The sequence below is a fragment of the Pseudoduganella lutea genome (genome assembly GCF_004209755.1).
Taxonomy (GTDB): Bacteria; Pseudomonadota; Gammaproteobacteria; order Burkholderiales; family Burkholderiaceae_D; genus Rugamonas; species Rugamonas lutea.
Genome location: NZ_CP035913.1, coordinates 2,355,686 through 2,468,385 on the forward strand (window position 1 = coordinate 2,355,686; position 112,700 = coordinate 2,468,385).

Annotated in this window: 104 protein-coding genes (1 of these 104 cut by a window edge); 39 read left to right on the forward strand and 65 right to left on the reverse strand. The window is 65.5% G+C overall.

The features are described 5' to 3' along the window. On the forward strand, positions 1 to 703 hold the 3' portion of the coding sequence (locus EWM63_RS09905) for a hypothetical protein (protein WP_130186367.1). 227 nt of this gene lie to the left of the window's left edge; the window shows 703 of its 930 coding nt (coding positions 228–930); its start codon lies off the left edge, out of view; the stop codon is at positions 701 to 703. Positions 704 to 719: 16 nt separating this feature from the next. Here EWM63_RS09905 and EWM63_RS09910 read toward each other — a convergent pair whose 3' ends face one another. Further along, the gene (locus EWM63_RS09910; RefSeq protein WP_130186368.1) at positions 720 to 1,682 is read right to left on the reverse strand and encodes a TIGR01777 family oxidoreductase; all 963 of its coding nucleotides are present in this window, start codon (positions 1,680 to 1,682) and stop codon (positions 720 to 722) included. A 282-nt stretch (positions 1,683 to 1,964) separates the two neighbouring features. Here EWM63_RS09910 and EWM63_RS09915 point away from each other — a divergent pair, with 282 nt between their 5' ends. The 5 genes from EWM63_RS09915 to crtB are packed head-to-tail and all read left to right on the forward strand — an operon-like array spanning position 1,965 to position 7,960. Next, positions 1,965 to 2,981 carry a polyprenyl synthetase family protein gene (locus EWM63_RS09915; RefSeq protein ID WP_130186369.1) on the forward strand — a complete coding sequence of 339 codons (1,017 nt, stop codon included), beginning with the start codon at positions 1,965 to 1,967 and terminating at the stop codon, positions 2,979 to 2,981. A gap of 20 nt (positions 2,982 to 3,001) precedes the next feature. Further along, complete coding sequence (locus EWM63_RS09920) at positions 3,002 to 4,306, forward strand: glycosyltransferase (protein ID WP_130186370.1); 1,305 nt, start codon at positions 3,002 to 3,004, stop codon at positions 4,304 to 4,306. Continuing rightward, the gene (gene crtY / locus EWM63_RS09925; RefSeq protein ID WP_130186371.1) at positions 4,303 to 5,496 is read left to right on the forward strand and encodes a lycopene beta-cyclase CrtY; all 1,194 of its coding nucleotides are present in this window, start codon (positions 4,303 to 4,305) and stop codon (positions 5,494 to 5,496) included. Before EWM63_RS09920 ends, crtY begins: the two co-directional genes overlap by 4 nt. Beyond that, positions 5,493 to 6,983: a phytoene desaturase gene (locus EWM63_RS09930; protein WP_130186372.1), complete on the forward strand. Its 1,491-nt coding sequence runs from the start codon at positions 5,493 to 5,495 to the stop codon at positions 6,981 to 6,983. Before crtY ends, EWM63_RS09930 begins: the two co-directional genes overlap by 4 nt. Then, a complete protein-coding gene (crtB, locus tag EWM63_RS09935) occupies positions 6,980 to 7,960 on the forward strand; it encodes a 15-cis-phytoene synthase CrtB (RefSeq protein WP_130186373.1) in 981 nt (326 codons plus the stop codon). Before EWM63_RS09930 ends, crtB begins: the two co-directional genes overlap by 4 nt. Here crtB and EWM63_RS09940 read toward each other — a convergent pair. After that, positions 7,869 to 8,390 (reverse strand): sterol desaturase family protein, encoded by a 522-nt coding sequence (locus EWM63_RS09940; RefSeq protein WP_130186374.1) that lies wholly within the window; start codon positions 8,388 to 8,390, stop codon positions 7,869 to 7,871. The two genes, crtB and EWM63_RS09940, sit on opposite strands and share 92 nt — an antisense overlap. Positions 8,391 to 8,495: 105 nt before the next feature. On the opposite strand from EWM63_RS09940, the gene EWM63_RS09945 reads away from it, so the two are divergent. Further along, positions 8,496 to 8,924 (forward strand): DUF2141 domain-containing protein, encoded by a 429-nt coding sequence (locus EWM63_RS09945; RefSeq protein ID WP_130186375.1) that lies wholly within the window; start codon positions 8,496 to 8,498, stop codon positions 8,922 to 8,924. Between the two features lie 97 nt (positions 8,925 to 9,021). Here the strand turns inward: EWM63_RS09945 and EWM63_RS09950 are convergent, their stop codons facing one another. The 5 genes from EWM63_RS09950 to EWM63_RS09970 form a co-directional block, all read right to left on the reverse strand. After that, complete coding sequence (locus EWM63_RS09950) at positions 9,022 to 11,850, reverse strand: AAA family ATPase (protein WP_130186376.1); 2,829 nt, start codon at positions 11,848 to 11,850, stop codon at positions 9,022 to 9,024. 3 nt (positions 11,851 to 11,853) lie between these two features. Beyond that, entirely contained in the window at positions 11,854 to 12,648 is a 795-nt protein-coding gene (locus tag EWM63_RS09955; protein ID WP_229487839.1) for a hypothetical protein, read from the reverse strand. A 2-nt stretch (positions 12,649 to 12,650) separates the two neighbouring features. Continuing rightward, complete coding sequence (locus EWM63_RS09960) at positions 12,651 to 14,018, reverse strand: hypothetical protein (protein ID WP_130190300.1); 1,368 nt, start codon at positions 14,016 to 14,018, stop codon at positions 12,651 to 12,653. A gap of 271 nt (positions 14,019 to 14,289) precedes the next feature. Next, on the reverse strand, positions 14,290 to 15,078 hold the full coding sequence (locus tag EWM63_RS09965; RefSeq protein WP_229487841.1) for a DUF3108 domain-containing protein: 789 nt from the start codon (positions 15,076 to 15,078) through the stop codon (positions 14,290 to 14,292). Positions 15,079 to 15,090: 12 nt separating this feature from the next. Beyond that, on the reverse strand, positions 15,091 to 16,218 hold the full coding sequence (locus EWM63_RS09970; RefSeq protein WP_130186377.1) for a DUF3108 domain-containing protein: 1,128 nt from the start codon (positions 16,216 to 16,218) through the stop codon (positions 15,091 to 15,093). Positions 16,219 to 16,314: 96 nt separating this feature from the next. On the opposite strand from EWM63_RS09970, the gene EWM63_RS09975 reads away from it, so the two are divergent. Further along, positions 16,315 to 17,049, forward strand: a complete 735-nt coding sequence (locus EWM63_RS09975; protein ID WP_229487842.1) for a PhaM family polyhydroxyalkanoate granule multifunctional regulatory protein — start codon at positions 16,315 to 16,317, stop codon at positions 17,047 to 17,049. Positions 17,050 to 17,052: 3 nt separating this feature from the next. On the opposite strand, the gene EWM63_RS09980 is transcribed toward EWM63_RS09975, so the two are convergent. The 5 genes from EWM63_RS09980 to EWM63_RS10000 form a co-directional block, all read right to left on the reverse strand. Next, positions 17,053 to 18,792, reverse strand: coding sequence for a tetratricopeptide repeat-containing response regulator (locus EWM63_RS09980; protein WP_130186378.1), 1,740 nt, complete (start codon positions 18,790 to 18,792; stop codon positions 17,053 to 17,055). A gap of 10 nt (positions 18,793 to 18,802) precedes the next feature. Next, positions 18,803 to 19,534 (reverse strand): sensor histidine kinase, encoded by a 732-nt coding sequence (locus EWM63_RS09985; RefSeq protein ID WP_130190303.1) that lies wholly within the window; start codon positions 19,532 to 19,534, stop codon positions 18,803 to 18,805. A 72-nt stretch (positions 19,535 to 19,606) separates the two neighbouring features. Continuing rightward, positions 19,607 to 21,283, reverse strand: a complete 1,677-nt coding sequence (gene mnmC1 / locus EWM63_RS09990) for an FAD-dependent 5-carboxymethylaminomethyl-2-thiouridine(34) oxidoreductase MnmC1 (RefSeq protein ID WP_229487844.1) — start codon at positions 21,281 to 21,283, stop codon at positions 19,607 to 19,609. Then, positions 21,280 to 21,873: a DNA-3-methyladenine glycosylase I gene (locus tag EWM63_RS09995; protein ID WP_130186380.1), complete on the reverse strand. Its 594-nt coding sequence runs from the start codon at positions 21,871 to 21,873 to the stop codon at positions 21,280 to 21,282. The genes mnmC1 and EWM63_RS09995 overlap by 4 nt, the downstream gene beginning before the upstream one ends. 40 nt (positions 21,874 to 21,913) lie before the next feature. Then, the gene (locus EWM63_RS10000; RefSeq protein ID WP_130186381.1) at positions 21,914 to 23,434 is read right to left on the reverse strand and encodes a BCCT family transporter; all 1,521 of its coding nucleotides are present in this window, start codon (positions 23,432 to 23,434) and stop codon (positions 21,914 to 21,916) included. Positions 23,435 to 23,553: 119 nt separating this feature from the next. Here EWM63_RS10000 and EWM63_RS10005 point away from each other — a divergent pair, with 119 nt between their 5' ends. Further along, on the forward strand, positions 23,554 to 24,027 hold the full coding sequence (locus EWM63_RS10005) for an OsmC family protein (protein WP_130186382.1): 474 nt from the start codon (positions 23,554 to 23,556) through the stop codon (positions 24,025 to 24,027). A gap of 102 nt (positions 24,028 to 24,129) precedes the next feature. Here the strand turns inward: EWM63_RS10005 and EWM63_RS10010 are convergent, their stop codons facing one another. Continuing rightward, the gene (locus tag EWM63_RS10010; protein WP_130186383.1) at positions 24,130 to 24,825 is read right to left on the reverse strand and encodes a DUF4142 domain-containing protein; all 696 of its coding nucleotides are present in this window, start codon (positions 24,823 to 24,825) and stop codon (positions 24,130 to 24,132) included. 256 nt (positions 24,826 to 25,081) lie between these two features. After that, positions 25,082 to 25,633: a winged helix-turn-helix transcriptional regulator gene (locus tag EWM63_RS10015; protein WP_130186384.1), complete on the reverse strand. Its 552-nt coding sequence runs from the start codon at positions 25,631 to 25,633 to the stop codon at positions 25,082 to 25,084. A gap of 295 nt (positions 25,634 to 25,928) precedes the next feature. Between EWM63_RS10015 and EWM63_RS10020 the strand changes: the two genes are divergently transcribed. After that, positions 25,929 to 26,411 carry a response regulator gene (locus EWM63_RS10020; RefSeq protein WP_130186385.1) on the forward strand — a complete coding sequence of 161 codons (483 nt, stop codon included), beginning with the start codon at positions 25,929 to 25,931 and terminating at the stop codon, positions 26,409 to 26,411. 24 nt (positions 26,412 to 26,435) lie between these two features. Here the strand turns inward: EWM63_RS10020 and pnuC are convergent, their stop codons facing one another. Next, positions 26,436 to 26,996, reverse strand: a complete 561-nt coding sequence (gene pnuC / locus EWM63_RS10025) for a nicotinamide riboside transporter PnuC (RefSeq protein ID WP_130186386.1) — start codon at positions 26,994 to 26,996, stop codon at positions 26,436 to 26,438. A gap of 95 nt (positions 26,997 to 27,091) precedes the next feature. Further along, positions 27,092 to 28,582 carry a tetratricopeptide repeat protein gene (locus tag EWM63_RS10030; RefSeq protein WP_130186387.1) on the reverse strand — a complete coding sequence of 497 codons (1,491 nt, stop codon included), beginning with the start codon at positions 28,580 to 28,582 and terminating at the stop codon, positions 27,092 to 27,094. A 271-nt stretch (positions 28,583 to 28,853) separates the two neighbouring features. Between EWM63_RS10030 and EWM63_RS10035 the strand changes: the two genes are divergently transcribed. Continuing rightward, positions 28,854 to 29,447, forward strand: a complete 594-nt coding sequence (locus tag EWM63_RS10035) for an O-methyltransferase (RefSeq protein ID WP_130186388.1) — start codon at positions 28,854 to 28,856, stop codon at positions 29,445 to 29,447. Positions 29,448 to 29,453: 6 nt separating this feature from the next. On the opposite strand, the gene ligK is transcribed toward EWM63_RS10035, so the two are convergent. Genes ligK through EWM63_RS10050 form a run of 3 tightly spaced genes read right to left on the reverse strand, consistent with a single transcriptional unit; the run spans position 29,454 to position 32,360 of the window. Further along, a complete protein-coding gene (gene ligK / locus EWM63_RS10040) occupies positions 29,454 to 30,137 on the reverse strand; it encodes a 4-carboxy-4-hydroxy-2-oxoadipate aldolase/oxaloacetate decarboxylase (RefSeq protein WP_130190304.1) in 684 nt (227 codons plus the stop codon). A 26-nt stretch (positions 30,138 to 30,163) separates the two neighbouring features. After that, positions 30,164 to 31,189 (reverse strand): amidohydrolase family protein, encoded by a 1,026-nt coding sequence (locus EWM63_RS10045; RefSeq protein WP_130190305.1) that lies wholly within the window; start codon positions 31,187 to 31,189, stop codon positions 30,164 to 30,166. A gap of 37 nt (positions 31,190 to 31,226) precedes the next feature. Continuing rightward, positions 31,227 to 32,360 (reverse strand): 4-oxalomesaconate tautomerase, encoded by a 1,134-nt coding sequence (locus tag EWM63_RS10050; RefSeq protein ID WP_207221268.1) that lies wholly within the window; start codon positions 32,358 to 32,360, stop codon positions 31,227 to 31,229. 90 nt (positions 32,361 to 32,450) lie between these two features. On the opposite strand from EWM63_RS10050, the gene EWM63_RS10055 reads away from it, so the two are divergent. From EWM63_RS10055 to EWM63_RS10080, 5 genes are all read left to right on the forward strand, one after another. Next, entirely contained in the window at positions 32,451 to 33,686 is a 1,236-nt protein-coding gene (locus EWM63_RS10055) for a LysR family transcriptional regulator (RefSeq protein WP_130186389.1), read from the forward strand. A gap of 303 nt (positions 33,687 to 33,989) precedes the next feature. Beyond that, positions 33,990 to 35,321 (forward strand): MFS transporter, encoded by a 1,332-nt coding sequence (locus EWM63_RS10060; RefSeq protein ID WP_130186390.1) that lies wholly within the window; start codon positions 33,990 to 33,992, stop codon positions 35,319 to 35,321. Between the two features lie 66 nt (positions 35,322 to 35,387). Further along, positions 35,388 to 36,698 carry a gallate dioxygenase gene (locus tag EWM63_RS10065; protein ID WP_130186391.1) on the forward strand — a complete coding sequence of 437 codons (1,311 nt, stop codon included), beginning with the start codon at positions 35,388 to 35,390 and terminating at the stop codon, positions 36,696 to 36,698. 123 nt (positions 36,699 to 36,821) lie between these two features. Next, positions 36,822 to 37,934, forward strand: a complete 1,113-nt coding sequence (locus EWM63_RS10070; RefSeq protein WP_130186392.1) for a porin — start codon at positions 36,822 to 36,824, stop codon at positions 37,932 to 37,934. A 316-nt stretch (positions 37,935 to 38,250) separates the two neighbouring features. Further along, entirely contained in the window at positions 38,251 to 38,469 is a 219-nt protein-coding gene (locus EWM63_RS10080; protein WP_130186394.1) for a hypothetical protein, read from the forward strand. Between the two features lie 6 nt (positions 38,470 to 38,475). Here the strand turns inward: EWM63_RS10080 and EWM63_RS10085 are convergent, their stop codons facing one another. Then, positions 38,476 to 39,210: a siderophore-interacting protein gene (locus EWM63_RS10085; protein ID WP_130186395.1), complete on the reverse strand. Its 735-nt coding sequence runs from the start codon at positions 39,208 to 39,210 to the stop codon at positions 38,476 to 38,478. 208 nt (positions 39,211 to 39,418) lie between these two features. On the opposite strand from EWM63_RS10085, the gene EWM63_RS10090 reads away from it, so the two are divergent. From EWM63_RS10090 to EWM63_RS10100, 3 genes are read left to right on the forward strand one after another with little or no spacing between them, the layout of a single operon-like run. After that, a complete protein-coding gene (locus EWM63_RS10090; protein WP_307720849.1) occupies positions 39,419 to 39,748 on the forward strand; it encodes an iron transporter in 330 nt (109 codons plus the stop codon). After that, positions 39,745 to 41,355 carry a PepSY-associated TM helix domain-containing protein gene (locus EWM63_RS10095; RefSeq protein WP_130186396.1) on the forward strand — a complete coding sequence of 537 codons (1,611 nt, stop codon included), beginning with the start codon at positions 39,745 to 39,747 and terminating at the stop codon, positions 41,353 to 41,355. Before EWM63_RS10090 ends, EWM63_RS10095 begins: the two co-directional genes overlap by 4 nt. Then, positions 41,352 to 41,723 (forward strand): DUF3325 domain-containing protein, encoded by a 372-nt coding sequence (locus EWM63_RS10100; RefSeq protein ID WP_130186397.1) that lies wholly within the window; start codon positions 41,352 to 41,354, stop codon positions 41,721 to 41,723. Before EWM63_RS10095 ends, EWM63_RS10100 begins: the two co-directional genes overlap by 4 nt. Before the next feature lie 38 nt (positions 41,724 to 41,761). Here the strand turns inward: EWM63_RS10100 and EWM63_RS10105 are convergent, their stop codons facing one another. Continuing rightward, complete coding sequence (locus tag EWM63_RS10105) at positions 41,762 to 42,220, reverse strand: MarR family winged helix-turn-helix transcriptional regulator (protein WP_130186398.1); 459 nt, start codon at positions 42,218 to 42,220, stop codon at positions 41,762 to 41,764. Between the two features lie 158 nt (positions 42,221 to 42,378). Between EWM63_RS10105 and EWM63_RS10110 the strand changes: the two genes are divergently transcribed. The 3 genes from EWM63_RS10110 to EWM63_RS10120 all read left to right on the forward strand — a co-directional run bounded on the left by EWM63_RS10110 (position 42,379) and on the right by EWM63_RS10120 (position 45,776). Further along, positions 42,379 to 43,623 carry a DUF819 family protein gene (locus EWM63_RS10110; protein WP_130186399.1) on the forward strand — a complete coding sequence of 415 codons (1,245 nt, stop codon included), beginning with the start codon at positions 42,379 to 42,381 and terminating at the stop codon, positions 43,621 to 43,623. A gap of 286 nt (positions 43,624 to 43,909) precedes the next feature. Further along, positions 43,910 to 44,935 carry a type IV toxin-antitoxin system AbiEi family antitoxin gene (locus tag EWM63_RS10115; RefSeq protein WP_130186400.1) on the forward strand — a complete coding sequence of 342 codons (1,026 nt, stop codon included), beginning with the start codon at positions 43,910 to 43,912 and terminating at the stop codon, positions 44,933 to 44,935. Then, complete coding sequence (locus EWM63_RS10120) at positions 44,928 to 45,776, forward strand: nucleotidyl transferase AbiEii/AbiGii toxin family protein (RefSeq protein WP_130186401.1); 849 nt, start codon at positions 44,928 to 44,930, stop codon at positions 45,774 to 45,776. The genes EWM63_RS10115 and EWM63_RS10120 overlap by 8 nt, the downstream gene beginning before the upstream one ends. A gap of 69 nt (positions 45,777 to 45,845) precedes the next feature. Here EWM63_RS10120 and EWM63_RS10125 read toward each other — a convergent pair whose 3' ends face one another. Genes EWM63_RS10125 through EWM63_RS10160 form a run of 8 tightly spaced genes read right to left on the reverse strand, consistent with a single transcriptional unit; the run spans position 45,846 to position 52,999 of the window. Beyond that, positions 45,846 to 46,136, reverse strand: a complete 291-nt coding sequence (locus EWM63_RS10125; RefSeq protein WP_130186402.1) for a DUF971 domain-containing protein — start codon at positions 46,134 to 46,136, stop codon at positions 45,846 to 45,848. Then, on the reverse strand, positions 46,133 to 47,089 hold the full coding sequence (locus tag EWM63_RS10130; RefSeq protein ID WP_130186403.1) for a HEAT repeat domain-containing protein: 957 nt from the start codon (positions 47,087 to 47,089) through the stop codon (positions 46,133 to 46,135). Before EWM63_RS10130 ends, EWM63_RS10125 begins: the two co-directional genes overlap by 4 nt. A 12-nt stretch (positions 47,090 to 47,101) precedes the next feature. Further along, a complete protein-coding gene (locus tag EWM63_RS10135) occupies positions 47,102 to 48,007 on the reverse strand; it encodes an ABC transporter ATP-binding protein (protein ID WP_207221269.1) in 906 nt (301 codons plus the stop codon). After that, the gene (locus EWM63_RS10140) at positions 48,004 to 48,798 is read right to left on the reverse strand and encodes an ABC transporter permease (RefSeq protein WP_207221388.1); all 795 of its coding nucleotides are present in this window, start codon (positions 48,796 to 48,798) and stop codon (positions 48,004 to 48,006) included. The genes EWM63_RS10135 and EWM63_RS10140 overlap by 4 nt, the downstream gene beginning before the upstream one ends. An 11-nt stretch (positions 48,799 to 48,809) precedes the next feature. After that, complete coding sequence (locus EWM63_RS10145; RefSeq protein WP_130186405.1) at positions 48,810 to 50,207, reverse strand: ABC transporter substrate-binding protein; 1,398 nt, start codon at positions 50,205 to 50,207, stop codon at positions 48,810 to 48,812. A 30-nt stretch (positions 50,208 to 50,237) separates the two neighbouring features. Continuing rightward, positions 50,238 to 50,471, reverse strand: a complete 234-nt coding sequence (locus EWM63_RS10150) for a 4Fe-4S dicluster domain-containing protein (protein ID WP_130186406.1) — start codon at positions 50,469 to 50,471, stop codon at positions 50,238 to 50,240. A gap of 9 nt (positions 50,472 to 50,480) precedes the next feature. Then, complete coding sequence (locus EWM63_RS10155) at positions 50,481 to 52,205, reverse strand: fumarate reductase/succinate dehydrogenase flavoprotein subunit (RefSeq protein WP_130186407.1); 1,725 nt, start codon at positions 52,203 to 52,205, stop codon at positions 50,481 to 50,483. 14 nt (positions 52,206 to 52,219) lie between these two features. After that, entirely contained in the window at positions 52,220 to 52,999 is a 780-nt protein-coding gene (locus tag EWM63_RS10160; RefSeq protein ID WP_229487845.1) for a GntR family transcriptional regulator, read from the reverse strand. Positions 53,000 to 53,226: 227 nt separating this feature from the next. Between EWM63_RS10160 and EWM63_RS10165 the strand changes: the two genes are divergently transcribed. Next, positions 53,227 to 54,048, forward strand: a complete 822-nt coding sequence (locus tag EWM63_RS10165; protein ID WP_130186408.1) for a class I SAM-dependent methyltransferase — start codon at positions 53,227 to 53,229, stop codon at positions 54,046 to 54,048. Positions 54,049 to 54,052: 4 nt separating this feature from the next. Here EWM63_RS10165 and EWM63_RS10170 read toward each other — a convergent pair whose 3' ends face one another. The 3 genes from EWM63_RS10170 to oxc form a co-directional block, all read right to left on the reverse strand. Beyond that, positions 54,053 to 54,499, reverse strand: a complete 447-nt coding sequence (locus EWM63_RS10170; protein WP_130186409.1) for a PAS domain-containing protein — start codon at positions 54,497 to 54,499, stop codon at positions 54,053 to 54,055. Between the two features lie 79 nt (positions 54,500 to 54,578). Then, a complete protein-coding gene (frc, locus tag EWM63_RS10175; protein ID WP_130186410.1) occupies positions 54,579 to 55,829 on the reverse strand; it encodes a formyl-CoA transferase in 1,251 nt (416 codons plus the stop codon). 112 nt (positions 55,830 to 55,941) lie between these two features. Then, complete coding sequence (gene oxc / locus EWM63_RS10180) at positions 55,942 to 57,648, reverse strand: oxalyl-CoA decarboxylase (protein ID WP_130186411.1); 1,707 nt, start codon at positions 57,646 to 57,648, stop codon at positions 55,942 to 55,944. Between the two features lie 156 nt (positions 57,649 to 57,804). Here oxc and EWM63_RS10185 point away from each other — a divergent pair, with 156 nt between their 5' ends. Together EWM63_RS10185 and EWM63_RS31740 are read left to right on the forward strand one after the other, a co-directional pair. Then, a complete protein-coding gene (locus tag EWM63_RS10185; RefSeq protein WP_130186412.1) occupies positions 57,805 to 58,413 on the forward strand; it encodes a Crp/Fnr family transcriptional regulator in 609 nt (202 codons plus the stop codon). Positions 58,414 to 58,589: 176 nt separating this feature from the next. Next, positions 58,590 to 58,739 carry a hypothetical protein gene (locus EWM63_RS31740; protein WP_165390789.1) on the forward strand — a complete coding sequence of 50 codons (150 nt, stop codon included), beginning with the start codon at positions 58,590 to 58,592 and terminating at the stop codon, positions 58,737 to 58,739. Positions 58,740 to 58,827: 88 nt separating this feature from the next. Here EWM63_RS31740 and EWM63_RS10190 read toward each other — a convergent pair whose 3' ends face one another. From EWM63_RS10190 to EWM63_RS10205, 4 genes are all read right to left on the reverse strand, one after another. Then, the gene (locus EWM63_RS10190; protein WP_130190310.1) at positions 58,828 to 59,844 is read right to left on the reverse strand and encodes a 2-dehydropantoate 2-reductase; all 1,017 of its coding nucleotides are present in this window, start codon (positions 59,842 to 59,844) and stop codon (positions 58,828 to 58,830) included. Between the two features lie 16 nt (positions 59,845 to 59,860). Further along, a complete protein-coding gene (locus EWM63_RS10195) occupies positions 59,861 to 60,628 on the reverse strand; it encodes a fumarylacetoacetate hydrolase family protein (RefSeq protein ID WP_130186413.1) in 768 nt (255 codons plus the stop codon). Between the two features lie 96 nt (positions 60,629 to 60,724). Next, on the reverse strand, positions 60,725 to 62,077 hold the full coding sequence (gene oxlT / locus EWM63_RS10200) for an oxalate/formate MFS antiporter (RefSeq protein WP_130186414.1): 1,353 nt from the start codon (positions 62,075 to 62,077) through the stop codon (positions 60,725 to 60,727). Positions 62,078 to 62,457: 380 nt separating this feature from the next. After that, positions 62,458 to 62,766 (reverse strand): hypothetical protein, encoded by a 309-nt coding sequence (locus tag EWM63_RS10205; protein ID WP_130186415.1) that lies wholly within the window; start codon positions 62,764 to 62,766, stop codon positions 62,458 to 62,460. A 161-nt stretch (positions 62,767 to 62,927) separates the two neighbouring features. Here EWM63_RS10205 and EWM63_RS10210 point away from each other — a divergent pair, with 161 nt between their 5' ends. After that, on the forward strand, positions 62,928 to 63,857 hold the full coding sequence (locus EWM63_RS10210; protein ID WP_130186416.1) for a LysR substrate-binding domain-containing protein: 930 nt from the start codon (positions 62,928 to 62,930) through the stop codon (positions 63,855 to 63,857). Between the two features lie 5 nt (positions 63,858 to 63,862). Here the strand turns inward: EWM63_RS10210 and EWM63_RS10215 are convergent, their stop codons facing one another. The 3 genes from EWM63_RS10215 to EWM63_RS10225 form a co-directional block, all read right to left on the reverse strand. Beyond that, positions 63,863 to 64,804: a histone deacetylase family protein gene (locus EWM63_RS10215; protein ID WP_130186417.1), complete on the reverse strand. Its 942-nt coding sequence runs from the start codon at positions 64,802 to 64,804 to the stop codon at positions 63,863 to 63,865. 12 nt (positions 64,805 to 64,816) lie between these two features. Next, entirely contained in the window at positions 64,817 to 66,064 is a 1,248-nt protein-coding gene (gene frc, locus EWM63_RS10220) for a formyl-CoA transferase (RefSeq protein WP_130186418.1), read from the reverse strand. Between the two features lie 130 nt (positions 66,065 to 66,194). Further along, the gene (locus EWM63_RS10225) at positions 66,195 to 67,289 is read right to left on the reverse strand and encodes a substrate-binding domain-containing protein (protein WP_130186419.1); all 1,095 of its coding nucleotides are present in this window, start codon (positions 67,287 to 67,289) and stop codon (positions 66,195 to 66,197) included. A gap of 119 nt (positions 67,290 to 67,408) precedes the next feature. Here EWM63_RS10225 and EWM63_RS10230 point away from each other — a divergent pair, with 119 nt between their 5' ends. The 7 genes from EWM63_RS10230 to EWM63_RS10260 all read left to right on the forward strand — a co-directional run bounded on the left by EWM63_RS10230 (position 67,409) and on the right by EWM63_RS10260 (position 75,834). After that, positions 67,409 to 67,978 carry an NAD(P)H-dependent oxidoreductase subunit E gene (locus EWM63_RS10230; protein ID WP_130186420.1) on the forward strand — a complete coding sequence of 190 codons (570 nt, stop codon included), beginning with the start codon at positions 67,409 to 67,411 and terminating at the stop codon, positions 67,976 to 67,978. Beyond that, positions 67,975 to 69,528, forward strand: coding sequence for a formate dehydrogenase beta subunit (locus EWM63_RS10235; protein WP_130186421.1), 1,554 nt, complete (start codon positions 67,975 to 67,977; stop codon positions 69,526 to 69,528). The genes EWM63_RS10230 and EWM63_RS10235 overlap by 4 nt, the downstream gene beginning before the upstream one ends. Positions 69,529 to 69,538: 10 nt before the next feature. Then, positions 69,539 to 72,424, forward strand: a complete 2,886-nt coding sequence (gene fdhF, locus EWM63_RS10240) for a formate dehydrogenase subunit alpha (protein ID WP_130186422.1) — start codon at positions 69,539 to 69,541, stop codon at positions 72,422 to 72,424. Further along, positions 72,421 to 72,702, forward strand: coding sequence for a formate dehydrogenase subunit delta (locus EWM63_RS10245; protein ID WP_130186423.1), 282 nt, complete (start codon positions 72,421 to 72,423; stop codon positions 72,700 to 72,702). Before fdhF ends, EWM63_RS10245 begins: the two co-directional genes overlap by 4 nt. After that, the gene (locus EWM63_RS10250) at positions 72,699 to 73,355 is read left to right on the forward strand and encodes a DUF6928 family protein (RefSeq protein ID WP_130186424.1); all 657 of its coding nucleotides are present in this window, start codon (positions 72,699 to 72,701) and stop codon (positions 73,353 to 73,355) included. Before EWM63_RS10245 ends, EWM63_RS10250 begins: the two co-directional genes overlap by 4 nt. A 157-nt stretch (positions 73,356 to 73,512) precedes the next feature. Next, on the forward strand, positions 73,513 to 74,046 hold the full coding sequence (locus EWM63_RS10255) for a DsbA family protein (RefSeq protein WP_130186425.1): 534 nt from the start codon (positions 73,513 to 73,515) through the stop codon (positions 74,044 to 74,046). Positions 74,047 to 74,181: 135 nt separating this feature from the next. Further along, entirely contained in the window at positions 74,182 to 75,834 is a 1,653-nt protein-coding gene (locus EWM63_RS10260) for a DUF4394 domain-containing protein (RefSeq protein WP_130186426.1), read from the forward strand. 111 nt (positions 75,835 to 75,945) lie between these two features. Here EWM63_RS10260 and EWM63_RS10265 read toward each other — a convergent pair whose 3' ends face one another. Together EWM63_RS10265 and EWM63_RS10270 are read right to left on the reverse strand one after the other, a co-directional pair. Continuing rightward, entirely contained in the window at positions 75,946 to 76,656 is a 711-nt protein-coding gene (locus EWM63_RS10265) for an anti-sigma factor (RefSeq protein WP_130186427.1), read from the reverse strand. Further along, positions 76,653 to 77,210: a sigma-70 family RNA polymerase sigma factor gene (locus tag EWM63_RS10270; protein WP_130186428.1), complete on the reverse strand. Its 558-nt coding sequence runs from the start codon at positions 77,208 to 77,210 to the stop codon at positions 76,653 to 76,655. The genes EWM63_RS10265 and EWM63_RS10270 overlap by 4 nt, the downstream gene beginning before the upstream one ends. 271 nt (positions 77,211 to 77,481) lie before the next feature. On the opposite strand from EWM63_RS10270, the gene EWM63_RS10275 reads away from it, so the two are divergent. Beyond that, positions 77,482 to 78,216, forward strand: a complete 735-nt coding sequence (locus EWM63_RS10275; RefSeq protein WP_165390790.1) for a PEP-CTERM sorting domain-containing protein — start codon at positions 77,482 to 77,484, stop codon at positions 78,214 to 78,216. Between the two features lie 84 nt (positions 78,217 to 78,300). On the opposite strand, the gene EWM63_RS10280 is transcribed toward EWM63_RS10275, so the two are convergent. The 8 genes from EWM63_RS10280 to EWM63_RS10315 all read right to left on the reverse strand — a co-directional run bounded on the left by EWM63_RS10280 (position 78,301) and on the right by EWM63_RS10315 (position 87,934). After that, complete coding sequence (locus EWM63_RS10280; protein ID WP_130186430.1) at positions 78,301 to 79,080, reverse strand: enoyl-CoA hydratase; 780 nt, start codon at positions 79,078 to 79,080, stop codon at positions 78,301 to 78,303. Positions 79,081 to 79,176: 96 nt separating this feature from the next. Next, positions 79,177 to 80,373, reverse strand: coding sequence for an acetyl-CoA C-acyltransferase (locus EWM63_RS10285; protein WP_130186431.1), 1,197 nt, complete (start codon positions 80,371 to 80,373; stop codon positions 79,177 to 79,179). A gap of 26 nt (positions 80,374 to 80,399) precedes the next feature. Then, entirely contained in the window at positions 80,400 to 82,799 is a 2,400-nt protein-coding gene (locus EWM63_RS10290; protein ID WP_130186432.1) for a 3-hydroxyacyl-CoA dehydrogenase/enoyl-CoA hydratase family protein, read from the reverse strand. Between the two features lie 18 nt (positions 82,800 to 82,817). Continuing rightward, positions 82,818 to 84,608: an acyl-CoA dehydrogenase C-terminal domain-containing protein gene (locus EWM63_RS10295; RefSeq protein ID WP_130186433.1), complete on the reverse strand. Its 1,791-nt coding sequence runs from the start codon at positions 84,606 to 84,608 to the stop codon at positions 82,818 to 82,820. A 63-nt stretch (positions 84,609 to 84,671) separates the two neighbouring features. Beyond that, the gene (locus tag EWM63_RS10300; protein WP_130190311.1) at positions 84,672 to 85,259 is read right to left on the reverse strand and encodes a TetR/AcrR family transcriptional regulator; all 588 of its coding nucleotides are present in this window, start codon (positions 85,257 to 85,259) and stop codon (positions 84,672 to 84,674) included. Between the two features lie 311 nt (positions 85,260 to 85,570). Next, positions 85,571 to 85,951, reverse strand: a complete 381-nt coding sequence (locus EWM63_RS10305; protein WP_130186434.1) for an RNA-binding S4 domain-containing protein — start codon at positions 85,949 to 85,951, stop codon at positions 85,571 to 85,573. After that, positions 85,951 to 87,120, reverse strand: coding sequence for a cardiolipin synthase ClsB (gene clsB, locus EWM63_RS10310; protein WP_130186435.1), 1,170 nt, complete (start codon positions 87,118 to 87,120; stop codon positions 85,951 to 85,953). The genes EWM63_RS10305 and clsB overlap by 1 nt, the downstream gene beginning before the upstream one ends. A gap of 4 nt (positions 87,121 to 87,124) precedes the next feature. After that, positions 87,125 to 87,934, reverse strand: coding sequence for an endonuclease/exonuclease/phosphatase family protein (locus EWM63_RS10315; protein ID WP_130186436.1), 810 nt, complete (start codon positions 87,932 to 87,934; stop codon positions 87,125 to 87,127). Positions 87,935 to 88,225: 291 nt separating this feature from the next. On the opposite strand from EWM63_RS10315, the gene EWM63_RS10320 reads away from it, so the two are divergent. Further along, a complete protein-coding gene (locus tag EWM63_RS10320; RefSeq protein WP_130186437.1) occupies positions 88,226 to 88,618 on the forward strand; it encodes a hypothetical protein in 393 nt (130 codons plus the stop codon). A gap of 8 nt (positions 88,619 to 88,626) precedes the next feature. Here the strand turns inward: EWM63_RS10320 and nudB are convergent, their stop codons facing one another. The 9 genes from nudB to ubiE form a co-directional block, all read right to left on the reverse strand. After that, entirely contained in the window at positions 88,627 to 89,091 is a 465-nt protein-coding gene (gene nudB, locus EWM63_RS10325) for a dihydroneopterin triphosphate diphosphatase (protein ID WP_130186438.1), read from the reverse strand. A 140-nt stretch (positions 89,092 to 89,231) separates the two neighbouring features. Then, positions 89,232 to 91,037: an aspartate--tRNA ligase gene (aspS, locus tag EWM63_RS10330; RefSeq protein ID WP_207221270.1), complete on the reverse strand. Its 1,806-nt coding sequence runs from the start codon at positions 91,035 to 91,037 to the stop codon at positions 89,232 to 89,234. 64 nt (positions 91,038 to 91,101) lie between these two features. Beyond that, positions 91,102 to 91,689 (reverse strand): DUF502 domain-containing protein, encoded by a 588-nt coding sequence (locus tag EWM63_RS10335; RefSeq protein ID WP_130190313.1) that lies wholly within the window; start codon positions 91,687 to 91,689, stop codon positions 91,102 to 91,104. A gap of 16 nt (positions 91,690 to 91,705) precedes the next feature. Then, positions 91,706 to 92,017, reverse strand: a complete 312-nt coding sequence (locus EWM63_RS10340) for an FmdB family zinc ribbon protein (protein ID WP_130186439.1) — start codon at positions 92,015 to 92,017, stop codon at positions 91,706 to 91,708. A 292-nt stretch (positions 92,018 to 92,309) separates the two neighbouring features. Next, positions 92,310 to 92,927, reverse strand: a complete 618-nt coding sequence (locus EWM63_RS10345; protein ID WP_130186440.1) for a methyltransferase — start codon at positions 92,925 to 92,927, stop codon at positions 92,310 to 92,312. Further along, positions 92,928 to 94,496: a ubiquinone biosynthesis regulatory protein kinase UbiB gene (ubiB, locus tag EWM63_RS10350; RefSeq protein ID WP_130186441.1), complete on the reverse strand. Its 1,569-nt coding sequence runs from the start codon at positions 94,494 to 94,496 to the stop codon at positions 92,928 to 92,930. Further along, complete coding sequence (locus EWM63_RS10355; protein ID WP_130186442.1) at positions 94,493 to 95,131, reverse strand: ubiquinone biosynthesis accessory factor UbiJ; 639 nt, start codon at positions 95,129 to 95,131, stop codon at positions 94,493 to 94,495. Before EWM63_RS10355 ends, ubiB begins: the two co-directional genes overlap by 4 nt. A 73-nt stretch (positions 95,132 to 95,204) precedes the next feature. Beyond that, positions 95,205 to 96,212 (reverse strand): Tim44 domain-containing protein, encoded by a 1,008-nt coding sequence (locus EWM63_RS10360; RefSeq protein ID WP_130186443.1) that lies wholly within the window; start codon positions 96,210 to 96,212, stop codon positions 95,205 to 95,207. 18 nt (positions 96,213 to 96,230) lie between these two features. Continuing rightward, a complete protein-coding gene (gene ubiE / locus EWM63_RS10365; RefSeq protein WP_130186444.1) occupies positions 96,231 to 96,965 on the reverse strand; it encodes a bifunctional demethylmenaquinone methyltransferase/2-methoxy-6-polyprenyl-1,4-benzoquinol methylase UbiE in 735 nt (244 codons plus the stop codon). Between the two features lie 222 nt (positions 96,966 to 97,187). Here ubiE and EWM63_RS10370 point away from each other — a divergent pair, with 222 nt between their 5' ends. Further along, on the forward strand, positions 97,188 to 97,445 hold the full coding sequence (locus tag EWM63_RS10370; RefSeq protein ID WP_130186445.1) for a hypothetical protein: 258 nt from the start codon (positions 97,188 to 97,190) through the stop codon (positions 97,443 to 97,445). 27 nt (positions 97,446 to 97,472) lie between these two features. On the opposite strand, the gene EWM63_RS10375 is transcribed toward EWM63_RS10370, so the two are convergent. Further along, complete coding sequence (locus EWM63_RS10375; protein ID WP_130186446.1) at positions 97,473 to 98,759, reverse strand: LLM class flavin-dependent oxidoreductase; 1,287 nt, start codon at positions 98,757 to 98,759, stop codon at positions 97,473 to 97,475. Next, on the reverse strand, positions 98,759 to 101,059 hold the full coding sequence (locus EWM63_RS10380; RefSeq protein WP_130186447.1) for a TonB-dependent receptor: 2,301 nt from the start codon (positions 101,057 to 101,059) through the stop codon (positions 98,759 to 98,761). The genes EWM63_RS10375 and EWM63_RS10380 overlap by 1 nt, the downstream gene beginning before the upstream one ends. A 204-nt stretch (positions 101,060 to 101,263) precedes the next feature. Here EWM63_RS10380 and EWM63_RS10385 point away from each other — a divergent pair, with 204 nt between their 5' ends. Together EWM63_RS10385 and EWM63_RS10390 are read left to right on the forward strand one after the other, a co-directional pair. Further along, a complete protein-coding gene (locus EWM63_RS10385; protein ID WP_130186448.1) occupies positions 101,264 to 102,298 on the forward strand; it encodes a LacI family DNA-binding transcriptional regulator in 1,035 nt (344 codons plus the stop codon). Between the two features lie 14 nt (positions 102,299 to 102,312). Then, positions 102,313 to 103,245, forward strand: coding sequence for a sulfonate ABC transporter substrate-binding protein (locus EWM63_RS10390; protein ID WP_130186449.1), 933 nt, complete (start codon positions 102,313 to 102,315; stop codon positions 103,243 to 103,245). A gap of 41 nt (positions 103,246 to 103,286) precedes the next feature. Here EWM63_RS10390 and EWM63_RS10395 read toward each other — a convergent pair whose 3' ends face one another. The 5 genes from EWM63_RS10395 to EWM63_RS10415 form a co-directional block, all read right to left on the reverse strand. Beyond that, positions 103,287 to 105,020: a methyl-accepting chemotaxis protein gene (locus tag EWM63_RS10395; RefSeq protein WP_130186450.1), complete on the reverse strand. Its 1,734-nt coding sequence runs from the start codon at positions 105,018 to 105,020 to the stop codon at positions 103,287 to 103,289. A gap of 255 nt (positions 105,021 to 105,275) precedes the next feature. Continuing rightward, positions 105,276 to 105,698: a gamma-butyrobetaine hydroxylase family protein gene (locus tag EWM63_RS10400; protein ID WP_130186451.1), complete on the reverse strand. Its 423-nt coding sequence runs from the start codon at positions 105,696 to 105,698 to the stop codon at positions 105,276 to 105,278. A 38-nt stretch (positions 105,699 to 105,736) separates the two neighbouring features. Then, the gene (locus EWM63_RS10405) at positions 105,737 to 106,183 is read right to left on the reverse strand and encodes an HIT family protein (protein ID WP_130186452.1); all 447 of its coding nucleotides are present in this window, start codon (positions 106,181 to 106,183) and stop codon (positions 105,737 to 105,739) included. A gap of 3 nt (positions 106,184 to 106,186) precedes the next feature. Beyond that, on the reverse strand, positions 106,187 to 110,200 hold the full coding sequence (locus tag EWM63_RS10410) for a DUF3683 domain-containing protein (protein WP_130186453.1): 4,014 nt from the start codon (positions 110,198 to 110,200) through the stop codon (positions 106,187 to 106,189). A gap of 226 nt (positions 110,201 to 110,426) precedes the next feature. Continuing rightward, positions 110,427 to 110,921: a YqaA family protein gene (locus EWM63_RS10415; RefSeq protein ID WP_130186454.1), complete on the reverse strand. Its 495-nt coding sequence runs from the start codon at positions 110,919 to 110,921 to the stop codon at positions 110,427 to 110,429. Between the two features lie 226 nt (positions 110,922 to 111,147). Between EWM63_RS10415 and ilvA the strand changes: the two genes are divergently transcribed. Continuing rightward, a complete protein-coding gene (ilvA, locus tag EWM63_RS10420; protein ID WP_130186455.1) occupies positions 111,148 to 112,680 on the forward strand; it encodes a threonine ammonia-lyase, biosynthetic in 1,533 nt (510 codons plus the stop codon). Positions 112,681 to 112,700 lie beyond the last annotated feature (20 nt).

Below are 112,700 nucleotides of genomic sequence, written 5' to 3' on the forward strand. Positions count from 1 at the left end.
GACCATCCATGAAATGTTGCGCGATCCGGATGCCGCCATGCTGCCCGGACCAGCGGCGGATGGCTACCAAGCGCTGCGCGCGTTCCACGAGCAAGGCGGCAGCCTGCGCCAGGTATGGGGCGCATTGCGCGGCACGCACGTCCACTATGCCTTCCTGTTCGGCACCCTGTGCATCGACGTGGCGACCGATGCCGCCGCGCCCGGCGGCAGGAAAGTCACCATCGAACCGTTCAGCCAGGCCAGGCTGACGCCCGTGCGCGACCACCGCCATTTCGCGCTGCTGGCCCGCAATGCGTGGGGTGCGACCGTCTACCCGAATCACGTGCTGCCGGGGCTGGCCCCGTATGCCCCGCTGGTCATGGTGATGCCCGGCGGCGCGGTGCGGATCGAAGCGGATGCGGCCTACATGGGCGAGCTGGCGCTGGTCACCGGGTTCGCTTCCAGCGCGGATGTGCTGCATGGCCCGGCCATGCCGCAGGACCTGTTCGACCTGGTGGCCGACACGCTGCGCTCGGCGGACATCGCCACGGCCGGCGATGCGGCGCGGGGCCAGCGCGAGGCGCTGGACCTGTGCGTGCGCTATCGCGACAAGCGCCGCAGGCCAGGCGACCTGGGCCACGTGCGTGCGCTCGAGTTGCTGGCGAAGGCCAATGCGCTGCTCGCCACACTGCAAGTGCAAGCCCCGCAGCGGCAGGCGGCCTGACGGTCTTGCGCCGACGCTACAGCAGGTTGCCCAGCGCCCCTTCCAGCGCCGGATAGCGGAACTGGAAGCCTTCGCGCTGCAGTCTTGCCGGCACCACGCACTGCCCTTCCACCAGCAGGTCCGCCTGTTCGCCCAGCAGCAGGCGCACCGGCCAGGCGGGCGTGGGCAGGAAGGCGGGGCGATGCAGCAGCCGCGCCGCAGTGGCGATGAATTCCCGCTGTGTCACGCATTGCGGCGCGGTGAAGTTCCACGCGCCCTCCACGCTTTCATGTTCGCTGCGCTGCGCCAGCCATGCCTGCGCACGCAGCAGGTCGGCCACGTGGATCCATGACAGCGCCTGCCGGCCACCGCCCATCGGGCCACCCGCTCCCAGCTTTACCGGCAACAGCATCATTGGCAGTGCCCCACCGTGGCCCAGCACCAGCCCGAAACGGGTGGTGGCCACCTGTACGCCGTGCTGCGCCGCGCGCTGCGCAGCCGCTTCCCACTCCTGGCACAGCTGCGACATGAATACCGGCTGCGGCGGCCCCGCTTCCGTCAGCGGCGTGGCTGCGTCGTGCGGCTGCACGCCGTAGTAGCCGATGGCGGAGCCGGACAGCATCAGCCGCGGCTTGTGCCGTGCCTGCGCGATCCAGTCCACCACGCGGTTCGTCAGGCCCACGCGGCTGGCGCGCAGCGTGGCCTGGCGTTTCTTCGTCCAGCGCGGGCCCAGGATGCGGGCGCCGGCCAGGTTGACGACGATGTCGATTTTCTCGGTCGCCGGCAGTTCGGCAACCGTCATCACGCAGCGCACGCCGCTGCCGAGCTCGCGCGCGGCCCGTGCCGTGTCGCGGCTCATGGCGATCACGCGCTGGCCATCGGCCAGCAGCGCCGCCACCAGCTGGTGGCCGACGAAACCCGTGGCGCCGGTAACGAGCACGGTCTGGCCCGGGGTACCGAAATGAAGGATGTCTGTCTGTTCGGTCGGGCTCGGCGTCATTTTATTTCACTCATTTCTGTTGTTACAGAAATTTAAGACGACAGGGAACGTGATGTCAACTGTATTTTGCGGTCCTTGCGCATTTGCAGTCCATGCAGGCGTTTTTCGCCGCGTGCATGGCTGTCGAGCAGCAGTCCCGCCGCCAGCGCACTCCGGCCGCTACGTGGCCGGGTTACTAGTGAACCGCTATTGTCCAGGACGACCGCACGATTGAAGATATTGTCTGATTCCTAACGCCTTTCCGCTATCATGACCTATCGGGACATGACGAAGGAAGCGGGCATGACTAGCCAGAAAAGACGGTTCGCCGGGCCGGAACATGATTCCGGCCACGAGCACTCGGCCGCGGAACTCGAAGCGATGCGCAATGCGCTCGATGAGCGCCTCGGCCACCTGCTCGCCGCCGAAGGCGACCGCAACGACCGCCTGGCCGCCGCCATGCGCGCCGCCGTGCTCGGTTCCGGCAAACGCATGCGGCCATTGCTGCTGATGCTGGTGGCGGCCGACCTCGAATGCTCGTCCCCGGCCGTCATCGACGTGGCCTGCGCGGTCGAGATCGTGCATGCCGCCTCGCTGATCCTCGATGACATGCCGTGCATGGATAACGCTACCCTGCGCCGCGGCCTGCCAACGTTGCACCGCCAGTTCGGCGAAGATGTCGCCATCCTCGCTTCGGTCGCGCTGCTGAGCCGCGCGTTCGGCATCCTTGCTTGCGCGCCGGGCATTCCGTCCGTCACCCGTGGCCGCCTCGTCGCCACGCTGGCGGAAACGGTCGGTGCGCAAGGCCTGGTGCGCGGCCAGTATGAAGACCTGCACGGCGGCGCCGGCCGTTCCGCCGAGGCGATCGCCACCACCAACGAACGCAAGACCGGCCTGCTGCTCGGGGCCGCCGTTGACATGGCGGCCGTGCTGGCCGAAGCGGACGACTGCGTGGGCCGCTCGCTGCGCGCCTTTGCGCTGGCGGCCGGTCACGCATTCCAGATCCGCGACGATTTCCAGGACCTGCCCGGCACCGACAGCGCCGTCACCGGCAAGGACACGGGGCTCGACCAGGGCAAGGCCACGCTGCTGAACACCTATGGCGCCGAAGAGGCGCAGCGCCTCCTTGCCGACCACCTGCGCGACGTGGAACGCCATCTCGGCGAAGCCCTGGCCGGCGCGCAGCGCACGCGTCGCTTCGTGCAGCGCATGTTCGCCGCGCACGCGCCCCAGCCAAGGCAGGCACCACGGCCGCACCTGTACGGATCGCCCGCGGTCAATGGCGCCACGCAGGCCGGCTTCGACAGCCGCGCCGGCTGACCGCAACACGGAGCGTACCGATGGCACATTTCGGCGTGGTGGCACCGGCGTTCTACAGCCACTTCAATGCGCTCGCCGCGCTGGCGCTGGAACTGGTCGCCCGCGGACACCGCGTCACGTATTTCCAGCAGGCCGATGCCGGCGCGCACCTGGGCGACAGCCGGCTTGGCTTCCATGCGCTGGGCGCCGCCACCCACCCACCCGGCACGCTCGCCGCCGTGATGCGCCGTGCCGCCAATCCCGGCAGCCCGCTGGGCTTGCGCCGCGTGATCGACGACATGGCCGCCAGCACCGACATGCTGTGCCGCGAACTGCCGGCCGCGCTGGAAGCGCAGCGCGTCGATTTCCTCGTCTGCGACCAGATGGAAGCGGCCGGCGGCCTCGTCGCCGAGGCGCTCGGCATGCCGTTCGTTTCCGTCGCCTGCGCGCTGCCCGTCAACCGCGAGCCCGGCATCCCGCTGCCGGTGATGCCGTTTGCGTACGGCACCGACGAGCGGTCGCTGCGCATGTACGAAGGCAGCACCCGCGTCTACGACTGGATGATGACGCCGCATCGCCGCACGATCGAGCGCCATGCGCGCGGCTTCGGCCTTGCCGCGCGCGACGGCCTGCACGAATGCCTGTCGCCGCTGGCGCAGGTGAGCCAGACCGTGGAAGGCTATGAATTCCCGCGTCGCGCCCTGCCTGCACATTTCCATCACGTGGGGCCCTTCCGCTCGGCCGCCCGCAAGGAAGTCGTGCAGCAGCCGCTGCCGCCGATCGCGGCCGACAGGCCGTTCGTGTTCGCCTCGCTCGGCACGATGCAGGGCCACCGGCTCGGCCTGTTCCTGCGCATCGCGAAAGCGTGCCGCGCGGCGGGCGTGCAACTGCTGGCGGCGCACTGCGGCGGCTTGAATGAACGGCAGGCGCGCGAACTGGAACGGGCCGGTGCGACGTGGGTGTGCGCGTTCGCGCCGCAGCGTGAGGCGCTGGCGCGGGCCGACGCGGTGATCTCCCATGCGGGCGTCAACACGGTGCTCGATGCGATCGAGGCGCGCACGCCGATCCTGGCCTTGCCGATCGCGTTCGACCACCCCGGCTCTGCGGCACGCGTGCATTACGCCGGCGTCGGTGTGCTGGCGTCGCCGCGTTTCGCCACGGCCGGCCAGTTGTCCCGGAAACTGCGGCACCTGCTGGACGAGCCATCGTTCAAGCCCCGGCTGGACACACTGGCCGGCAATGTGGCGCGCGCCGGCGGCACGCGCCGTGCCATCGACATCATCGAAGCGGCGCTCGGCCTCGATCGCGCGCAGCCAGTGGACCCGCTATTGGCGCGTTCGGCATGAACACCTTCGACATCATCCTGGCCGGCGGCGGCCTTGCCAATGGCTTGCTGGCCTGGCGCCTGCGCACGCACCGCCCCGAACTGCGCATCCTGCTGCTGGAACAGGGCGAAGCGCTGGGCGGCAACCACACGTGGTCGTTTCACGACGGCGATCTCGATGCGGCGCAGCGGGCCTGGCTCGCCCCCTTCATCAGCGCGCAGTGGGCCGGCTACGACGTGGTCTTTCCCGGTTATTCGCGCACGCTGGACAGCGGCTATGCCAGCATCGCGTCGGCCGATTTCGCCCGCGTGATCGAACCCGCGCTGGGTTCCGCATTGCACCTGGGCGTGCGGATCGAGGAAGTAACGCCGACCACCGTGCGCCTGGCGGGAGGCGAGGTACTGCAGGCACGTGCCGTGATCGACGGCCGCGGCATGCGCGCCAGCGAGCGGCTGGCGCTCGGCTACCAGACCTTCCTCGGCCAGGAAGTGCGGCTACACGCGCCGCACGGCCTCGCGCGGCCCGTGATCATGGATGCCGGTGTCGCCCAGCAGGGCGGCTACCGCTTCGTTTACCTGCTGCCCTTCGGCCCCGACCGGCTGCTCATCGAGGACACGCATTACGTCGACACCGCCGCCTGGGAACCCGAGCGGCTGCGCGCCAACATCGCCGCCTATGCCGCCGCGCGCGGCTGGCACATCGCCGAAGTGCTGCGCGAGGAGCATGGTTCATTGCCCATCGTGCTGGCCGGCGACGTGGACGGCTACTGGAACGACCTCGCGGGCCAGCCCTGCACGGGCCTGCGCGCGGGGCTGTTCCACCCCACGACCGGCTATTCGCTGCCGCACGCGGTGCGGCTGGCCGAGCGCATCGCGCAGTTGCCGGCGTTCGAAGCGCCCGCACTGTTCGCGGCCATCCGGCAGGAAGCGCAGACGGCATGGCGCGGCCAGCGCTTCTTCCGGCTGCTGAACCGCATGCTGTTCCTGGCCGGCGAGCCGGAGAACCGCTGGCGCGTGATGCAGCGCTTCTACACGCTGCCGCCCGGCCTCGTTGCCCGCTTCTATGCCGGCCGGCCCACGCTGGCGGACATGGCGCGCGTATTGACCGGCAAGCCGCCGGTACCGGTGGGCGCCGCCGTCGACGCGGCCATGCGCGTCCATCCGAGCCAGATCCATTCCCGCATCAACCGAACCATCAGGACACCCGCATGAACCGATCGAAAACCGCCGTGGTCGTGGGCGCCGGCTTTGGCGGCCTGGCGCTGGCCATCCGCCTGCAGGCCAGCGGCATCCAGACCACGCTGCTGGAAAAGCGCGACAAGCCGGGCGGCCGCGCCTATGTGTACGAAGACCAGGGCTTCGTCTTCGATGCCGGCCCCACCGTGATCACCGACCCCTCCGCCATCGAGGAACTGTTCGCCGCCGCCGGCAAGAAGATGGCCGACTACGTGGACATGCTGCCCGTGGCGCCGTTCTACCGCTTGTGCTGGGAAGACGGCAGCCACTTCGACTATGCCAACGACCAGGAAGCGCTGGACCGGCAGATCCATGCCCGCAACCCGGCGGACGTGCAGGGCTATCAACGCTTCCTGGCCTATTCGAAAGCCACCTTCGAAGAGGGTTACATCAAGCTGGGCGCCGTGCCGTTCCTGTCGTTCCGCTCGATGATCCAGGCCGGGCCGCAACTGGCGAAGCTGCAGGCCTGGCGCAGCGTGTACAGCCTGGTGTCCCGCTTCATCCAGGACGAGCACCTGCGCCAGGCCTTCTCGTTCCACTCGCTGCTCGTGGGCGGCAATCCTTTCGCCACGTCGTCGATCTACACGCTGATCCACGCGCTGGAACGGCAATGGGGCGTGTGGTTCCCGCGCGGCGGCACCGGGGCGCTCGTCAACGGGCTGGTGAAGCTGTTTGAGGACATCGGCGGGCGCATCGAGCTGAATGCGCCGGTCGCGCAGATCGAAACGTCCGGCGCGCGCGCCAGCGGCGTGCGGCTGGAGGACGGCCGCTTCTTCCCCGCCGACGCGGTGGCGTCGAACGCGGACGTGGTGCACACGTATGCATCGCTGCTCGGCCAGCACCCGCGCGGCCCCGCGCATGCCGAGTCGCTGAAGAAGAAGCGCTTTTCCAATTCGCTGTTCGTGCTGTATTTCGGCTTGAACCACCATCACGCCCAACTGCAGCACCACACCGTGTGCTTCGGGCCGCGCTACAAGGAACTGATCCAGGAGATCTTCGGCGGCTCGGAACTGGCCGACGATTTCTCGCTGTACCTGCACGCGCCGTGCGTCACCGATCCGTCGCTGGCGCCGCCAGGGTGCGGCAGCCACTACGTGCTGGCGCCGGTGCCGCACCTGGGCAATGCGCCGATCGACTGGACCGTCGAAGGCCCGCGCTACCGCGACCGCATCTTCGATTACCTGGAACGGCACTACATGCCGGGGCTGCGCAGCCAGCTCGTCACCAGCCGCATCTTCACCCCGCTCGACTTCCGCGACGAACTCAATGCCCACGTGGGCTCCGCCTTCTCGCTGGAACCGATCCTCACGCAAAGCGCGTGGTTCCGGCCGCACAACCGCGATGCGGAGCTGGCCAACCTGTACCTGGTGGGCGCCGGCACGCATCCCGGGGCCGGCGTGCCCGGCGTGATCGGGTCGGCCAAGGCTACCGCGGGGCTGATGCTGGAAGGAGCGGCGGCATGAGTGCGCAGGAGGATGGGGCGCTGCTGGATCACGCCACCAACACCATCAACGTGGGCTCGAAGAGCTTCGCCGCCGCGGCGCGGCTGTTCGATCCGGCCACACGGCGCAGCGTGCTGATGCTCTATGCGTGGTGCCGGCACTGCGACGATGTCGTCGACGGCCAGGAACTCGGCTTCGGCAGCGCCGCCCCGACGCCGGAGGAAGCGGCGCGGCACCTGGCCACGCTGGAAGACCAGACCCAGCGCGCCTATGAGCGTGAAACGATGCGCGACCCGGCGTTTGCCGCTTTCCAGGAAGTGGCGCTGCGCCATGCGATCCCGCCCCGCTTCGCATTCGACCACCTGGCCGGCTTCGCCATGGACGTGCACGAGGAGCGCTACGACACCATCAACGACACGCTGCGCTACTGCTACCACGTGGCCGGTGTCGTCGGCCTGATGATGGCATCGATCATGGGCGTGAAGGATGAAGCGGTGCTGGACCATGCCTGCGACCTGGGGCTGGCGTTCCAGCTGACGAACATCGCCCGCGACATCGTCGACGATGCCGGCATCGGCCGCGTGTACGTGCCGGCGCAATGGCTGCGCGAGGCGGGCATCGCCCCTGGCGAGATCGCATTGCCCCGGCATCGCGCCGCGCTGGCGAAAGTGGCGGCGCGGCTGGTCGACCATGCGGAACCGTATTACGCATCGGCCGCCGACGGCATTGCCGCGCTGCCGCTGCGCTCGGCGTGGGCGATCGCCACCGCGCGCTACGTGTACCGGCAGATCGGCATCGAAGTGAAGCGGCGCGGGCCGCGCGCCTGGGATGAACGGGTGGGCACGTCGAAAGCGATGAAACTGTGGCTGCTGGCGAAGGGCGGCGCGGCCGCGCTCGGCTCCCGCTTCACGCGGCCGGCGGCTCGTCCGGCAACGTTGTGGCAGCGGCCGCGCGCCTTTGCGGCCGGCCCTGGTGCAGCACGTGCAACTGCCGCTTGAGCCGGTCGACGGGGGGCGCGTACAGGAAGCCGAATGACACGGTGCCCTCCTTGCCCTGCACCGCGTGGTGCATGCGGTGCGCCTGGTACAGCCGCTTCAGGTAACCGCGGCGCGGCACGTACTTGAACGGCCAGCGCTGGTGGACCAGGCCGTCGTGGGCAATGAAGTACAGCAAGCCGTAGGCCGTCATGCCCGCGCCGATCCATTCCAGCGGATGGTGGCCGCGCGTGCCGGCGTAGATCAGCGCGATGGCGATCCCGGCGAAGAACACCGCGTACAGGTCGTTCTTTTCGAACCAGCCCGTGCGCGGCTCATGGTGGGACTTGTGCCACCCCCAGCCGAAGCCGTGCATCACGTACTTGTGCGCGAAGATGGAAAACAGTTCCATGCCGATGACGGTGACGACGACGATGAGCGCGTTGAACAGCATGAGGGTTCGGCCAGCAAGATTCGGAGTTGTCGAGATTACCACAATGGCCCGGCCGGCAGCGCCGCGGAAGGGCCGGTTCGAATGATGCCTGTGAAAGGATTTTGCATGAAGCCGATGAACCGATCCGCCTGGGGCGCCTTCCTCTGCGCCGCGGCATTGTGCTGCACCGCGCTGCCATTGGCCGGCGCGGCAACGGTCGACATCAAGGTTGAAAACGTGACCGGCAAGGGCAAGGTCAGCGTGGCCGTGTGCGACCGCGAACGCTTCCTCAAGCAATGCGCGTACACCGCCTCCGTACCGGCCGAAGCCGGCACGACCAAGGTGACCGTATCCGACGTCCCGCCCGGCACCTTCGCCGTGCTGGCCTACGAAGACGCCAACGACAACGGCGAACTCGACCGCGTGCTGGGCATCCCCAACGAAAGCTGGGGCATGTCGCGCGCCCCGGCAGCCATGTTCGGCCCGCCCAAGTTCGAGGATGCCGCGATCGAAGTGAAGGACGAGCCGACGGTGGTGGACATCAAGCTCCGTTGAACCCTGCGTTAAATTTCCCAAAACCGGGGTCAGACCCCGAATTTAGGAAATGTTTTCTGAAACTGGGGTCTGACCCCGGTTTCAGGAAACATTGGCGTCAGGCAGCGGCTTTGTCGTCGGGCTTTTTGCGTTGCAGCACGAAGATCGGTTGCGCCCACTGCGTGTCCTTCTTTTTCTTGCTCGTGATGAGCGTGAGTTCGGAAGGGTCGTAGACGTCCGTGTTGTGCGTCAGCGGGGTCGTCATCAGGTACTGGGCGTCGGTGTTCTTCAGGAATTCGCCGACCAGCTGGATGTTGCGGATGTCCAGGTGGGCGAACGGTTCGTCGATGAACACGAAGCCGCCGGAGCCTTCGTCGGACTTCAACAGGCCGATCAGCAGCACCAGCGACTTCATCACCTGCTGGCCGCCGGATGCCTCACCGTCGTTCATGCCGATCACGCCCTTGCCGTCGAACTTGAAGCGCACGTGCAGGCCGGCCTGGGCCAGCAGCAGGTCGTCGTTCTCGAGCTTGACGGGGTCGGCGCTGACTTCGATCTTGGCCAGTTCGCCCAGTTCCTTGATGTTCTTCGTGTACTGCTTGATCGTGTAGCGCAGCCGCTCGATGTAGGCGCCGCGGGCATTGCCGGTGGCTTCGATCGCGCGGTTGTTCTGGTAGCGGCGCTCTTCCGTCTCGCTCTTGCGCGACGAGAGCTGCTCGTTCAGCCGCGCGTACTGGTCGATGACGGTCGCATCGAGTTCCCAGTCGTCGCGCGCCAGGCTGGCCTGCAGGCTGGCGATGCGCAGGTCGACCTGGTGCGCGTTGACGTGCTGCGCCACCACCGCCTGGCGGCGTGCCGGGCGGCGCCAGCCGGCCGGCAGGTGCTTCCATTGCCGGCGCAGCGCCAGCAGGGCGCGGGCGTGGTCGGAGCGCTGGTCGAGCTGGCGCTTGTAGTTCAGGCGCATGCCCGCTTCCGCTTCGGAGAGCGCCATGCGCGCGCCATTCCATGCACCGTCGGCACGCGTGCGCGCGACGGTCGCGTTCTTCATCAGGCCTTGCAGCTCGCCCAGGCGCGAACCCACTTCCAGGCGCTCGGAGCGCAGCGGCACGGAAGCGCGCGCGGCTTCGTCGAATTCGTCGGCGCGGGCCGAGAGTTCCTTCACCGCGTCGACACCGGCCACGCGTGCCTTCAGCGCACTGGTTTCGGAGGCCAGCTTGCTGATCTGCAGCGTGAACTTGTCTTCTTCCGCTTCCAGCGACGGCAGGTTGCGGGCAATGGCTTCCTGGCGCTGCGTGCGGCCGGCGGAACCGAAGCGGTAGCGCGACACTTCCACGAACAGCGAGCGGCCGCCGCGGCGTTCCTTGTGGTACGCGTCCGGCGTGATCCATTCCTCGATATTGCCGAGCTTTGCGCCCTGCTCCACCGAATCCACGCGGGTGATGCGCGACAGCTGTTCGATCAGCCATTCCGGCGCACGCGCGGTGAAGCGCACCACCGACAGCAGACTGTCGTTCTTCGGCTCGTGCGCCTTGACGCATTCGGGCACGATGAAGTGGCGATAACGCTCCTTCTCGGCCAGGCGGTAGGCCGCCGCCGCATCGGAGGCGTTTTCCAGCAGCACCACCGAGGCATAGCCGCCCAGCACGCCCTCGACGGCGCCCTGCCATTTCGGATCCGTCACTTCGACGATATCGGACAGCATCGCATGCGGGATGTTCGCATCGCGCAGCACGCGGCGCATCTGCCGCACGTTGTCCGGCTCCGGCATCGCCGTCTTGCCCTGCAAGGCGGAGATGGTGGCCTTGTCGGCCGCGATGCGCGACGATACCGTGTCGCGTGCCGCGCGCAGGCGCGCCAGTTCCGCTTCCTTCTCTTCCAGCTGCTTGGCCACGTCGGCAATGTCGGCACCGGCTTCGGCGGCGAGTTTTTGCAGGCGGGACTTCTGTTCGATCAGGCTGTCCAGCGGCTTGAGCTTGGCGTTCAGCGCCGACAGGCGTGTCTGCAGCACCGTCGACTCCTGCTCGAGCACCGTTTCCTGCTGCTGCGCTTCCTGCAGCAGCAATGCCTGCCGTTCCACCTCGCGGCGCTTGTCCGCGATCTGCTGGTCCACCTGCGCCAGCGGCTTCTTCGCCTCGCGCAGTTGGCGGCCGATATTGTTGGCCTTCTCGCGCGCCTCGTGGTATTCCAGCGTGGGCAGCACTTCTTCCTGCAGGTTGCGGCGTTCCTTGTGCAGCGTTTCCCACTGGTGGTAGTTGGCCACGCGCAGGCGCAGGCCTTCCAGGTTCGCGCGCGACCCATCCAGTTCCGCCTCGAAGCGCTTCAGCTCTTCCTCGGTATCGCGCTGGTGGCGCTTGGCCTCGTCGTAGGCGTCGAGCACTTCCTTGTCGCCGAACACCTGGAACACCAGGTCCAGCAGCTGGCGCGGCGCGTATTCGCACAGCTTGTCGGTTTCGCCCTGCTCCAGCGCCAGCACCTTCGCCATCGCCGGCGACAGGCCGGCATTGGCGAGGCGCTTGCGGTAGTTTTCCACGCCGAGCCAGTCGTTCGCTTCCGTCACTTCCTCGATCTCGACATTCCCCGGGCGCATCAGGTACTGGCGCTTCCAGTCGCCGCCATTCTTCTGGATCTGGCAGAACAGCGTGACTTCATCCTCGGAGAAGAAGCCGCTGGAGCGGAACGGGCGGTTCGACAGTTGCCGGCCCTGGGCCCGGTTGTCGACGACGGCGCGCAGCCAGGCGTTTTGCTGGCCCGAGTGCCGCGCATAGTGCTTGTAGGTGCGGCCCATCGAGCAGTCGAGGCCGAACAGCGTGCGCAGCGCGTCGAGCAGCGTGGTCTTGCCGGAGCCGTTCTGGCCGGCGATCGTGATGATCTTGGCGTCCAGCGGAATGTTCTTGATGCGCTGCCAGTAATCCCAGTGGACCAGTTCCAGCGATTTGATGTGAAACATGCGTCAGCTCCGGTTCTCGGTGTCGTTGGTATTGCCGGCGGAGGCGGCGGCGTCGCGGATGGCGGCGGCCACTTCGTCGTCGGCGGCCGGGTCGGCCGCTTCGTCGTTGGCGCTGCCGTTACCGGCACTGCTGGCGGCGGCCAGCACGGCGCGCGGAATGTGCACGACCTGCGCGGGTGCGCGCTTGAACACGTCGGCCAGCGCACCGCTGATGATGCGTTCCTTCAGCAGGTCGGTATCCATCAGCAGGTCGAGCAGCGGGCCTTCCACGAGGATGTCGCCGCGCCGTTCGATGAAGCCCAGCTTCGACAGGATGCCCAGGTTCATGTCCATGCGCGTCTTCTTGCCCAGCTTGTCGCCGAAGTCGGCCAGCAGCGCCTTGTACGGGATGCCGATCGACGTGTCTTCCGCGCGCGGCACCGGCTTTTCGCTGCCGAACATGTCGTCCTGGTTATCGTCCGCGTGCTGGTGGGTCTCCTGGCGCTCGCGCTTGGGCAGGATGATCAGCGCCCACAGCACGACGAGCAGCGCCACGCCGTCGCGCGCGAGGCCGAAGTTATTGTTCTGCCACGTATCGCGCGCACCGAAGATCTTCGGCTCGATCGCGCGGTGCAGCGCCAGCGTCACGTGGTCGGCGTACACGTTGTCCAGCAGTTTCAGGCCGGTGGCGAGCAGCCGCGCGTCGACCTCCTGGCGGAACAGCTCGTCGGACAGCGCGCGCTTCACCAGCTTGTCGTCGCGGCGCAGGGTCTGATGCGTCAGCAGGCGCGCGATCAGGATTTGGGAATCGTCATTCATAGTCAGCTCGCGGCCTTGCCGTTGTCTTTCAAATCGAGGGAGAGGTTCGCCAGTGTCATGGCGGCCACCTCCATGTCGTCCAGTTGCACCATCATGTCGGTGGGCGCGAACTGCAGCGGCAGGCGTGCCAGTTCGGCCGTGGCGCCCTGAAGGCTCGCCTCGCCTTCGTCGCCCAGCAGCGGCAGCATCGACGCGCGGTACGACGCCACCGCGAAACTGGCCGGCAGCAGCGCTTCGTGCACCTTGATGTCCTTCGGCGACTCGTCCGCGATGCTGGGGAAATTGTTCAGCGTGGCGAAATCGGACAGGCGCGCCAGCCAGTCGTCCAGCTCGCGCTGCATCACCTGGTCTTCATTCACGGTCAGCGGCGCATCCTCGCCGGACGGCAGGCCGGAAACGGCAACGGCCACGCGCTCGGCCAGCAGTTCCGTTTCCGCCACGTCGATCATCTCGGCCGGCGTGATGAACAGCGGCTTGACCGGCTGCTCGATCGCATCCTCGGCCAGCGAGGCCAGGTCCTGGTGCGCCAGCAGCCAGCGCTTGATGTCGGTGGTCGACAGCCCGGACTGCCCCAGGTGCACGCGCTGCCGCTCGATCTGGTTCAGCGCGCGCGAGAACATGCCCTGCATGTTCAGCAGCGAACTCTGGGCGCGGCCGATCGCCTGGGCGGCGCGATGGGTGGCCGCGTCGGCGTTCTCGTCGCTGGTGATGGCGCGCAGGATCTCGGAGCCCTTCTCCACCCAGTCGCACGCCGTGTGCCATTTGGCCTGCGATTCGCGCAACTGGAATTCGGAACCGGAAGCGATGGCGTCGCGGAATTCCTCCGTCAGGTCGGTCAGGCGGCCCAGCAGGTGCTGCAGCTGTTCGCTGGTCACGCCGCCCACGGCCTGCGCACCGGCCACCTGCGACAGCAGGAAGCTCATGCCGGCATCGTCGTCCTGCTGGCCGAGCGTCAGCAGGCCATCGATCGACGAGAGCACGTTGCGCGCCATCGGCGTCACGCGGTAGACGCCCTGCTGCGCATCCCAGGCCAGCAGGCCGTTCGTGCGCAGGCGCATCAGCACCGTTTCCAGGCTTTCCGGCAGCAGGTAGGCCAGGCGCGTGTTGATGTCGGCGCGGGAAAACGCGGAAACGGTGGCGTCGTTGGCCAGTTCGCGCAGCACCAGCAGGCGCACCAGCACGCTCTCGAAGCCGCCGTGGAACAGCGCGGTAAACACCTGCAGCAGCGGCTGCGCGCGCTTCAGGTGGAAAACCTGCTCGATCTCATCGACGGACACGTTCGGCTGGAAATGCGCCTGCAGTGCCTGTTCCTGCTCATTGGGATTGTTCTCGGCAGCCAAGGCTGCGCTGGCTGTCGCATGTGCGGTCATACTCATCGCGCTCCGGGGTTCTGGGCGCCCTGCTGCTTAAACCTCGATGGCTTGCGAACTCAGGCGGGGACGTGAGTATACCAGTTCCAGCTAGCAAATTAACCGTTTGCAAAACTGGGGACGTACCCTGGTTTCCAGGAAATATTGCCTGAAAAACAGGGGCCGCCCCGATTCTCTGCCGATCCTTGCATGATGTTGCCTTAAAACAGGGGTCTGACCCCAGTTTCGATGTTGCCTTAAAACAGGGGTACGTCCCCAGTTTTGCTGGCGATTACTTTTTGGTCACCTTGTCGAGGAGTTGCTCGAAGGAATCACCGTCTTCTTCCATGAACACGAGGCGTACCGGATACCATTCCAGCGACGGGGCCAGCCACAGGTCGACCTGCTGGCCCTTGCCTTTCGGCGGCGCCTTGCTGAAGTGGACGGCCTTCAGTTCGCCGGCGCCGGTCCTGATCGTGTCGGTGCCGACCACCTTGAAGGTCCAGGTTTCGGCGCTGCGCCGGCCCACCACGTAGAACTTCCATTCCGAGCCGGGAACGAATTTCTTCGGCGCGGCGCGGGCAATGGCGGCCAGTTGCCAGGGAGCGCTGCTGCGGTCCTGTTCGCCGCCGTGGATCGGCACCGTGTTGTCGCTGTCGGCCAGGTCGATCGCCTGCGCGCCGCGGTCGAAGGTCGTGGTGCCGGCCCCCTTGCGCAGGCGCTTTTCATAGTACGTGTCCGGCGCCAGGCCCCACGCATCGATCGTGCCTTCGCTGCGGTACTCGAGCACCTTGCCGAACATGCCGGAGCGCGCTTCCGTCACGAGCGAGTACTTGCCGCCGCCCTGCTGCCACGCGATGGTGCCGCTGCCGGACAGCGGGATGCCATGGCTGCTGGCCTTCACGGTATAGGTCAGCTCCGCGGAAGGCGGCAGGTCGAACTTGTACTTCGCGGCCGGCCGGTCGTCCTGGGCGGCGGCCGGGCCGGCCAGCGTGAACGACGCCGCAATGAATGACGCCGTGATGACCGAGGCCGTGATGAACGACGTTGCCTGTGCGGCACGGTGCAGCATGTGTTTCATGTTTTTCCTTTTTCAGCCAGCCGGCCGCAGGATCTTCGTGACGGTCTGCGTCGTCACGGCGCCGCTGCGTTCCGTATTGCGGATCTGCACAGGGTACCAGTCCAGGCCGGGCGCCAGCCAGATATCGAGCCGCGCGTTGTAGCTGCCGGGCCGCGGCGGGCGCGCCAGGCGCCACGTCACGAGCCGGCCCATCCTTGTTTCCAGTTCCTCTTCGCCCACCAGCACGAAGCGGTACACGGTGGCTTCCCGGTCTTCGCCCACCTGGATATCGATATCGCTGCCGAACTGGTTGACGTCGCCGCGGCCGATGGCGGCCAGCTGGAACGGCACCGTGGCCTTGTCCTGCGCGCCGGGCACCATCGGCACCGCGGCCGTGCTGGCCGAGAACGTGATGCGCTTGCCCTCGTGGTCGAAGTGCGTGGCCGTCATCGAGCGGCTGCGCCGCTTTTCCGTCATCTTGCGCGGGGCGATGCCGGCATCGTCGATCGTGCCTTCGCTGGCCAGCTCCAGCAGGCCCACGCGCGCGACCAGCATGCTAACGCCGACTTCCAGGCCCACCTTGTACGTGCTGCCATCGGTCTGCCAGCGCATGTCCGCGCTGCCGCTCCATTGCGTGCCATCCGCATCGGTGCGTTTGACGTCCAGCTCGAAGCTGGCGGTGGGCGGCAGGTCGACACGGAAGCGCCGGCCCGCCATCGGCTCGGCGGGGGCGGCCGGCGGCCCGGCTGGTGATTCTACTGCGGGTGCCGGTGGCGCAGCGCCGGCTTGCTGCGGTGCGGCGAGCAAGTCCACCGGCACGGGTGCCGCGACGGTGGCCGGCAGCGGCTCGGCCACCGGCTCCGGCAAGGGCTCGGGAAGCGGATCGGCAGGGACGGCGATCCGTGATGGCGCACGATCGGGGGAGCGCGGCCGGGCAGGTGCCGGCGTGCCCGCCTGCCGCTGCACGGTTGCCGTGCGCACCGGCAGCGCGGGCCGCAACTGGGCGCTCACCTTCATCGGCATCGGTACCGGTTCCTCCGGCGCACCGGCCGTGCCGATGCGCGCCGTGAGCCAGTCGATCGTCACGTAATGCAGCGCCAACGTGGCCGCGCACATTGCCAGTGCGCGGCGCTGCCGTGAAAAAAAGGAAGCGATCGTCATGGCCCTAGTGTAAACCGTTCCGGTTTTTGCCGGCGATGGTGTCAAATCTGCTACGCTAAGGCCCGAACGTACCCACCCAAGTCTCGGAGACATGCCATGAGCACACCGCAAATGCCAAACATTCCCGGCGCTGCCGTCATGACGGACACGCTGGATTTCGTGAAATCGCTGTGGGGCAGCATGGGCGTGCCCGGCCTCACCACGCCCACGCTGTCGCTGGATGAACTGGACAAGAAGATCAATGACCTGAAAGCCGTGGAAGCATGGCTGAACCTGAACGGCACGATGCTGCGCAGCAGTATCCAGGCACTGGAAGTGCAGCGCGGGACGATTGCCACATTGAAGTCGATGGGCCAGAGCCTGGCCGACTCGATGCAGCAGAAGCCGGGGCGCCCGGAAAAGTCGCTGTTCGAAGCCAATCCCTACGCCGCCGCGTTCTTCGGGCACCAGGAACCGGCACGGGCCACGCCGAAGCCGGCACCGCCCGCGCCGCCGCGGCCTGAAGCAAAGCCCGAGGCAAAGCCGGAAGTGAAGGCGGAGGCGAAACCGGCCGAGGCAGCGCCACCAAAGCCCGACCTGGCCGCGGCGGCAGCCGCGCAGATGGCCAACCCCGCCATCTGGTGGAACATGCTGCAGGAGCAGTTCACGCAGGCGGTCAACACGGCGATGACGGCGGACGTGAAGCCGGCGCCCGCGCCGGATCGTGCCAGCGACGGTGCCCCGGGGGCGCAGGCGCAAGGTGCGGCGGAAGCGGAACCGGAAACGAAACCCGATACGGCCGGCGCGGCCCGCAAGCCATCCGCGCGCAAGCCGCTGTCGAAGAAGGAATAGGCGCTACGCCGCCGGCGCGGCCTTCCCGCCGGCGGCGTCTTCCATGGTGCCGGCCGGATCGTCCACGCCGCCGGCAGCCGGCGCGTCGCGCCGCGGGATCAGTTCCTGCAGCTGTTCGACGAGTTGCGCGAACCGCTGCTGCCCCGGCGCCAGCGAATCCACGTGCATCAGCACACCGTTGGCCTCGATCATCAGCTCTTCGTCGTAGCCCTGCTGCTGCATGTGGGTGATCAGCATCTGCGCGGAATTGAACAGGATGCGCATATTGTCCGGCAGGCGTTCGCGCGATGCGCGCATCCATGCCACCGCCTCGGCGAGCCGGCCGGTTTTCCACAACAGCACGCCCTCGTTCATCATTTCCGCCGCTTCCTTGCGGGCCGCGGCGATCAGTTCAGCGCCTTCCTCGCCCATGCGCGCCTTGTCGAAGATCTTCTGCACTTCGTCGAGCAGCACGGCGTTGTCATGGTTGTTGCGCACCACGTGGCACAGCAGTTCCACTGGCGCTTCCTTGACGCCCACCGCGAACAGCAGCGTGGCCATCTCGATGCAGGTGGCCGTGTGCGGGCGCCTGCTTTCCCCTTCCAGCATGGCTTCGAGCTGGTCGCCCGACTTGCGCGCCCTGCGGAAATCGCCGCTCTCGTGATAGACGAGGCCCTCGGTGACCTTGCTGCGCAGCTCCACGAGATCGCCGGGGAAATCGCGCTGCGCGACGGCCAGCAGCCGCAGTGCTTCCTTTGTGTCGTTCTTCATGCCGCACACGCGGGCCATGCCCAGGTAGGCATCGACGGTGCGCCGGATCGAGTATTCGCCGATCGCCAGGCACTTGCGGAACGCATGCTCGGCCAGCTGCACATTGCCGATGCGCAGCGCGGCATTGCCCAGGCTGCGCTGGCGCGGCACCGAATTGGGCGACAGTTTGGCCGCCCTTTCCAGCACGCCGCAGGCATCTTCGTGCCGGCCCAGCAATTCCAGCGCGGCCGCCAGCTGGTCGTAGGCGTCGATGTAGAAGCGGTTCTCGGCGATCACGCCCTGGAACATCTGCAGCGCCGCTTCGTGGTCGCCGTTGGCCAGGCGGATCTTGCCGAGCCCCGCGCGGGCCCAGTTGTATTCGCGTTCTTCGAGCAGCTTCTCGTACACCACGCGCGCCTTGTCGGGCTCCCCCGCCTTCAGCAGCAGCGTGGCCTTCATCCGCATCAGGTCGATCTCGTGCACAGGATGGCGCGCGATCTGCTCGTCGCACAGCCGCGCCGCGCGCAGGTAATCCTTGTCGATGTAGGCAGCGTCGATCCCGTGGAAGACCTGCTTCTTGTGCCACACGCGGTTCAGGCGCGTCAGCAGCACGCCCTCGGTGATCGGCTTGATGATGTAGGCATCCGGCTGGTGCTCGGCCGCGCCCATCACCGCTTCCACGCTTTTTTCCGCCGAGACCATCAGCCACACGCTGCTGGGCACCATCAGGTTGCGCACGCGCGCTTCTTCCAGCACCTGCTGGCCGTTCTTGCCTTCGCCCAGGTTGAAGTCGCACAGCACCACGTCGTAGTGCATGCGCCCGAGCAGCGTCATCGCCTCGCCGCCGCTCGACGCCTGGTCGATGTGGCGGGCGCCGATATTGCGCAGCGATTCACGCAGCAGCTGCCGGATGCCGACGAAATCGTCGACGATCAGGTAGCGCTTCTCGCTCCAGTCCACGCCGGAGATCTCGGGCACCGGAGCGCCGCTGGCGGTAATGTAGGTGCCGGCCATGGTGACACCGTCAGGGCAGCGTCAGCACGAAACAGCCGCCATCCAGCGGGCCGCCGTTTTCCAGGCGCACGGCGCCGCCGCGCTGGCGCCGCCGGTGCATCTTGGCCACTTCGCTGGCGAAGAACAGCCCGAGGCCGCTGCTGTTGGTCAGGAAGTTCACGCCCTGCCCCACCGCGGCCCCCGCTTCGATCATCGATGGCGGGAAGCCCATGCCGTTATCCTCGACGCGGAACTCCAGCATGCCGTCGTGTTCGGCGATCGCCAGGCGGATGCGGTCGCGCGTGTAGCGCACCGCGTTGTTGATCGCGTGGCACAGCACGCCGATGACGAGATCCTCGTCCAGCGTCCACAGCAGCTCGGGCGGGAAATCCAGGTCGAGCCGGATCTCCTTGGCTTCGAGCAGCACGCGCGACTGGCTGGCCACCTGGTGCACCAGTTCGCCCAGCGGCACCGTCACGGGCTCGAAGGGATACGTGGGCTTGCCCACTTCCTTGTACAGCGCCAGCAGCTGCATGAGGTTGTCGGACAGCCGGCGCGTCTGGTACAGCATGTGGGCCATCTGCGGGTACGAGGCATCGTGCGCGGCGTCCTGCCCGACACCCTGCCCGACGCCCTGCCTGGCCTCTTGCTTGACCAGCAGGCTTTCCAGCGTTCCGCCCAGCACGCTGAGCGAATTCTTCATGTCGTGCACCGTGGAAGCCAGGAACACGAACAGCTCGGGCGAGCCCCCTCGATCTTCCATCATTACCCCGCAAAAGTTTCAGTAGGGCAATTATACCGGCGAAGCCGCATGAATCCACGGTTTATGGCGGCGTTATGGCGCGATTACGACAGTTTTGCGACGGGATTTGAGCAGGAACCGGCCAGGATCGAGGGCACCCGCCAGCGAGGCCTCGATCGGCGATGACAGTCCTTCAAGCTGGCAAACCAGCAACTCTGCCGCCAGCGGCGCCCAGATCAGCCCGCGCGACGCATAGCCGAGCAGCGCATGCAAGCCCGGGTGACGGGGCACGTCGCGCAGCCGCTCGGGCTGGCCGGGCGCCGCATGGTCCGGCAGCGTGCCCACCAGTGGCAGGCGGTCCGGCGCCATGCAGCGCAAGCCCACGCGGCCCGCCAGCGCCGGGGCTTCCGGCACGCGGCCGGCACCGAGGATCTCGCGCGCCCGCGCCAGGTTTTCCTGCTGGCTGGCGGGCCACAGCGCGCGGTCGGCTTCACGGTCCGACGTGCGATCGTAGGTGGCACCGACACTGGCGATGCCTTCCATTGCCGGTGTCAGGTAGGCCTCGCGGCACACCACCATCGGCGGCGCCGCGAACGTGTCCGCGGCCAGGTGCGTGACCTGCCCCCGCATCGTATACAGCGGCAGCGGCGCCGTCTGGGACAGTGCCATCGCCCCGGCGCCGTTGGCGACGATCACGTGCGCGCCTTCGGCCAGCACACGATCATGCCCCGTGTCCACGTCGGCGCCGCGCACCAGCCAGCCGTCGCCCTTGCGTTCCAGCGACAGCGCCTGCGCATGGAACACGCGCTGCAACCGGCCGCCGCACGCGGCCAGCATGGCCCGGCACACGGATGCCGGATTGGCCCAGCCGCCCTGCGGAAACAGCCAGGCGCCATGCGGCGTGGCGGAGCCGAGCAACGCGGACGCCTGCGCCGCATCGAGCCAGCGCACATACTCGACGGGATAGCGCCACGCTTCGGCCACTTCCTTCTGCAACGCCGCGTGCTGCGCATCGCGCGCCAGTTGCAGCACGCCGCATTGCTGGCCGAGGATCGGCGCGCTGCCATCGGTCGCCATGCCGCCCAGCGCCTGCCAGCGGCGCAGCGCATGCAGGTACGCCGCGCGCGTCAGGCGCGTGGGGATATTGTCGTCGCGCGACAGCAGCGGCATGAAGATGCCGGCGCGGTTGCCGGACGCCTCCTGTGCCGGCCCGTCGTGCCGTTCCACCAGCGTCACGTCCCAGCCATGCGCGCACAGGCGCTCGCACGCCGCGGCACCCGCCACGCCGGCGCCGATGACGACGGCGCTGCGCACCGGCGGCGCGGGCCGTGACGGCTGCGGCTTGCGGCTCGTGTAGCGCGCCTGCAGCGGTGCGGTGTCGGCATCCCACGAAAAACCGGCGGCGCGCAGGCTGCGTTTCCACGCTTCGTCTCCTGGCACCGTCACAAGCAGCGCGCCGGGCACCGCGAGACGGGCCAGCGCGCGCAGCGGCGCCTGCGCCGATGGCGCATGGAATTCATCGACCCGTGCCGTGATGTCGAGGAGCAGTGCTTCCGGATCGCCGAGCACGATGTCGACGACAGTGCGGCCACCGTCGAGCTCGAGGCGGTGCATGCCTGGCAGCGCGAGCGGCCAGCATTCGGCCAGCACCGGGGGCACGGCCGGCAATGCCGCCGCCACCACGATGTAGTGCAGCGTGCCGCCCGCCGCGCGGGCCGCGGCCAGGCGCGCCTCGTCGAACGCGAGGTCGAGGATGACCCGGTCAGTCAAGGCCTGCCTTCCGTAAGCTTGGAGCACTCCGCGTGCCGGAAACATGCGGCATCGTGGTCGTTGACGATGCCGATGCCCTGCAGGTACGCATACACGATCGTGGAGCCGACGAACTTGAAGCCCCGTTTCGCCAGGTCCTTCGAGATGCCGTCGGAGAGCGCTGTCTTCGCCGCGCGGTCGGCGGGGGTGGCGATGTGGTTGCGGATCGGCTTGCCGTCCACCCAGGCCCACAGGTAGCCGTCGAGCGTCAGGCCCTCTTCCCGCAGGCGCAGGTATGCTTGCGCGTTCGTGATGGCGGCCGCCACCTTCAGGCGGTTGCGCACGATGCCCGGGTTGGCCAGCAGTTCGGCCACCTTGTCCGGCCCGTAGGCGGCGATGATGGCGGGGTCCCAGCCATCGAACGCGGCCCGGTATGTGTCGCGCTTGTTCAGGATGGTTTCCCACGACAGGCCGGCTTGCGCGCCTTCCAGGTTCAGCATCTCGAACAGCTGGCGCTCGTCGTGGCACGGCACGCCCCACTCCTCGTCGTGATAGGCGATGTAGCGGGGGTTGGCGGGGTTGGCCCAGGTGCAGCGGACAGGATCGCTCATGGCGGGTCTCGATGATGAAAGAGCGCCAGTATAAAGCCAGCTACTGCCCCGCCATCTGCCGCAGCCTGCGCTTGAGCTCCCGCTCGCGGCGCTGTTCCTCGTCCCAGTCGTGCCGCACCGCGAGCCATAGCGACCATGCCATCAGCACGATCACCACCGTGAACGGCAGCGCGAACACGATGGTCGCCGTCTGCACCGCCTTCAGGCCGCCGGCCAGCAGCAGGCTGAGGGCGATGCCGGCGATCAGCACGCCCCAGATCACCTTCACGCGCGCGGCAGGCTCCGGGTTGCCACCCGTGCTCATCATGCTCAGCACCAGCACCGCCGAATCGCCGGACGTGACGAAGAACACCAGTACCAGCAGGGTGGCCACGGCCGACATCGCGGCGCCACCGGGCAGCGCCTCGAACATCTGGAACAGCGCCGTCGACACATCGGCCTTCACCGCCTCGGACAGCGGCACGTGCTGCCACACTTCCAGGTACAGCGCGGTGCCGCCGAAGATCGAGAACCACAGGAACGCCGCCAGCGACGGCGCTGCCACGGTGCCGATGATGAATTCGCGGACCGTGCGCCCGCGCGACACGCGGGCGATGAACAGGCCCACGAACGGCGACCACGATACCCACCAGGCCCAGTAGAAGATGGTCCAGCCGCCCACCCAGTTGGTGTCGCGGAACGGTGTCATGCGCAGGCTCATACGAACGAATTCGGACAGATAGGTCCCCACCGTATTGGTCAGCGTGTCGACGATGACGATGGTTGGTCCGAGAAGGAATACGGCAAGCGCCAGCAGCGCGGCCAGGATCATGTTGGCGTTCGACAGCAGGCGCACGCCCTTGTCCACGCCGCTCACGGCCGACGTGATGAACAGCGCGGTGGCGATGACGATGATGGCTACCTGCGATACCTGCGTGTTCGGCAGGCCGAACACGGATGTCAGCCCGCTGTTGATCTGCAGTGCGCCCATGCCGAGCGACGCGGCCACGCCGAACGCGGTGGCGATCACGGCCAGTGCGTTGAACAAGCCGCCGAGCCGCTTCGGCCAGTGCCACGGCAGCGCATCGGTGACGGTGCTGATCAGCGAGCGGCCGTCGCGGCGGTACAGGAAGAACGCGATCGCCAGCGCGACGATGCTGTACACCGCCCACGGATGCACGCCCCAGTGGAACAGCGCATGGCGCATGGCGGCGTTGGCCGCTTCCGGCGTGCCTGGCCTGATGCCGGGCGGCGGCGCCACGTTGAAATGGGAAATCGGCTCGGCCACGCCCCAGAACACGAGGCCGATGCCCATGCCGGCCGCGAACAGCATCGAGAACCAGCTCCTCGTGGAAAACTCGGGCGTTTCATCCTCGCCTCCCAGCTTCAGGTCGCCGTAGCGGCTGAACGCAAGGAACAGGGCGAACAGCACGAGGCCAAGCACGAGCCACAGGTACAGCCAACCGAAATTGCGGGTGATGGCGGCCAGCAGCATGTCGAATTGCGCGGCCATGGTCTCGGGCGCGAGCACGCCCCAGATGACGATCAGCAGGATGAAGCCCGCCGTCAGATACAGTTGCATAAGTCCTCCAGTGATGGCCGCTTGCGGCGACCAGCCCGGCATTATAGGGAGCACCCGGGCACGATGTCGGCCGCTTGGCGCGCTACACTCTTCCCATGACAACCCGAGCGGAGGACCCCATGCAATTCGAAGCACGACTGGAATGGCAGCGCAACGGCCAGCCCTTCCTGGACCACAAATACAGCCGCGCCCACGAATGGAGTTTCGATGGCGGCCTGCACGTGCCGGCGTCGTCGTCGCCGGCATCGGTGCCGTTGCCGATGTCGGTGGCGGACAACGTCGACCCGGAAGAGGCGCTGGTCGCGGCGGCGGCCAGCTGCCACATGCTGTTCTTCCTGTCGATCGCGGCCAGGCGGGGCCACGTGGTGGAAAGCTACGTCGACAACGCGGTCGGCCTGCTGGAGAAGGACGGCAACGGCAGGATGGCGATGACGAACATCACGCTGCGCCCGGAGATCGTGTTTGCCGGCGGCGGCTGGCCGGGCGAAGAGGAGATCGCCGCCATCCACCACGAGGCGCACGACAAGTGCTACATCGCGAACTCGCTGAAGACCGAGATCACGATCGAGCCGTCGATCGAACCGGAAGGTTGAGCAAATGCGTTGAGCTGCCATGACAAGGGCCCGGCGCGTGCGCCGGGCCCTTGTCGATGATGCCCGCGCCGGTTGCCCGGCAATGGCTGTTGTCGATGGCTGTTACTTCGTCGGGCTCGTTGCCGGATTTGTCGTGGGATTGGCCGGGTTGACCGGGTTATCCGTGTTGCCGCTCGACGGTTGCTGGGTGTTGGTCTTGTCCTTGCCCTGCGACATCGACGAGCCGCCCGTGGCGCCCGTGCCCGAAGCGCCCATCGCGGTGCCGGCCTTCATGCCCTTCATGTTCGACGCCAGCTGCTCCACGTGGCCCATGTGCTGGTCGATCGTGGGTTGCAGTTTCGCGGCCAGGCCCTTCACGTCCGCATCCTTGGCGTTCGACTGGGTCTTCACGACGAGTGCATGCGCTTCCTTGTGGCTCTTCACGCCGGCCATGTCGAGATAGGCCTTGTCGAACTTCTCGCCGGACATGGCCTGCAGCTTCTTCGCCATGGCCTTGTGCTTCGCATCCGGCTCGTCCGGCAGCTTCACGTTCTTGGCCTGCGCCACGGCCTTCACTTCGTCGAGCCCTTTCGTGTGGTCGTCGACCATCTGCTGGGCAAACGCCTTCACCTCGGCATTCTGTGATTTCTGCAGCGCAATCTTGGCGGTTGCCACCTCGGCCATGTTGGCGATCGCCATGTCCTTCAACGCTTTTTCGTCGGCTTTCGCCAGCGACTGGGCATGGGCCGAACCGATGCCCATCAGGACGGCCAGCAGCGGCACGCCCAGGTAGCTCTTCCACATTCTTGCCTTGTTCATTGCATTCTCCCTGCGGTTGTTGAGGTTGTTCGGAATTACGTAGGGTTACGGTAAATAAACAACGAAGACGGAGCCCGCTTTCAGGAACGTTATGCTTATTATGAATTTGGATAGGCATTTTACGGCGGAACGTGCCATGGAGCCGCACATTAGGAGCCGGCGGCGGAGAGTGACGCGGGAAAGAGACGGGACCAGCAGACGGGGCCCGCAAAAAAGGCGCCGGCCGCGCAAAGCGGCCGGCGCCCCTGGACGACGATTATTGTGGCTGGTTATGGCCTGGGCCGACCACTCCATTACCACCCGGATGCTTGATGAACGGCACGCGCTGGCTGACTTCGCGCAGCCGCGCCCGCATTACTTCCGGGGCCGCCGGGCCTGGTGCGAACACATAGTCCTCGTCGCTGATCGTGCGGCCGCTGACCTTGTCCACCAGGATCTGCTCGGCCGGCTGGCCGGTTTCCCGGTGCACCACGAGCAGGCTGGCACCTTCCGGCGCCAGGTGTTCATTCCCCCATGCCACGAACGCCAGCAGGACGGGTTTGAATGCGCGACCTTTCTCGGTCAGCAGATACTCATAGCGCGGCGGCCGGGCACTGTACTGCCGCTTCTCCATCAGCCCTCCCGCCACCAGCCCCGCCAACCGCCGGGTCAGCATGTTGGGGGCGATCTTCAGGCTTTTTTCAAACTCGTCAAACCGGCTCAGCCCGTAAAACGCGTCGCGCAGGATGAGAATACTCCACCATTCGCCAACCTTGCCGAGGCTGCGCGCGATCGGACAGGGCATTTGGCCAAAATCGGTATGTTTCATTATTCCTCCCACTTGTGCACATTAGAAAACGAACGAGCGCAACATAGGTGACGTTTTACCCTGAAAAAGGGTCCAACAAACTATCGAATAATCACCGACGGGATAAAAGAGCCAGTTTTTTTGCAATATGCTCAGCGTTATGCGCAAGAGTGGGCGCCACGTGCACGACTCGCCTTTTGCAACGTGAGAAAAATTGATTGACCAATGCGAACCGTGATATTTTTTATTTAATCCGGCGCATAATATGCGGAGTCCGCGCCGCCGCCAATTCGCCGCTATTTCGCTGCCATTTCTTATGTACCTGACTACCGACGCCACCGTGCACAATATCCTGATCGTGGACGATTCAGCATTCGAACAGCGCATGCTGGCCGACCTGCTCAGCGAATTGCCTTACCGGGTCTGTGTTGCCTTCAATGGCGCCGAAGGCTATCGCCTCGCGCTGGCCCGGCACCCCGACCTGATCCTGCTCGACGTGCGCATGCCCGACATGGATGGCTATGCGTGTTGCCGCCTGCTCAAGGCCAACCCGGCCACGCAGGATATCCCGATCATTTTCGTCAGCGGCACCGAATCGGTGGAAGACCGCATCCTGGGCCTGTCGATCGGCGGCGTCGACTTTGTCAGCAAGCCCTTCCTGCCGGCCGAACTTGCCGCGCGCATCCACGTGCACCTGAACCTGGCGCCGCGGTCACATCGCGCTCCCACGCAGGACCAGACCGAGGAACCCGCCCGACAGGCCTATATGCCGTCACAGGATGGCCGGCAATCGGCCTGAGAGTCCAGCCGGCAACGGCGCCGTTCAGGCTTGCCGGGTCATCTGGCGATGCCACCACCACCAGGAAACCAGCGCGTTGATCCAGTAACCGGCATACAGCACCGCCGTCAGGTACAGCCCGCGGCTGGCGTACAGCGGCACCGACACCGTGTTCACGAGCAGCCAAGCGGGCCACGTCTCGATGCGCCGCCCCATCAGCAGCAATTGCGCGACCACGGAAAAGGCCAGCGCGGCCGAATCGATGAATGGCGCGTAGGCGTCGGTGAACTCGCGCAGCATCAGGCCATAGGCCACGGTGGCCACCACGCCCGCCGCCGCCAGCGCCGCCACGGTGCGCGGGCTGGCGGACGTGATCGGCAGCGGCTCGCCACGGGCGCCGCGCAACCACTGCACCCAGCCAACGATGCAGGTAAGCACGAAAAACACCTGCAGCGTCACGTCCGCATACAGTTGCACGCCGTGGAACAGCACGGCGAACAGCGCACAGCCGACGATGCCGATCCACCACGAATGAACGTTGTTGCGGCCGGCAAGCACGATGGAGACGGCCATCACGGCATTGGCCGCGATCTCGAGCGGAGACACGTTGGGGTTTTCCTGTCAGGGCAATGGTCGGGTCATTGTCCCGCAAGCCCGGCGGCCGTGTAAAGGCCGAGGCGATTTCGTAAGCCCTCTGCCCTTTACTCGGGCGCGATGACCGCCAGCAGGCCGGCCACGCCCGCCCCGCTGTCCTGCCGCAGCGTGCACGGCTCCAGCGCGCGTACCGCGAAGCCATGGCGGGCTGCGCACTCGCGCAGGTACGGGGCGCCATGCGCATAGCGGCCGGATGGGCGCAGCGCGTGCGTGCCCTCGTCCAGCGCCTCGACCGAGAACGCGAACAGGCCGCCGGGAGCAAGTGCCCGCCGCGCGGCACCGAACAGCGCATCGAGATCGCCGACATAGACCAGCACGTCGGCAGCGGCCAGCACTTGCCACTGGCGGTCGCCGGCCTGCAGGAACGGCACGATGTCGGCGCAGGCCAGTTCGTCGTAGACCGCCAGTGCGCGGGCCCGGGCCAGCATCGCGCGCGACAGGTCGACGCCGGCCAGGTGCCGCGCGAACGGCCGCAGCAGCGGGCCGCACAGGCCGGTGCCGCAACCGAGGTCCAGCACGTCGCGCAGGGTGCCTTCCGGCAGGTGCCGCGCCAGCAGCCGGACCAGCAGTTCCGGCGTGCGGTAGCGCAGTTCATCGACCAGGTGCCGTTCGAAGCGCGGCGCGTAGCTGTCGAACAGCGCCGCCACGTACTCCGGCGGCGATGCCGGCGGCGCGGTGCCGGTGCCCAGCGCGGCCAGCAGGTAGTCGACCGCGGCGGCATCGGCGCCCACTTTTTTCGCCTGCCGGTAAGCGATGACCGCCGCCTCGTGCCGGCCCAGCGCGCGCAGCGTGTTCGCCAGCCCCAGCTGCGCCCGCGCATAGCCGGGGCGCGCCGCCAGCGCCCGGTGCCAGCTGTCCAGCGCCGCTTCGGGCTGGCCGTCATGCAGCAGCAGCCCGGCCCGCCCGCACCAGGCTTCGGCATAGGCGGGCCGCAATTGCAGCGCGCGGTCGAAGCCCTGCAGCGCCCCGTCGGCGTCGCCGGTGGCCAGCAACGACACGGCGGCGCCATTGACCGCTTCCGGATAAGCGGGCCGGGCATCGAGCGCGGCCGCGAAGCCATCGAGCGCCTCGTCGTGCCGGCCCAGTTCCTGCAATGCCAGTGCGCGGTTGCACAGCGCCTCCGGATAGCGCGGCGACAGGGCCAGCGCGGCCGCGTAACCGTGCAGCGCCTCATCCAGGCGGCCCAGGCGGCGCAATGCATTGGCGCGGTTGCACAGCGCCAGCGGATACGCCGGCTGCAGCGCCAGCGCCCGCTCGTAGCTGGCCAGCGCGTCCTCGTCGCTGCCGGCATCCTGCTGTGCCGCGCCGTAGTTGCAGTGGGCGATCGCGCGCGTGCCGTCCAGCGCGATCGCGCGGCCGATCAGTTCGAGCGCCCGCTGCGCATGGCCGCGCTGGCGCGCGATCACGCCGGACAGGTGCAGCGCGTCGAAACTGGCCGGATCGCGTTCGAGGACTTGCGCATACAGCGCATCGGCTTCGGCCAGTTCGCCGCGCTGGTGGTGCGCGACAGCCTGGCGCAGGAGGGATTCATTGGTCATGCGGTATTAGACCGGGCAACAGGGGCGCAGGTCAAACTGTTGTCATATTCGCGCGGCACAATACGCCTGCTTCTGTGGAGAGGGGCAACACTGGCGGCGCAAGCTGTCACTACCGGCGCCGGCGGTCGGGAAATATACCGGCACCACATTCCTTCCGGTCGCGACAGCGGCCGGATGCCTGCAGGCCCGACATGGGCGGGCCTGCAGGCATCCGCGTGGCCATCCTTCCCCGACTTCTGGCAGCATGGCGGCACATCCCAAAGGAGCCCCCATGAACGCCGACCTGAACCTGCTGCTGGAAGAACTCGAACGATTCGGTGCCGAGAACGATGACGGCATCGGGCATGGCGATCCGGCCCGCGCGCAGCGCATGCTGAACATCACGCGCGATACGGGTGAGTTCCTGGCCGTGCTGGTGCGCGCCACGCGCGCCCGCGACATCCTCGAGATCGGCACGTCGAACGGTTACTCGACGCTGTGGCTGGCCGATGCCCTCGGCGCGGAGGACGGCAAGGTGACGACGGTGGAACTGCTCGACGCCAAGTATGCGATGGCGCAGGAGAACTTTGCACGCGCCGGCCTGCGTGAGCGGATCGATGCGTTCAATGCCGATGCCGGCGAAGTGCTGCGCGTGGCCGGCGATGCGGCCTATGACCTGGTGTTCCTCGATTCGGACCGCACGCAGTATGAAGGATGGTGGCCGCAGATCCGGCGCGTGCTGCGTCCGCGCGGCCTCCTGGTGGTCGACAACGCAGTCTCGCATGCGGAGGAGATGGAATCCTTCATGCAGGCCGTGCGGGACGACGGCTTCGCGTGCAGCCTGGTCCCCGTGGGCAAGGGAGAATTCCTCGCCACACGGGCCTGACCTGCTTCAGTCGATGTACTTCAGCCCCGCCGCGGCAAGCGGCTCACGCATCCTGTACATGTCCAGCCCCAGCACGCCGCTGGCCAGCTTCGCGCGCTTCTCGCCTTCGAGATCTTCGCGCTGTTGCGCCACCTGGGCCACGCGTGCGGCATCGGCGGCAGGCACGACGACAACGCCGTCTTCATCGGCCACGATCACGTCGCCCGGATTCACCAGCGCGCCCGCGCACAGCACGGGGATGTTGACGGAGCCAATCGTGGACTTGATGCAGCCCTTGGCACTGATGCATTTGCTCCACACGGGAAAGCCCATCTCGCGCAGGAACTTCACGTCGCGCACGCCGGCATCGATAACGAGCCCCTTCGCGCCGCGTGCGCAAAAACTGGTGGCCAGCAGGTCACCGAAGTAGCCGTCCGTGCACTCGGCCGTGATCGCGGCCACCACGATGTCGCCGGGCCGGATCTGCTCGGCCACCACGTGCAGCATCCAGTTGTCGCCGGGGTGCAGCAGCACGGTGACGGCGGTGCCCGTCGCTTCCGCGCCCTGCCAGATCGGGCGCATATAGGGTTTCAGCAGGCCCACGCGGCCCATCGCCTCGTGCACGGTGGCGCTGCCGAACTTCGACAATTGTTCGACGGCGGCCGGGTCGGCCCGTTCGATGTTGCGCTTCACGATGCCGAGCTGGTTCATCATTGGTGCGGTCATGCTCATTTCCCTTATCGTCCTTTTGCTGCCAGTTGCGCGTCCAGGCGCGGGAACACGCGGCGCGCATTGCCTTCGAAGATCGCCAGGCGCTCCTCGTCGGTGAGGTTCGCGGCCTGGATGTAGCGTTTCGTGTCGTCGTAGTAGTTCCCCGTTTCCGGGTCGATGCCGCGCACGGCGCCGATCATCTCGGAAGCGAACAGCACGTTCTTCACCGGAATCACCTTCGTCAGCAGGTCGATGCCCGGCTGGTGGTACACGCAGGTGTCGAAGAAAATATTGTTCAGCAGGTGTTCGGCCAGCGGTGGCTTTTTCATTTCCTGCGCCAGCCCGCGGAAGCGGCCCCAGTGGTACGGCACGGCGCCGCCACCGTGCGGGATCAGGAATTTCAGCGTCGGGAAATCCTTGAACAGGTCGCTGGTCAGGCATTGCATGAACGCCGTGGTGTCGGCATTCAGATAGTGCGCGCCGGTGGTATGGAAGCACGCGTTGCAGCTCGTGGAGACGTGGATCATCGCCGGGAGGTCGTATTCCACCATCTTTTCGTAGACCGGGTACCAGTGGCGGTCGGACAGGGGCGGCGCCGTCCAGTGTCCGCCCGAGGGGTCCGGATTCAGGTTCAGGCCCACGGCGCCATAGTCCTTCACGCATTTTTCCAGCTCGGCAATGCAGGTGGCCGGGTCCACACCGGGCGACTGCGGCAGCATCGCCGCCGTGGCGAAGTGGTCGGGGAACAGCTGCGCCACGCGGGCGCACAGCTCGTTGCAGATCGCGGCCCAGGTGGCACTCGTGTTGTAGTCGCCGATATGGTGTGCCATGAAGCTGGCGCGCGGCGAAAAGATCGTCAGGTCCGAACCCCGCTCCCTCATCAGGCGCAGCTGGTTGGTTTCGATCGTTTCGCGCAGCTCGTCGTCGGAGATCTTCAGGTCCGATACGCGTGGCCCCAGTTCCGGTGTGTTCAGGTTGGCGATCTGCTCGTTGCGCCAGTTTTCCAGCGCCTTCGGCGCCGTCGTGTAGTGGCCGTGGCAGTCGATGATCAGTGCTTGCTTCATGTCGTGTTCCTTTGATTATTCGGTATCAGCCCAGGTCGGGGACCAGGACCTCGCCGCGCATGATCGGACGGGCCGTGCGCAGCAGCGCGGCGCGGGTGACCTGCTGGCCGTCGACTTCCAGTTCGACGGAAAATTCGCCGGTCGGGTGTTCGACCGACACGGCTTTCGTGCGGCCGGCCGGCACGGCGGCAATGCCTTGCGTGATCGAGCCCTCCAGCACGCAGGCGGTAGCGACGGTGACGGCCGCCAGCACGCCGATCGCGTCGTGGCACACGTGCGGGATGAAGCAGCGCGTGGCGATCGCCCCGCCCTCCTTCGGCGCCGCCACGAGGCACATCTTCGGGTAGTTCTTCGCCTTCACGTCGCCCAGGCCCATCAGCGGGCCGCAGGTCAGGCGCAGCGCTTCGAGCTTTTCCTTCAGCGCCGCGTGGGCATTCAGTTCGGCGACGTTTTCCCGGCCGGTGATGCCGAAGTCCGCCGCGCGCACCAGCACCATCGGCATGCCGTTGTCGATCAGCGTGGCCTCGACGGTGCCCAGGCCTGGCACATCGATCCGGTCGCGGGCGCGACCGCTCGGCAGCAGCGACGGGCATACGGAACCAGCCGTTTCGAGGAAAGCGATGCTGACGGGGGCCGCGGTGCCCGGCACGCCGTCGATGCGCGCGGTGCCGGTGTATTGCAGGCGGCCCTCGGGCGTGGGCATGGTCACGTCGCACCGCATGCCGGTGTTCAGGGTAAGGATGCGCGCCGTCGTGAAACCTTCACCCATGCCGTGGCCGGTCGGCAGCAGGCCACGTTCCAGCGCGAACGGGAGAACGGCGGCCAGCATGTTGCCGCAGTTTGGCGTCACGTCCACCGTGTCGCCATCCGGCTGCAGCTGGGCAAACAGGAAATCGAGGTCCACGCCCGGCGTGGTACTGCGGCGTACGATGCCGACCTTGCTCGTCAGCGGATGCGCGCCGCCCAGGCCGTCGATCTGGCGCGGATCGGGCGACCCCATGGCGGCAAGCAGCAGCCTGTCGCGCTGCGCCGGATCGGCCGGCAGGTCGGACTCGACGAAGAACGGGCCGCGCGACGTGCCGCCCCGCATCAGCATGCAGGGCACGGCGCGCAGGTCGGAGGGAGCATGGTCCATGGCGGATGGGCGATTGGTGGTCATGCGGCCAGTATCCGTGCGGTCACCCTGGGCGTGGTTGCGTTGTACCCGGCGTTTTGTTCTAATTCTCTTATCGAATCATTTTCACCGCCCATGACAACTGTCAGCCTGCGCCACCTGCACGCGTTCTCCGTCGTTGCCGCCACTGGTGGCATTCGCCGCTCGTCCGATGCGCTGTTCCGGGCTTCGAGCGCCGTGGCGCGTTCCGTCACGGCGCTCGAAGCGAGCCTCGGCGTGCTGCTGTTCGAGCGCAAGGGCCGCGGCATGCTACTGACGGCGGCCGGCCACCTGGCAAAGCTGCGTGCCGACCGCATCGAAGGAGAATTACGCGACGTGCGCGACGACGCGGTGCGCATACGCAGGATGGGAGACAAAGGTGGAGTCAATGCGGGTGGCAACGTGGGCGGCATCGAGGCGCTGCTGAACGAGCGCCGCCTGCACGCCGCGGCGCTGCTGGCCGAGGTGCACCACATGCCCACGGTGGCCCGTGCGATGGGCACGTCGCAGTCGGCCGTCAGCCAGGCGATCGCGCGGCTGGAAGACATGCTGGGCCAGCCCCTGTTCCTGCGCACGGCGCACGGGATGGTGCCGACCGATGCGGGCCGCCGCTGGGTAGAGCGTTTCGAGCGGGTGCTGGCGGAATTGCGGCACATCCCCGAAGACATTGCCGCGCTGGCGGGCGTGGTGGAAGGCGTCGTCACCGTCGGCGCACTGCCGCTGGCGCGTTCGCAACTGCTGCCGGCAGCCATCGCGGCCGTGCTGCAGAAGCATCCGCGGCTGCGTATCCGCTCGCTCGAAAGCCCGTACGAGGAACTGACGGCCGGGCTGCTGTCGGGTCGCGTCGACTTCATCGTGGGTGCCCTGCGCCCTGGCGCCGGCGATGCGTTCGACGACCGCGTGCTGATCGAGGATCGCGTGGCGCTGGTGGCACGCAGCGGCCACCCGCTGGCCGGCAAGCGTCGCGTCGATGACGCCGACCTGGCCGGCTGGCCATGGGTGCTGTCGCGCGCCGGCACGCCACTGCGCGAATCGCTCGAAGCGTTTTTCCGCGAGCGGGGCGTGGCAACGCCACAACCCGCCGTCGAAACGGGCGACCTGGCCCTGCTGCGCGGGCTGCTGGTGGAAAGCGACATGCTTACCGTGCTTTCCGCGCACCAGCTGCACCATGAAATCGCGACAGGACAGCTGGCGGTGCTGCCCTATGACATGGCCGGACTCGAACGCCGCATTGGCCTGATCACCCGGCGCGGCGCCCACCTGTCGCCCGGCGCCAACGCGCTGCTGGCCGAGATCGACACCGCCAGTGCGCGCTGGCGTCAAAACCGGTGACAGACACTGGTTTTCTTGGAACGTTTCTTCAGAACCGGTGTCTGTCACGGTTTTTTTTGAAACATTTCCGGCGCTGGAGCCTGTTACCAACGCTTCCCATGCTTTACATTCCTTTACGTTTCATTCACAGGCCGATAAGCAGATTGCAACGCTGCGGCAGGTAATGGCAATACTTGCAGTGCCTCCAAAACGTACACTTGTTTGCAGTGGTGCCCCATATTTATGCGGAGCATCACGGGACACGCAATGCGCAGCCCCATGCGCCGTCCAGACCAAAACAGGTGTTTACCGACTGGAGACTTAATGAATACCGTACAATCGCTCGACGTTCGGGCTACCATCAACGGCCGCGGCATGAGCGGCTACCAGTGGCTGCTGCTGGTCCTCTGCTTTCTCATCGTGGCAACCGACGGCATGGACGTGGCCATCATGGGCTTCCTCGCGCCCGCCATCACGAAGGAATGGGGCATTTCGAAAGCGGCGTTCGGCGTGGTGATGAGCGCCGCGCCGATCGGCCTGGCCATCGGCGCACTGCTCGTCGGCCCGCTGTCGGACCGCTATGGCCGCAAGAAACTGCTGATGTCGTCGATTTTCTGGTTCGGCCTGTTCAGCCTGCTGTGTGGCTTCGCCACCGATGTCATTACCTTATCGGTGCTGCGTTTCCTGACCGGCCTGGGCCTGGGCGCGGCCATGCCGACGACGACCACGCTGCTGTCCGAATATCTGCCCGAGAAATCGCGCAGCACGCTGCTGGCCGTGATGTTTACGGGTTTTAATCTTGGTTCGGCGCTGGTGGGTTTTGGCGCCGCCGCGATCCTGCCCGACCATGGCTGGCGCACCGTGCTGATGGTGGGCGGCGCGATCCCGCTGGCCTGCCTGCCGTTCTACCTGTGGCTGGTGCCGGAATCTACGCAGTTCCTGGTGACGAAGAAGTTCCCCGCCGAGCGCATCGCCCGCACGCTGCGGCGGGTCTGCGGCAAAGATATTCCGCAAGCGGCCGCCTATACGAACAGCGAACAGGCCGTGAAGGAAGCGGCACCGGCCAGGGCGCTGCTGTCGCCGCAATTCAGGAAAACCACGCTGTCGCTGTGGGCCACGTATTTCATGGGCCTGCTGGTGATCTATCTGCTGAGCGGCTGGTTACCCACGCTGATCAAGGATGCCGGCCTGCCGATCGAGCGCGCTGCCAACATCACCGCGCTGTTCCAGCTGGGCGGCACCGTGGGCGCGCTGTTCGTCGGCTTCTTCATGGACCGCTGGGTGCCGAACAAGGTGATCGCCACCGCCTACATCGGTGGCGCCGCCTTCATCCTGATATTGGCATCGTCCAGCGTGGAATCGTCGCTGTTCGTCGTCTTCGTGCTGCTGGCAGGCTTCTGCATGAGCGGTGCACAGACCGGCATGAACGCGTTCGCACCGTCCTGCTACCCGACCGCGGTACGCGCCACCGGCGTGTCCTGGATGCTGGGCATCGGCCGCTTCGGCAGCATTTCCGGCTCCTTCCTGGGCGGCATGCTGCTGACGATGGGCTGGGGCTTCTCGTCCGTCATCTCGATCCTGGCGATTCCGGCGACCCTTGCCGCGATCGCGATCATCGCGGCCACGCTGGGCAGGAAACGCCAGGCCATCGCCTGACCCTATTGGCCTGACCTTATTGTCCCGACCCTCGCGGCCTGAACCACTGTAATGGAATGAACCACCATGGCTAACATCATCGGCGCGATCGCGTCTTCCCACACTCCCACGATCGGCTTCGCGCTCGACGCGAACAAGCAGCACGACGCCGTCTGGGCTCCGATCTTCAAGGCCTATGAACCGGTGCAGCAATGGCTGGCCGACAAGAAGCCCGACGTGCTGCTGATGATCTTCAACGATCACGTGACATCGTTCTTCTTCGACCACTACTCGGCGTTCGCGCTGGGCATCGGCAACGAATACAGGCCGGCCGACGAAGGCGGCGGCGCGCGCGACCTGCCGCCGATCGCCGGCCACACCGGGCTGGCGCAGCACATCGGCCAGTCGCTAATGGCCGACGAATTCGACATGTCGTTCTTCCAGGACAAGCCGCTCGATCACGGCTGCTTCTCGCCGCTGTCGATCATGTGGCCGCACGATGGCCAGGGGGCAGCCGGTGCGTGGCCCGGCAGCATCGTGCCGCTGCAGGTGGGCGTGCTGCAATTCCCCGTGCCGTCCGGCCGCCGCTGCTACAAGCTGGGCCAGGCACTGCGCCGCGCCATCGAAAGCTTCCCGGAAGACCTGGACGTGGCGATCGTGGCCACCGGCGGCCTGTCGCACCAGGTGCACGGCGAACGCGCGGGCTTCAACAACACCGCGTGGGACAGCCGCTTCCTCGACATGTTCGAAGCCGATCCTGAAGCGCTGCTGGACCTGACGCATGCCGACTTCGCCCGCCTGGGCGGCTGGGAAAGCGCCGAAGTGGTGATGTGGATGATCATGCGCGGCGCGATGGCCGGTAAGGTCAATTGCCTGCACCGCGAGTACTACCTGCCATCGATGACCGGCATCGCCGTGTCGATCTACGAGAACGCCGTTGCGGTGGACCCGGCGCTGCACCAGCGCGCGATCGAACGGCACCGCGAGCACATCGCGCACCAGACGAAGGGCGCCGAAGCGTTGGAAGGCACCTACCCGTTCACGCTGGAGACCAGCTCGCGCGCCTACCGCATCAACAAGTACCTGCACCAGCTGATCAAGCCCGAATTCCGTGCCCGCTTCAAGGAAGCGCCGGAAGCCACGTACGACGACGCGGGCCTCACGGCCATCGAGCGGCGGATGATCGCCGCGCGCGACTGGCAGGGCATGATCCGCTACGGCGTGATCTTCTTCCTGCTCGAGAAGCTGGGCGCCGCCGTCGGCGTCTCCAACCTGCACATCTACGCGGCGATGCGCGGCCAGTCGCTGGAGGATTTCCAGAAGACGCGCAACACGCAGGCGCTGTACTCGGTCGGCGGCTCCGCGAAGGACGCCGACTGGAACAAGCCGAAGTCCTGATTTTCCGAACGCGTGCCCGCGGCCCGCTCCCCTGATCCATGTGGTGCCGCCCCCCTTCCCGGCTGGGGCACGGCGCCGCTCATCCCTGCACAAACCACCATCCGATTCAATCGAGGAGACACCATGCAAAAAACCCTGATCGCCACCGCCATCGCCGCGTGTACGATGGCCGCCACGTTGCCGGCGCAGGCGCAGAGTTCCATTTCCCCGACGTCCATTTCCATTTACGGCCTGATCGACGGGGCCGTCGAGCACTACACGAACGCGGACGCGGCCGGCAACGGCGTCACGCGCAGCCCGAGCCTGGGCGGCGGCATGTTCCCGTCGCGCATCGGCTTCAAGGGGTCGGAAGACCTGGGCGGCGGCCTGAAAGCCATCTTCACGCTGGAAAACGGCTTCGCGCCCGATTCCGGCACCATCAACCAGGGTGGCCGGCTGTTCGGGCGCCAGGCGTGGGTGGGCCTGGCCGGCAGCTGGGGCCAGGTGACGATCGGCCGCAACTACAACATGCTGTACGTGTCGTCGTTCGACGTCGACGTGTTCGGCCCGTCACAGTATGGCCTGGGGGCGCTCGATCCGGCCGTGCCGAACGGCCGCAGCGACAATTCCATCGCCTACAAGGGCACGTTCAATGGCGTCACGCTCGGCGCCACGTACAGCCTGGGGCGCGACACGTCGTCCGCCGGCGGCGCCTCTGGCACCAACTGCGCCGGCGAATCCGCCACCGATGCGCAAGCGTGCCGCGAATGGTCGACGCTGCTGCGCTACGACCGCCCCACCTGGGCGGTGGTGGCCGCCTATGACCGGATCCACGGCAGCCCCACGGCCGCCAATGGCCTGAACACGAGCGACAAGACGGACAGCCGCCTGCACGTGGCGGGCCTGGTGAAGGGTGCGGACTGGAAGGTGGGCGGCGGCGTGCTGCTGCGCGATAACGAGGGTTCGGCCACGCAGCCGAAGAGCCGGCTGTACTACCTGGGCGCCGCGTACAACGTGAGCCCGCTGCTCGTGATCGATGGCCAGGTCGGCAAGCTCGATTACCGGGCCACCGGCAACGACACAAAGCAGGCGCTGCTCCGTGCCACCTACCTGCTGTCGACGCGCACCGCCGTGTACGTGGCCGGCGGCCGGATCGACAACGACGGCACCGCCGCCGTCGCCCTCTCCGCCGGCGGCACCGTCGGCGCCGGCATGGGCCAGACGGGCATCATCACCGGCATCAAGCACGCGTTCTGACCCGTTGCAAAAAAAACCGGTGACAGGGCTGGATGGTGGCATGCATGCCACCATTCGCTACGCAGGCGCGGAGCATGCTCCGCGAAACACCTGCTGCGCCACCGTTTTTCCTGGAACAGTCGTTCCCCAAGAACCGGTGTCTGTCACCGGTTTTCCTGGAACATTCTGTGTCACCGGTTTTCCGGGAATATTCCTGTATCGCCGAGTTGTCGGCGCGCGACTCAACAATCTCAAAAACTTAATGTACTTTCTGAAGTAAGCGTGCCAAGTCGTGGAATTGGTATGATGGCTGCAACCGGACAGAACGGAGGCTGCCATGAACGACACAGTCTACGACGAAGCCCGTGCCAATTGGCGCATGGCGCAATGCGTCGATACAGGGGTGAAGCTATCGCTGGCGGATGGCGTGACGCCAGCGCTGGAATTCATGCAGGAGTGCGGCGTACCGCGCGAGATCGCGATGCGGGTGCTGGGTGCGCCGTGCTTCGGGCGGCATCCGGCGCCAACGAATGCGCACGCTGAAGCCGCACGCTGAAGCGGCCTACAGATCCTCGTGGTGATCGGAAGCGCCCTGCTTCCAGTAGGCCGAGATCCGGCTGGCGGTGCGCGGGAATCCCTTTTCACCATGGACGACGTCGCGCACCCGCGCCGCGATCGCGGCCTCGCCGCCAAACCACACGAATGCATCGCCCCCGGGCAGCGGCATGGCGCGGATCGCTTCGACCAGCGCGGCGCCGTCGCTCACCTGCCACACGTCGAGCCGGGCGGCGCTCGTGAGAGGCACGTCGTCATCGTGCGCAACGATGACGATCGCACGCACGTCCGCCGGCAGCTCTTCCAGGCGGCGCCGGATCGCCGGCAGCGCGGTGGCGTCGCCAGCCAGCAGGTGCCAGCCATAGTCGGCCGGGATGATCATCGAGCCGCGCGGGCCGCCGATCGTGACGCGCTGGCCCACGGCCGCCTGTCGCGCCCACCCCGATGCCTTGCCGTCGCCATGCAGCGCGAATTCGATCGTCAGTTCGCGCGCGGCGTGATCGTAGCGGCGCGGCGTGTAATCGCGGCGCACCGGCTCGCCGGAAGGGTCGTCGAAGATGAATTTCACATGATCGTCGAATGACGCGGACACGAAGTCCGCCAGGTCTTCGCCGCGGAAGGTCACCGCCACGAAGTGCGCGCCGAGCGGCGCCACGTTCACCACCTCGACATCGCGCCGCTTCAGTTCGTGGCGCACGCGCCGTACCCGGCTCGCCGCCGCTTCGTTGACTGGACTATCCATCCTATCCATCCGATTCAATTAGTTGATAAAGTCCCCCATTCTGACGTCGATTGGTTGACCTGGTCAACTAAATTCAGCATGGATTCCGATCTTGCATATTCAGTTTAAGCTTGTCATAATTGAGAATAGTTCTCATTTGTATTCAGCGCAAGCCCCAAACCGATCCGCATGTCCGTCTCGCCGACATGCGCCACCTGACAAGCCAGCCATGCAAGTACAATCAACGATGGCGCCCGCCGCCAAACCCAGGAAGCCCGGCCCCGGCTGGCGTTACCTCACCGGCGTGGCCGTGCGCGCGCTGGCCGCGATCTTCGGCGGCTATGCGCTGTCGGCGGCGTGGGCGGCGGCGCTGGCGCTGACCTTGCCTACCGTGCGCGTGGAGGCGGCGCTGACGGCGACGATGACGGCGCTGGTGATCTATCCGTGCGCGGCGATGTGGTGCTTCGGCGCCCGCACGGCGCTGCGCGCGATTGCCGGGCTGGCGATTGCCGGCGCGCTGCCGGCCGCCATCCTGCTGCTGTCGAAGGGGGCCGCATGAAGGACGGCATCCGCCAGTCGATGGCATGGCTGCACACCTGGTCCGGCCTGCTGGTCGGCTGGGTGCTGTTCATGGTGTTCGCGGCCGGCACCGCCAGCTACTTCCGTGACGAGATCACGCTGTGGATGAAACCCGAGCTGCATGGCGTGGCGCATGCGGCGGTACCGCAGGCACTGGCCGTGGCCAATGCCGTCGCGACGCTGCAGGACAAGGCGCCGAAGTCGCAGCGCTGGTTCATCACGCTGCCGACCGAGCGCGAGCCGGGGCTGCGCGTCAGCTACAACGCCAAGCCGCCTCCGGGCGAAGGCGGTGGCCGGCGGCGCAACCTGAAGAGCCTCACGCTGGATCCGGCCACGGGTGCCGAACTGTCGGCACCACGCGAAACACGCGGCGGCGAATTCCTGTACCGCCTGCACTTCGACCTGCACTACATGCCGGCGATCTGGGGCCGCTGGATCGTGGGTTTCTGCGCCATGTTCATGCTGGTGGCGATCCTGTCGGGCATCGTCACGCACAAGCGCATCTTCAAGGACTTCTTCACGTTCCGCCCGAAGAAGGGCCAGCGCTCATGGCTGGACTTCCACAACGTGTCCGCCGTGCTGGCACTGCCCTACCACCTGATGATCACGTACACGGGCCTGCTGACGCTGATGTTCATGTACTTCCCGCAGGGCATACAGGCGGTGTACCAGGACAAGCAGGACACCTTCTTCTCCGAACTGTTCAACAGCCCACCGGCCGATGCCAAGGCGGCCCGCGTGCCTGCGCCGCTGGCACCGCTGGCACCGATGGTCGAGCAGGCGTCGCGCGCGTGGAACGGCGCACCGGTGGGCCGGGTCACCGTCGCCTTCCCGAACGATGCAAACGCCACCGTGTCGATCACGCAGCAGACCGGCCACGCCATCAGCTACGACGTGCCGACCATCGTGTTCGACGGCGTGACCGGCCGCGTGGTGTCCGCGCCATCGGCGCACAGCGGTGCCGCCAAGGATACCCGGGGCGTCATGTACGGCCTGCACGTGGCGCGCTTCAGCGACCCGTTCACGCGCTGGCTGTTCTTCACCTGCGGCCTGGCCGGCTGCCTGATGGTGGCCACGGGCCTGCTGCTGTGGGCCGTGAAGGAACGCCCGAAGCACCTGAAGGCCCATGCCGGCAAGACCGGCTTCAGCCTGCGCCTCGTCGATGGCCTGAACATCGCCGCCGTGGCCGGCCTGCCGCTGGCGATGGCCGTGTATTTCTGGGCGAACCGGCTGATCGAGACGGGCATCGCGCAGCGGCCGGAAGCGGAGATCCGCTGGTTCTTCACGGCCTGGGGCATCGCCGCCATTGCCGCGCTGGTGAAACCGGGGCGCCCGATGTGGCGGCTACAGCTGGCGCTCGGCGGCCTGGCATTCGCGCTGCTGCCGCTGCTGAACGGCGCCACCGGCGGCGCGCACCTCGGCACCAGCATCGCCCAGGGCATCTGGGCGGTGGCCGGCTTCGACGTCGTCACACTGCTGCTGGGTGCCTTCCTGCTGTACAGCAGCCATTACCTCGGCAAGGAAAAGGCCCCGAAAGCCGCCCGGGCCACGCCGAAAGAACCTGAACTCGCCGGGAGCAACGCATGAGTGCTGTCATTTTCTTCACCATCGCCGCGCTGGGGGCCGCCGCCGCCGGCTTCGGCGGGCTGGGCCTGGCCATGGACCGGCATTGGGAAGCCATCCACGGGCGCGGCAGTATGCCGGCCCCCACGCTGCGCCGCCTGCTCCAGCTGGGCGGCAGCGCCGCGCTGGCGATTTCCCTGTGGTGCTGCCTGGCGGTGCACGAGATGCACAATGCCGGCCAGGCGATCGTGCTGTGGTGCGGCGTGCTGTCGGTGGCGGCCTGGGGCTCGGTGGCCGTGATGACCTATGCGGCGCAGCATGCGCGGCATACCGCCGCCGCCGCCGCGGTCGTGGCGTGCGCCACGGCCACGCTGGCCCTGGTGTTACGCTGACCCTTGCTCCGGCCCTGCGCTGACCTTGCGCCGGCCCTTTACGCTTGCGTGTCGAAGGTGACGCGCACCTTCTCCAGCAACGCCAGCAACTGCCGGCGCTCCCCCTCGTCGAGCCCCGCCACCGCCACCTGCGCCAGGTGCTCGCCGCTGCGCTGCAGGGTACGGGCCAGCGCCTTGCCCGCCTCGGTCACGTGCAGCCGCGTGCTGCGGCGATCCGTTTCGTCCACCGTCGCCTCCAGCCATCCCTTGTCACGCAGGCCGCGCACCAGCCGCGCCAGCTGCGCCTTGTCGCGGCCGGAACGGGCAACCAGATCGCTCTGCGTGGCGCCGGGGTGACGGGCGAAATAGCCCAGCACCTTTGCTTCGATGTGCGTGACGTCGTGCGGCCCGGCACGCAGTTCGCGGTACTGCTGCGCGCGGTAGAGGTGCATGATTTCATGGATGGCGTCGAAGACGGCGCTGGCGCTGTCGGCGGGCTTGTCGCTGGAAGGTGCCATGGTGGTCGGAAGTTGTGGGCGCCCCGAGTATACCTTGCCGGGGCGCCTGTAGAATGCCGTTGCTCGCAGAGACAGTCCCACCGTCCAGCGCGCGGCGCCTTTGCCGGTGCCCTATCCGGGTGCCGCCGCCAAAGCCATGACAACCTGATAAAGATTCCATGCAGACCAGCCTTCCCCTCGTTACCAACGATGCCGTCGTGCTCGGCATACTCGCCACCATCCTCGGCCTCGTTTTCTGGACTTCGTCGCGCACCGACGGTGTCTGGAAAAAGATCTACACCTACGTGCCCGCGCTGTTGCTGTGCTACCTGATTCCGGCCATCCTCAACACGCTCGGCATCATCGACGGCAGTCATTCGAAGCTGTATCCGATGGCGCGCGACTACCTGCTGCCCGGCGCCCTGGTGCTGTTGTGCATCGCCACCGATTTCGGCGCCATCGTGCGGCTCGGCCCGAAGGCGCTGATCATGTTCCTCACCGGAACCGCCGGCATCATGCTGGGCGCGATCGTGTCGTTCGAAGCGATGCGCCTCATCCACCCGGAAACGGTGGCCGGCGAGACCTGGCGCGGCCTGACGACGATCACGGGTGCCTGGATCGGCGGCGGCGCCAACCAGGCGGCAATGAAGGAAGTGTTCGAGGTCGATGCCAACGTGTTCGGCCAGTTCGTCGCCGTCGACGTGCTGGTCGCCAACCTGTGGACGGCCGTGCTGCTGTTCCTGGCCGGGCGCGCCGATGCGTTCGACCGCTGGACCGGCGCCGACGTCACCGCGATCAACGCCGTCAAGGCCCGCATCGAACGCTACCAGGCCACGCATGCGCGCATTCCCTCGCTGGCCGACGTGATGATCGTCCTGGCCGTGGGCCTCGGCGTCTCCGGCCTGTCCCACGCGCTGACCGGCCCGGTGCTGCAATGGATCGGCAGCCTCCCGGCCGAATGGAACCTGAAGGACTACAGCCTCACGTCGGCCTTCTTCTGGATGGTCGTCTTCGCCACCACGTTCGGCCTGCTGCTCAGTTTTACCAGGGCGCGCAACCTCGAAGGCGCCGGCGCCTCGACGATCGGCTCGGCAATGGTGTACTTCCTCGTCGCGACGATCGGCATGCAGATGGACCTGTCCGCCCTGGTGGACCGGCCATGGCTGTTCCTGCTCGGCCTGATCTGGATCTGCGTGCATGGCGGCCTGCTGCTGCTGATGGCCAAGCTGATCCGCGCGCCGCTGTTCTTCATGGCGGTGGGATCGCAGGCCAACGTTGGCGGCGCCGCGTCCGCGCCCGTCGTGGCCAGTGCATTCCACCCGGCACTGGCGCCCGTCGGCGTGCTGCTCGCGGTGCTCGGCTACGCGCTCGGCACCTACTGTGCGTACATCACGGGGCTGGTGCTGCGCGCGCTGGCGACCTGAACGCGCAAGGGACCAGTTCGTCCAGCGGTGTCCCATAATGCCAGGCTCTGCCCCGGCTTTCGCCGTGTTTTTCAGGTGCGGCAGCCGCATGCGCATCACAGCCCGAGTCTGGTGGCGGCATCCTCGGCCGCATCGAGCAACTGGACGTCGGGCTGGCTTCAATGCCAGCCTCGCCTGTTCAGATATTGCGATCGTTCAATTTTTTTGAACGTCGAAAAATATTGAACAGAACAGGACTGGCGTTCATAATTGGGCCTTGTTCAAGATAACTGAACGGGTTTGAAAAATGAACGCCAAAGGAATGGAACGCACACTGGCCATATGGCTACCCAAAGTCCTGGCCGCGTTGCGCAGCTCCGCAGGTATTGAGGGTCATGTCACTCCTGAATCGATGCTGTCGGAAGGAATGGTAGAACTGGCTGTCAACGGTACGCTCCTTACCTATACGTGCGAATTCAAAGTCCGCATACCTCACTTTGCCGCGCTCGCAGACATGAAGGCGCGTACAAGATTTGGCCCCCCCATACTGCTCATTACGCCCGCAATAAGCCAGGAAATGGCGCTCCGCTGCCGCACCGCAGGTGTCCAGTTTCTCGATTCGGCTGGTAATGCATACCTGTCAAACGGGCAAGGCATGTTCATATTCGTTGCTGGTTTGAAGGCAGCCGTTGATGACGTGCCACTGGAGGCGACTTCCCTTACCACGCCGGCTGCATTGCGGATGGTTCTCGCTTTTCTCGCCAAACCTCCGCTGATCAACGCGCCGTACCGCGAGATTTCGTGGGCGGCAAAAGTTTCAACAGGATCGATTGGGCACGTGTTCCATTCGCTCGCTGCGCGAAATTTTCTCGCCACGACAGGGACCGGACGCCACTTGAAGAATGAGAGGTTGCTGATTGGAGAATGGAGCGCAGGATATGCCAATCGGCTGAGGCCCAAACTGGAACGCCTACGTTTCGCAACAGACAACGTCGACCGCTTCTACAAATGGCGTCCGACGCCAGGCGTAGCAGCCTGGGGCGGCGAAATGGCGGCAGCGATCATCACAAAGCACCTGAAGCCACAGCAATTGACTATCTACCTGGATATGCATGTTCCTGGGGCACTGAATGAGATTGTCACCCAGTTCCGGTTACGTAAGGATAACCAGGGTGCGATCGAGATCGTGCAGCCATTTTGGGAGCTCGACGCTCTGGAGGTGACGCCGGGCATCGCCCCACTTCCTTTGGTCTACGCGGATTTGCTCGTGAGTGGCGATCCACGCAATATCGAAGTCGCGTCCCATCTCCTGGAAAAGATGAACGATGCTTAGCATTCCACTTGAGCGCCCACTGTTGCCCGAGACGTTGCAAATCCTTCATGCGGTCCAGCAGGTTACTCAATTCCATGGCATCGATCATTTCGTCATCGGTGCCACTGCGCGCGATATTCTGATGCAGCACGTCTTTGGCATTCCCGCTGGCCGTGCAACCCGGGACGTTGACTTCGCGATCGCTGTCGGGAATTGGCAGCAATTCGAAATGATCCGGGAAAAGTTGATCGCCACGGGGCGGTTTCATGAAGCGCCATCCATCGCGCATCGACTCTATTTCGAATCTGCCGAACACGGTGAAGCGTATCCCCTGGACCTCGTGCCGTTTGGCGCGGTAGAGCATAAGCCGCATGAAATCGCATGGCCCCCCGACATGCATATCGTGATGAACGTCGCAGGGTATGCCGAGGCGCTTGAAACCGCGCTGACAGTCGATGTCGGCGGCTTTAACGTGCGCGTCGTCTCGCTTCCCGGACTTGCCGCGCTCAAGTTGCTTGCTTGGGCCGACAGGCACGATGAGCACACAAAGGATGCATTGGATTTGCGGTTCCTGATGGGAAACTACCATCAGGCCGGAAATTTTGACAGGTTGTACGATGAAGCGATGGATGTCATGGAAAGGACTGGCTATGACATCAGTCTGGCGGGGGCCGCTTTACTCGGCATGGATACCCGTCGCATGCTGGCACCGGCGACATTGACCGCCATGCTTGCCATTCTCCACGCACCAAAGCTGCGCGACAGACTTCTCACGCACATGAGCGTGGCCTTGGTCGATCGTGATCAGGTGTCAGATGAATTGATTCAACAATTTACACAAGGACTGATGACAGAACGGTAGCTCCGTACTGGCAGGTTTTCGAAAGCTGAGCCGTGGCGACGAATCCTCCCTTCGGGTCTATGGCTCGGCTCAACAGAGAGCGGCGGCCAGGTTGGCCAGCATCGCGAACGGATAGATACCCCGCGCATGCCCATCGCTGAAACCCAGGTTCAGCGCATTGGTGCCTGCCGGTTCGATGACGGTCAGGCGGAGGGTATCCGGCGCTTCGATGGCAACGCCGGCAAGGCGCAGCGCGCGGCACCCGGAGCACGGGCAGGCGGCACGCAGGTCGGCGTGGGTGAATGCATGTTCGCTGCCGTCGCTCCAGCGCACGGCAAGCACGCCGGAGCGCGCACGGTTCTCGATATGCTCGATGTTCATGCCGCCGCCTCCGTTTGCTGCAACGCCAGCCGGGCGGACTTGCGCACTTCCGGGTCCGGGTCGTTGGCCGCTTCGCGCAATGCGGGCAAGGCCAGCGGCGACGCGATTTCACCGAGCGCCAGCGCGGCTTCCTTGCGCAGGTTGCTGATCGTGTGCGCCAGCGCGGCGATCAGCGCCGGCAGCGCGTCATGGCTGCGCAGCCGGCCCAGGCTGCGGGCGGCGCGCAGGCGCACTTGCCAGTAGGGGTCGTCCAGTGCGGCGATCAGGGCGGGACCGGCGCCTTGCAGGCGCAGCTTGCCCAGCGTGGCCGCGGCTTCTTCCCTGACCTGCCACGCGGCGTCGCGCAGCGCGGACAGCAGTGCAGGCAGCACGGTATCGTCGGTGGCCGCGCCCAGCGCGCCCACGGCGGCGCGGCGCACGTCGGAATGGGGATCAGCGGTGGCAAGCTTCGTCAGCGCCGGCAAGGCGTCGGCATGTTTCAGCCAGCCCAGCACGGACACGGCTTCGCGTCGCACCAGCGGCTCGGCATCGTCCAGCGCGGCCAGCGCCGGTGCGGCCGTTTCCGGGGCGCGCAATTCGCGCACGGCGCGCAGTGCGGCGGCGCGGATAAAACTGTCGCCGCTGGCCAGGGAAGGCAGCAGCGCAATGGCCGAGGAAGCCAGCTTCAGCTGCGCCAGGCTTTGCGCGGCGGCGTCGCGCACGTCGTCGTCTGCATCTTCGAGCAGGCGTGCCACGCCGGCCACGCTTTCCGGCGTCTCGAACGCTTCCAGCGCCCGGGCAGCTTCGGCGCGCACGTCGGCCGACGGATCTTCCAGGGCGGCGACCAGCAGCGGCAAATGCTCGTCGCCATCGAGGTCCGCCAGCGCCAGCACGGCGATGCGGCGCACGGTGGCATCCGGCTCGCGCAGCCGTGCGGTGATCTGCGCCAGTTCGGGGTCGTCGTAATCGGTCACTTGTTGGTTCCTTTATGCATGATGGGGTGCCGCGCCGTTCGAACCTGCGGGGCCCAACGGGCTGAGGCGGTCGAGCGGCACGATGTTCGCGTGCGGGTGCAGCAGCGCCAGGCAATGGCGTTTATAAGCGGTGAACTGCGGCGACGTGACAAGGTCCGCGTTGCGCGGCCGCGGGAAATCGAGCCGGATCTCGTCGATGATGCGGCCCGGGCGCGGGCTCATCACGAGGATGCGGTCGGCCAGGAACAGCGCTTCGTCGATGTCATGCGTGATGAAGACGATCGTCGTCTTCACACGGCTCCACACGTCGAGCAGCAGTTCCTGCATCTTGAGGCGCGTTTGCGCGTCGAGGGCGCCGAACGGCTCGTCCATCAGCATCACGCGTGGGCCGTTGATCAGCACGCGGGCAATTTCCACGCGCTGCTGCATGCCGCCCGAAAGCTGCACCGGGTAGCGGTCCTCGAAGCCATCCAGGCCCACCAGTTTCAGCATGTCGCGCGCCCGCTGGCGCCGTTCCGCGCGCCCCACGCCCTTCATCTTCAGGCCAAATGCCACGTTGTCCAGCACCTTCTTCCACGGGAATAGCGTGTGGTGCTGGAACACCAGGCCGCGGTCCGGGTGCGGGCCGGAGACGGTGTCGCCATCGACGCGGATCGTGCCGCCGCTGGGCTGCCAGTGGCCGGCCAGCCCGCCCAGCAGGGTGGACTTGCCGCAGCCGGAAGGCCCCAGCACACAGACGAATTCGCCCGGGCGGATGTTCAGCGATACATCCTGCACGGCATCGAAGGCCTGTTTCCCCTGCCCCAGGCGGATCGTCAGGTGTTCGATGTCGATGTTACCGTGAGCCCCGGGGGAGACGTCACTGCGCAATGCGCGTTCTTCGATTGCGGAGCGTTCAGCGATTGATTCGCGATTCATGATTTCGTCCTCGTCATCAGGTACCACGGCAGGAACAGGTTGCCGATCCGTTTTACCAGCACGCTGCTGCCCATGCCGATGGCGCCGATGAGCAGCATGCCCACGACGATCTCGGGATAGTTCTGGATCGTGTACGACGCCCACGTGTAGTAGCCGATGCCGAACTGGCCGGAGATCATTTCCGCCGTCACCAGGCAGAACCACGCGGTGCCCATGCCGATCGCCAGTCCGGTCACGATGCTGGGTGCGGCGGCCGGCAGGATCACTTCGGCGAAGATGCTCCACCGCCCTGCCCCCAGGCTGCGGGCCGAGGCGACCAGCCGCTGGTCCACGGCTTCCACGCCATGGATCGTGTTCAGCAGGATCGGGAACAGCGCGCCGATGAAGGTGATGAACACCATCGACGCTTCCGACGAGGGGAACATCAGGATCGCCAGCGGAATCCACGCCACGGCGGGAATCGGGCGCAGTACCTCGAGCGGCGGCATCAGCACGTCCTCGATCCAGCGCGAGCGCCCGATCACGAGGCCCAGCAGGATGCCGATCGCCGCGGCGCCCGCAAAGCCGGCGAACACGCGGTAGACGCTGGCGGAAAGGTGCTGCGACAACTTCGGCGATTCGACCAGGTCCCTGGCCGCCGCCACCACGTCGACGGGTGCCGGCACGTTCTGGAACGTGACGAGCCCCAGGTCGACCTGCTTCGATGCGGCCACCTGCCAGGCGGCCACGCAGGCGGCAATCGACAGCAGCCCGACGATCGCGCGGAGTGTTTTCGATGCGGTCGTGTTCACGATGTTTCCGATCAAATGACCGTGCCGGTCTTGAGCTTGTCGTAATCGACGACCTGGCCGCCGTTCTTCTTCGCCCACGCGTCCGCATCGGCCTTCAGCAGGAATGCGCCGGCTTCCTTGCCCTTGACGACGAACCATGCATCGGCCGCCAGCAGCTTCAGGCCCGTACCCCGGTCATGCGCATACACGGTGCGCACTTTCTTGCCGCCGCTTTCAAGCTTGCGCAGTTCCGCGAAGGCCGTATCGGCGTTCGCATAGTGGCGCACCAGCGGCTCGCCCTGCACCCAGATCTGCGTGAGCTGCCTGAAGTCCGCGATCGGCTTGCCGGTCACCGCGTCCTTGGCGGAGAGCGGCAGCTTGGCGTAGTTCTTCAGCGCCTTGTCATAGTCCAGGTTCGACTGCTTGAACGCCGTGCGCAGGTAGGAGTCGTCGATGAAGCTGTTGACGTCGATGTCGCTTTCCGTGCGCTTGAGCAGGCGCAGCGTCTGGATCGACGTGGCCACCGCCTGCCGGTACTCGGGCTTCCACGTGAAGTCGCGCGTCTGCAAGCCGACCGGGCCGTGGAACAGGTAATTCACTTCCGCCTCGATGCCCGTCACCTTGGCAATCAGTTCGCTGTACTTTTCCGGCTCGGCGGCGATCAGCCGGTCCGCTTCCAGCGCGGCGCGCAGGTAGGCCACCACGATCTCGGGATACTTTTTCGCGTAGGCCGCATCCACCAGGCTGCCGTGCAGCGTGGCTGCCTTGGCCTGCGAGCCATCGAAGATCTTGCGCGCATAGCCGCGGTGCGGGAACAGCTCGGCGAACGGCACGAAATCGGCGTGTGCTTCGATCTTGTTGCTTTGCAGGGCAGATCCGGCGATTTCCGGCGCCTGCGTGGTGATGTTCACGTCTTTTTCCGGATCCCAGCCCTGCGCCTTCACGGCCCGCAGCAGCATGCCATGCGCGGTCGAGGCGAACGGCACCGAGATCGTCTTGCCTTTCAGCTCGGCAAGCGACTGCACGCTTGATCCCTTCGGCACGACGATGCCGTTGCCCGAACCGAGCGTGCTGCCGGATAGCACGGTGATGAAGATGCTTTTCTTGCCGGCCTTCTGGTGCGCGGCACCGTTGAACGAGCCGGGGAAGTCGGCCATCGAGCCGATATCGAGCTTGCCCGCCACCATCTCGTTCGTGAGCGGCGCGCCGGACGTGAAGTTCTTCCACACGATGTCGTACTTTGCATCCTTGTACTTGCCATCCTTCGGCAGGTATTTCTGCAGCAGGTTCAGCTCGCGGATCAGCAGGCCGCCGGTGGCGCAGTTGATCGTGGTGTCCTGCGTGCCGATGGCAACGCGGATCGTTTCGGCGTTGGCGCCACTGAAGGCGACGAGCAAAGAGAGGCCGATCAGGTGTCTGGACAATGTCATTTTTTATTCTCCAAGAAGCTATGGCAAGCGTCAGCGCAGCAGGTAAGGGATGTCGACGTGGACTGCCCCGGTGGGGCAATCCTTCTCGCATGGCATGCAATACCAGCATTCGTCGAACTTCATGTAGGCCGTGCCTTTCGACAGGTCGATGGCCAGGACGTCGAGCGGGCACACGTCCACGCAGACGGTGCAACCCTTGTGGGCGATGCACTTGTCGGCGTCCACGGTGACGGGCACGCTGGTGATGTTGATCGTGGTGGGCATTGCTTCTCCTTAAGCTGCCAGGGGTTGAGCGACCCGCAAGCGTTGATAGGCGGTTTTTTCTTCGTCTTCCAGCGGCACGATGTAAGGTTCGATCGCACGCTTGAAGCACACCATCTCGCCATCCTGCTTTTGCAACTGCACGTGCACGAACCAGTCCTGGTCGTTGCGCTGCGGGTAGTCGACGCGGTTGTGGTACAGGCCCCAGCGGCTCTCGGTGCGGTACAGCGAGGCACGCGCCGCCATCTCGGCGCAGTCGCGGATCGCATGCACTTCCATCGCGCGCATCAGTTCGTGCGGATTGCGCGCCTGGATGCGGTCGAGATCCTGGCGGATCGATTCGAAGCGCTGCAGGCCGATCTCCATCTTCTTCGTAACCTTCGGCGGCTGCAGGTAGTCGTTGACCATGCGCCGCAGCTTGTACTCGACCTGGTTCGGCGGCAGCCCGTCCTCGCGGTGCAGGGGCGCCCACACGCGCTCGCGTTCCGCCTCGACCTGCGCCGCGTCGACGGCCGGCAGTTCGTGCGCGGCGCAGTACGCGGCGGCGCTCTCACCAGCCAGCTTGCCGTAGACGAAAGCACCCAGCATATAGTTGTGCGGCACGCAGGCCAGGTCGCCGGCGGCATGCAGGCCCGCGACCGTGGTGCGCGCGTGTTCATCGACCCACACGCCGGACGCCGAGTGGCCGCTGCACAGGCCGATCTCCGAAATGTGCATCTCCACCATCTGCTGGCGGTAGTCGGTGCCGCGGCCATCGTGGAAACGGCCCCGGCTCGGGCGCTCGTTCGTGTGCAGGATCGTTTCGATCGTCTGGATGGTTTCCTCGGCCAGGTGGTTCAGCTTCAGGAACACGGGGCCGTTGCCGCCTTGCAGTTCGTTGTAGAACTCCTGCATCATCTGGCCACTCCAGTAATCGCATTCGATGAAGCGCTCTTCCTTTGCATTCGTGGTGTGGCCACCGAACGGACCGGTGACATAGGCGCACGACGGGCCGTTGTAATCCTTGATGAGAGGATTGATCTGGAAGCACTCGATGCCCGACAGTTCCGCACCGGCGTGGTAGGCCATGCTGTAACCATCGCCCGCGTTGGTCGGGTTTTCATAGGTGCCGAACAGGTAGCCCGATGCCGGCAGCCCGAGGCGGCCCGCCGCGCCGGTGGCCAGCACGACGGATTTCGCGCGGATCACGTGGAAATCCGCCGTGCGGCAGTCGAACGCCATCGCGCCGGCGATGCTGCCGTCTTCCGCCAGCAGCAGGCGCGTGGCGACAAGGCGGTTGGTGATCTCCACGCGGGTGCGCTTCAGGCGGCGGTACAGCACCTTCTTGATGTCGTGCCCTTCCGGCATCGGCAGCACGTAGGTGCCCATATGGTGCACCTTGCGCATCGCGTAGTCGCCCGTTTCATCCTTCTCGAAACGCACGCCCCAACGGTCCAGCTCCTCGATCATCGCGTAGCTGTTCTGCGCGTAGGCCATCACGGTTTTCTGGTTGACGATGCCGTCGTTGGCGACCGTGATCTCCTTCACGTACTGCTCGGGCGTGGCGAACCCCGGCACGACGGCATTGTTCAGGCCATCCATGCCCATCGAGATCGCGCCGCTGCGCTTCACGTTGGCCTTTTCCAGCAGCAGCACGCGCAGCGCGGGGTTGGCTTCCTTCGCCTTGACGGCCGCCATCGGCCCGGCGGTGCCGCCGCCGATGACGAGCACGTCGACGGTTTGTTCGATTGTCTCCATAGTCATATTCCCGCTCAGTTTCCTTGATTGGTGGTGGTGGTGCGGCGGGGCAGCCGCAACGTGTACTGGAACGCGTCGCCGCGCACGTACAGGTATTCGAAATCGAGGGGCACGCCGTCGACGGTCCACGTGAGGCGTTCGATGCGCAGCAGCGCGGTGCCGGGCGCGACGTCCAGCGCGGCCGCCAATCCGGCATCGGCCGCGATGGCGCCGATGTGGATATCGGCGTGCGACAGCGCCAGCCCGTAATCCGTTTCCAGGATCAGGAAGATGTCGCGTTCGGCCAGGTTCTCGCCGCGCAGCCGGTCGCCGATACGGATGGGCAGGTAGGTGATTTCATACGACACCGGCTCGTGGTCGACGTGGCGCACGCGGCGGATTTCCGTGACCCGGGCACCGGCCGCGAGCTGCAGCTGGCCGGCCACATGCGGCTCGGCCACCACGGTGACATGGCTGAGCACCCGGTTGACGACGGCATGGCCGCGGCGCGACATCGCCTCGCCGAAGCCTTCGAGCCGGGCCAGGTCCTGGCTCGGCCGCGGCTGCGCCACGAACGTGCCCTTGCCGGGCACCTTGACGATCAGGCCCTCGTTCTGCAGCTCGGCCAGCGCCTGGCGCACGGTGATGCGGCTGACACGGAAGATCGCACTGATCTCGCTTTCGGCCGGCAACCGCGCCGCCGGTTCATAGGTGCCGTCGACGATCCGCTCGCGCAGGCGTTCGCGCACTTGCGAATACAGCGGTGCGGCGGAAGATTCGAGGGCTCGGAAATTGGGCATGTGCGGCGTGGTCATGTGGGGCGTCCTGGAATGTCCTGTCATGACAGGTGATGACGATGCAAGGATGTTATCGACGCGCTGCGGAGGTGAAAACGAATCGTTTCGGTTTTGCTAATGCGGGAAGCGCCTCAGGCGGTGGCGGCATATCGATATGCGGTGGGTGTGCAGACTGGTATGCAGCCGGGCTCGCGGCGCCGCGCCGGCGTGGCATGATGGCGGATCACCGGATGAAGGAGGCCACGATGGATGCAATCCCCGTTTCCCAGTCAGAACACTGGAATGGCACGTCGGGAAACGCATGGGTCGACCTGCGCGAAACGCTGGACGACATGTTCCGCGGTATCGAGACCTTGCTGGTAGAGGGGCTCGACACCGGCCAGCGGGTGCTGGACGTGGGCTGCGGCACCGGTGGCGCCACGCTCGCGGTGGCGCGCCGCACGGGGCACGCCACCGGCGTGGATATCTCGGCGCCGATGATCGCCGTGGCGCAGGCCACTGCCGCCGCCACGGGCGTGCCAGCGCAATTCCTGTGTGCGGACGCATCGCAGTACAGCTTCGCACCGGCCAGCTTCGATGCGCTCGTATCCCGCTTCGGCGTGATGTTCTTCGACGATCCGGTGGCCGCGTTCGCAAACCTGCGGCTCGCGGTGCGCAGCGGCGGCACGCTGCGCTTCTTCGCCTGGCGCACGGCCGAGGAAAACCCGTTCATGACCGCGGCCGAGCGTGCCGTGGGTGCGCAACTGCCGCCGCAGCCGCCGCGCAAGGCGGACGATCCGGGGCAGTTCTCGTTCGCCGATGCACGGCGCGTGCATGGCATCCTCGCCGCCGCCGGCTGGCGGGACATTCGCATCGATCCGCGCGACGTGGCATGCGTGTTCCCGCAACGCGACCTGGAACGCTATGCGACGATGATGGGCCCGGTGGGACGCGCGCTGCCACGGCTCGATGCCGCCGAACGCGCGGCGATCGTGCCGCAGGCCGAGGCGGCCTTCGCGCCGTTCGTCGACGGCGACAGCGTGCGCTACACGGCGGCGTGCTGGGACGTCACCGCCACGGCGCCCTGATCCTTCAGGAAGCGACCGGCTCGGCGCGCGCGGCCGTCTCCAGCTCCCGCACGCGGGCGCGCAATGCCCGTTCCTCGCTCCAGCGCGCGGTATCGTCGCGCACCACGGCGATGACCGACGACACGGCGCCGGCGGGCGTGTACAGCATCGCCACGGTGAAGGCGATCGACAGCGGCTTGCCTTCCTTGTGCAGCGCCGGCACGCGCAGCAGGTCGTTGCCGTAGCGGGTTTCGCCGGTGGACGCGGTCTTGTGATACCCGTCCCAGTGGCGCTGCCGCTGGCGTTCGGGAATGATCAGGTCGAGCGAATGGCCCAGTGCGTGGTCTGCCGTGAAGCCGAAGATACGCGTTGCCGCGTCGTTCCAGAACGTGATCGCGCCGGCCGCGTCGCAGACAATGACGCCGTCGCCGATGCCGCGCACCAGTTGCTCGAAGTCGATCTCGATGGTCATGTGAGCTCCTCGAAGAAAAAATGCGCACCTGCTTGTGGCAGGCGCGCGAACGGGAAGAACCGAAAAAACCGACCCGGGGTCAGACGACGCGCTGTTCGTGGAGCGCCGCGATCTGATTCTGGCTGTAGCCGAGCGACTCGAGGATTTCATCGGTGTGTTCACCCAGCAGAGGCGATCCCTTGATCTCCACCTTCAGGTCGGAGAACTTGATCGGGCTGCCCACCGTGAGGTACTTGCCGCGCTCCTTGTGGTCTACCTCGGTGATCGTGCCGCTGGCGCGCAGCGACGGATCGTTGGCGATTTCCTTCATCGACAGCACGGGCGAGCACGGGATGTCGAACTTGCGCAGCACGTCCACCGCCTCGAACTTGGTCTTGTCCTTCAGCCATTCCTCGATGGTGCCGAAGATACTGAAGATCTTGTCCTGGCGCGCCTGCGCCGTCATGTAGGCGGGATCGTCGATCCACTCTTCCTTGCCGATCGCCCGGCAGATCGGCGCCCAGGCATGGCCCTGGATCGTGAAATAGATGTAGGCGTTCGGATCGTTTTCCCAGCCCTTGCACTTCAGTACCCAGCCCGGCTGGCCGCCACCGCCGGCATTGCCGCCGCGCGGCACCACGTCGGAGAAGGTACCGTGCGGATACTGCGGATATTCCTCGAGGTAGCCCACGCGGTCCAGGCGCTGCTGGTCGCGCAGCTTCACGCGGCACAGGTTCAGCACGCTGTCCTGCATCGACACGGCCACCTTCTGCCCCCTGCCCGTCACGTCGCGCGAGCGCAGCGCCGTGAGGATGCCGATGGCCAGGTGCATGCCGGTGTTGCTGTCGCCCAGGGCGGCGGCGCTGACGGTCGGCGGACCGTCGTCGAAGCCGGTGGTCGATGCCGCGCCGCCGGCGCACTGCGCCACGTTCTCGTACACCTTCAGGTCTTCGTAGTGGTGGCCGTCGGAAAAGCCTTTCACGGAGGCGACGATCATGCCGGGATTGAGCTCGCGGATGTGCTCCCACGTGAAGCCCATGCGATCCAGTGCGCCGGGACCGAAGTTCTCCACCAGCACATCGGATTCCTTGATCAGCTTCGTCAGGATTTCCTTGCCGTCGGCCGTCTTGGTGTCGAGGGTCAGCGAACGCTTATTGCTGTTCAACATCGTGAAGTACAGCGCGTCGACGCCGGGAATGTCGCGCAACTGCGAGCGGGTCACGTCGCCGGCGCCGGGCCGCTCCACCTTGATGACGTCGGCGCCGAACCAGGCCAGCATCTGCGTGCAGGCGGGGCCGGCCTGGACGTGCGTGAAGTCGATGATCTTGATACCTTCCAGTGGCTTGCTCATGGTGCAGTCTCCTTTTTTGAGGTGTAGCGGGGCCCCGCGCCGGCGCTGGTGGCGCCGGCGTCGTGGAAATTCAGTGTGGTGGCGGCCATGTGGTGGCGGCCTACAGGGCGATCTACTTCTTGGCGGCGCTCTGCGGGTTCAGGTTCGTCAGGCGCCCGCTTTCGGTGCCGGCCGTTTCATCGATGACGGCGTTGATCAGCGCCGGCTTGCCGGCGGCGATCGCCTCGGCCAGTGCGCGCGTCAGTTCCTCGGGCGTGGTGGCGTGGTAGCCGATGCCGCCGAAGGCCTCGATCATCTTGTCGTAGCGCGCATTCTTCACGAACACGGTGGGCGCCACGTCCGCGCCACCGGTGGGGTTGACGTCGGTACCTCGGTACACGCCGTTGTTGTTGAAGACGATCGTGGTAACGGGCAGCTGGTAGCGGCAGATCGTTTCCAGCTCCATGCCGGAGAAACCGAACGCGCTGTCGCCCTCCACCGCCACCACCGGCTTGCCGCTGGTGACGGCGGCGCCGATGGCGAAGCCCATGCCGATGCCCATGATGCCCCACGTGCCGGAATCGAAACGCTTGCGCGGCTGGTACTGGTCGATGATGCTGCGCGCGAAATCGAGCGTGTTGGCGCCTTCGTTGACGAGGTTGATGTCCGGGTATTCCTTGAGCACGTCGCGGATGGCGCGCAGCGCGCTGTGGAAGTTCATCGGATCGGGATTTTTGTCCAGCAGCGCGGCCATCTTCGCCGTGTTCTGTTCCTTCTTCTGGGCGATCGCGCCGAGCCATTCGGCATCGGGCTTGTCGATGCCGGCACTGTCCAGGCCCGCCAGCAAGGCGCCCACGCAGGAACCGATGTCGCCGATCAGCGGCGCGGCGATCGCCACGTTGCTGTCGATTTCCGTGGGCGCGATATCGATCTGCACGAACTGCTTCGGCTTGCCCCATGTCTTGCCCTTGCCGTGCGCCAACAGCCAGTTCAGGCGGGCCCCGACCAGCACCACCACATCCGCCTCGGCCAGCACGAACGAGCGGGCGGCCGATGCCGATTGCGCATGCGTGTCCGGCAGCAGGCCCTTGGCCATCGACATGGGCAGGTAGGGAATGCCGGTGCGCTCCACGAAGGCGCGGATGTCGGCATCGGCCTGCGCATACGCGGCGCCCTTGCCGAGCAGGATCAGCGGCTTCTTCGCCTCTTTCAGCAACGCCAGCGCGCGCTCCACGGAGTCCGGTGCCGGGAGCTGGCGCGGCGCGGCATCGACCACCTTGATCAGCGAGCGCTTGGCATGGCCTGCCTCGATCGTCTGCGCCAGCAGTTGCGCCGGCAGGTCGAGGTACACGCCGCCCGGCCGGCCGGACACGGCGGCGCGGATGGCACGCGCGATGCCGACGCCGATGTCCTCCGCCTTCAGCACGCGGAACGCCGCCTTGGCGTGCGGGCGGGCGATGTTCAGCTGGTCCATCTCCTCGTAGTCGCCCTGCTGCAGGTCGACGATCTCGCGCTCGCTGGAACCGGAGATCAGGATCATCGGGAAGCAGTTCGTGGTGGCGTTCGCCAGCGCCGTGAGGCCGTTCAGGAAGCCTGGTGCGGAGACCGTCAGGCAGATGCCCGGCTTCTTCGTCATGTAGCCCGCGATGGCGGCGGCGTTGCCGGCGTTCTGCTCGTGGCGGAAGCCGATGAAGCGCATGCCTTCGGCCTGGGCCAGGCGGGCGAGATCCGTGATCGGTATGCCGACCAGGCCGAAAATCGTATCGATGTCGTTGTGCTTCAGCGCATCGATCACGAGGTGGAAGCCGTCGGTGACTTCTACCGATACGTTGTGGGTCATGATTGTCTCCGGTTATTGTCGGGATGCCTGTCGGTTCGGGCGACATGGCCAGCTGGATCGCCTGGAATTGATCATATCCAGCGCCAATCGTTTCAATCATTGACCGCGGTCAAGATTCACCGCATGATGTGAATTCATGCAGTTCCACGGCCCGACATGACGCTCATTGCCAACCACCCGGAACGAAACATCATTCGCGCCCAGCTGAAGCAGAACATCGTTCTCAAGGAATTGCGCGACAGCGAAATGGCCGCACTGGAGCCCTACCTCACGGTGACGAACCACCAGAAGGGCGACCTCCTCCTCAACCAGGGCGTGTATGACATGCAGCAGTACTTCATCCTGGATGGCATCCTGAAGCGGCAGGTGACGAACCACGAGGCCAAGGAGATGATCCTGCGCTTCTCGTCGGAACGCGACATCGAGACGAGCTACGCCGCCTGGTGCCTGAAGACGCCGACGCCCTACAGCATCGTGTGCATGACGAAGGCCAGGGTCGCCAGCATGCCGCTGACGCAGTGGGTGAATTTCCTGCAGAGCCACAGCGTGGTGAAGCAGGCGTTCGAGTACGAGGTGATGAACCTGATGAGCGCCATCATGGCGCACACCATCACGCTGCACCTGCTCGATGCGCCGGGCCGCGTGCACCGCTTCATGCGCAAGTTCCCCGACCTGTTCGAGCGGCTGCCGAAAAAGGAGCTCGCCTACTACCTGAACCTGTCGCCGGAAACGCTGAGCCGTTTGAAGCACCAGGGAAAAATCTGAAAAGCAACAGTTTCTCTGTAACAAGCGAGAAATATTTTTGCCTTATTTTTGAGCGATTTTTCATAGACAGTCATTCACACATTGAATGACAGATATGGCTGCCGTCAATTGGACCGGGGGTGTGCTGCCTTTATAATCAAAGGCATACACGCTTTCAACCATTCGAGGAGCAGCACATGAACGGTCTCACTGATAGTACAAAGCAGCAAACCAATGGCCTGTCGCTGGGTGAATTCCTCCTGTCGCTGTTCCAGCTGGACGTGCGCGACAAACTGAGCGACCAGCAGCAGGACCGCGAAGAAGCGGCCTATACCTGGGGCCTGTAACAGCGCGACAAAACAGGACATCGCTTCAGCGATACCGAGGCCGGGACAGCATGCTGTCCCGGTTTTTTTTCGCGCTGGCGGCGTGCCCTTATGCGGCGACGGCCTTCTGCAGCCGCACACCACCCCGTGCCTGGACCATCGCCTGCTCCAGCAGCTTCACGAGCGCATAGGCGGAGTCGATATGAGGCGTCGGCGTATCGGTCAGGCGTGCCAGCTCGATCACCGAGCCCACCAGCGCATCGATCTCCGGTCCCCGGCCCGCCTCCACGTCCTGCAGCATCGAGGTCTTGTGCTTGCCGATTTTTTCCGCCCCCTCGATGCGGCGATCGAGCGTGACGCGGAAGGCGATGCCCAGCTTGGCGGCCACGTCCTCGGCCTCGCGCATCATGTTCGCCGCCAGGTTGCGCGCCAGCGGATGCTGGCAGATGTCCACCAGCGTGGAATGCGACAGCGCGCTGATGGGATTGAAGCTGAGATTACCCCACAACTTCAGCCAGATCTCCGCCCGGATGTTTTCCAGCACAGGCGCTTTCAGCCCCGCGTGTTCGAAGCACGCGGCCACGGCACGCGCTCGCGCACTGCTGCTGCCATCGAGCTCGCCGAGCGGGAAGCGGTTGCCTTCGATATGGCGGATCGCGCCCGGCGACACCAGCTCGGCGGCCGGGTAGACCACGCAGCCAAGGATGCGCCCTGGCGGGATGCGCTGCGCCAGCACGCCTGCCGGGTCCACGCTGAGCACGGGGCGCCCTTCGAACGCGCCGCCGTGGCGATGGAAATACCAGAACGGAATGCCGTTCTGCATCGTCACCACGACCGTCTCGGGGCCGAACAGGTGGCCGATGTCGTCCGCCACGTCCACCACCTGGTGCGCCTTCAGCGCGACGATGACGATATCCTGCGGCCCGGCCGCGGCATAGTCGTTCGTGGCGCGCACCCGGGCCGCCACCTGCACCTGCCCGCACGCCTCGATCAGCCTGATGCCGCGGTTGCGGATGGCCTCCAGGTTCGCGCCGCGCACGAGGAAGGTCACGTCCTCGCCCGCCAGCGCCAGCCGCGCGCCCACCAGGCCGCCAATGGCACCCGCTCCAATCACTGCGATCTTCATCATATGCTCCTTGGTTTTACTCGAAACGGTTGCTGAGCCGGCCGATGCCGTCGATCTCCACGACGACCGTGCTGCCCGGCCGCATCGAGCCCACACCGACCGACGTGCCGCACAGCAGCAGGTCGCCCGGTTCCAGCGTCATGTCCTGCGACACGCGGCTGACGAGTTCGGCGACGGAAAACACCATGTCGTTGACCGGGTAGTCCTGGCGCACCTCGTCGTTCAGGATCGTGCGCACCACCAGCATCGCGGGATCGAGCCCGGTGGCGATCGCGGGGCCGAACGGGCAGAACGTATCGAAGCCCTTGGCGCGCACCCACTGGGGGAAAGTGGGATCGCGGCCGATGATGTCGCTCACGGTTACGTCGTTGGCGCAGGTGTAGCCAAAGATGTGCTCCGCCGCATGCTCGACGGCGACGCCGCTGCACGTGCGGCCGATCACGATCGCCAGCTCGCCTTCGAACGCCACCTTGCCTTCGCAGCGCGGCCGGCGGATCGTGCCGCCCGGCGCCAGGAACGAGGTCGGCGGTTTCATCAGGTACAGCGGTTCGGCCGGCGGCGGCAGGCCGAGTTTCTTGCCAAGGGCGTGGAAGTTGTTCCACATCGCCAGCACCTTGCCCGGCACGACCGGGGTGTACAGCTCGACGTCGGCAAGATGGAGGGCGATGTCGGTGCGTTGCGGCGCGTCGAACATGTCGCCCTTGAAGACGCGGATCTTGTCACCCTCGAGGGTACCGAAGCGAACGGTGTCGAGATGCCTGAAACGAATCCAGTGCTGGATCATGGAAGCCTCCGTGGGATGGCGCGGCGAGCAGGTATAAGGGCGTGGGAAGCCCGCGCGCGCGGATGGCGTGCGCGGGACCCCGGGGAGAAACGTGGATCAGGTGATGATGCGGGCCGCGGTGGCCGTGCCGGCGCTGGCGCTCATGACCTCGTCGTCCTGCACGCTGACCATGCCGGAAGACTCTTCGATGAAACGCTTGCGCATCGGCCGCAGCACCCACCAGGCCATGATGGCGGCCACCGCGTTCATGCCGCAGCCGACGAAGAACACCGCTTCCCAGCTCCCCGTCATGGCGGTGATGATGCTCGAGATCGGCACGAAGATCGATGCCGTGCCCTTCGCCGTGTACATCAGACCGGCGTTACCGGCGGCGTTGCGGGTACCGAACGTGTCGGCCGTGGTGGCGGGGAACAGGCTGTAGATCTCGCCCCAGGCAAAGAACACCAGGCCGGTCAGGATGACGAACATGATCGGGTCACGACCGAAGTAGTACAGCAGGATGATGCCCACCGATTCCAGCGCGAAGGCGATGAACATCGTTTTTTCCCGGCCGATCTGGTCCGACACCCAGCCGAAGAATGGCCGCGTCAACCCGTTCAGTACCCGGTCGATCGCCAGGGCGAACGTCAGGGCCGGCAGGACCATGCCCATGACGTTGAACTTCACGCCATCGATCTCGAAGTCGGTTGCGATCGGGCCCATTTGCGCGGTGGCCATCAGGCCGCCGGCGGCGACCAGCACGAACATCGTGTACATCACCCAGAACACCGGGGTGCGCACCATCTGCGATGGCTTGAAGTCGGCCGTTGTCTGCAGCACGTTCGGATTGACCTTCTTCTTGACGGCCTTGCTTGCCGTGTGGGGCGGACGCACCATCATCAGTGCCAGCAGGATGACGATCGCGCCCTGGCCGATGCCGAAGTACAGGAACGTGTCCTGGTAGCCGCGCTCCGCGATCATGTTCGAGATCGGGATGATGGTGGCGGCCGAGCCGGCGCCGAAGCCGGCGGCGGTCAGGCCCGCGGCCAGGCCACGGCGGTCCGGGAACCACTTCAGGGACTGGCCCACGCAGGTGCCGTAGACCGCGCCGGCGCCGATGCCGCTGACGGCCGCGGCGATGTACAGCACCGCCAGGGTGTCGGCATACGAGTTCATCACCCAGCCGATCGCGCACAGCAGGCCGCCGAACAGCACGACGGGGCGCGGTCCCCATTTGTCCACCGCCCAGCCTTCCACCGGCACGAGCCAGGTTTCGGTCAGGATGAAGATCGTGAACGCCACCTGGATCGATGCCTTGGTCCAGCCATGGGCTTCGGCGAGGGGATTGACGAACAGGGTCCAGCCATACTGCAGGTTGGCGATCATGGCCATGCAGATGATGCCCATGATCAGTTGCATCCAGCGGAACGATGCTGGCCTTTCGATAGCGGTCGGTGCGTCGGTTTTCATGCAATGTCTCCCATCTGGTTTTTCAGCGCTGTTCTGGTAGCCCTTTGCGGGTACCGCTGTGTGCTTGCATCAGTGGCCGGATCGCGTGGCGGGTGGCTCGCCCGGCAACGGAATGGGGCTTCGCAAACGGTGCCTGGCGATGCTGCGGTGCAGTAGGTGGCTCATGTTGTTGTCTCCTCTATGAATCTGTGGATCCGCGCGGAAGCTGCCGAAAGACTCTGGAACCTGGATCGGGCCGCGGCCGCTGGCGGCGCCCCCGATCCCTTATTTGAAGTTCAACAGATGAACCGATTGTGAAAGAACATATTTCGCAACTCCTTGACCGCGGTTAAGAATCAAAAAATCGTTACAAGTAGTGGCATCCACACACACGCCAGGCGTCAGACGCCGATCTGCGGCTGGCGCAGTTCGCGCCAGTCGATCGCCGCCGCCGGATCGCTGCCGGCCGCCTGGCAGCGCTCTTCGCAGCGGTCCTTGGTGGCGACGATCGCGTCGATGAGGAAGTCCGCGTCGTAGACGGCGAGAAGGTGTCCCTGGTGGCGCGCCAGGTAATCGTGGATGCAGGCGCGCTCCGCGCCGATATCGGGTAACCGGCACCCCGCTTCCCAGTACCAGGGCAGGTCCAGTTCGTGGAAGGCCGCATTCCAGGCATTGCGTTGCGCCGCGGCGGCGTTGCTGGTGTTCGTCATGGTCTCCTCCGTTGTCGTGATACCGAGAAGTCCATATTAAGCATGCTGGATGATTAGCAAAATTCAAAGTTTTTAGGGATAATCATCAAGCATCCTTAATACCTGCGACCTTACCTGCCACCGTCCCTGCAACCACACCTGCGACATCCACCGGGAGCGCCATGCGGAATGCGACACTGCGCCAGCTGAAGATCTTCGAGGCGGTAGCCCGCCACCTGAGTTTTTCCAGGGCCGCCACGGAACTGCACCTCACGCAGCCGGCGGTATCGACGCAGATCCGCACGCTCGAAGCCCACGCCGGCGCCACGCTGTTCGAGCAGCTCGGCAAGAAGACCTACCTGACCCAGGCGGGCGCCGAGCTGCTGCCCTATTGCCGCGCCATCATCGCCCAGTTCGAGCAGGCCGACACGGCGATGGCCCAGCATCGCGGCATTGCCGGCGGCCGCCTGGACGTGGCGGTGATCAGCGCCGGCGACTATTTTTTTCCCCAGCTGATGATGGCCTTCGCACGCCGCCATCCCGGCGTGAAGCTGAACCTGACGGTGCACAACCGCGAGGAATTGCTGGAGCAACTGTCGGACAACCGCACGGATCTCGCCGTCATGGTGCGCCCTCCCCTGCACGACACGCAGAACGACGCCTTCGCCCCCCATCCCTATGTCATCGTGGCGGCGCCGCAGCACCCGCTGGCGGCGCCCGGCCGCGAGCCGATCGGCCTGCGCGAGCTGGTGCGGCACCCGTTCGTGGTGCGCGAACGCGGCTCGGACACCTGGCATTCGATGGAAGACGCGTTCGGCACCCGGCTCGACGAGCTGCAGGTGGCCATGGAAATCAAGAGCACGGAGACGATCAAGCAGGCCGTGATCGCGGGGATCGGCCTGGGCTTCCTGTCGGCGCATACGATCGGCCGCGAGGTGGCGGCCGGCAGCCTGGTGGTGGTGCCCGCCGAGCGTTTTCCGCTCATGCTGAACTGGTATGTGGTGCACCGCCGCGAAAAGCGCCTGCCGCCCGTGGCCCACGCGTTCCGCCAGTTCCTGCTCGAAGATGGCGCCGAGTGGATCGGACGGCTGATTCCCACGGCGGGGACGTAGCTCCTTCAATTCCCCATCAGCGCCCGCACATGCTCGGTAGTGCCGCCGGCCAGGCCAGCGCCGCTGTAGCCGCCCTCGAGCACGGAAACGATGCGCCCCGCGCACGTGTCCGCGGCGATCGCCATCACTTCGCGCGTGATCCAGCCGAAGTCCTCGTCGTCCAGCGCCAGCTGTGCCAGCGGGTCGAGACGGTGCGCGTCGAAGCCCGCCGAGACGAGGATCAGCTCCGGTGCGAACGCGCGCAGGGCCGGCAGCAGCCGCATCGCCATGCTGTTGCGGAATGCCTGCGAACCGCAGCCGGGCGGCAGCGGCACGTTGACGATGTTGCCGCTGCCGCCCCGTTCGTGCGCCGCGCCCGTGCCCGGATACAGCGGCGACTGGTGGCTGGAGCCGAAGAACAGCCGCGGCTCGTCGTAGAACGCGGCCTGCGTGCCGTTGCCATGGCGGACATCGAAATCGATGACGGCCACCCGCGCCAGGCCGTGGGCATGCAGCGCATGCATGGCGGCGATGGCCACCTGATTGAAGATGCAGAAGCCCATCGCCCGATCCGGTTCGGCATGGTGACCGCACGGCCGCGTGGCGCAGAACACATTCAGGGCCTCCCCCGCCAGGACCGCGTCGACGCCGGCGCAGGCGGCGCCCACGCAGCGCATCACCGCGTCGAGCGAGCCGGGCGACATCGCCGTGTCGCCGCCATCGAGCAGCACCACGCCCTGCCGGGGCGCCATCGCCGTCACGGTATCGACATAGTCCGCGTCATGCACCAGCAGCACCTGCTCGCGGGTGCCGAGCGGCGCCTCGCGCCACGCCAGCGCCGTGAACTCCGGTTTCCATAACGCGCCCATCACCGCATGCAGGCGCTCGGGCGACTCCGGGTGGCCCGGGCCTGGAAGATGCTCCAGGCAGTCGGGATGGAACATGACCATCGTGCCTGGCTTGTCCATGATGTCTCCGTGTCAGATGACGCGCCCGGCCCGCAGCGCCGCGATCTCTTCGTCGCCGTAGCCCAGCTGGCCGAGCACTTCCTCGGTATGCTCGCCCAGCAGCGGCGAGCGCCGCACCACCGTGGGGCTGTCGGAGAGCTTGATGGGATTGCCGACCGTCAGGTAGGGGCCGCGCTCCGGATGATCGACCTCGACGATCGTGCCGGTGGCCCGCAGTGAAGGTTCCTCGGCCAGTTCCTTCATCGACAGGATCGGCCCGCAGGGAATGTCGTCGCGGTTGAGGATGTCCATGACCTCGAACTTCGTCAGCGTCTTCGTCCATTCCTCGACGGTGGCGAAGATCTGCATCAGGTGCGGCAGCCGGGCGCGCGGCGTGGCGTAGGCCGGATCGGTGATCCACCCCTCGCGCCCGATCACGCGGCAGATCGCCGGCCACACCGCGGCCTGGGCGATGAAGTAGATGTAGGCGTTCGGATCGCTCTCCCAGCCCTTGCACTTGAGGATCCAGCCAGGCTGGCCGCCGCCGGAGGCGTTGCCGGCGCGGGGCACCGAGTCGCCGAACTGGCCGGTGGCGAATTGCGGATACTCTTCCATCACGCCATTGCGCGCCAGGCGTTGCTGGTCGCGCAGCTTGACCCGGCACAGGTTCAGCACCGCATCCTGCATGGCGATCTGCACGCGCTGGCCGCGGCCGGTGGCGGTGCGCTGGAACAGCGCGGTGACAATGCCCAGCGCCAGGTGCAGGCCGCTGCCGCTGTCGCCGATCTGCGCGCCCGTGACGACGGGCGGCCCGTCGTCGAAGCCGGTCGTGGCGGCGGCCCCGCCGGCGCATTGCGCCACGTTCTCGTACACCTTGCAGTCCTCGTAGGGCCCCGGACCGAAGCCCTTCACGGAGGCGACGATCATGCGCGGGTTCAGCTGGCTGATGCGCTCCCACGAAAACCCCATGCGGTCCAGCGCGCCGGGCGCGAAATTCTCCACCAGCACATCGCAGTCGCGGATCAGCGTTTCCAATACCGCCTTGCCGGCCGGCTGCTTGGTATCGAGCGTCATCGAGCGCTTGTTATGGTTCAGCATCGTGAAGTACAGGCTGTCCACTTCGGGAATGTCGCGCAGCTGGGCGCGCGTGGCGTCGCCCTCGCCGGCCCGTTCGACCTTGATCACGTCGGCGCCGAACCAGGCGAGCAGCTGGGTGCAGGTGGGGCCCGATTGCACGTGGGTGAAATCGAGAATGCGAATGCCTTCCAAAGCCTTGCTCATGCCGGTCTCCTCGGTTGATGGGCTGATTTTTTTCTATTCTGCGCTGCCCGATGAGTCCGGGCAAACAGTTGTGCTGTGTCAGATGCAACCCATCATAACGGCCCCGCCCGCGCCCGATCATTGACCGCGGTTAAGTTTGACCAGATAGAGTCTGGCCAGCCAAAAACAGCGTGGCCAGGTCGGCCCGGCTGCCCGCCAGTGCGCCATCGTAGCCCGGCAGGTCGGCCAGCGCGGCGCGAAACCGGTCGTGGGTCATCGCCGCGGCAACCGCGGCAAGCAGGGGCTGGTCGAGTGCCGCCCTGTCGCAGGCGAGGAAATACCGTTCACGGCAGACGGGTATGAATTCGAGGCCGAAGCGGCGCGCCGCCGTCTCCACGCCAAAACTGATGTCCGCCATGCCGCTGGCCACGTAGGCCGCCACCGCCGCGTGCGTGAATTCGGCGCTGTCGTGGCCGACGATGGCCGCCGGGTCGATGCCCTGCTCCGCCAGCAGCAGCTCGAGCAGCACGCGGGTGCCCGAACCCTGCTGCCGGTTGACGAAGCGCAGGTCGCGCCGCGCCAGGTCGGCCAGCCCGGTCACGCCCTTTGGATTGCCGCGCGCCACGAACAGGCCCAGTTCGCGGTAGGCCAGGTGCAGGAAGGCATGGCGTTCCTCGTTCAGCCAGGGCCGGTAGCTCGCCGCGGCCGCCTCCTCGAACCGCCCCACCGGCAGGTGGAAGCCGGCCAGGTCGCATTCGCCCCGCGCCAGGGCCGCCACCGCCTCGGTGCTGCTGCGGTAGTTGATGTCCACGGTCACGCCCTCGTTGCGCAGCTGCGCCACCAGCGCCGCTACGGCAAAGCCGTGCGACGCCGTCAGCCGCACGCCTTGCGCATCGGCGGCCAGCACGCGCACCAGTTCCTGCTGCAGCTCGGACGCCAGGCTGTCGAGGAGCGGCGAGAGCCGCGCATTGATGCGGCGGTCCGCCCACATCAGCTTCTCGGCCAGCGGGGTCAGCACGGTACCCTGCCCGCGCACCTTGTGCACGAGTTCAGCGCCGAACTGTTCGCTGAACTGCTGCAGCAGGCCCCAGGCATGGCGGTACGACATGCGGCCCTGCACCGCCGCCTTGCTGATGCTGCCCGTTTCGCTGACGGCGGCCAGCAAGGACAGCAGCGCGGGCAGCGCGGTAGCGTTTCCCCTGGCATCGCGCAGGAACCAGTCGGGTTTAATTTCCACGCTGAGCATATGCAAAATCCTTCCTATTGAAGCCGCGTTTATAGGGTGATAGTCTGAATTTACACGATAAAACCTGTGTCGCATATGCAACCCGGAACATAAGCGGGTGCATTCACCAAGGAGACGCCATGCCCACCGCCACAGTTTCCCCCGCCGCAGTTTCCCCCGTCGTCGCCGCTGCCGCCCTCGCGGCTATCGACGGTATCCTGGCCGACCTGTTCGCCCGCCTCGGCGACCGCCAGGACCAGCTGCTGCCCGTGCTGCACGGCCTGCAGGAGGGTGCTGGCTACATTCCGCCGGAACGCGTGCCGGAGATCGCCCGGCATTTCAACCTGTCACTCGCGGAAGTGCATGGCGTGATCACCTTCTACCATTACTTCCGCAGCGAGCCGCCGCCCCGCTGCGTGATCCAGGTGTGCCGCGCGGAGGCGTGCCAGAGCATGGGGGCGGACCAGTTGCTGGAGCATGCGCAGGCTGCGCTGGGCTGTGGCCTGCATGGGCACACTGCTGACGGCGCGTTCGGCCTGGAGCCGGTGTATTGCCTGGGGCAGTGCGCCAGCGCGCCGGCGCTGACCATCAACGAGGCCGTGTTCGCACGCGTGAGCCCGGCGCGCTTCGATGCGCTCATCGCCGGCGTGCTGGCAGACGATGCACGAACCAGCGCAATGCAGGCAAGCAGCGTGGAGGTGACCGTATGACGACGATGCAAATTTACGTGCCCTGCGATTCCGCGGCGCTGGCGGTTGGCGCCGACGAGGTTGCCGCGGCCATCGCCGCCGAGGCGCTGCAACGCGGTCTCGACATTCGCGTGCTGCGCAACGGCACGCGTGGCCTGTTGTGGCTTGAAACGCTGGTGGAAGTGGAAACCCCGGCCGGCCGGTTCGGTTTCGGACCGGTGGAAGCGGCGGACGTGCCGGCGCTGTTCGACGCCGCCTGGTCGCCAGGCCATCCGCTCGCCCTCGGCCTCGTGGCGGAGATTCCCTACCTGGCGCGCCAGCAGCGGCTCACGTTCGCCCGCGTCGGCATTACCGAACCCCGCTCGCTGGCGGACTATATCGCCCACGATGGCTATCGCGGCCTGCGCAAGGCGCTCGACATGGCACCGGCGGCCATCGTGGCGGAAGTGACCGCATCGGGCCTGCGGGGCCGCGGCGGCGCCGCCTTCCCCACGGGGATCAAGTGGAACACCGTGCTCAAGGCGCCCGGCAGCGAAAAGTACATCGTCTGCAATGCGGATGAAGGCGATTCCGGCACGTTCGCCGACCGCATCATCATGGAAAGCGATCCCTTCGTGCTGGTCGAGGGCATGACGATCGCCGGCATCGCCGTCGGCGCCGCGCGTGGCTACATCTACGTGCGCAGCGAATACCCGCACGCGATCGCCCGGCTGGAAACCGCCATCGCGCTGGCGCGTCATCACGGCTACCTGGGCACGAACGTGCTGGGCTCCGGCCGCGCATTCGAGCTCGAGGTACGCAAGGGCGCCGGTGCGTATATCTGCGGCGAGGAGACGGCGCTGCTGGAAAGCGTGGAGGGCAAGCGCGGCATCGTGCGCGCCAAGCCGCCGCTGCCCGCGCTGGCGGGGCTGTTCGGCAAGCCCACCGTGATCAACAACGTGCTGTCGCTGGCCACCGTGCCCATCATCCTGGACAAGGGTGCCGCCTACTACCAGGACTACGGCATGGGCCGCTCGCGCGGCACCCTGCCCGTACAGCTGGCCGGGAACATCAGGCACGGGGGCCTGATCGAACTGGCCTTCGGCGTCACGCTGCGCGAGATCCTGTACGACTACGGCGGCGGCAGCGCGTCGGGCCGCCCCATCAAGGCCGTGCAGGTGGGCGGGCCGCTGGGCGCCTACCTGCCCGAGTCGCAATGGGACACGCCGCTCGACTACGAAGCCTTCGCGGGGCTGTGGGCGGTTCTGGGCCATGGCGGCATCGTGGTGCACGACGACCGCGCAGACATGGCGAAGCTGGCACGTTACGCGATGGAATTCTGCGCCATCGAGTCGTGCGGAAAATGCACGCCGTGCCGCATTGGCTCGACGCGAGGCGTGGAGGTGATCGACAAGATCCGCGAAGGCACGCAGCGCACGCAACATGTAGTGCTGCTGCGCGACCTGTGCGACACGATGCTCAATGGTTCGCTGTGCGCGATGGGCGGCATGACGCCCTACCCCGTGCTGTCGGCCCTGAACCACTTCCCGGAAGATTTCGGCCAGGCCGACACTTCGCAACACGCCGCCTGAGGAGAACACGATGATCGAAACCATCCTTGCCCGCGACCTGGGCACCCCGCCACCGGCCGTGATCACCGACTATGTCACGCTGCAGATCGACGGCGAACGCGTGACCGTGCCCGCAGGCACGTCGGTGATGCGCGCGGCCGCGCTGTCCGGCATCAATATCCCCAAGCTGTGCGCCACCGACAGCCTGGAACCGTTCGGCTCCTGCCGGCTGTGTCTTGTGGAGATCGACGGCCGCCGCGGCTATCCCGCCTCGTGCACCACGCCGGCCGAGGAAGGCATGGTCGTGCGCACCCAGTCCGCCAAGCTGCAGCAGCTGCGCAAGGGCGTGATGGAACTGTACATCTCCGACCACCCGCTCGACTGCCTCACCTGCCCGGCCAACGGCGCCTGCGAACTGCAGGACATGGCGGGCGTGACGGGCCTGCGCGAGGTGCGCTACGGCTACGAGGGCGACAACCACCTGAAGCTGAAGAAGGACGAGTCGAATCCCTACTTCACGTTCGACTCGTCGAAGTGCATCGTGTGCAACCGCTGCGTGCGCGCCTGCGAGGAAACCCAGGGCACGTTCGCGCTGACGATCTCGGGCCGCGGCTTCGAATCGCGCGTGTCGGCCGGCCAGAGCGAAGCGTTCATGGAGTCGGAGTGCGTGTCGTGCGGCGCCTGCGTGGAGGCCTGCCCGACGGCGACGCTGACGGAAAAGTCGGTGATCTGGCTGGGCCAGGCGGAACACAGCATCACGACCACTTGCGCCTATTGCGGCGTGGGTTGCTCGCTGAACGCGGAAATGAAGGGCAACGAGGTGGTGCGCATGGTGCCGGCGAAGGACGGCAAGGCCAACGAAGGCCATGCGTGCGTGAAGGGCCGCTTCGCATGGGGCTATGCCACGCACAAGGACCGCATCACGAAGCCGATGATCCGCGCGAAGATCACCGACCCGTGGCGCGAAGTGTCGTGGGACGAAGCGCTCGATTACGCGGCATCGGAATTCCGCCGCATCCAGGCGAAACACGGCCGCGATGCGATCGGCGGCATCGTGTCGTCGCGCTGCACGAACGAGGAAGGCTACCTGGTGCAGAAGCTGGTGCGTGCCGCGTTCGGCAACAACAACGTGGACACCTGCGCACGGGTTTGCCATTCGCCCACCGGCTATGGCCTGAAGCAGACGCTGGGCGAATCGGCCGGCACGCAGAGCTTCAAGTCGATCGAGCATACCGATGTGGTGCTCGTGATCGGCGCCAACCCCACGGACGGGCATCCGGTGTTCGGCTCGCGGATGAAGCGGCGGCTGCGCCAGGGCGCGCGCCTGATCGTCATCGACCCGCGCCGCATCGACCTGATCAAGTCGCCGCACGTGCGCGCCGATTACCACCTGCAACTGCGGCCGGGCACTAACGTGGCCGTGCTGTCCGCGCTGGCCCACGTGATCGTCACCGAGGGCTTGCTGGCCGACGCGTTCATCGAAGAACGTTGCGAGGACCGTGCCTTCCTGCAGTGGCGCGACTTCGTGGCCCAGCCGGCCAATTCGCCGGAAGAGACGGAAAGCGTGACGGGCGTGCCTCCTGCGGAACTGCGCGCGGCGGCACGGCTGTATGCCACCGGCGGCAACGCGGCGATCTACTATGGCCTGGGCGTGACGGAACATGCGCAGGGATCGACGGCCGTGATGGCCATCGCCAACCTGGCCATGGCCACGGGGAACGTGGGCCGCGAAGGCGTGGGCGTCAATCCGCTGCGCGGCCAGAACAATGTGCAGGGCTCGTGCGACATCGGCTCCTTCCCCCACGAATTGCCCGGCTATCGCCACGTTTCCGACAGCACCGTGCGGGGCCTGTTCGAACAGGCCTGGGGCGTGCCCCTGCAGGACGAGCCGGGCCTGCGTATTCCGAACATGTTCGATGCGGCCCTCGATGGCAGCTTCCTGGGCCTGTATTGCCAGGGCGAGGACATCGTGCAGTCCGATCCGAACACGCAGCACGTGACGGCGGCGCTGTCGGCCATGGAGTGCATCGTGGTCCAGGACATCTTCCTGAACGAGACGGCAAAATACGCGCACGTGCTGCTGCCCGGCTCCTCGTTCCTGGAAAAGGATGGCACGTTCACCAATGCCGAGCGGCGCATCTCGCGCGTGCGCAAGGTGATGCCGCCGCGCGCCGGCCTGGCGGACTGGGAAGCGACGATGGCGCTGTCGAACCGGCTGGGCTATCCGATGAATTACCGCCACCCTTCGGAGATCATGGACGAGATCGCGCGGCTGACGCCCACGTTCGCCGGCGTCAGTTATCGTCGGCTCGATGAGCTGGGCAGCATCCAGTGGCCGTGCAACGACGCGGCGCCGGAAGGCACGCCAACGATGCACGTGGAAGCGTTCGTGCGCGGCAAGGGCCGCTTCATCATCACGCAATACGTGGCCACCACCGAAAAGGTCACGCGCAAGTATCCGCTGATCCTGACCACCGGGCGCATCCTGTCGCAATACAACGTCGGCGCGCAGACGCGCCGCACCGAGAACGTGCAGTGGCATGCGGAAGACCGGCTGGAAATCCATCCGCACGATGCGCAGGAGCGCGGCATCCGGGACGACGACTGGGTGGGCATCCAGAGCCGCGCCGGCGAGACGGTGCTGCGCGCGCTGGTGACGGAGCGCATGCAGCCGGGCGTGGTCTACACCACGTTCCACTTCCCCGAATCGGGCGCCAACGTGATCACGACCGAGAACTCCGACTGGGCCACCAACTGCCCCGAATACAAGGTGACCGCCGTGCAGGTGATGCCGGTGCAGCAGCCTTCCGAATGGCAGCGCGAGTACCGGCGCTTCAATACGGCGCAGCTGGGGCTGGCCGATCCGGGGCTGGTCACGGACGGGGCGGACGATTCCCTGCTGGAGGTGCGCGGATGAACATCGACAACCTGGTCACGATGGCCAACCAGATCGGCAGTTTCTATGCTTCCTTCCCCGACCGCGAGGAAGCCCAGACGGGCATCGCCCAGCACATCCAGCGCTACTGGGCGCCGCGCATGCGCAGCCGGCTTTACCTGCACATGGATACGGCACGTGGCGAAGGCCTCGACGCCATCGTGCTGGGCGCCCTCGCGGCGCACCGCGCCGGGCATGATGCGCCGGCCGTGAATACGTCGGTGCCGGAAGACGCGGATACCGGCGGCGACGCGGGATGAACACGGCGATGCATGGGCCGGCAGGCGCGATGCGCTGGGAATTGTCGATCGTGTGCGCGACGGACCGGCCGGGCAGCTTCGCGGAGCCCGCCGGCAACGACGTGGATCGCGCGGCCCGCATCGTGAGCGAACTCGCCGCGGACGGGTACCAGCATGCCGGGGAAGTCTCGCTGTGGCAGGCGCTGTATCCGGGCGATGACGCGCTATTCGTCGGCGCCTATCCCGGCGGCGTGCTGGCCTGCCACGCGGACCTGGCGGGAGCGCTCATCCACGGCAACGCATGGTCGCGCGTCAACGGCAGCCTGCGCGGCGGTTTCCGGGAGACGCTGCTCGCCCTGTACCCGGGTGGCGAAGTGATGGCGATGGCGCTGCACTGCGCGGCGAACCTGTGGGGCTTCAGCACGTACCGGGAAAGCCGGCGCATCCGCACCGTCGCCGGGTCCGGCGAAGATGGCCTGTTCGCCGACCATGGCCCGCCGCTGGCCGAGGAAATCCCGGTGCTGGCACATGTCACGCCCGCCTTGCTGGACCGGCCGGCGGCTGGCGAAGCGCTGGTGCTTGCCGCTTCCGCCCGGATGTTCGGCGACAGCATCGACCGGCTGGCCGGAACCGGGCCCACGCTGAGTCATTACCGTCGGCGCCCGGCGGCCTGACGGAGCACGTCGCCCGACGGGCGCTCCCGGCAAGGCTGGCCGGATGGCAGGGTTTCCGGCGGATCCGACGACCGGGCGCCGATGACCCATGCGGGGCGGGCCGGCATGCTTGGCCGCGGCGGAAAATGGCTTCCATCATCCACCAGGGGAGCACACCATGAGCCTTGCCATCGCCGTCACCGCCCACGATCACGCACTCGGCCCTGCCGGCGCACCCGTCACGCTCGTCGAATACGGCGACTTCCAATGCCCTTACTGCGGCGCGGCGTACGAGGAACTGAAACAGGTCCGTGCCGATCTTGGCGATACGCTGCGCTTTGTTTTCCGCCACATGCCACTGACGGCGCTCCACCCGATGGCGGAACTGGCGGCCGAAGCGGCCGAAGCCGCCGCGGCACAGGGCAGGTTCTGGCCGATGCACGACGCGTTGTACGAGAACCAGCGCCAGCTCAGTCCCGCCCTGGTCAGCGCCCTGGCGACCCGCCTCGGCCTCGACATGGCGCGCTTCACGGCCGACCTGCGCAGCCGCCGCCATGCGGAGAAGGTGCGCCAGGATATCGCCGGCGCCGAACGCAGCGGCGTGCAGGGCACTCCGGCATTCTTCATCGACGGGCGGCTCTACAGCGGACCTTACGATGCGGAAACACTGACGGCGGAACTGCGGGCGATCGCGGCCGAGGGAGCGGCCTAGCGGCCTGAGCACGGCACGACAGATATCGAAAAAATATTTTCGGTCCGCTGCATCCAATCGGGTTTCCCGCGCGTAGTACACGCACAACATTGCCATCCCGGCAGCTGTTGAGCCTACAACTACCGAGGACCGATCATGAACCGACCCCAGCTTTCCACGCTTGCCCTTGCCACCTCGATCGCGCTGACCCTGGCCGCTTGCGGCGGTGGCGGCAGCAATCACGACACCGGAACGCCGATGCCCACGCCCACGCCGGGTGTGCCGGTGGTGCCGGGCGACGTCTTCGCCCTGACCGCCAGCAACAAACTGATCTCCTTCAATCGCGAAACGCCGGGCACGGTGCGCACCACGGCCACGATCTCCGGCCTGCAGAGCGGCGAAAACGTGCTGGGCATCGATTACCGTCCGGCGGACGGCAAGCTGTATGGCGTGGGCTCCACCGGCCGGCTGTACACGATCGACACGGAAAGCGGCGTGGCCACGCAGAAGTCGATGCTGATGGCGGATGCCGCCGACACCACGGCACCGTTCACCGCGCTGGCCGGCACCGATTTCGGCGTGGACTTCAACCCGGTCGCCGACCGCCTGCGCATCGTCTCCAGCACGGGCCAGAGCCTGCGCATCAACGTCGATACCGGCGCCACCACCACCGATGGCGCCATCAATGGCGGCGCGGCCACCACGCAGGTCACCGCATCGGCCTACACGAATTCCTTCGCGGGCACCGGCACCACCACGCTGTATGCCCTCGATACCGTCACGGACACGCTGTACATCCAGAACCCGCCGAACAATGGCACGCTGGCCACACCTGTGGCACTGGGCGTGGATGCCGGCAGCGCCAACGGTTTCGACATCGATGCGCGCACGAACATGGGCTACATGATCGCGACCGTGGGCGGCGCCCGCAACCTGTACAGCGTCAACCTGGCGGCCACGGCGAACCCGGCCACGCTGGTGGGCGCGGTGGGCGGGACCGAAGACATCCGCGGCATCGCGCTGCGCCCGGCCATGGCGCCGATGGTGCATGGCCTGACCGACGACAACCGCCTGGTCGCCTTCAAGGTCACGACCCCGAACACGATCGATGCCACCGTGACGGTCTCGGGCCTGAACGCCGGCGAGACACTGCTGGGCATCGATGTGCGGCCGAAGGATGGCATGCTGTACGGCATCACCTCCGCCGCCCGCATCGTGACGATCGATCCAGCCACCGGCGCCGCCACTGCGAAAGCCACGCTGATGGCCGACGCGGCCGATACGACGGCGCCCTACTCGGCGATCGCCGGCACGGCCTTCGCCGTCGACTTCAACCCGGTGGCTGACCGCCTGCGCGTGATCGGCAACATGGGCCAGAGCCTGCGCATCAATGTGGACACCGGCGCAACGACGACCGACGGTGCCATCAACCGCGCCAGCGGCGCGGCCATGGTCACCGCTGCCGCGTACAACAACAGCATTGCGGGCACGACGACGACGATCCTGTATGACCTGGACAGCACCACCGACGTGCTGGCGATGCAGACGCCGCCGAACGACGGCACGCTGGTGGACGTGGGCCGGCTGGGCGTGGACGTGGCGGGCGATGCCGGGTTCGATATCGCCGGCGGCGGGAACGGTCTGGTATTGGCGGCACTGCGCACGTCCGCCACGGGGCCGAGCACGCTGTACCGTGTCGACCTGATGTCGGGCGTCGCGACGCCGGTCAATGGCGCAGCCACGCCGGCCACCTCCGTGATCGGCAATGGCGTGCCAGGCTTGCGCGACATCGCCATCCTGATCAAGTAAGCGGGAGACCGGCCGCGCCTGCATTATCTTGACGGCGCGGCCGATGGTCAGATCTGGCCAGGCGTATGGATCGGACGATACGGCGATCCTGGACACCGGCCAAAGCTGACCTTACATGACCTTGACGGCGCGGCCGATGTAGAGGATCGGGCCCGTCGGGCGCCCGATCGGCGAACCCTGTTCCGGTTCCAGCGTGATCTCGAACAGCTGGTTCGGCTGCAACGGCGGCAGCTTGTCGAGCCGCACGTCGACCGCCCGGCCCGGCGTGACGAGGCCCAGCGAGACCGGGCCTTTCCAGCCATCGGCCTTGGTCCACAGCTGCAGCGCGCGCTGCGCCGGCACGGCTGTCTTCACCAGCGGTTCGAGGCGGATCGTCTGCGGCCCGGTGGCGCGGATCACCCATCCCGGCGCGGCATTCTGCGGCGTGGCCAGCACCACCATATAGTCCGGCGTCGCCGGCGCCTGCATCCGCACGCCCACCACCACCGCCATGATGGCGGCAGCCGCGAAGCCGCCCGCGGCCATGCCGCGCCACAGCGTGACCTTGTCCCACCAGCGGGCCTTGGCCGGCAAGTTCCGCGCGGGGGCCGGGGCCGCTGCGGGGGCAATACTGCGCTCGATACGCGCCCACAGCGCGGCGGAAGGCTCGACCGGCTCGGCAAGCGCCGTCAGCGGCATCAGCCTTTGTTCCCAGTATTCGACGGCGGCGCGCAGTGCCGGATCATCCGGCAGCGCCTGTTCGACTTCATGGCGCCGTGCGGCGGGGAGCGTGCCCAGCACGTATTCGCCGGCCAGCTCGTGGGGATCGCGGATCGGGCTCATACCATGCACTCCCGCAGCGCGCTCATGCCGCGCTTGATCCAGGCCTTGACGGTACCCAGCGGCGACTTGAGGCGTTCGGCGATCTCGCTGTGCGAGCAGCCGTCCACGTAGGCATACAGGATGCTGTTGCGCTTCGCGGCATCGAGCTGGGTAAGGCAATGTTCCAGGCGGCCGAGGTCCTGGCGCAGTTCAAAGGCGTCGGCGATCTGCACGGCAGCTCCGGTATCGATGGCGTCCAGCGCTTCCTCGTCATCGACGAGCACTTCGCGCGTGCCGGCGCGGATCGCATCGAGCGCCTGGTACCGCACGATGCTGTAGACCCAACCGCGGCCGGTGCCACGCCCGGCTTCGAACGTGCCGGCTTTCGTCCAGATGCTGACGAAGGCATCGTGCACCACGTCTTCCGCAGCCTGCCGTTCGCGCACGATGCGCAGCGCCACGCCCAGCAGCCGCGGCGCTTCATGGTCGTACAGGCTGCGCAGCGCCTGCCGGTCGCCGCGCGCACAGGCGTGCAGTGCGGCTTCGTAGTCGAATTGGTCGGGTGCGATGGGCACGGGAGTCCGTCGTCAAGTGGGGGCTGAACCATGGCCCGGGTGTGGACGATTATATATGGATGAGGCGGGCCAGTGCGCCTCACCGGTGCGGCTATCCATCCGATAGTAACTGTCGGATAATTTTACAAGACGCCATGAAGTTACAATCACACCAAAATTACATTGTTAAATTATTGAGTAAGATCAATCTGTTAGCACTTTCTCATTGCATTGGCACATGTTTTGCGTTGTGCAGGCCCGGGGTGTCCTGTTCAACAACAATGGAATAACTATGCACAAGTTCAAAAAAATAGTCGTGGCCGCTGCCATGACGATCGCGGCGGCCAGTGCCGCGGCGGCGCCGATCACCGTCGGTGGCGTAACGTGGGATCCGGACTATCCGCTGGACTTCGCTTCATCCTCGGTCCAGCTGCATCAGTTCGTGGCACCGGACGGCAGCGTGAGCGGCTTCGGAATCGTGTCGACGATGAACGGCTATTCGCAAGACCAGTTCTGTCCAGGGTGCGAACTGACTATCGTGTACGGCGGCTACAACCTGGTCGGTTCGGCTGGCAATACCAACCTGTTCACCGGCGGTTTTATCAACATCTACCGCAATGACGGCCCTTCGACGATCAATCCCAGCGATCCGCTGACGATGAACGCGGGCAATACCGGCATCGGTGAACTCTGGCTCAGTCTCACCGGCCATACCTACAATGGCACGACACTGCTCGGTACCCTCAATGCGCTGAATCCGCCCAATGGCAGCGGCCTGGGCCAGCTCGATGTCGCCGGCGGCGTGGCCGGGGCCTACTTCGACACGAACCAGCAAGTCGACGGAGCGGACGTGGCATTCTCGTCGAGTTTCACGCAACCGTATCCGGGCACCACCGGCATCGAGCATATCGTCGGCACTGGCAACCTGTTCGGCCAGACCGCGGTGCCGGTGCCTGAACCGGGCTCGCTGGCCCTGGTCGGCCTGGGCCTGGCGGGACTGGCAACACTGCGCCGCCGCAAGGGGTAATACCTGGAAAGCCGCCGGCCGGCGCGGGTGCGCGCCAAGCCGGCGTGACCTTCAATTGACCTTCAATTGACCTTCAATTGAACTTCAGGCGAACTTCGTGAAGTCCGGCTTGCGCTTTTCAAAGAAGGCCGTGAAGGCTTCCTTTGCTTCCGCACCCTGCAGCATCTCGAAGAACAACTTGCTCTCCTCGGCGATGATCGCTTCCAGCTGCGCCTTGCGCGACGCGGTCATCAGCCGCTTCGTCGTGCGGATCGATGCGGCGGGCAGCGCCACCAGCTTGGCCGCTTGCGCGCGGGCGTGATCCAGCACGTCGGCGGCAGGCAGCACCTTCGACACGATGCCCATGTCATAGGCTTCCTGCGCGGTGAACGGTTCGCCCAGCATCAGCTTCTCGGCGGCGCGCGCGTGGCCACCGGCCATCGGCATCAGCAGCGACGAGCCGAATTCCGGGCACAGGCCCAGCTGCGTGAACGGCACGGAGAATTTCGCGCTGTCGGCGGCGTACACGAGGTCGCAGTGCATCAGCAAGGTGGTGCCGATGCCGATCGCCAGGCCGCTCACGGCCGCGACGACCGGCTTGGCCGAACCGGACAGCGCGCGCATGAACTGGAACACGGGGCGGTCGCCGAACGCCACGCCATCGTTGGCGCGCGTGGTCTTCATGAAGTCTTCCAGGTCGTTCCCGGCCGTGAACACTTCCGGCTGGCCGGCCAGGAGGATGGCGCGCACTTCGGTATCGTCCTGGGCCGCGTTGATCGTATCGGCCAGCGTTTGATACATGCTCGACGTGATCGCGTTCTTGCGCTCGATGCGGTTGAATGCCAGCGTGAGGATGCCGTCTGCCTTGGTGACTTCGATTGCCATTGTCTCTTTCCTTTGTTGTGATATGGGCGGCGCAATGATGAAGGGCGCCGGGATTGTGTCCGCGGCGCCCCTGTCAATCCATGCCTGCCGTGTGGATTACACGCGCTCGATGATGCCCGCCGCACCCATGCCGGCACCCACGCACATCGTGACCATGCCGTACTTCAGGTTGTTGCGGCGCAGGGCGTGCACGACGGTCGCGGCGCGGATAGCACCGGTTGCGCCGAGCGGATGGCCCAGCGCGATCGCGCCACCCATCGGATTTACCTTGCTCGTATCAAGATTCAGGTCGCGGATCACGGCCAGCGCTTGCGCCGCGAACGCTTCATTCAGTTCGATCCAGTCCAGCTGGTCCTGCGTGATGCCGGCAGCGGCCAGCGCGGCGGGAATCGCCACCTTCGGGCCGATGCCCATGATTTCCGGCGGCACGCCGCGCACGGCGAACGACGAGAACTTGGCCAGCGGCGTGAGGTTGTGCTCGCGCAGGATCCTTTCGGAGACGACGATCAGCGCGCCGGCGCCGTCGGACATCTGCGACGACGTGGCCGCCGTCACGGAGCCCTTGGCGGCGAACACCGGCTTGAGCTTGCCCATCGATTCCATCGATGCGTCGGCACGCGGGCCTTCGTCGTTCTCGACCAGGCGCTTGCCCACCTTGATCTCGCCGGTCTTCAGGTCCGGCGTGCGGGTGATGGCTTCCACCGGCGTGATCTCGTCCTTGAACAGGCCGGCCTGCTGGGCGGCGATGGCGCGGCGGTGCGATTCCAGGCCGAACGCATCCTGGTCTTCGCGGGAGATCTTCCACTGCTTGGCCACGTTCTCGGCGGTCAGGCCCATGCCGTAGGCCAGGCCCACGTTTTCATCCTTGAACGTGTCCATGTTGATGGACGGGTGATGGCCCATCATCGGCACCATCGACATCGATTCCACGCCGCCGGCGATCATCACGTCGGCTTCGCCGACGCGGATACGGTCGGCCGCCATCGCCAGCGCGGTGATGCCCGATGCGCAGTAGCGGTTGACGGTCACGCCGCCCACGGTGTTCGGCAGGCCGGCCAGCACCACGGCGTTACGGGCCACGTTGAAGCCCTGCTCCGCTTCCGGGAACGAGCAGCCGATGATCGCGTCGATGATCAGGGCCGGGTCCAGGTTCGGCACGGCGGCCATGGCGCCGCGGATCGCGTGCACCAGCAGGTCGTCCGGGCGGGTCTTGTTGAACACGCCGCGCGGCGCCTTGCCGATCGGGGTGCGGGTCGCGGCGACGATGTATGCGTCTTGCAGTTGTTTGCTCATGTTTTTTCCTTGATGTCAGCCGCGGGTTAGTTACGAACCGGTTTGCCGGTTTGCAGCATGCCCATGATCCGCTCCTGCGATTTCGGGTTGTTCAGCAGTTCGAGGAAGGCCTTGCGCTCCATGTCGAGCAGCCACTGCTCGGACACCACGCTGCCCTGGTCGATATCGCCGCCGGACACGATCTCGGCGATCATGTCGCCCAGCTTGTAGTCGTGCGCGGAGATGAAGCCGCCGTCGCGCATGTTGACCAGCTGGCCGCGGATCGTGGCCCAGCCGTAGCGGCCGGTGACCGTGACCGGACGCTGCAGCGGTGCGCGGTAGCCGGAATCGAACATCGAGCGCGCGGTGACCTTCGCCACGTGCAGCAGTTCATACGGGTTGAAGACGATGATGTCGTCTTCCTTCAGGTAACCCATCGCCTTGGCTTCCAGCGCGGATTTCGACACGTTCGCGGTGGCCGCGTTCATGAAGCCCGTCTTCAGGAATTGCAGGATGTCGTTGCCCTTGGCTTCCTTGGCGGCGCGTACGGCCGCTTCCTTCAGGCCGCCGCCGGCCGGGATCAGGCCCACGCCCACTTCGACCAGGCCGATGTACGATTCGATCGATGCCACGCGGCGCGATGCGTGCAGCGCCATTTCGCAGCCCCCGCCCAGCGCCAGGCCCGCAACAGCGGCCACCACCGGCACGTTCGAGTACTTCATGGCCATGAAGGTGTTCTGCAGGTCGCGGATCAGCGGGTCGAGCGCCTTCGGGCCGCCGGCCATGAAGGCAGGCAGGGCCGATTGCAGGTCGGCGCCGGCGGAGAACGCGCCGCCTTCGGCCGCATCCGTGCCCCAGATTACCAGGCCCTTGAAGTTCTTCTCGGCTTCCGCCAGACCGCGCTTCAGGCCGTCGATGACGCCCTGGCCGATCACGTGCATCTTGGTCTTCAGCGAGATCACCAGCACGTCGTCGCCGGAATGCCACAGGCGCACGTCGTTGTCTTCGAACACGGTGGTGCCGGCTTTCGACGGGTCGATGTCGCCCGAGCCCAGTACCGGTGCGCGGAATGCCTGGCGCTCATAGACGGCCAGGTTCGAACGCGGCACGTAGCTGTTCGACTTGGCGGAGTACGAGCCTTCCGGCGTGTGCACGCCCTTCTCGGCCACTTTTTCGTCGAAGACCCACGCCGGCAGCGGTGCGTCGGTCAGCGCCTTGCCTTCTTCGATGTCCTGCTTCACCCATTCGGCGATCTGCTTCCAGCCGGCGGCCTGCCACGTTTCGAACGGGCCCACTTTCCAGCCGAAGCCCCAGCGCATGGCAAAGTCCACATCGCGCGCGTTGTCGGCGATCGTGTCCAGGTGATAGGCGATGTAGTGGAAGGCGTCGCGGAAGATCGCCCACAGGAACTGGCCTTGCGGGTTGGTCGATTCGCGCAGCGCCTTGAATTTCTTGACCGGGTCCTTTTCCTTCAGGATGCGGGCGATGATGTCGGCAGCCTTGCCGCCGCCGGCCACGTATTCGCCGGTGGCGAAGTCCAGGCGCTGGATGTCCTTGCCCACCTTCTTGTAGAAGCCGCCGCCCGTCTTCTGGCCCAGCGCGCCCTTCTCGATCAGCTTGGCCAGGATGTCCGGCGTCTTGTACACGCTGAAGAACGGATCGTCCTTCAGGTTGTCCTGCATCGTCTTGATGACGTGGCCCATCGTGTCCAGGCCCACCACGTCGGCGGTGCGGAACGTGCCGGACTTGGCGCGGCCCAGCTTCGCGCCGGTCAGGTCGTCGACGACGTCCACGGACAGGCCGAACTTCTCGGCTTCATGGATCGTGGCCAGCATGCCGAAGATGCCCACGCGGTTGGCGATGAAGTTCGGCGTATCCTTTGCGCGCACCACGCCCTTGCCCAGCGCGGACGTGAGGAAGGTTTCCAGCTGGTCCAGGATCTCCGGGCGGGTCGCCTCGGTCGGGATCAGTTCCACCAGGTGCATGTAGCGCGGCGGGTTGAAGAAGTGCACGCCGCAGAAGCGTGCCTTCAGGTCCGCGTCGAAGCCTTGCGCCAGCTGCTCGATCGGCAGGCCGGACGTGTTCGATGCGAAGATCGCGTTGGCGCCGATGTGCGGGGCCACCTTCTTGTACAGGTCGTGCTTCCAGTCCAGGCGCTCGGCGATCGCTTCGATGATCAGGTCGCAGTCGGCCAGCTGGTCCAGGTTGTCCTCATAGTTCGCGACCTGGATCAGCGACGCGTCTTCCTTGTCGCCCAGCGGTGCCGGCGACAGCTTTTTCAGGTTGTCGATGGCGCGCAGCACGATGCCGTTTTTCGGCGTGCCTTCTTTTCCAGGCAAATCGAACAGCACGACCTGCACCTTGGCGTTCACGCAGTGGGCGGCGATTTGCGCGCCCATCACGCCGGCGCCCAGCACGGCGACTTTTTTCACACTGAAGTTCGTCATTTCTTGTTCCTTGATTTGTTAGAACAGGTCGGCGTCCAGCGCCATCAGGTTCGATGCGCCCGAGCGTGCCTGGCGGATCAGCATGGCGGTTTCCGGGTACAGGCGGCCGAAGTAGAAGCGTGCGGTCGCCAGCTTGGCCTTGTAGAACTTGTCGTCCGAATCCTGCTTTTCCAGCGCGATCTTGGCCATCTGCGCGAAGAAGTAGGAGAACACCAGGTGGCCGGCAACGCGCAGGTAAGGCACGGCGGCGGCGCCCACTTCATCCTGGTTCTGGAAGGCCTTCATGCCGATTTCCATCGTCAGCTTCGTGACTTTCTCGCCCAGGTCGCCCAGCGGCGTGACGAATTCGGACATCGCTTCATCGGTGCCGTTGTCTTCGACGAACGCGCGGATCTTCTCGCCGAACTTGCGCAGCTTCGAACCGTTGTCCATCAGGATCTTGCGGCCCAGCAGGTCGAGCGACTGGATCGTGTTCGTGCCTTCGTAGATCATGTTGATGCGTGCGTCGCGCACGTACTGCTCCATGCCCCATTCGGCGATGTAGCCGTGGCCGCCGAACACCTGCATCGCTTCGGAGGTGGCGATCCAGCCGTTGTCGGTGATGAAGGCTTTCACGATCGGGGTCAGCAGGGCCACTTCATCGGCGGCTTCCTTGCGCACTTCCTCGTCCGGGTGGTTCAGTTCGCGGTCGATCTGCAGCGCGACATAGCTGGTCAGTGCGCGGGCGCCTTCGGCGAATGCTTTCGCCGTCAGCAGCATGCGGCGCACGTCCGGATGCACGATGATCGGGTCGGCCGGCTTGTCGGCCGCCTTCACGCCCGACAGGGAGCGCATCTGCAGGCGGTCTTTTGCATAGACCAGCGCGTTCTGGTACGCCACTTCGGTCAGGCCCAGCGACTGCATGCCCACGCCCAGGCGGGCCGCGTTCATGAACACGAACATGGCGTTCAGGCCCTTGTTCGGCTGGCCGATGATCCAGCCTTTCGCGCCGTCCAGGTTCATCTGGCAGGTGGAGTTGCCGTGGATGCCCATCTTTTCTTCGATGGCGCCGCAGAAGATCGGGTTGCGTTCGCCGATGCCGCCATTACCGTCCGGCAGGAATTTCGGGACGAGGAACAGCGAGATGCCTTTCGAGCCTTCCGGTGCGTCCGGCACGCGGGCCAGCACCAGGTGCAGGATGTTCTCGGACATGTCATGCTCGCCGGCCGAGATGAAGATCTTGTTGCCGGTGATGGTCCAGGAACCGTCGTCGTTCGGCAGCGCCTTCGTGCGCAGCAGGCCCAGGTCGGTGCCGCAGTGCGGTTCGGTCAGGCACATGGTGCCGGTCCATTCGCCCGAGACCAGTTTCGGCAGGTACGTTGCCTTCTGCTCGTCGGTGCCGTGTTCCTTCAGGCACTCGTAGGCGCCGTGCGACAGGCCCGGGTACATCGTCCATGCCTGGTTCGACGAGTTCAGCATCTCGTAGAACGAATTGTTCAGCACCACCGGCAGGCCCTGGCCGCCGTATTCCGGATCGCATGCCAGCGCGGCCCAGCCACCCTCCACGTACTGCTTGTACGCTTCCTTGTAGCCCTTCGGCGTGGTGACGGTTTTCGCCTGTGCGTCGTGGTGGCAGCCTTCGCGGTCGCCGGAATGGTTCAGCGGGAACAGCACTTCGGACGTGAACTTCGCGCCTTCTTCCAGCACCGCGTTGATGATGTCGGCATCGGTCTCGGCGTGGGCCGGCAGTTCCTTGAGCTGCTCTTCCACCTTCAGGAACTCATGCAGAACGAATTGCATATCCCGGATTGGCGCGACGTATTGACCCATGTTTATCTCCTGCGACTAAGGCTAAGTGTGATTGGTTGCCGCATCTTGTGGATGCGGCCAGTTTTAAGACTGATAGTTTTCGATCAGGCGGTTGAAGCCCACCGTGGCGCGATCGACGGCGCCGGGAATGCGCAGGAAACGGGCATCGTGGTGCACGGCCAGGATCAGGCCATACATCTCGTACACCAGCTGCTGCGCATCGGTACCCGCTTTCAGGTGACCGCATTCGATCGCCTGCTCGGCCGCCCGCAACAGGGCGCCCTGCCATGCACTCACCATCGCCACCAGTGCTTCGCGGATCGGGCCGGGGCGATCGTCATACTCGACGGCGCCGCTGATGTAGATGCAGCCCGACGCGATCTCGATCGACACCCGCTTGACCCACTGCGCGAACATCAGGCGCAGGCGTGGCAAGCCACGTGGTTCCTTGATGGCGGGATAGAACACTTCCTGTTCGAAGCGACGGTGGTAAAGCTTCAACACTTCCAGCTGTAAATCTTCACGCGAGCCAAAGTGGGCAAATACGCCCGATTTACTCATGTTCATCCGGTCCGCCAGCAGGCCGATGGTCAGCCCTTCCAGCCCGTCACGGCTGGCAAGGTCCAACGCCACGTCCAGGATGGCGGCGCGGGTCATTTCGCCCTTGCGCATGAATTTTGTCGAGGTATTGATGGCTAAATTGCTCACTTTGGCATCCGGCTTCATGGGAGAAAGGAACTTTGATTTTCCCCCGGCCGGTTTGCTCCGTGTGAAAAAAATTACGAACGCTCGTACTATTATCCAGGGCTGGATAAATGTCAAACGGGATCGTTAGAGGTGGCGTTCTATTTTGTACCCGGCGTTGCGCGCGGGGGTTGACAGGTTTTTTTATGCTGCCAAAAGTTGCTCAAAAAATGGGGACGTACCCCATTATTTGAGCAATATTTCCTGGAAAATGGGGTACGTCCCCATTTTCCAGGAAACTATTCGCCGTGGTCGATCTGGTCGCGGATGCGCCGGTCGCGCTTGGTGGGCCGGCCCTTGAGGTCGGCCGCCGGTTCGTGGAACAGCTTGCGCCGTTCCGCTTCCTTGATGCGCCGGGCGATCGATTCCTCGCTTTCCTCGTACAGGGTGCGGGCGATGGGAGCCCCCTGGCGCTTGTCCGAGATGCCCACCACCAGCACGTCCCATTCGTCCGAACCGTTGTCGATATGCAGCTTCTCGCCCAGTTTCACGACCCGCGCCGGCTTCACCCGGTCGCCGTTGACCTTGACCTTGCCGCTGTCGATCGCGTCGATGGCAAGATTGCGCGTCTTGAAGAAGCGCGCGGCCCACAGCCATTTGTCGATCCTTACATTGTCCATCAAGCGTATTTTCCCACTGCAAAAATGCGCATCAGCGTCCGGTACACCACGTAGGCGATCTCGTAACCGATGCGGCGAAAGCGCCCGACGTGCTCGAATTCGTGGGCGTGGACTTCCACGCCTTCGGCCACGGCCGCCTCGATATGCTTGCGCAAGTCCATGGCAAAGGCGGCATCCTTGATCACGACGTTCGCTTCCTGGTTCAAGAAAAGGCTCAGTCCATCCACGTTCGACGAGCCGACCGTGGCCCATTCGTCGTCGATGACGGCGACCTTGGCATGGAGCTGGGTCTTGCGATATTCCACCAGCCGCACGCCGGAAGCAAGCAGCTTGGGATAGAACGAGTGCGCCACGGCATCCTGCAGCCAGTGCTCGCCCACGCCGATCAGCAGGGTGACCTGGACGCCGCGCTGGGCCGTCTGCGACAGCGCCTGGCGGAACTTGCGGCCGGGCGCGAAATACGGGTTCGCCAGCAGCACGCTTTTCTTTGCGGCACCCATCGCCTTCAGGTACGCCCGCTGGATGGTGTGGCGGTTGCGCAGGTTGTCGCGCACCACGAAGCCGGCTTGCACGGTGGTACTGGCTTCGGCGGCCGCCTGGTTGGCACGGCGCGTTTCCTGGTACAAGCCGATGCGCTCGGTCAGCGGCATCCGGCCCAGGCGGCGCCATTGCGCGACGGCTTCCTTGTGGATGTTCGCCACCAGCGGGCCCCTGACCGCCACGGCGAAATCCCAGCGCGGCGCGGACAGGCTGATGTCGTGGTCGTAATCGCAGAACATGTCGTCGTTGATGTTGATGCCGCCCACGAAGGCGATGCAGCGGTCGACGACGCAGATCTTGCGGTGGGTGCGCGAGATGCCGCGCTTGAACCAGGGATTGAAGATGCGGTGCGCGACACCCGCCTCCTGCAGTTGCGCGTGCATCCGCTTGACCCGCCCGGCACCGGTGCCGAACCAGTCGGTGATCATGCGCACCGTGACACCCCGCTTTGCCGCGCGCATCAGCGCGGCCAGCACGGCCTGCCCCGTTTCATCGTCCGCGAAGATATACGTCTCGAAATAGACGTCGTACTGCGCGGCATCGATTGCTTCCATCAGGCTGGGGAAGAATTCGGTACCGCAGTGCAGGAGTTTGACTTCGTTGTCGGCGATGAAATCGACAGGGCGCATAACGCTATAACAGTTTCAGGGTAGCGACGAGCGGTGCGTGGTCCGACAATTTTGCCCAGATCGGGCCATGCAGGACCTGCGCCGATTCTACCTCGAAGCCGCGAACGTAGATACGATCCAGGCGGAAGAAGGGCAAGGCGGATGGGAAGGTGCGGGCTGGACGGACTGCCGCCTGCCTGCGGGCCAGGGTACGGACGAGGTCGCCAAGGCTCGAGCCGGCGCCGATCTCGTCGAACACCTCCACCACGCCCAGTGCCTTGCGCAGCTTGGCGCTCAGCGTATTGCGCCAGTCATTGAAATCGCCGGCGATGATCACGGGCTCGTTGTTCGGTGCGGAAAGCTTTACCGCGTCGATCAGCGCCTCCACCTGCCGCACGCGGCTGCGCTCGAACAGGCCCAGGTGGATCACATAGCAATGCACCACGCCTTTCGGCGTTTCCACGATCGAGTGCAGGATGCCGCGCGCTTCATACGCATGGTCGGAAACGTCGGTATTGGTCCACTTGGCGATCGGATGCTTCGACAGCAGCGCGTTGCCGTGGTGACCGTGGTCGTATTGCGCGTTCAGGCCATAGACGGACTGGTGCGATTCCCCGGCGAAGAATTCGTGCTGGCTGCTTTCAGGCCAGTGCTTAGCCCCATGCCGCTCCTCGCCGAAGCGGGCGGCAATGCGGTCATGCTGGCCCTGCACTTCCTGGAGGAAGATCAGGTCGGCATCGAATGCCGCAATGGCCTGCTTGAGCGCCAGCACGCGCGGCTTGCTGCGGTAGGAAACGCCCTTGTGGATGTTGTACGTGGCGACTTTGATCTTCATGAAAGCCATTCTAGCGCCAACCGTGCTGATTCATCGCGGGCAATCGTGCGGCGGGGATACGATGACAAACATGCAAGGAGACATTACCGGAATCCTCGCGGGCCGGCACAGGGTCCGAACCGGGCTCAGTCATGCAGTCTACTCCGGACGACGAAAGCGATGCCGCCAAAGCGTGGCAATTGTGCGCCGGCCGCACAAAAGATTGCTGCCAATAACCGGGATATCCCCTATAGTTGATCCAACAGAGGAACTTCAAGTTTCCAATTACAACTGACGCGAACGGGAGGCTGTATGGCGATCAGGACTTTCTGCACCACTTTTTGCACGGTATTGGCCACACTGTCGGCGCTGCCGGCAACGGCTTTCGAGATGCTGCCCGAAACGAGCCCGGTGACCGCCGGTATCGCCAACCGCGGCAATGCGGCAGCTCCGCACGCTGCAGGGCGCGTGCTGTTCGAATCCGACGCGCCGATCGGCATGACCGGCCCCGACCAGGGTTCGACATCGCTGCTCAACCAGACTGGAACGTATGTCGGGGGGCTGGTCGCCGGCGACATCGCCTATCGTCCGCACGCGCTGACCACCAGCGAGCCCGAGCAGGGCAACCTGCCCCTGCTGGGTGCCGCCGCCATTGCGCTGCTGGTGGCGCAATTGCGGCGCTCGCGCCGGCCTGCCGTCAGGTAGCGGGGCCGTCAGCGGCCCAGTATCCGCGGCAGCTGCAGGATCGCTTCCGCGTTCGACGCGGAAAAGCACCTGTCCGCGGCTTCAAGATGCGGCAACCACGCGTGCGCGGTGTGCTCGCGTGGCGACAGCATGATGGGGATCTCGCGCGGCACTTCCACGCTGAACACGTGCTCGGTGTTGTGGGTGACACCGGGCGCGTAGCGGTGGCGCCATATCGGATAGATCTCGTACACATTGGACAGGTGCCAGTCGCGCAGCACGATGCGTTCGCCATCGGCCACGATGCCGGTTTCCTCGAACAGTTCCCGGGTGGCGGTGGCCTGCAGCGGTTCGTCCACGGCATCCAGCGAGCCCGTGACCGATTGCCAGAAACCGGGATGGCCAGTGCGCTCGATCAGCAGGACCTGCAGGTCGGCCGTGTGGATGACGACAAGGACGGAAATGGGGATTTTTGGGGGTTTTACAGTTGTCACGTGTACAGGCAGCTCTGTTGAACCCCACGGCAAGTGCTCGGGTCAGACCCGCCGGGTCTGACCCCAGAGTCTGCTTCTGGGGTCGTTGCGAATTTGATCGACACACGTAAAAAAGGGCGCCGCAGCGCCCTCTTCCAAGCTTAGCCAGCCACCTTCGGCTCGGCCGCGCGCAGGCGGATATGCAGCTCTTTCAGCTGCTTCTCGTCCACTTCCGACGGCGCGTGCGTCAGCAGGTCTTGCGCGCGCTGCGTTTTCGGGAAGGCGATCACGTCGCGGATCGAATCGGACTTCGTCATCAGCGTGACGATGCGGTCCAGGCCGAATGCCAGGCCACCGTGCGGCGGCGCGCCGTACTGCAGCGCGTCGAGAAGGAAGCCGAACTTCAGGCGGGCTTCGTCCGGGCCGATCTTCAGCGCGCGGAACACCTTCGACTGCACTTCCTCGCGGTGGATACGGATCGAGCCGCCGCCCAGTTCCCAGCCGTTCAGCACCATGTCGTAGGCCTTGGCGATGCAGGCACCCGGATTGGTTTCCAGCAGGTCCTCGTGGCCATCCTTCGGCGCCGTGAACGGGTGGTGCGTCGCGGTCCAGCGGTCGTCTTCCTCGTCGTATTCGAACATCGGGAAGTCGATCACCCACAGCGGTGCCCACACGTCGTCGAACAGGCCGTTCTTCTTGCCGAATTCGCTGTGGCCGATCTTCACGCGCAGCGCGCCGATCGCGTCGTTGACCACTTTTGCCTTGTCGGCACCGAAGAAGATCAGGTCGCCGTCTTCGGCGCCCGTCAGTTCCAGGATCTTGGCCAGGGCTTCGTCGTTGATGTTCTTGACGATCGGCGACTGCAGGCCGTCACGGCCTTTTGCCTTCTCGTTGACCTTGATGTAGGCCAGGCCCTTGGCGCCGTAGATGGCGACGAACTGGGTGTACGCGTCGATTTCCGAACGCGGCATCTCGGCGCCCTTCGGCACGCGCATGCCGACCACGCGGCCGTTCGGCAGGTTGGCGGCGGCGGAGAACACCTTGAAGTCCACCGACTTCATCACTTCGGTCAGTTCGGTGAACTGCAGCTTGACGCGCATATCCGGCTTGTCCGAACCGTACAGGCCCATGGCTTCCGAGAAGTCCATCACCGGGAACGGGTTCGGCAGGTCGATCGACAGCGTGTTCTTGAACACCTTGCGGATCATGTCCTCGAACAGGTCGCGGATTTCCTGCTCGTTCAGGAACGACGTTTCGCAGTCGATCTGCGTGAATTCCGGCTGGCGGTCGGCGCGCAGGTCTTCGTCGCGGAAGCACTTGGTGATCTGGTAGTAGCGGTCGAAGTTGGCCACCATCAGCAGCTGCTTGAACAGCTGCGGCGATTGCGGCAGCGCGAAGAACTGGCCGGCGTTCACGCGGGACGGCACCAGGTAGTCGCGCGCGCCTTCCGGCGTGGACTTGGTCAGCGTTGGCGTTTCGATGTCGATGAAGCCCAGTTCGTCCAGGTATTTGCGCACTTCCATCGTCACCTTGTAGCGCAGGCGCAGGTTGTTCTGCATCTGCGGGCGGCGCAGGTCCAGCACGCGGTGCGTCAGGCGGGTGGTTTCGGACAGGTTGTCGTCATCGAGCTGGAACGGCACGGCCACGGATGGGTTCAGCACTTCGAGCTGCGAGCAGACCACTTCGATCTTGCCGGACTTGAGGTTGTTGTTGACCGTACCGGCCAGGCGATCCTTTACCACGCCGGTGACGCGCAGGCAGTACTCGTTACGCACGGACTCGGCCGACTTGAACACTTCCGCCTGCTCCGGATTGCAGACGATCTGGACCAGGCCTTCGCGGTCGCGCAGGTCGATGAAGATCACGCCGCCGTGATCGCGGCGACGGTGCACCCAGCCGCACAGGCTGACGGTTTGGCCCAGCAGGGCTTCGGTGGTGAGCCCGCAGTAATGAGTACGCATTGACATGATTATTTCTCGTTCAGGTTGAATTGGGGCTGTGACAATGGAAGCTGTGACCCGGTAGAGGGCTTCATTCGGGGGCGACCACGCCCATCGACACAATGTATTTCAGGGCGGCGTCGACGGTCATGTCGAGCTCCACCACGTTTTCGCGCGCCATCATCAGGAAGAAGCCGGAGGTCGGGTTCGGCGTCGTCGGCACGTACACGGACACATAGTCTCCCACCAGGTGGTTTTTGACGTCGCCACCGGGGGCGCCCGTCAGGAATCCGATCGTGTACGAGTTCGCGTGCGGGTAGGGAATCAGGACCGCCTTGCGGAACGCATTGCCGGACGATGAGAACAACGTATCCGACACCTGCTTCACGCTGCCGTACAGCGAGCTGACGACGGGAATGCGATGCAGCAGCTTTTCCCATAGCCGCAGCACGTAGTTGCCGATCAGGTTGTTGGCCAGCAGGCCGACGACGAACACGATGAGAATCGTCAGGATCGCGCCGAAGCCGGGAATGTCGAACCCGACCAGCGTGCGCGGCTGCCAGCGCTCCGGAACGAACAGCAGCGACTGGTCCAGCGTGCCAATGATGATGTTCAGCACCCAGGCCGTGATGGCCAGCGGCACCAGGACCAGCAACCCCGTCAGGAAGCACTTGCGTATCGTGTTCATCAGCACCTTAGTTCTTGTCGCCGGTGCCGGTGGCTGCCGGCACGGTGGGCGCAGGCGCGGCACTCGACGATTCCGCTTTCGGCGCATCGGCCTTGGCACCATCGGCCTTGGCGGCCACGCCGGTGGCTGGCGCATTGCCGCCACGGAAATCGGTCACGTACCAGCCGGTGCCTTTCAACTGAAAGCCGGCCGCGGTCAACTGCTTCTTGAAGGTGGATTTGCCGCAGGAGGGGCATTCCGTGAGCTGCGGATCGGAGATCTTCTGCAGCACATCCTTGGCAAAGCCACATTCCTCGCAGCGGTAGGCATAGATAGGCATCTGTTACTCCGCAAAAAACATCAAAAACCCTGAATTATAAGTGTTTTTGCGGACGAAGCCTTATTTTGCGGGGCGGGAAAACCAGTGACGGCGACGAATGCCGTCAAGTTATGGTCAGGCCAGCATATCGGGCTGCATGCATCCCCCAAAAGCAAAGGGCCGGGGTCGGACCCGGCGGGGCTTTGCCGGGATTTCAAGGAGCTCCGCTCCTTGCCGGCAAAGCGGTGCTGGCCTGCAGGCCAGCGCTCCTCCCTGACCCCAGGGGCTGCCGCCGGGTTTGCCTTATCTGAATTCAGCGGCGCCGCCACTCCATCCAGCGCTCCTGGCCGCCGAAGACGGGCAGCGAGTCGGGCACCGGCTCGTCTTCCACCAGCGTGAAATGGGGCGCCAGCAGGGCATCGAGCTCGGCGCGGGCGATGCCGAATGGCGGGCCCTTGCCGGGGTCGCCAAAGTAGAAGTAGCCGGCCAGCAGCCCGTCGTGCGGCAGCAGTTCGGCCCACCGTTGCACGACGCGGGGCTGGTGCTCGGGCGGCAGCGCGCACAAGAAGGCGCGTTCGTAGATCACATCGAGCTTGTTCGGCGGCTGGTACGTGAAGAAATCGGCCTGCACGATACGCTCCGGCCAGCGCCGGACGGTTTTTTTCGCCCGTTCCACCGCGTTGGGCGAGAAATCGATGGCGTGCGCATCCCAGCCCGCCTCGCACATCAGGTCCAGCTCATAGGCCGAGCCGGCGCCGGGAATCAGCGCCACCGGCGGCACGACGGCCGCATCGGCGGCCGCGTCGCGCGAGGCCACCAGGCTGCGCAGCTGCTCCGGGATGCCGCCCAGGTCCCACGGCATGAATTGCCGGGCAAAGCGTTCATCCCAGAAGCGGGGATCGAGAGGGTCGCGCGTATCGAATTCGGGCATTCACATCACTCCATGCCAGCGCAGGTAAGCCTGGAAGCCGATGGCCCCGGCCACGAAGGCGCCGACGAAATAAACGAAAAAGCTCAACAGGCGATTGGTACGGCGTTGTTCCTCCGTCAGTTGCCGCAGCAACTCGTTGGTAGTCTGGTCCCGCTCGCCCAGCGCCGTCAGCGCCTGATGGGTCAGGCGCGGCAGCTGCGGCAGGATGTGCGAGTACCGGGGCGCTTCCGCCTTCAGCTTGTCCACCAGGCCACGCCAGCCCACCTGCTCGGATACCCACCGTTCCAGGTGCGGCCGCGCCGTCTTCCACAAATCGAGGTCCGGGTCCAGCACGCGGCCCATGCCCTCGATATTGAGCAGCGTCTTTTGCAGCAGTACCAGCTGGGGCTGTACCTCGACATTGAAACGGCGCGACGTCTGGAACAAGCGTAACAAAATCTGGCCGAACGAGATGTCCTTCAGCGGCCGGTCGAAGATCGGTTCGCAGCAAGCGCGTACCGCCGCCTCCAGCTCGTCGACACGGGTATTCTTCGGCGCCCAGCCCGATTCGATGTGGGCCTCGGCCACCCGCTTGTAGTCGCGCCGGAAGAACGCCAGGAAGTTTTGCGACAGGTAATCCTTGTCGTAATCGTTCAGCGTGCCGACGATGCCGAAGTCCAGCGCGATATAGCGGCCAAACGTGGCGGGATCGATCGACACGAGGATATTCCCGGGATGCATGTCGGCATGGAAGAAGCCGTCGCGGAAGACCTGCGTGAAGAAGATCTCCACGCCATCGCTGCTGAGCTTTTTCATGTCGACGCCCGCTTCCACCAGCCGGTCGATCTGCGAGACGGGAATGCCGGTCATGCGCTCCATCGTGATCACGTCGCTGGAGCAGTAATCCCAGTACATCTCCGGCACCATCAGCAGGTTCGAATCGGCGAAGTTGCGACGCAGCTGCGCGGCATTGGCGGCCTCGCGCATCAGGTCCAGCTCGTCGTGCAGGTACTTGTCGAACTCGGCGACGACTTCCTTCATTTTCAGCCGGTGGGCATCTTTCCACAGCCGGTTGATCATGTCCGCGGCCAGGTTCATCAGCGCCACGTCTTCGTCGATCAGCTTTTTCATACCGGGACGCAATACCTTGACGGCGATCGGGGTACCATCCGGCAACGCGCCGAAGTGCACCTGGGCGATCGACGCGGAGGCAACCGGCACGCGCTCGAAACGGGCGAACAGCTGGTCGGGATGGGCGCCCAGCGAGCGTTCGATCTGCGCCACCGCCAGGTCGGAATCGAACGGCGGCACGCGGTCCTGCAGCTTCGACAGTTCCGCGATCAGGTCCGGCGGCAGCAGGTCGCTGCGCGTGGACAGCACCTGCCCCAGCTTGACGAAGATGGGGCCCAGTTCTTCGAGCGCCATGCGCAGGCGGATGGCGCGTGCCGTCGAGATATCGCGCCAGAAGAACGCCGTGTCGAAGAAGCGGTTGATGCCGGGCTTGTCGAAGCCGGAAATGGCGATTTCATCGAGGCCGTATTTGACGATGACACGAAGGATTTTAAGCAGGCGTAGGAATTTCAGGATCATCGAGGGTCGGCGCCTTGCTTGTTCATCTTGTTGTTGAGTTTCTGTTCCAGCTTTTCCAGCCGCTTGGCAAAGCGCTCGACATCGTCACGCAGGCGCGTCACGTCGCCGGCAAATGCCTGCGCGGTCACGGGGCGCACCAGCACCGGATTCTCTTCCAGGAAATATTCAGCGACATTTTCCGTCACTTTGCGCTGCCCTTGCTGCAGGGAGGCCAGCGCCGACTTCATGCCCGATACCATGCGCACGGCGGCCACCGGACCGAAGACTTTTTCGAGGTCGTGCTCGGCTTCCCAGCGCAGCGCCTGCGACAGCCGCGAGATCGCATTGGCGAATTCCGCATCGCCCTCGATTTGCACATAGGAAAACGCACGTTCGCGGTTTTGCGCGATCAGCGGCAAGTCGGACAGTTTCAGGCGGATGGTGACGGCAGCGCCCTGCTCGGCACTTGCAGCCTCGACCATGCCGTCGGCCGCCACGCGCAGGCGCAGCTCGACAGGCGACGCATCGATGCGGGCAACCTTGCCGGCATATTGCTTCAGCTCGGCGCGAGCCCAGGGCTCCTGCGCCAGCAGGTGATTGATGGTGGCGGCGGCCGGCATCGACAATGTCGGCAACGCATTCGGGAATGGGAACATGTTTTAGGAGCGCAAAAAAACAAAACCGCCCAGGAAATCCAGGGCGGTTTCGATCTTACCAGTTTGCAGGAGATTAACCCTGCACGATGGTGTCATCAAGCTTAAGCAACCTGCTGGATACCCCGAGCAGCCAGCCGCCATTGCCACTGACCGGCTTCACCAGGTTCCATACTTCATTCAATGGTTCCGGCAGCGCATCCGGTGCCGGCTTGGTGCGGCCGGTGAACTGCACCGAAGCCACGTATTCGGACCCGGTGTTCTCGATGCCCAGCAGTTCCGCTTCGATCTCGACGACGTCGGTGTAGTCTTCCTTGCCGCCCCGTTCCTGGATCTGCATGCGCAGTTCGGCGAACACTTCCGGCGTGGTGAATTCACGGATATCGTTCACGTCGCTCTTGTCCCACGCGGCCTGCAGGCGAATGAAATTGCCCTTGGCGTGGCGCAGGAATGCGGCCTGGTCGAAGTCCGCCGGCACACCCCATTGCTGGTGCGGCTGCTGCACGTTCGAACCAGGCTTGTTCAGGTCGATGCCCGACGATGCCGGCTGCAGGCGCGAACCGATTTCCGGCGTGGACGAGCCGCCCTGGGGTGCCTGGTTGCCGAAGTTGCCATTACCACCGCCATTGTTGCCGCCGAAGCCGCCCGCATAGGCGCTGGCCGGCTGGGCACGGTTACCCTGCGACTTGCCCTTGATCAGGCGCCAGATGAAGAAGATGGCGGCGGCGATCAGCGCGAACGTGAGAAGCGTGCCGATCATGCTGGCCAGCGCGCCGCCGATGCCCAGGTGCGACAGCAACGCGCCCAGGCCCAGGCCCAGCAGTGCGCCGCCGAGGATGCCCTTCCACATGCTCGGCTTCTTGGCCGCCATGGCCGGCGCCGGCGCCGGCTGGTTCGCTGGGCGAGCCGCGTTCTGCTGTTGCGGCGTGGCCGGCTGCGCCTGGCGCGGCGCCATGTTCTTCACGTTCTGCGACTGGCGGCCGAACGATTTGCCGCCGCCCATCGGGCGCGCCGACAGCTCCGCCGTCATCGAGATGGCGGCAAGCGCAAGCGTGGCGCCGACAAGGAATTTTTTCAGTTTCATGGCTCTGTCCTAGGTTGATTACAGTTTGATGCCGGTGTGTAAAGCGGCCACACCTGCCGTCAGGTTGTAATACTGGACCCGCTCCAGTCCTGCTGCCTGCATCATCGTCTTCAACGTTTCCTGGTCCGGATGCATGCGGATCGATTCAGCCAGGTAACGGTAGCTTTCCGAATCGTTGGCGATCCGCTTGCCCAGCCATGGCAGCACCGAGAACGAATAGATGTCGTACGGCTTTTGCAGCGGCTCGGCGACCTTCGAGAATTCCAGCACCAGCAGCTTGCCGCCGGGCTTGAGCACGCGGCGCATTTCCGCCAGCGCCTGGTCCTTGTGCGTCATGTTGCGCAGGCCGAAGGCCACGCTGACGCGATCGAAATAATTGTCCGGGAACGGCAGCTTTTCCGCATCACACAGCAAGGTGGGGGTCACGAGACCCTTGTTCAAGAGCCGGTCGCGGCCCACCCGGAGCATCGATTCGTTGATGTCCGTGAGCCACACCTCGCCCGTCGGCCCCGCCTGCTTGGCGAACGCCTTGGCCAGGTCGCCCGTGCCCCCGGCAATGTCCAGCACCTTCATGCCGGCGCGCACGCCCGCGTTGGCGATCGTGAACGTTTTCCAGATGCGGTGCAGACCGCCGGACATCAGGTCGTTCATCACGTCGTACTTGGCGGCGACGGAGTGGAAGACCTTGGCGACTTCCTTGACTTTCTCGTCCTCGTTGACGGTCTTGTAGCCGAAGTGGGTGGTGTTGGTCATTAGCGTTGTGAGTGGAGACGGTGGGACGGGTTGATCTTCCGGCATTATACAAGCGTCATCCGACAGGCAGCGCCCGTGGTTCGCCAGCGCCACACCCATTGCTGAATTAGCAATTTCCAACACTTTTTCAAAATCATGTCAACCACCCTCGGCAAGGCCGCGTTAAGTGAGCAAGCCGGTCTCTTCGACACGGCATCTGTCTACTGAATACGGAGGAAGACAATGGAGCTTCAGCATCAACTCCCCGCGGATATTTATTTTCCCGAGATCGATGAGGCAACCCGCCAGATGATCGACGCAACGGATGCACAGGCGCGCCGCGCCCAAGGTGGCAAGCCGCCCGCACCGATGCCGTTCAATGCCGAGGCAATCCGTACGCTGCCGCCCGCCGCCCGCGCCGCCTTCCGCTACATCTGGGAACGCGAACAGCGCCGCTACGAGGAATACGTACAGCGCCGCCGCAGCAACGCGGTGAACTGATCCAACAGGGCTCTACAGCCCCTGCATTCAGCGCAGCCCCAGGTGGCTGCGCAGCGTGGTGCCCTCGTAGCGTGTGCGGAACAATCCGCGCCGTTGCAATTCCGGCACGACCAGGCGCAGCACATCATCGAGGCCGCCCGGCAATGTCGGCGGCATCAGGTTGAAGCCATCCGCCGCACCTTCCTCGAACCAGGCCTGCATCTGGTCCGCCACCTGCTTTGCCGTGCCGATCACGGTGAAATGGCCGCGGCCACCCGCGATGCGTTCATACAGTTGCCGGATCGATAAATTCTCGCCCTGCGCAAGCGCGGTCAGCAATTGCTGGCGGCTGCGCTGGCCATCCTGCGTGACCGGCAATTCCGGCAGCGGCCCATCGAGCGGGTAGCCGGACAGGTCGAAATTCCCGATCATGCGCCCCAGCAGTGCCAGGCCGGCTTTCGGCTCGATCAAGCCTTGCAACTGGGCGAATTTGTCCTGCGCCTGCCCTGCCGATTCGCCGACGACAGCGAAAATGCCGGGCATGACACGCAGGCTGTCCGGCGCGCGGCCATGCCCCGCTATCCTGCCCTTCATGTCGCGATAGAACGCCTGCGCGTCCGCCAGCGTTGCCTGCGCGGTGAACACCACGTCCGCAGTGGCCGCCGCCAGCGCGCGGCCCGTTTCCGAACTGCCGGCTTGCACGAGGACCGGCTTGCCCTGCGGGCTGGGCGGCACGTTCAGCGGGCCGGCGACGGAAAAATGCTCCCCACGATGATCCAGCCTGTGCACCTTCGACGGGTCGAGCAACTGGCCGCCGGCCTTGTCGTCGACGAATGCCCCCTTCTCGAAGCCCTGCCAAAGCCCATCCACCACGGCATGGAATTCGCGGGCCCGCGCATAGCGCGTGGTATGGTCGACATGGCGCTCGCGGCCGAAGTTGGCCGCTTCCGCCGCATTGTCGGACGTGACGAGGTTCCACCCCGCGCGCCCGTTCGAGATACTGTCGAGCGAAGCGAACTGCCGGGCCACCGTATACGGCTCGTTGTACGTGGTGGTCGCGGTGGCGATCAGGCCGATGCGGCTCGTGACGGCGGCCAGCGCCGACAGCAGCGTTACCGGCTCGAGCGACGGCGCCCCCGTCAGCGCCATGCTGTCGGCCAGGAAGACCGCATCGAGACAGGCGCGCTCCGCGCTTTGCACCACGTTGCGATAGACCTCGAACGGCGGCGATGCCAGGTCGGTATCGGGATGCCGCCACGCGGCCACGTGGTGGCCATGGCGCATCAGGAAGGCGGTCAGGCTCAGCTGCCTGTGTGCTGGTGCTGCCGGGGCCATCAGAACTCCTTGCGTGCGGTGATACCGAAGTACCGGCTGTCGTCGCGCGGCACGCCGCGGTGCACGTAGCCGGTGCCCGTGACGAGGTTCGTCGCATACGACTTGTTGGCCAGGTTCTTGCCAACCAGCGCGACGCGCCAGCCTGCCGCCGGCTGCGCCAGTTCGATGGCCGCGTTGACGATGCCGTAGCCGGGCTGGATCGTGTCAGGCGACTGGAACAGGTCGAACTGCGTGCGGCTCTGGTACGTGTAGTCGAGGTTCAGGTTGACTTCGTGCCCGCTGGCCAGGGGCACGTTGTAGCCGCCGCGCAGGAAACCCTTGAAGCGCGGCGCGAAAGGCAGCGTCTTGCCGTTCAGGTTGCACGAGGCGGCCGCCGAGGGCGGGCAGTTGAACGCATCCACCTGCGCATCGGTCCAGGCGAAGGCGCCGGTGAACGTCAGCTGGGGCGTCGGCCGCGCGGTCACGTCCAGTTCCACGCCGCGCGTGGAGACGTCGCCGGCGTTGACGAGGCGCGTGACGATCGCGCCGGCCACCGTGTCATAGAAGTTGGCCTGGTAGTTCGCATACTCCGTGCGGAACAGCGCCACGTTGGCCGTGAGCCTGCGGTTGAATGCGGAAGTCTTCACGCCCAATTCGAAGGAGTTCGACGTTTCCGGCGCCAGCGCCAGCGTATCGCGTGGCAGCATGTTGAAGAACACATTGTAGGCCGGGCCCTTGTAGCCGCGCGAGAACGTCGCATACGCCGTTGCCGTGGGCGAGAAATCGTGCTGCAGGCCGATCCGGCCCGACCAGTCGTTCGACGTGGTGCCGCCCGCGCTTTGCGTGCCCGGCTGCACGCCGGCGAACGCCGTCCCCTGCGTGGACGTACGCACATGGTCGTAGTCCAGTTCATCGCGTGTCCAGCGCGCACCGGCGATGACCCGCCACGCCGGGCCGATGTGGAGCGTGCCTTCGCCGAACGCCGAGTAGCTGTCGCTCTCGACACCGTAATCGGCGCGGCCGCTGTTGGTGGCCGCCGTGGTGACGCCGGTGGTGACAATGCGCCGGTACGTTTCGCGGTCCTTGCCGTGCAGGTAGAACAGGCCGGCAACGTAATCGACCGTCAATGCGTCGAACGCCCCAAGGGTGGGCAATGCAATGCGCGGCGATGCGATACGCAGCTCCTGCGACGCCTGCGTGAATTCCAGCGTGCCGATATCGCGCGTGGCCGGATATGCGCCCGTGATGCGAGAGGCCTCGGCGCTGTTGCCGATCGGCGAAGTGGTTGTGTGCTGCGTATTGTCCCAGGCACGCCACGCCGTGATCGACGTGAGCGTATAGCCGTTGCGGCGCCAGTTCACCTGCGCCGAGATCCCCTTGTTCGTGTCGTCGATCGCGTTCGGCAGGTCGAAGTTCACTTGCCGGTTTTCCGCGCCCGCCACCGCGGGCAGCAGCGCCTGCGCGAACGGCGCGCTGGTCTGTTTGTAGGCCGTCTGCGTGGGCGAGCTTTCGGACTTCAGGTAATCGGCGATCAGCGCGATATCGGTATCGGCGTTCGGCGTGATGTCCAGCCGGCCGCGCACGCCGCGGCGCTCATGGCCATTGACCTGGCCGCCGCCGGCATGCACGTTCTTCACGTTGCCGTCGTAGTCCGCGTAGGCCGCGTTGATCGACGCACGCAGCACGCCCGGCTGCAGGGCACCGCTGACGCCGGCCCGCACGCGCTTTTCATGTCCCGTCCAGGCCGAAGCATCCACGTAGCCGGCCAGTTGTTCGGAAGGCGTGTGGCTGACGATGTTCAGCACGCCGGACGAGGCATTCTTGCCGAACAGCGTTCCCTGTGGACCGCGCAGCACTTCGATGCGGTCGATGTCGAGCAGGTCGATCGTGGCCTGGCCGGGACGCGCGTAGACGACGCCGTCGACCACCGTCGATACGGTGGGTTCGACGCCGGGCGACGTGGATATGGTACCGATGCCACGAACGAACAGGGTCGAGTCCTTGTTGCCGCCCTGCTGGCGGAATGCCGCACTGGGGATTTCCTGCACCACCGTGTCGATGCTGGTGCGGTTGGCCAGTTCCAGCTGGTCGCCATTGACGACCGATACCGCGAGCGGCACCGATTGCAGCGATGCGGAACGGCGCGTTGCCGTCACCGTGACGGAGGCCAGCACCGCCTCGCCCTGTGCGGCCGGGTCTGCTGCCGGTATCGGTTCGGGCAGCGGTTCGGCCGCGCAGGCGAGTCGTGCGCCGAGCAGCAGGCCGGCGGCCACGCCGATATGGATGTGCCGATGATTGTTCTTGTGTTGATGCCGTTTCATGAGATCCCCAATATGCGAAAAACCGTTCTGCACCTGCGGAAAACCAGCTTGGTGCGCGATGCCTGGACTGCTAGAATTTTTTCTATGGTACCGATACCGTCGCAGTGTCCGCGAACGCAAAAATGAAGTCAAAGAATCAAATGGAGCATCGATATGTCGATTGGGAATATGGTGAACGAGAGGTTGAACGATGAGGGTTGAACGATGAGTGAAGAGCCGAGGAAACGCCGTGGCTCCGGGCGCGCCACGATCCACGACGTGGCGAAGCTGGCCGGCGTGGGATCGATCACGGTCTCGCGTCACCTGAAAAAGAACGGCTACGTGTCGGACGAACTGGGCGCGCGAATCGATGCCGCCGTGGCGCAATTGCGGTATGTGCCGAACCTGGCGGCCGGCGGCCTCTCTTCCGCCCATAACAAGGTGGTGGGCATGGTGGTGCCGAACATTTCGGGCCCGATCTTCGCCAGCACGATCCAGAGCTTCAACGACACGCTGAACCGTCACGGTTACCAGGTGCTGCTGGCATCGAGCTACTTCTCGGCGGAGCAGGAAGAGAACGCCGTGCGCGCCTTCCTCGGCTGGTCACCGGCGGCGCTCGCCGTGGTTGGCCGTTTCCATTCAAGCGGTACCGAAGCCATGCTGGCGACGGCCGGCATTCCCGTCGTGGAAACGTGGGATTACGCGCCGCGCCGCAAGCCGATCCAGGTGGGCTACTCGAACCGCGAAGTGGGTGCGCAAGCGGCACGGCACCTGCTGGCGAAAGGCTACAAACGCATCGCATTCGTGCAGAACAGCGTGGCGGGCGACCTGTCGGCACTGGACCGGCGCGACGGCTATGCCACGGTACTCGAAGAGCACGGGCTGGAACCCTGGACCTACGCGCCGACCGAAGCGGCGCCGTTCGACGCGGGCCGGCAGGCGCTGGACGAACTCACGCGCGGGAAGCGTAAGGCCGACGCGATCATCTTCGCCAATGACAACCTGGCGGCCGGCGCGCTGCTGGCGTCACAGCGCGCAGGCATCGAAGTGCCGCGCCGTTGCGCACTGATGGGCTTTGGCGATTACGCGTTCTCGCCGCTGCTGCTGCCCAGCCTCACCACCATCCGCCCGCCCGGCCGCGAGATCGGCGAGATCGCCGCGCAGCGCATCCTGCAGGCGCTGGGCGCATTGCCGGCCGACCCGAAGCCGGCCCGGCTGAACCTGCTCGAATGCGAGCTGATCGAACGGGAAAGTACCTGACCATGGGATTGACGATGAAAAAAATGCTGGCGGCACTGTTTGCCCTTGCGCTGCTTTCCGCACCATCGGCGCATGCCGAAACGATACGGATCGGCTTCCAGAAAGGCGGCGGGCTGCTGACGATGATGAAACGCCAGGGTAACGTCGAGAAGGCGTTCGCGGCTGCCGGCACCGCGGTGAAATGGGTCGAGTTCCCGGCCGGCCCGCAGATGCTGGAAGCGCTCAATGCGGGCAGCATCGATGTCGGCACCACCGGCGCGCCTCCCCCCATCTTCGCCCAGGCGGCCGGCATCGACGTCGTCTACGTGGGTGCCGAGCCGCCGCCCGTCGCCAGCGAAGCGATCATCGTGAAGCCCGGTTCGCCGATCCGCACCGTGGCGCAACTGAAGGGCAAGCGGGTCGCGTTCGCCAAGGGTTCCGGCTCGCACCTGCTGCTGGTGGCGGCGCTGAACAAGGCGGGGCTGACGATCCGCGACGTGCAGCCGATCTTCCTCGGCCCGTCCGAAGCGCGCGCCGCGTTCGATGGCGGCAGCGTCGATGCATGGGTGGTGTGGGATCCCTATCTCGCGGCCGCCCAGAAAGCCTATGGCGCGCGCGTGGTGGCCGACTACACGGGCCTGTTGCAAGCCAACGGGTTCTATCTCGCCTCGCGCGCGTTCGTGAAGCGCGCACCGCAGGCCGTGGGCACGCTGCTGGAACAGATCGCGCTGGCCGGCAAGTGGGCCAATGCGCACCAGCAGGACATGGTGGCCATGATGGCGCCCCAGGTGGGCGTTCCGCCGGACGTGATCGCCACGTGGCTGGGGCGGCAAAAAGCGGGCGTGGTGCCGATGGATGCGGCGATCGTGGCCAGCCAGCAAAAGGTGGCGGACCTGTTTTACCGGGAAAAACTGATTCCCCGGCCGGTCACGATCGCCACGCAGGCGTGGACGTGGCAGCGCCGCTGAGCGGCGCCGGGTGACTCATTCGCGGCGCGGCCGATACTGGCTCAGAACTCTTCCCATTCGTCCGCGGCAGGTGCCTTGGCTGCCGGTTTGCCGGGGGCCAGCTTTTGCGCGCGCGGCTGTGGTGCTTTTACGGGCGCTTTTACGGGCGCCGTCACGCGCGGCAGTGCGATGGCCGGCCTTGCCGGCGCCGCCTTCGGTGCCGCGGCGTAGGCCGACGCACCATCATTCGACAACTTGAACGCGCTGACGGCGCCCAGCAGGTTTTCCGTTTCATGCTGCATCGCCTGCGTGGCGGCGGCGGCTTCCTCGACAAGCGCGGCATTGCGCTGCGTGACTTCGTCCATCTGCGTGATCGACTGGTTCACCTGCGCGATACCGTTGCTTTGTTCACGGCTGGCTTCGGCGATGTCGACCACGATGCCGGTCACGCGTTCGACGCTGGTCACCATCTCGTTCATCGCCTGCGCGGCCTGGGTGGCCAGCATGCTGCCGGAGCCGACCTTGTCCACGGAATCGTCGATCAGCGCCTTGATTTCCCTGGCCGCCGAGGCGCTGCGCTGCGCCAGCGTACGCACTTCGGAAGCGACCACCGCGAAGCCGCGACCCTGCTCGCCGGCGCGCGCCGCTTCCACGGCCGCGTTCAGCGCCAGGATGTTGGTCTGGAACGCGATACTGTCGATGACGCCGATGATGTCGACCACCTTGCGCGACGACGCATCGATGGCCGCCATCGTTTCCGACATCTGGCCCATCACGGCGCCGCCCGCCGCGGCCTTGGTCGATGCCGCTTCGACCAGTTGGCGGGCCTGCATCGTATTGTCGGCGGTACTTTGCACGGTACTGGTCAGCTCTTCCATCGTGGCGGCCGTTTCTTCCAGGGCGCTGGCCTGGCTTTCGGTGCGCGACGACAGATCCTGGTTGCCCATGGCGACTTCGTTGGCGGCCGTGCCGATCGCCTGCGCGCCCGTGCGCACGTTCGACACCATCTCGATCAGGCTTTGCTGCATCTTCGCGATGCCGCGCATCAGCCGGTCGATCTCGTTATTGCCCTGGGCATCCACGCGCGCGGTCAGGTCGCCGTGCGCCACGCCATCGAGCAGTTCGACGGCGCGTTCCAGTGGCGCGATGACGAGGTTGCGCAGGAACACATGCATGCCGATCACCAGCGTCAATGCACCAGCCAGGCCGAGGCCGACGAGCCACAGCACCAGGCGATATTCGCCGCCGCGCTCCTGCATCAACGCTTCGCCGCGTTCGGTATTTTCTTTCTGGAATTTCTCCAGCAGCGTGGAAATCTCGGCGCCGCGCGGCGTGAGGTCGCGGCTGTTGATCGTGGCGAAACCGGCCACGTCGTTGGCCTTCAGCGCGGCGATGCCAGCATCGAGCGTGTCGAGCATGCGGGTCGATGCCGCGGCCAGGTCATTGCGCAGCTGCACATCGGTGCCGTGCGACGGTGGCGCGGCCACGAAATCGGCCAGCGCCTTGCGGGTGCGTGCCAGGTAATTGGTGGCGTTGCCGATGGCGCTGCCATTGGTCGCGACCTGGCCGCCATCGCGGGCTTCCGAATACGCGCGGTTCAGGCTGGAGCGAACGCGCGTGGCGTCCTTGTACACATCATTGATCGCCTGCGTTTCCAGCGCAATTTTTTGCACCAGCGACAACGCCTCGTTGGAACGCTTGATCATGAACACGCCAAGTGCTGCGCCGATCGCGATCATCACGGTAAACAGGCACAGCGCAGCCATCAGGCTGAAGCGGACAGTAAGTTTGGGCATGGAATTTCCTGGAGAGCGGAACGATCAAGAAACAATATTCTCCTGCTCCGCTCCGGCGCGCACAATACCGCACGCCTTTCCATGCGTCAATTAGTGGCTGTGCAGCAACAAATTATTGTCGTATTGACTCCGCTTACCACAGCAAAGACCAACGGTTGAGCTGGTCGCTAAACAACAACGGGGACAGTCCCCACTGGAGGGACAGTCCCCGAATTTTTTACAACAGCTTGCCGGGAAGCAGTACCGGGGGATGTGTCAGTGACGGTGGCCGCAGCCGTGGTGGCCGTGGCTGGCGGCGCCGGGGAGGACGGCGCCGGGTTCGCGGCCCGTGTCGCCAAAGAAGCCGGCGGCATGCAGGCGGCCGATGTAATCGTGCCAGCGGGCGTCGAGGTTGGCGCCCAGGTCATACAGGTATTGCCAGGTGTACAGGCCGGAAGCGTGGCCGTCGGTGAAGATCGGCTTCAGCGCATACTGGCCGACCGGTTCCAGGTCGGTGATGCCGACGTCGCGCTTGCCGACCTGCAGCGTTTCCTGGCCGGGGCCATGGCCTTGCACTTCGGCCGATGGCGAATACACGCGCAGCAGCTCAAACGGGATGTTGAAGGAAGCGCCATCGTCGAAGGCGATCTCGAGGTAGCGCGATTTGTTGTGCAGGGTGATAGCGGTGGGATTGGCCATGGTGGTTTCTACTCGTTCGCCGGCGTCAGCATACTTGTTCAGCCGGGTTCATTCATGCGTTCGCGGATCGCCGCATGCAGCTCCGGCAGCAGCGCCGTGCGCACGGCAATGGCGGCGCCGGCGGGATCACGCTGCCGCGCGCCCCACGTGGGGTTGGGGAAGTGCGCGTCGTCCGCATAGCGCGGGATCACGTGCCAGTGCACGTGGGGTGTCATGTTGCCGAAGCTGGCCACGTTGACCTTATGCGGCGCGAGCACGTCGCGCTGCGCCGCCTCGACAGCCCATACGGCCCGCATCACGCGATCGCGGTCGGCGGCCGGCAGGTCGGTCATTTCCTTCACGTGCGCATGCCACACCACGCGTGTGAAGCCGGGATAGCCCGCCTCGTCGACGGCGACGACGGCCAGCACTTCATCTTGCCAGATGACGGCGCCGGCCGGCGGCGCCGCCAGCAGCTTGCACAGGTCGCAGCTTGCCGGTTCCATGCCTTACACCAGCACGCGCTCGATGCCGCCGTCGTTGGCGCGGTTCACGTAGTCGGGCATCCAGTTCTCGCCCAGCAGGTGACGGGCGATTTCCACGACGATGTAGTCGGCGGTGGTACCCGAATCCTCGTTGAAGCGCGACAGGCCCTGGAAGCAGGCCGGGCAGCTCGTGAGGATCTTCACGTCGCCATCGAAGCCGTCGGCGCGCAGCTTGTCCGCGCCCTTGACCATCTCCTCTTCCTTGCGGAAGCGCACCTGGGTGGAGATGTCCGGCCGCGCCACGGCCAGCGTGCCCGACTCGCCGCAGCAGCGGTCGTTCTTTTCGATCTTCACCGAATCGTGCGTTTGCACGAGGGCATTGACCGTCTTCATCGGATCCTGCAGCTTCATCGGCGTATGGCAGGGATCGTGGTACATGTAACGGGTACCGGTCACGCCTTCCAGCTTGACGCCCTTCTCCAGCAGGTATTCATGGATGTCCATGATGCGGCAGCCGGGGAAGATCTTCTCGAACTCATACGTGGCCAGCTGGTCATAGCAGGTGCCGCACGAGACGAGCACGGTCTTGATGTCCAGGTAGTTCAGCGTATTGGCCATGCGGTGGAAGAGGACACGGTTATCCGTCATCATCTTCTCGGCCTTGTCGTAGTCGCCCGCGCCGCGCTGCGGATAGCCGCAGCACAGGTAGCCCGGCGGCAGCACCGTCTGCACGCCCACTTCCCACAGCATCGCCTGGGTGGCCAGGCCCACCTGCGAGAACAGCCGCTCCGATCCGCAGCCCGGGAAGTAGAACACTGCTTCCGTGTTGGCGTTGGTCTTCTTCGGATCGCGGATGATCGGGATCATCTTGTTGTCTTCGATGTCGAGCAGCGCGCGCGCGGTCTTCTTCGGCAGGTTGCCCGGCATCTTCTTGTTGACGAAGTGGATGATCTGCTCGCGGATCGGCGGCTTGCCCGTCGTCGGCGGCGGTGCCTTGGTCTGCTGGCGCGCCACCTTCTTGAACACCTCGTTGCCCAGGCGCTGGGCCTTGGCGCCGACGCCGACGATCGCCTGCCGCGCCGCGTTCACCGTGCCGGGATCGGTCGCGTTCAGGAAGAACATCGTGGCCGCCTTGGTCGGGTTGAACGAACGCTTGTCCATCTTGCGCAGCAGGTTGCGCATGTTCATCGACACGTCGCCGAAGTCGATGTTCACCGGGCACGGCGATTCGCATTTGTGGCACACGGTGCAGTGATCGGCCACGTCCTCGAACTCTTCCCAGTGGCGGATCGAGATGCCGCGGCGGGTCTGTTCCTCGTACAGGAACGCCTCGATCAGCGCCGACGTCGCCAGGATCTTGTCGCGCGGCGAATACAGCAGGTTTGCACGGGGAATGTGCGTGTTGCAGACCGGCTTGCACTTGCCGCAACGCAGGCAATCCTTGATGCTGTTGGCGATCTCGCCGATATCGCTCTGCTGCATGATCAGCGATTCGTGGCCCATCAGGCCGAACGACGGCGTGTACGCATTGCGCAGGTCGGCGTCCATGCCGGGCAGGTTCAGCAGCTTGCCCTTGTTGAAGCGGCCTTCCGGGTCCACGCGCAGCTTGTAGTCGCGGAATTCGCCGATTTCATCCTCGGTCAGGAATTCCAGCTTCGTGATGCCGATGCCGTGCTCGCCGGAGATCACGCCGTTCAGCGAGCGCGCCAGCTTCATGATGCGGGCCACGGCCTTGTGCGCATCCTGCAGCATTTCGTAATGGTCGGAGTTTACCGGCAGGTTCGTGTGCACGTTGCCGTCGCCGGCGTGCATGTGCAGCGCCACGAACACGCGGCCGCGCAGGATCCGCTTGTGGATCGCCTGCGCCTCGTCCAGGATCGGCTTGTAGGCGGCGCCATTGAAGATCTGGCGCAGCACGGCGCGGATTTCCTGCTTCCAGCTGATGCGCACGGTGCGGTCCTGCACCACGTCGAACAGCGTGGCTTCGGGCTGGCGCTGCAGGCGCTCCTCGAATGCGCCGGACAACTCCTGCAGGCCGAGCTGGTACAGCTCGAGGCGCGCGGCATCGAGCGGCTTGTCCAGGTTCGCCAGGATGAAGGTCCAGCGTTCCTGCACCTGGTCGAGCAGGGCCAGTGCCTGCTGCGGGCGGTCGCCCAGCATTTCGGCATTGCCCACGCCATCTTCGGAAGCGTCGTCGCTCTTGCCGATCGGCAGGTTGCCGGCTTCGAAGAATTCACGCAGCGCGCCCGCCAGTTCCAGCTTGTTCTTGATCGACAGCTCGACGTTGATGCGCTCGATGCCGTCCGTGTACTCGCCCATCCGGTTCAGCGGGATGACGACGTCCTCGTTGATCTTGAACGCATTGGTGTGCTTGGCGATGGCCGCGGTGCGGGCGCGGTCGAGCCAGAACTTCTTGCGCGCTTCCGGGCTGACGGCGACAAAACCTTCGCCGACGCGGGTGTTCGCCAGGCGCACCACTTCCGATGCGGCCATCGCGACTGCATCTTCGTTGTCGCCGACGATGTCGCCGAACAGTGCCATCTTCGGCAGCACGCCGCGCTTCGATTTCGTCGCGTAGCCCACGGCGCGCAGGTAGCGCTCGTCGAGGTGCTCCAGGCCGGCCAGGCGCAAGGTGGCGAACTGCTCGCCCTTTGCCGGCAGGCCATCGAGGTAATCCTTGATCTCGACGATCGATGGAATCGCGTCGCGCGCCTGGCCGAAGAACTCGAGGCAGACGGTGCGCGTGAACTTCGGCATCTTGTGCAGGATCCAGCGCCCGGAAGTGATCAGGCCGTCGCAGCCTTCCTTCTGGATGCCCGGCAGGCCAGCCAGGAACTTGTCCGTCACGTCCTTGCCCAAGCCCTCCTTGCGGAACTTGCGGCCGGCGATTTCCAGGATCTCGGTCTTGAACGGAGCGCCTTTCGCTTCGCCCTTCGCGTTCGGGTGCGTCCATTCGAGCTTGAAGCGGGCCAGCGGCGTGTCGTGGATCTTCGACAGGTTGTGGTCCAGGCGCGTGACGTCGAGCCAGTCGCCGTTCGGGTCGACCATGCGCCACGATGCCAGGTTGTCCAGCGCGGTACCCCACAGCACGGCCTTCTTGCCGCCCGCGTTCATGGCGATGTTCCCGCCGATGCACGAAGCGTGCGCCGACGTGGGGTCGACCGCGAACACGAAGCCGGCCTTTTCCGCCGCGACCGACACCTGGTTCGTGATCACGCCCGCCTCGGTGTAGATGGTGGCGTAATCGCGATCGAGGCCCGGAAGGACCTTCATTTCGACCGGGTCGATGCGCAGCAGCTTTTCCGTGTTGATCACGGCCGACAGCGGCGTCAGCGGAATCGCGCCGCCGGTGTAGCCGGTGCCGCCGCCGCGCGGGATGATCGTCAGCCCCAGTTCGATACAGCCCTTCACGAGGCCGGCCATTTCCTCCTCGGCATCCGGCGTGAGCACCACGAACGGATATTCGACGCGCCAGTCGGTGGCGTCGGTCACGTGCGACACGCGCTTCATGCCGTCGAAGCAGATGTTGTGCTTGGCCGTGTAGCGGCCCAGCACCTTGACCGCGCGCTTGCGCAAGTCGTACGTCTGGCGGAATTCATCGCCGAAGTCGGCCACGGCCTTGCTGGCGGCAGCCAGCAGCTTTTCCACGCTGGCCGCACGTTTCGCCGCCACTTCGCCCGATTCGTCGGCATCGACGGCCAGGCGCCGCTTGTCCACCTCGGACAGCCGGTGATGCAGCGCGTCGATCAGTGCCTGGCGGCGTTTCGGGTTGTCCAGCAGGTCGTCCTGCAGGTAGGGATTGCGGCGCACGACCCAGATATCGCCCAGCACCTCATACAGCATGCGCGCGGAGCGCCCGGTCTGGCGCGCACTGCGCAGCTCGTCCAGCAAGCGCCAGGATTCCTCACCCAGCAGGCGAATGACGATCTCGCGGTCGGAGAACGAAGTGTAGTTGTACGGGATTTCACGGACGCGGGTCGGCGCGTGGCCGTCCGGCGATTCTGCGAGCAAGGCCTGGAGTTGTGCTGGTGCGTTCATGTGGGGGGATACAGAAGACGCTGGAGATGGTCACTAAGGGGTCCATTTTATCTTATTGCGGCGCACCACGTTTCAACACCCCTATTTTTTGCCGGGTTACGTGAACGTCAAGTCACGAAATAATATTCGGAACTTTCCTAAAATCATCAATCTCCATGCGGTTTTGACATCTGAAAATGACAAAATTGTGCGCGCATTCCGCCGGAGCAAAATAAAGTGTAGCGTTTCAACCACCCAGCATTTGTGCCAGGGAACGCCAGAAACCATCGGGGATGTACAGCAGTGCCGCCGTCATGGTGAGGTAGCGGGCGAACTTGCCAATTGCCATATAGCCGACGGCGGGCCAGAACGGCAGCTTCAGCCAGCCACCCAGCGTGCACAACGGGTCGCCGATCCCCGGCACCCACGACAGCAGCATCGTCTTCGCGCCATAGTGGGCCAGCCAGCCGAACCAGCGGCTTTGCCGTTCCTTCGAGAACGCGGCCTTGGCGTAATACCCCATCCAGTAATCGACGATGCCGCCCAGCGTGTTGCCGCAGGTGGCCACGAGGATGGCAGGCCAGAACAGTTCCGGGTTGGCCTTGCAGACCGCGAAGACGGCCGGTTCGGAGCCGAGGGGAACCAGGGTTGCAGAAACAAACGAAATGATGAAGACGGACGTCAACCCCACTTCCGGCGCCGCCAGGAAGGCCAGCAGCCAGGCTATCGAATTTTCAATCATGCATTTTCAGTCAGGCAGTCAGTTCCATACGCAGTACCGGCTGTGGCGACCGTGAAGATTTGGCGGGTGGCTCGGGCTTCCCATTATAATGATCCGACACCCGTCAACCCGCACGAATGGCAGGCGCGCACATCCCGCGCACCCTGTACGCGTTCGGCTACTCCCGGTTATCCACCGTCGATTCATCGCACTGCGCCATCCGCCTGGATTCACTCCGCTCGAGACCATGACTACCGACTACCTGAAGAAGATCCTTACCGCGCGCGTCTATGACGTTGCCCATGAAACGCCTCTGGAACTGGCGCCGACCCTGTCGCAGCGCTTCCAGAACCGAATTTACTTCAAGCGCGAGGATATTCAGGACGTATTCAGCTTCAAGATCCGCGGTGCCTACAACAAGATGGCGCACCTGTCCGAAGCGCAGCTCAAGCGCGGCGTGATCTGCGCCTCGGCCGGCAACCATGCGCAGGGCGTGGCGCTGTCCGCCGTGCGCATGGATTGCCGCGCCGTCATCGTGATGCCGACCACCACGCCGCTGGTGAAGGTCGAATCTGTCAAGGCGCGCGGTGGCGACAACGTGGAAGTGCTGCTGCACGGCGAGTCGTACACGGATGCCTACAACCATGCGCTCACGCTGGAAAAAGAACAGAAGCTCACGTTCGTGCACCCGTTCGACGATCCGGACGTGATCGCCGGCCAGGGCACGATCGGCCTGGAAATCCTGCGCCAGCACTCGGGCCCGATCCATGCGGTGTTCATCGCCATTGGCGGCGGCGGGCTGATTTCGGGCGTGGCCGCCTACATCAAGCAGATCCGGCCGGACATCAAGATCATCGGCGTGGAAACGATGGACGCCGATGCCATGGCGCGCAGCCTGAAGGCGGGCGAACGCGTGACCTTGCCGGACGTGGGCCTGTTCGCGGACGGCACCGCCGTGCGCCTGGTCGGCGAGGAAACGTTCCGGCTCGCGCAGCAGTACGTGGACGACGTGATCATCGTCGACACGGATGCGATCTGCGCGGCGATCAAGGACGTGTTTACCGATACCCGCTCGATCCTGGAACCTTCCGGCGCGCTGGCCGTGGCCGGTGCCAAGGCGTATATCGAGCGCGCGGCGCTGACGAAGAATCCGATCCAGAACGAGACGCTGATCACGGTCACCTCGGGCGCCAACATGAACTTCGACCGGCTGCGCTTCGTGGCCGAACGCGCCGAGCTGGGCGAATTCCGCGAAGCCGTGTTCGCCGTGACGATGGCCGAACAGCGCGGCAGCTTCAAGCGCTTCTGCGCGCTGATCGGCCCGCGCAACGTGACCGAGTTCAACTACCGGATCAGCGACCAGGAAAAGGCGCACGTGTTCGTCGGCGTGCAGATCGCCGACCGCGGCGAATCGGCCGCCCTGGCGCGCCGCTTCGAGGAACACGATTTCAGCACGCTGGAACTGACGCACGACGAACTGGCCAAGTCGCACCTGCGCCACCTCGTGGGCGGCAAGAGCGCGCTGGCCCGGGACGAGCTGCTGTACCGCTTTGAATTCCCCGAACGCCCGGGCGCGCTGATGCGCTTCCTGGACAGCATGGCGCCGAACTGGAACATCTCGCTGTGCCACTACCGCTCGCAGGGCGGCGACGTGGGCCGCATCCTGGTCGGCCTGCAGGTGCCGCCGGAAGAAATGGACGAATTCGCCAAATTCCTCGCCACGCTGGGCTACCGGTACTGGGACGAGACACAGAATCCCGTCTACAAGATGTTCCTGTAATCCGGACAGCAGCTTCGTCC

Coding starts and splice junctions, on each gene's coding strand:
- EWM63_RS10135 (WP_207221269.1), bottom strand. CDS start 48,007: ATGAATCGCGAATCAATCGCTGAACGCTCCGCAATCGAAGAACGCGCA.
- EWM63_RS10065 (WP_130186391.1), top strand. CDS start 35,388: ATGGCTAACATCATCGGCGCGATCGCGTCTTCCCACACTCCCACGATC.
- EWM63_RS10255 (WP_130186425.1), top strand. CDS start 73,513: ATGAGCCTTGCCATCGCCGTCACCGCCCACGATCACGCACTCGGCCCT.
- oxc (WP_130186411.1), bottom strand. CDS start 57,648: ATGACCCACAACGTATCGGTAGAAGTCACCGACGGCTTCCACCTCGTG.
- EWM63_RS10235 (WP_130186421.1), top strand. CDS start 67,975: ATGACGACGATGCAAATTTACGTGCCCTGCGATTCCGCGGCGCTGGCG.
- EWM63_RS09915 (WP_130186369.1), top strand. CDS start 1,965: ATGACTAGCCAGAAAAGACGGTTCGCCGGGCCGGAACATGATTCCGGC.
- EWM63_RS10305 (WP_130186434.1), bottom strand. CDS start 85,951: ATGGACAATGTAAGGATCGACAAATGGCTGTGGGCCGCGCGCTTCTTC.
- EWM63_RS09980 (WP_130186378.1), bottom strand. CDS start 18,792: ATGGCCGGCACCTACATTACCGCCAGCGGCGCTCCGGTGCCCGAGATC.
- EWM63_RS10020 (WP_130186385.1), top strand. CDS start 25,929: ATGTACCTGACTACCGACGCCACCGTGCACAATATCCTGATCGTGGAC.
- EWM63_RS09920 (WP_130186370.1), top strand. CDS start 3,002: ATGGCACATTTCGGCGTGGTGGCACCGGCGTTCTACAGCCACTTCAAT.
- aspS (WP_207221270.1), bottom strand. CDS start 91,037: ATGTCAATGCGTACTCATTACTGCGGGCTCACCACCGAAGCCCTGCTG.
- ubiB (WP_130186441.1), bottom strand. CDS start 94,496: ATGATCCTGAAATTCCTACGCCTGCTTAAAATCCTTCGTGTCATCGTC.
- EWM63_RS10285 (WP_130186431.1), bottom strand. CDS start 80,373: ATGAGCAAACAACTGCAAGACGCATACATCGTCGCCGCGACCCGCACC.
- EWM63_RS10355 (WP_130186442.1), bottom strand. CDS start 95,131: ATGTTCCCATTCCCGAATGCGTTGCCGACATTGTCGATGCCGGCCGCC.
- oxlT (WP_130186414.1), bottom strand. CDS start 62,077: ATGAAAACCGACGCACCGACCGCTATCGAAAGGCCAGCATCGTTCCGC.
- EWM63_RS10190 (WP_130190310.1), bottom strand. CDS start 59,844: ATGAAGATCGCAGTGATTGGAGCGGGTGCCATTGGCGGCCTGGTGGGC.
- EWM63_RS10375 (WP_130186446.1), bottom strand. CDS start 98,759: ATGGCCCCGGCAGCACCAGCACACAGGCAGCTGAGCCTGACCGCCTTC.
- EWM63_RS10320 (WP_130186437.1), top strand. CDS start 88,226: ATGGCGATCAGGACTTTCTGCACCACTTTTTGCACGGTATTGGCCACA.
- EWM63_RS10155 (WP_130186407.1), bottom strand. CDS start 52,205: ATGGAGACAATCGAACAAACCGTCGACGTGCTCGTCATCGGCGGCGGC.
- clsB (WP_130186435.1), bottom strand. CDS start 87,120: ATGCGCCCTGTCGATTTCATCGCCGACAACGAAGTCAAACTCCTGCAC.
- EWM63_RS10345 (WP_130186440.1), bottom strand. CDS start 92,927: ATGCCCGAATTCGATACGCGCGACCCTCTCGATCCCCGCTTCTGGGAT.
- EWM63_RS10000 (WP_130186381.1), bottom strand. CDS start 23,434: ATGCAACTGTATCTGACGGCGGGCTTCATCCTGCTGATCGTCATCTGG.
- EWM63_RS10380 (WP_130186447.1), bottom strand. CDS start 101,059: ATGAAACGGCATCAACACAAGAACAATCATCGGCACATCCATATCGGC.
- EWM63_RS09985 (WP_130190303.1), bottom strand. CDS start 19,534: ATGGAAGATCGAGGGGGCTCGCCCGAGCTGTTCGTGTTCCTGGCTTCC.
- EWM63_RS10290 (WP_130186432.1), bottom strand. CDS start 82,799: ATGACGAACTTCAGTGTGAAAAAAGTCGCCGTGCTGGGCGCCGGCGTG.
- EWM63_RS10100 (WP_130186397.1), top strand. CDS start 41,352: ATGAGTGCTGTCATTTTCTTCACCATCGCCGCGCTGGGGGCCGCCGCC.
- EWM63_RS09930 (WP_130186372.1), top strand. CDS start 5,493: ATGAACCGATCGAAAACCGCCGTGGTCGTGGGCGCCGGCTTTGGCGGC.
- EWM63_RS10070 (WP_130186392.1), top strand. CDS start 36,822: ATGCAAAAAACCCTGATCGCCACCGCCATCGCCGCGTGTACGATGGCC.
- EWM63_RS09965 (WP_229487841.1), bottom strand. CDS start 15,078: ATGAAACACATGCTGCACCGTGCCGCACAGGCAACGTCGTTCATCACG.
- EWM63_RS10415 (WP_130186454.1), bottom strand. CDS start 110,921: ATGATTGAAAATTCGATAGCCTGGCTGCTGGCCTTCCTGGCGGCGCCG.
- EWM63_RS10090 (WP_307720849.1), top strand. CDS start 39,419: ATGCAAGTACAATCAACGATGGCGCCCGCCGCCAAACCCAGGAAGCCC.
- EWM63_RS10055 (WP_130186389.1), top strand. CDS start 32,451: ATGACAACTGTCAGCCTGCGCCACCTGCACGCGTTCTCCGTCGTTGCC.
- EWM63_RS10010 (WP_130186383.1), bottom strand. CDS start 24,825: ATGAACAAGGCAAGAATGTGGAAGAGCTACCTGGGCGTGCCGCTGCTG.
- EWM63_RS10145 (WP_130186405.1), bottom strand. CDS start 50,207: ATGACATTGTCCAGACACCTGATCGGCCTCTCTTTGCTCGTCGCCTTC.
- EWM63_RS09950 (WP_130186376.1), bottom strand. CDS start 11,850: ATGTTTCACATCAAATCGCTGGAACTGGTCCACTGGGATTACTGGCAG.
- EWM63_RS10410 (WP_130186453.1), bottom strand. CDS start 110,200: ATGAACGCACCAGCACAACTCCAGGCCTTGCTCGCAGAATCGCCGGAC.
- EWM63_RS10295 (WP_130186433.1), bottom strand. CDS start 84,608: ATGGGTCAATACGTCGCGCCAATCCGGGATATGCAATTCGTTCTGCAT.
- EWM63_RS31740 (WP_165390789.1), top strand. CDS start 58,590: ATGAACGGTCTCACTGATAGTACAAAGCAGCAAACCAATGGCCTGTCG.
- EWM63_RS10185 (WP_130186412.1), top strand. CDS start 57,805: ATGACGCTCATTGCCAACCACCCGGAACGAAACATCATTCGCGCCCAG.
- EWM63_RS10245 (WP_130186423.1), top strand. CDS start 72,421: ATGAACATCGACAACCTGGTCACGATGGCCAACCAGATCGGCAGTTTC.
- EWM63_RS09995 (WP_130186380.1), bottom strand. CDS start 21,873: ATGAGCGATCCTGTCCGCTGCACCTGGGCCAACCCCGCCAACCCCCGC.
- EWM63_RS09960 (WP_130190300.1), bottom strand. CDS start 14,018: ATGACCGCACATGCGACAGCCAGCGCAGCCTTGGCTGCCGAGAACAAT.
- EWM63_RS10275 (WP_165390790.1), top strand. CDS start 77,482: ATGCACAAGTTCAAAAAAATAGTCGTGGCCGCTGCCATGACGATCGCG.
- EWM63_RS09955 (WP_229487839.1), bottom strand. CDS start 12,648: ATGAATGACGATTCCCAAATCCTGATCGCGCGCCTGCTGACGCATCAG.
- EWM63_RS10095 (WP_130186396.1), top strand. CDS start 39,745: ATGAAGGACGGCATCCGCCAGTCGATGGCATGGCTGCACACCTGGTCC.
- frc (WP_130186410.1), bottom strand. CDS start 55,829: ATGAGCAAGCCACTGGAAGGTATCAAGATCATCGACTTCACGCACGTC.
- EWM63_RS10265 (WP_130186427.1), bottom strand. CDS start 76,656: ATGAGCCCGATCCGCGATCCCCACGAGCTGGCCGGCGAATACGTGCTG.
- EWM63_RS10340 (WP_130186439.1), bottom strand. CDS start 92,017: ATGCCTATCTATGCCTACCGCTGCGAGGAATGTGGCTTTGCCAAGGAT.
- EWM63_RS10370 (WP_130186445.1), top strand. CDS start 97,188: ATGGAGCTTCAGCATCAACTCCCCGCGGATATTTATTTTCCCGAGATC.
- EWM63_RS10225 (WP_130186419.1), bottom strand. CDS start 67,289: ATGCTCAGCGTGGAAATTAAACCCGACTGGTTCCTGCGCGATGCCAGG.
- EWM63_RS10150 (WP_130186406.1), bottom strand. CDS start 50,471: ATGCCCACCACGATCAACATCACCAGCGTGCCCGTCACCGTGGACGCC.
- EWM63_RS10170 (WP_130186409.1), bottom strand. CDS start 54,499: ATGACCATCGAGATCGACTTCGAGCAACTGGTGCGCGGCATCGGCGAC.
- EWM63_RS10035 (WP_130186388.1), top strand. CDS start 28,854: ATGAACGCCGACCTGAACCTGCTGCTGGAAGAACTCGAACGATTCGGT.
- EWM63_RS10050 (WP_207221268.1), bottom strand. CDS start 32,360: ATGACCACCAATCGCCCATCCGCCATGGACCATGCTCCCTCCGACCTG.
- EWM63_RS09940 (WP_130186374.1), bottom strand. CDS start 8,390: ATGCTGTTCAACGCGCTCATCGTCGTCGTCACCGTCATCGGCATGGAA.
- frc (WP_130186418.1), bottom strand. CDS start 66,064: ATGAGCAAGGCTTTGGAAGGCATTCGCATTCTCGATTTCACCCACGTG.
- EWM63_RS10085 (WP_130186395.1), bottom strand. CDS start 39,210: ATGGATAGTCCAGTCAACGAAGCGGCGGCGAGCCGGGTACGGCGCGTG.
- EWM63_RS10300 (WP_130190311.1), bottom strand. CDS start 85,259: ATGCGCAAGGGCGAAATGACCCGCGCCGCCATCCTGGACGTGGCGTTG.
- EWM63_RS10215 (WP_130186417.1), bottom strand. CDS start 64,804: ATGGACAAGCCAGGCACGATGGTCATGTTCCATCCCGACTGCCTGGAG.
- EWM63_RS10060 (WP_130186390.1), top strand. CDS start 33,990: ATGAATACCGTACAATCGCTCGACGTTCGGGCTACCATCAACGGCCGC.
- fdhF (WP_130186422.1), top strand. CDS start 69,539: ATGATCGAAACCATCCTTGCCCGCGACCTGGGCACCCCGCCACCGGCC.
- EWM63_RS10195 (WP_130186413.1), bottom strand. CDS start 60,628: ATGATCCAGCACTGGATTCGTTTCAGGCATCTCGACACCGTTCGCTTC.
- crtY (WP_130186371.1), top strand. CDS start 4,303: ATGAACACCTTCGACATCATCCTGGCCGGCGGCGGCCTTGCCAATGGC.
- EWM63_RS10115 (WP_130186400.1), top strand. CDS start 43,910: ATGAACGCCAAAGGAATGGAACGCACACTGGCCATATGGCTACCCAAA.
- EWM63_RS10400 (WP_130186451.1), bottom strand. CDS start 105,698: ATGGCCAATCCCACCGCTATCACCCTGCACAACAAATCGCGCTACCTC.
- EWM63_RS09970 (WP_130186377.1), bottom strand. CDS start 16,218: ATGACGATCGCTTCCTTTTTTTCACGGCAGCGCCGCGCACTGGCAATG.
- EWM63_RS10160 (WP_229487845.1), bottom strand. CDS start 52,999: ATGACCACGCCGCACATGCCCAATTTCCGAGCCCTCGAATCTTCCGCC.
- EWM63_RS10280 (WP_130186430.1), bottom strand. CDS start 79,080: ATGGCAATCGAAGTCACCAAGGCAGACGGCATCCTCACGCTGGCATTC.
- ilvA (WP_130186455.1), top strand. CDS start 111,148: ATGACTACCGACTACCTGAAGAAGATCCTTACCGCGCGCGTCTATGAC.
- EWM63_RS10315 (WP_130186436.1), bottom strand. CDS start 87,934: ATGAAGATCAAAGTCGCCACGTACAACATCCACAAGGGCGTTTCCTAC.
- EWM63_RS10080 (WP_130186394.1), top strand. CDS start 38,251: ATGAACGACACAGTCTACGACGAAGCCCGTGCCAATTGGCGCATGGCG.
- EWM63_RS10250 (WP_130186424.1), top strand. CDS start 72,699: ATGAACACGGCGATGCATGGGCCGGCAGGCGCGATGCGCTGGGAATTG.
- ubiE (WP_130186444.1), bottom strand. CDS start 96,965: ATGACCAACACCACCCACTTCGGCTACAAGACCGTCAACGAGGACGAG.
- ligK (WP_130190304.1), bottom strand. CDS start 30,137: ATGAACCAGCTCGGCATCGTGAAGCGCAACATCGAACGGGCCGACCCG.
- EWM63_RS10405 (WP_130186452.1), bottom strand. CDS start 106,183: ATGGAACCGGCAAGCTGCGACCTGTGCAAGCTGCTGGCGGCGCCGCCG.
- EWM63_RS10125 (WP_130186402.1), bottom strand. CDS start 46,136: ATGAACATCGAGCATATCGAGAACCGTGCGCGCTCCGGCGTGCTTGCC.
- crtB (WP_130186373.1), top strand. CDS start 6,980: ATGAGTGCGCAGGAGGATGGGGCGCTGCTGGATCACGCCACCAACACC.
- EWM63_RS10105 (WP_130186398.1), bottom strand. CDS start 42,220: ATGGCACCTTCCAGCGACAAGCCCGCCGACAGCGCCAGCGCCGTCTTC.
- EWM63_RS10110 (WP_130186399.1), top strand. CDS start 42,379: ATGCAGACCAGCCTTCCCCTCGTTACCAACGATGCCGTCGTGCTCGGC.
- EWM63_RS10230 (WP_130186420.1), top strand. CDS start 67,409: ATGCCCACCGCCACAGTTTCCCCCGCCGCAGTTTCCCCCGTCGTCGCC.
- EWM63_RS10390 (WP_130186449.1), top strand. CDS start 102,313: ATGAAAAAAATGCTGGCGGCACTGTTTGCCCTTGCGCTGCTTTCCGCA.
- EWM63_RS10165 (WP_130186408.1), top strand. CDS start 53,227: ATGGATGCAATCCCCGTTTCCCAGTCAGAACACTGGAATGGCACGTCG.
- EWM63_RS10210 (WP_130186416.1), top strand. CDS start 62,928: ATGCGGAATGCGACACTGCGCCAGCTGAAGATCTTCGAGGCGGTAGCC.
- EWM63_RS09975 (WP_229487842.1), top strand. CDS start 16,315: ATGAGCACACCGCAAATGCCAAACATTCCCGGCGCTGCCGTCATGACG.
- EWM63_RS10015 (WP_130186384.1), bottom strand. CDS start 25,633: ATGAAACATACCGATTTTGGCCAAATGCCCTGTCCGATCGCGCGCAGC.
- EWM63_RS09945 (WP_130186375.1), top strand. CDS start 8,496: ATGAAGCCGATGAACCGATCCGCCTGGGGCGCCTTCCTCTGCGCCGCG.
- EWM63_RS09910 (WP_130186368.1), bottom strand. CDS start 1,682: ATGACGCCGAGCCCGACCGAACAGACAGACATCCTTCATTTCGGTACC.
- EWM63_RS10120 (WP_130186401.1), top strand. CDS start 44,928: ATGCTTAGCATTCCACTTGAGCGCCCACTGTTGCCCGAGACGTTGCAA.
- EWM63_RS10360 (WP_130186443.1), bottom strand. CDS start 96,212: ATGAAACTGAAAAAATTCCTTGTCGGCGCCACGCTTGCGCTTGCCGCC.
- EWM63_RS10005 (WP_130186382.1), top strand. CDS start 23,554: ATGCAATTCGAAGCACGACTGGAATGGCAGCGCAACGGCCAGCCCTTC.
- EWM63_RS10385 (WP_130186448.1), top strand. CDS start 101,264: ATGAGTGAAGAGCCGAGGAAACGCCGTGGCTCCGGGCGCGCCACGATC.
- EWM63_RS10030 (WP_130186387.1), bottom strand. CDS start 28,582: ATGACCAATGAATCCCTCCTGCGCCAGGCTGTCGCGCACCACCAGCGC.
- EWM63_RS10205 (WP_130186415.1), bottom strand. CDS start 62,766: ATGACGAACACCAGCAACGCCGCCGCGGCGCAACGCAATGCCTGGAAT.
- EWM63_RS10260 (WP_130186426.1), top strand. CDS start 74,182: ATGAACCGACCCCAGCTTTCCACGCTTGCCCTTGCCACCTCGATCGCG.
- EWM63_RS10395 (WP_130186450.1), bottom strand. CDS start 105,020: ATGCCCAAACTTACTGTCCGCTTCAGCCTGATGGCTGCGCTGTGCCTG.